This window comes from Pseudomonas subflava, assembly GCF_023823685.1.
Taxonomy (GTDB): Bacteria; Pseudomonadota; Gammaproteobacteria; order Pseudomonadales; family Pseudomonadaceae; genus Aquipseudomonas; species Aquipseudomonas subflava.
Genome location: NZ_JAMXBF010000005.1, coordinates 167,209 through 281,382, shown reverse-complemented (window position 1 = coordinate 281,382; position 114,174 = coordinate 167,209). Strand labels below are relative to the sequence as shown.

The 114,174-nt window shown below is 65.1% G+C and carries 96 protein-coding genes, 3 tRNA genes and 1 pseudogene; 46 read left to right on the top strand and 54 right to left on the bottom strand.

Annotation, left to right across the window (positions count from 1 at the left end; genetic code table 11):
• Positions 1–376 precede the first annotated feature (376 nt).
• From hutH to hutI, 5 genes are all read right to left on the bottom strand, one after another.
• Entirely contained in the window at positions 377–1,912 is a 1,536-nt protein-coding gene (gene hutH / locus NF616_RS08025; protein WP_252272710.1) for a histidine ammonia-lyase, read from the bottom strand.
• A gap of 122 nt (positions 1,913–2,034) precedes the next feature.
• Positions 2,035–3,696: a urocanate hydratase gene (gene hutU / locus NF616_RS08020; protein ID WP_252272709.1), complete on the bottom strand. Its 1,662-nt coding sequence runs from the start codon at positions 3,694–3,696 to the stop codon at positions 2,035–2,037.
• Positions 3,697–3,738: 42 nt separating this feature from the next.
• A complete protein-coding gene (locus NF616_RS08015) occupies positions 3,739–5,058 on the bottom strand; it encodes a YjiH family protein (protein ID WP_252272708.1) in 1,320 nt (439 codons plus the stop codon).
• Between the two features lie 44 nt (positions 5,059–5,102).
• A complete protein-coding gene (gene hutG, locus NF616_RS08010) occupies positions 5,103–6,059 on the bottom strand; it encodes a formimidoylglutamase (protein WP_252272707.1) in 957 nt (318 codons plus the stop codon).
• The gene (gene hutI / locus NF616_RS08005) at positions 6,049–7,266 is read right to left on the bottom strand and encodes an imidazolonepropionase (RefSeq protein WP_252272706.1); all 1,218 of its coding nucleotides are present in this window, start codon (positions 7,264–7,266) and stop codon (positions 6,049–6,051) included. Before hutI ends, hutG begins: the two co-directional genes overlap by 11 nt.
• Positions 7,267–7,455: 189 nt before the next feature.
• Here hutI and NF616_RS08000 point away from each other — a divergent pair, with 189 nt between their 5' ends.
• On the top strand, positions 7,456–8,028 hold the full coding sequence (locus NF616_RS08000) for a HutD/Ves family protein (RefSeq protein WP_252272705.1): 573 nt from the start codon (positions 7,456–7,458) through the stop codon (positions 8,026–8,028).
• A 44-nt stretch (positions 8,029–8,072) separates the two neighbouring features.
• On the opposite strand, the gene NF616_RS07995 is transcribed toward NF616_RS08000, so the two are convergent.
• Complete coding sequence (locus NF616_RS07995) at positions 8,073–9,512, bottom strand: high affinity choline transporter 1 (RefSeq protein WP_252272704.1); 1,440 nt, start codon at positions 9,510–9,512, stop codon at positions 8,073–8,075.
• A gap of 486 nt (positions 9,513–9,998) precedes the next feature.
• Here NF616_RS07995 and NF616_RS07990 point away from each other — a divergent pair, with 486 nt between their 5' ends.
• From NF616_RS07990 to NF616_RS07980, 3 genes are all read left to right on the top strand, one after another.
• Entirely contained in the window at positions 9,999–10,940 is a 942-nt protein-coding gene (locus tag NF616_RS07990) for a lysylphosphatidylglycerol synthase transmembrane domain-containing protein (protein ID WP_252272703.1), read from the top strand.
• A complete protein-coding gene (locus NF616_RS07985; protein WP_252272702.1) occupies positions 10,901–11,689 on the top strand; it encodes a class I SAM-dependent methyltransferase in 789 nt (262 codons plus the stop codon). The genes NF616_RS07990 and NF616_RS07985 overlap by 40 nt, the downstream gene beginning before the upstream one ends.
• 134 nt (positions 11,690–11,823) lie before the next feature.
• On the top strand, positions 11,824–12,372 hold the full coding sequence (locus NF616_RS07980; RefSeq protein ID WP_252272701.1) for a phage infection protein: 549 nt from the start codon (positions 11,824–11,826) through the stop codon (positions 12,370–12,372).
• A gap of 44 nt (positions 12,373–12,416) precedes the next feature.
• Here NF616_RS07980 and NF616_RS07975 read toward each other — a convergent pair whose 3' ends face one another.
• Both NF616_RS07975 and NF616_RS07970 read right to left on the bottom strand, forming a co-directional pair.
• Positions 12,417–13,496, bottom strand: a complete 1,080-nt coding sequence (locus tag NF616_RS07975; protein WP_252272700.1) for a fatty acid desaturase family protein — start codon at positions 13,494–13,496, stop codon at positions 12,417–12,419.
• Between the two features lie 10 nt (positions 13,497–13,506).
• Positions 13,507–14,595, bottom strand: coding sequence for a flavin reductase family protein (locus NF616_RS07970; protein ID WP_252272699.1), 1,089 nt, complete (start codon positions 14,593–14,595; stop codon positions 13,507–13,509).
• A gap of 139 nt (positions 14,596–14,734) precedes the next feature.
• Here NF616_RS07970 and fabR point away from each other — a divergent pair, with 139 nt between their 5' ends.
• The 7 genes from fabR to NF616_RS07935 all read left to right on the top strand — a co-directional run bounded on the left by fabR (position 14,735) and on the right by NF616_RS07935 (position 21,550).
• Positions 14,735–15,370: an HTH-type transcriptional repressor FabR gene (fabR, locus tag NF616_RS07965; protein ID WP_252272698.1), complete on the top strand. Its 636-nt coding sequence runs from the start codon at positions 14,735–14,737 to the stop codon at positions 15,368–15,370.
• A 54-nt stretch (positions 15,371–15,424) separates the two neighbouring features.
• Complete coding sequence (locus NF616_RS07960; protein WP_252272697.1) at positions 15,425–16,315, top strand: hypothetical protein; 891 nt, start codon at positions 15,425–15,427, stop codon at positions 16,313–16,315.
• A 246-nt stretch (positions 16,316–16,561) separates the two neighbouring features.
• Complete coding sequence (locus NF616_RS07955) at positions 16,562–17,143, top strand: cytokinin riboside 5'-monophosphate phosphoribohydrolase (protein ID WP_252272696.1); 582 nt, start codon at positions 16,562–16,564, stop codon at positions 17,141–17,143.
• Between the two features lie 104 nt (positions 17,144–17,247).
• The gene (locus tag NF616_RS07950; protein WP_252272695.1) at positions 17,248–18,291 is read left to right on the top strand and encodes an ABC transporter substrate-binding protein; all 1,044 of its coding nucleotides are present in this window, start codon (positions 17,248–17,250) and stop codon (positions 18,289–18,291) included.
• Positions 18,288–20,009, top strand: coding sequence for a bifunctional diguanylate cyclase/phosphodiesterase (locus NF616_RS21255; RefSeq protein WP_252272694.1), 1,722 nt, complete (start codon positions 18,288–18,290; stop codon positions 20,007–20,009). Before NF616_RS07950 ends, NF616_RS21255 begins: the two co-directional genes overlap by 4 nt.
• A 92-nt stretch (positions 20,010–20,101) precedes the next feature.
• Positions 20,102–21,103, top strand: a complete 1,002-nt coding sequence (locus tag NF616_RS07940; protein ID WP_252272693.1) for a response regulator — start codon at positions 20,102–20,104, stop codon at positions 21,101–21,103.
• 3 nt (positions 21,104–21,106) lie between these two features.
• On the top strand, positions 21,107–21,550 hold the full coding sequence (locus NF616_RS07935; protein WP_252272692.1) for a PAS domain-containing protein: 444 nt from the start codon (positions 21,107–21,109) through the stop codon (positions 21,548–21,550).
• A gap of 13 nt (positions 21,551–21,563) precedes the next feature.
• Here the strand turns inward: NF616_RS07935 and rhlE1 are convergent, their stop codons facing one another.
• From rhlE1 to urtA, 10 genes are all read right to left on the bottom strand, one after another.
• Entirely contained in the window at positions 21,564–22,895 is a 1,332-nt protein-coding gene (gene rhlE1, locus NF616_RS07930) for an RNA helicase RhlE1 (RefSeq protein WP_252272691.1), read from the bottom strand.
• 217 nt (positions 22,896–23,112) lie between these two features.
• Complete coding sequence (locus NF616_RS07925; RefSeq protein WP_252272690.1) at positions 23,113–24,147, bottom strand: AAA family ATPase; 1,035 nt, start codon at positions 24,145–24,147, stop codon at positions 23,113–23,115.
• A 3-nt stretch (positions 24,148–24,150) separates the two neighbouring features.
• Complete coding sequence (locus NF616_RS07920; protein WP_252272689.1) at positions 24,151–25,194, bottom strand: aliphatic amidase; 1,044 nt, start codon at positions 25,192–25,194, stop codon at positions 24,151–24,153.
• Between the two features lie 28 nt (positions 25,195–25,222).
• On the bottom strand, positions 25,223–25,570 hold the full coding sequence (locus NF616_RS07915; RefSeq protein ID WP_252272688.1) for an FmdB family zinc ribbon protein: 348 nt from the start codon (positions 25,568–25,570) through the stop codon (positions 25,223–25,225).
• Between the two features lie 55 nt (positions 25,571–25,625).
• Positions 25,626–26,855: a formamidase gene (gene fmdA / locus NF616_RS07910; protein WP_252272687.1), complete on the bottom strand. Its 1,230-nt coding sequence runs from the start codon at positions 26,853–26,855 to the stop codon at positions 25,626–25,628.
• 237 nt (positions 26,856–27,092) lie between these two features.
• Complete coding sequence (urtE, locus tag NF616_RS07905; RefSeq protein WP_252272686.1) at positions 27,093–27,782, bottom strand: urea ABC transporter ATP-binding subunit UrtE; 690 nt, start codon at positions 27,780–27,782, stop codon at positions 27,093–27,095.
• Positions 27,783–27,804: 22 nt separating this feature from the next.
• A complete protein-coding gene (gene urtD, locus NF616_RS07900) occupies positions 27,805–28,569 on the bottom strand; it encodes an urea ABC transporter ATP-binding protein UrtD (protein WP_252272685.1) in 765 nt (254 codons plus the stop codon).
• Positions 28,566–29,738, bottom strand: coding sequence for an urea ABC transporter permease subunit UrtC (gene urtC, locus NF616_RS07895; RefSeq protein ID WP_252272684.1), 1,173 nt, complete (start codon positions 29,736–29,738; stop codon positions 28,566–28,568). The genes urtD and urtC overlap by 4 nt, the downstream gene beginning before the upstream one ends.
• 10 nt (positions 29,739–29,748) lie before the next feature.
• Positions 29,749–30,666, bottom strand: coding sequence for an urea ABC transporter permease subunit UrtB (urtB, locus tag NF616_RS07890; protein ID WP_252272683.1), 918 nt, complete (start codon positions 30,664–30,666; stop codon positions 29,749–29,751).
• A gap of 70 nt (positions 30,667–30,736) precedes the next feature.
• Positions 30,737–31,972 carry an urea ABC transporter substrate-binding protein gene (gene urtA / locus NF616_RS07885; RefSeq protein ID WP_252272682.1) on the bottom strand — a complete coding sequence of 412 codons (1,236 nt, stop codon included), beginning with the start codon at positions 31,970–31,972 and terminating at the stop codon, positions 30,737–30,739.
• A gap of 278 nt (positions 31,973–32,250) precedes the next feature.
• On the opposite strand from urtA, the gene NF616_RS07880 reads away from it, so the two are divergent.
• Both NF616_RS07880 and NF616_RS07875 read left to right on the top strand, forming a co-directional pair.
• Positions 32,251–35,649, top strand: coding sequence for an ATP-binding protein (locus tag NF616_RS07880; RefSeq protein WP_252272681.1), 3,399 nt, complete (start codon positions 32,251–32,253; stop codon positions 35,647–35,649).
• A complete protein-coding gene (locus tag NF616_RS07875) occupies positions 35,624–36,298 on the top strand; it encodes a response regulator (RefSeq protein ID WP_252272680.1) in 675 nt (224 codons plus the stop codon). The genes NF616_RS07880 and NF616_RS07875 overlap by 26 nt, the downstream gene beginning before the upstream one ends.
• A 15-nt stretch (positions 36,299–36,313) precedes the next feature.
• Here NF616_RS07875 and NF616_RS07870 read toward each other — a convergent pair whose 3' ends face one another.
• Positions 36,314–38,401 (bottom strand): AsmA family protein, encoded by a 2,088-nt coding sequence (locus tag NF616_RS07870; RefSeq protein ID WP_434091872.1) that lies wholly within the window; start codon positions 38,399–38,401, stop codon positions 36,314–36,316.
• Positions 38,402–38,591: 190 nt separating this feature from the next.
• Here NF616_RS07870 and NF616_RS07865 point away from each other — a divergent pair, with 190 nt between their 5' ends.
• A complete protein-coding gene (locus NF616_RS07865; protein WP_252272919.1) occupies positions 38,592–39,374 on the top strand; it encodes a TatD family hydrolase in 783 nt (260 codons plus the stop codon).
• Positions 39,375–39,437: 63 nt separating this feature from the next.
• Here the strand turns inward: NF616_RS07865 and NF616_RS21380 are convergent, their stop codons facing one another.
• On the bottom strand, positions 39,438–40,142 hold the full coding sequence (locus NF616_RS21380) for a methyl-accepting chemotaxis protein (protein WP_434091876.1): 705 nt from the start codon (positions 40,140–40,142) through the stop codon (positions 39,438–39,440).
• A gap of 150 nt (positions 40,143–40,292) precedes the next feature.
• Positions 40,293–40,499 (bottom strand): annotated as a pseudogene (locus NF616_RS21375) (HAMP domain-containing protein); the annotation flags it as partial.
• A gap of 1,150 nt (positions 40,500–41,649) precedes the next feature.
• Here NF616_RS21375 and NF616_RS07855 point away from each other — a divergent pair.
• Positions 41,650–42,537 (top strand): ROK family protein, encoded by an 888-nt coding sequence (locus tag NF616_RS07855; protein WP_252272678.1) that lies wholly within the window; start codon positions 41,650–41,652, stop codon positions 42,535–42,537.
• Positions 42,538–42,546: 9 nt separating this feature from the next.
• Here the strand turns inward: NF616_RS07855 and ampE are convergent, their stop codons facing one another.
• From ampE to NF616_RS07840, 3 genes are all read right to left on the bottom strand, one after another.
• Positions 42,547–43,365 carry a regulatory signaling modulator protein AmpE gene (ampE, locus tag NF616_RS07850; protein ID WP_252272677.1) on the bottom strand — a complete coding sequence of 273 codons (819 nt, stop codon included), beginning with the start codon at positions 43,363–43,365 and terminating at the stop codon, positions 42,547–42,549.
• Positions 43,362–43,925: a 1,6-anhydro-N-acetylmuramyl-L-alanine amidase AmpD gene (ampD, locus tag NF616_RS07845; protein ID WP_252272676.1), complete on the bottom strand. Its 564-nt coding sequence runs from the start codon at positions 43,923–43,925 to the stop codon at positions 43,362–43,364. Before ampD ends, ampE begins: the two co-directional genes overlap by 4 nt.
• An 89-nt stretch (positions 43,926–44,014) precedes the next feature.
• Positions 44,015–46,345, bottom strand: coding sequence for a DUF1631 domain-containing protein (locus NF616_RS07840; protein WP_252272675.1), 2,331 nt, complete (start codon positions 46,343–46,345; stop codon positions 44,015–44,017).
• Between the two features lie 288 nt (positions 46,346–46,633).
• Between NF616_RS07840 and nadC the strand changes: the two genes are divergently transcribed.
• Positions 46,634–47,482, top strand: a complete 849-nt coding sequence (gene nadC, locus NF616_RS07835) for a carboxylating nicotinate-nucleotide diphosphorylase (protein WP_252272674.1) — start codon at positions 46,634–46,636, stop codon at positions 47,480–47,482.
• A 189-nt stretch (positions 47,483–47,671) separates the two neighbouring features.
• On the opposite strand, the gene tfpZ is transcribed toward nadC, so the two are convergent.
• Positions 47,672–48,421, bottom strand: coding sequence for a TfpX/TfpZ family type IV pilin accessory protein (tfpZ, locus tag NF616_RS07830; protein WP_252272673.1), 750 nt, complete (start codon positions 48,419–48,421; stop codon positions 47,672–47,674).
• A 294-nt stretch (positions 48,422–48,715) separates the two neighbouring features.
• On the opposite strand from tfpZ, the gene NF616_RS07820 reads away from it, so the two are divergent.
• The 6 genes from NF616_RS07820 (at position 48,716) to yacG (ending at position 53,949) form a co-directional block, all read left to right on the top strand.
• Complete coding sequence (locus NF616_RS07820; RefSeq protein ID WP_286674969.1) at positions 48,716–49,177, top strand: pilin; 462 nt, start codon at positions 48,716–48,718, stop codon at positions 49,175–49,177.
• 167 nt (positions 49,178–49,344) lie between these two features.
• Complete coding sequence (gene pilB / locus NF616_RS07815; RefSeq protein ID WP_252272672.1) at positions 49,345–51,048, top strand: type IV-A pilus assembly ATPase PilB; 1,704 nt, start codon at positions 49,345–49,347, stop codon at positions 51,046–51,048.
• A gap of 6 nt (positions 51,049–51,054) precedes the next feature.
• A complete protein-coding gene (locus NF616_RS07810; RefSeq protein WP_252272671.1) occupies positions 51,055–52,272 on the top strand; it encodes a type II secretion system F family protein in 1,218 nt (405 codons plus the stop codon).
• Positions 52,273–52,277: 5 nt separating this feature from the next.
• A complete protein-coding gene (locus NF616_RS07805) occupies positions 52,278–53,150 on the top strand; it encodes a prepilin peptidase (RefSeq protein WP_252272670.1) in 873 nt (290 codons plus the stop codon).
• Positions 53,147–53,758, top strand: a complete 612-nt coding sequence (gene coaE / locus NF616_RS07800; protein WP_252272669.1) for a dephospho-CoA kinase — start codon at positions 53,147–53,149, stop codon at positions 53,756–53,758. Before NF616_RS07805 ends, coaE begins: the two co-directional genes overlap by 4 nt.
• The gene (yacG, locus tag NF616_RS07795) at positions 53,755–53,949 is read left to right on the top strand and encodes a DNA gyrase inhibitor YacG (RefSeq protein ID WP_252272668.1); all 195 of its coding nucleotides are present in this window, start codon (positions 53,755–53,757) and stop codon (positions 53,947–53,949) included. Before coaE ends, yacG begins: the two co-directional genes overlap by 4 nt.
• A gap of 16 nt (positions 53,950–53,965) precedes the next feature.
• Here the strand turns inward: yacG and NF616_RS07790 are convergent, their stop codons facing one another.
• The 3 genes from NF616_RS07790 to NF616_RS07780 form a co-directional block, all read right to left on the bottom strand.
• Positions 53,966–54,181 carry a hypothetical protein gene (locus tag NF616_RS07790; protein WP_252272667.1) on the bottom strand — a complete coding sequence of 72 codons (216 nt, stop codon included), beginning with the start codon at positions 54,179–54,181 and terminating at the stop codon, positions 53,966–53,968.
• An 89-nt stretch (positions 54,182–54,270) separates the two neighbouring features.
• On the bottom strand, positions 54,271–54,966 hold the full coding sequence (locus NF616_RS07785) for an energy-coupling factor ABC transporter permease (RefSeq protein ID WP_252272666.1): 696 nt from the start codon (positions 54,964–54,966) through the stop codon (positions 54,271–54,273).
• A complete protein-coding gene (locus NF616_RS07780) occupies positions 54,963–55,388 on the bottom strand; it encodes a GNAT family N-acetyltransferase (protein ID WP_252272665.1) in 426 nt (141 codons plus the stop codon). The genes NF616_RS07785 and NF616_RS07780 overlap by 4 nt, the downstream gene beginning before the upstream one ends.
• Before the next feature lie 179 nt (positions 55,389–55,567).
• Here NF616_RS07780 and NF616_RS07775 point away from each other — a divergent pair, with 179 nt between their 5' ends.
• A complete protein-coding gene (locus tag NF616_RS07775) occupies positions 55,568–55,741 on the top strand; it encodes a DUF3094 domain-containing protein (RefSeq protein WP_252272664.1) in 174 nt (57 codons plus the stop codon).
• Positions 55,742–55,801: 60 nt separating this feature from the next.
• Positions 55,802–57,097 carry an NAD(P)/FAD-dependent oxidoreductase gene (locus NF616_RS07770; RefSeq protein WP_252272663.1) on the top strand — a complete coding sequence of 432 codons (1,296 nt, stop codon included), beginning with the start codon at positions 55,802–55,804 and terminating at the stop codon, positions 57,095–57,097.
• Positions 57,098–57,251: 154 nt separating this feature from the next.
• Here NF616_RS07770 and NF616_RS07765 read toward each other — a convergent pair.
• The 3 genes from NF616_RS07765 to NF616_RS07755 all read right to left on the bottom strand — a co-directional run bounded on the left by NF616_RS07765 (position 57,252) and on the right by NF616_RS07755 (position 57,493).
• Positions 57,252–57,327 (bottom strand) — tRNA-Lys (locus tag NF616_RS07765).
• Between the two features lie 4 nt (positions 57,328–57,331).
• Positions 57,332–57,408 (bottom strand) — tRNA-Pro (locus tag NF616_RS07760).
• Between the two features lie 9 nt (positions 57,409–57,417).
• A tRNA-Asn gene (locus tag NF616_RS07755) sits at positions 57,418–57,493 on the bottom strand.
• Positions 57,494–57,689: 196 nt separating this feature from the next.
• Between NF616_RS07755 and NF616_RS07750 the strand changes: the two genes are divergently transcribed.
• The gene (locus tag NF616_RS07750) at positions 57,690–60,026 is read left to right on the top strand and encodes a DUF1631 domain-containing protein (RefSeq protein ID WP_252272662.1); all 2,337 of its coding nucleotides are present in this window, start codon (positions 57,690–57,692) and stop codon (positions 60,024–60,026) included.
• Positions 60,027–60,365 carry a PilZ domain-containing protein gene (locus NF616_RS07745; RefSeq protein WP_252272661.1) on the top strand — a complete coding sequence of 113 codons (339 nt, stop codon included), beginning with the start codon at positions 60,027–60,029 and terminating at the stop codon, positions 60,363–60,365.
• A 46-nt stretch (positions 60,366–60,411) separates the two neighbouring features.
• Here NF616_RS07745 and clpB read toward each other — a convergent pair whose 3' ends face one another.
• The 3 genes from clpB to rluD all read right to left on the bottom strand — a co-directional run bounded on the left by clpB (position 60,412) and on the right by rluD (position 64,804).
• Positions 60,412–62,976: an ATP-dependent chaperone ClpB gene (gene clpB, locus NF616_RS07740; protein WP_252272660.1), complete on the bottom strand. Its 2,565-nt coding sequence runs from the start codon at positions 62,974–62,976 to the stop codon at positions 60,412–60,414.
• Positions 62,977–63,114: 138 nt separating this feature from the next.
• The gene (gene pgeF / locus NF616_RS07735) at positions 63,115–63,849 is read right to left on the bottom strand and encodes a peptidoglycan editing factor PgeF (protein ID WP_252272659.1); all 735 of its coding nucleotides are present in this window, start codon (positions 63,847–63,849) and stop codon (positions 63,115–63,117) included.
• Positions 63,833–64,804 (bottom strand): 23S rRNA pseudouridine(1911/1915/1917) synthase RluD, encoded by a 972-nt coding sequence (gene rluD / locus NF616_RS07730; RefSeq protein ID WP_252272658.1) that lies wholly within the window; start codon positions 64,802–64,804, stop codon positions 63,833–63,835. The genes pgeF and rluD overlap by 17 nt, the downstream gene beginning before the upstream one ends.
• A 146-nt stretch (positions 64,805–64,950) precedes the next feature.
• On the opposite strand from rluD, the gene NF616_RS07725 reads away from it, so the two are divergent.
• The 4 genes from NF616_RS07725 (at position 64,951) to NF616_RS07710 (ending at position 69,273) form a co-directional block, all read left to right on the top strand.
• Positions 64,951–65,973: an outer membrane protein assembly factor BamD gene (locus NF616_RS07725; RefSeq protein ID WP_252272657.1), complete on the top strand. Its 1,023-nt coding sequence runs from the start codon at positions 64,951–64,953 to the stop codon at positions 65,971–65,973.
• Between the two features lie 146 nt (positions 65,974–66,119).
• Positions 66,120–66,341, top strand: coding sequence for a PP0621 family protein (locus tag NF616_RS07720; RefSeq protein WP_252272656.1), 222 nt, complete (start codon positions 66,120–66,122; stop codon positions 66,339–66,341).
• On the top strand, positions 66,338–67,930 hold the full coding sequence (locus NF616_RS07715) for a sensor histidine kinase (RefSeq protein ID WP_252272655.1): 1,593 nt from the start codon (positions 66,338–66,340) through the stop codon (positions 67,928–67,930). The genes NF616_RS07720 and NF616_RS07715 overlap by 4 nt, the downstream gene beginning before the upstream one ends.
• Before the next feature lie 2 nt (positions 67,931–67,932).
• On the top strand, positions 67,933–69,273 hold the full coding sequence (locus NF616_RS07710) for a sigma-54-dependent transcriptional regulator (protein ID WP_252272654.1): 1,341 nt from the start codon (positions 67,933–67,935) through the stop codon (positions 69,271–69,273).
• An 18-nt stretch (positions 69,274–69,291) separates the two neighbouring features.
• Here NF616_RS07710 and thiO read toward each other — a convergent pair whose 3' ends face one another.
• Entirely contained in the window at positions 69,292–70,392 is a 1,101-nt protein-coding gene (thiO, locus tag NF616_RS07705; protein ID WP_252272653.1) for a glycine oxidase ThiO, read from the bottom strand.
• 88 nt (positions 70,393–70,480) lie between these two features.
• On the opposite strand from thiO, the gene NF616_RS07700 reads away from it, so the two are divergent.
• The 7 genes from NF616_RS07700 to NF616_RS07670 all read left to right on the top strand — a co-directional run bounded on the left by NF616_RS07700 (position 70,481) and on the right by NF616_RS07670 (position 77,764).
• Positions 70,481–70,987, top strand: coding sequence for a GspH/FimT family pseudopilin (locus tag NF616_RS07700; protein ID WP_252272652.1), 507 nt, complete (start codon positions 70,481–70,483; stop codon positions 70,985–70,987).
• A gap of 123 nt (positions 70,988–71,110) precedes the next feature.
• Positions 71,111–71,605 carry a GspH/FimT family pseudopilin gene (locus tag NF616_RS07695; RefSeq protein WP_252272651.1) on the top strand — a complete coding sequence of 165 codons (495 nt, stop codon included), beginning with the start codon at positions 71,111–71,113 and terminating at the stop codon, positions 71,603–71,605.
• An 8-nt stretch (positions 71,606–71,613) separates the two neighbouring features.
• The gene (pilV, locus tag NF616_RS07690) at positions 71,614–72,174 is read left to right on the top strand and encodes a type IV pilus modification protein PilV (protein ID WP_286674968.1); all 561 of its coding nucleotides are present in this window, start codon (positions 71,614–71,616) and stop codon (positions 72,172–72,174) included.
• Positions 72,171–73,013 (top strand): PilW family protein, encoded by an 843-nt coding sequence (locus NF616_RS07685; protein WP_252272649.1) that lies wholly within the window; start codon positions 72,171–72,173, stop codon positions 73,011–73,013. Before pilV ends, NF616_RS07685 begins: the two co-directional genes overlap by 4 nt.
• Positions 73,010–73,654 carry a PilX N-terminal domain-containing pilus assembly protein gene (locus NF616_RS07680; RefSeq protein WP_252272648.1) on the top strand — a complete coding sequence of 215 codons (645 nt, stop codon included), beginning with the start codon at positions 73,010–73,012 and terminating at the stop codon, positions 73,652–73,654. Before NF616_RS07685 ends, NF616_RS07680 begins: the two co-directional genes overlap by 4 nt.
• Before the next feature lie 10 nt (positions 73,655–73,664).
• Positions 73,665–77,339 carry a pilus assembly protein gene (locus NF616_RS07675; RefSeq protein WP_252272647.1) on the top strand — a complete coding sequence of 1,225 codons (3,675 nt, stop codon included), beginning with the start codon at positions 73,665–73,667 and terminating at the stop codon, positions 77,337–77,339.
• Entirely contained in the window at positions 77,339–77,764 is a 426-nt protein-coding gene (locus NF616_RS07670; RefSeq protein ID WP_252272646.1) for a type IV pilin protein, read from the top strand. The genes NF616_RS07675 and NF616_RS07670 overlap by 1 nt, the downstream gene beginning before the upstream one ends.
• Positions 77,765–77,809: 45 nt before the next feature.
• On the opposite strand, the gene ispH is transcribed toward NF616_RS07670, so the two are convergent.
• The 6 genes from ispH to murJ all read right to left on the bottom strand — a co-directional run bounded on the left by ispH (position 77,810) and on the right by murJ (position 85,153).
• Positions 77,810–78,754, bottom strand: coding sequence for a 4-hydroxy-3-methylbut-2-enyl diphosphate reductase (gene ispH / locus NF616_RS07665; RefSeq protein ID WP_252272645.1), 945 nt, complete (start codon positions 78,752–78,754; stop codon positions 77,810–77,812).
• A gap of 64 nt (positions 78,755–78,818) precedes the next feature.
• Positions 78,819–79,256: an FKBP-type peptidyl-prolyl cis-trans isomerase gene (gene fkpB, locus NF616_RS07660; protein WP_252272644.1), complete on the bottom strand. Its 438-nt coding sequence runs from the start codon at positions 79,254–79,256 to the stop codon at positions 78,819–78,821.
• A complete protein-coding gene (gene lspA / locus NF616_RS07655) occupies positions 79,249–79,758 on the bottom strand; it encodes a signal peptidase II (RefSeq protein ID WP_252272643.1) in 510 nt (169 codons plus the stop codon). The genes fkpB and lspA overlap by 8 nt, the downstream gene beginning before the upstream one ends.
• Positions 79,751–82,582, bottom strand: a complete 2,832-nt coding sequence (gene ileS / locus NF616_RS07650) for an isoleucine--tRNA ligase (RefSeq protein WP_252272642.1) — start codon at positions 82,580–82,582, stop codon at positions 79,751–79,753. Before ileS ends, lspA begins: the two co-directional genes overlap by 8 nt.
• A 14-nt stretch (positions 82,583–82,596) precedes the next feature.
• Entirely contained in the window at positions 82,597–83,535 is a 939-nt protein-coding gene (gene ribF / locus NF616_RS07645; protein WP_252272641.1) for a bifunctional riboflavin kinase/FAD synthetase, read from the bottom strand.
• A 73-nt stretch (positions 83,536–83,608) separates the two neighbouring features.
• Positions 83,609–85,153, bottom strand: a complete 1,545-nt coding sequence (murJ, locus tag NF616_RS07640) for a murein biosynthesis integral membrane protein MurJ (protein ID WP_252272640.1) — start codon at positions 85,151–85,153, stop codon at positions 83,609–83,611.
• Between the two features lie 182 nt (positions 85,154–85,335).
• On the opposite strand from murJ, the gene rpsT reads away from it, so the two are divergent.
• The gene (gene rpsT, locus NF616_RS07635; RefSeq protein ID WP_068829169.1) at positions 85,336–85,608 is read left to right on the top strand and encodes a 30S ribosomal protein S20; all 273 of its coding nucleotides are present in this window, start codon (positions 85,336–85,338) and stop codon (positions 85,606–85,608) included.
• Positions 85,609–85,710: 102 nt separating this feature from the next.
• Here rpsT and NF616_RS07630 read toward each other — a convergent pair whose 3' ends face one another.
• The 5 genes from NF616_RS07630 to rplU form a co-directional block, all read right to left on the bottom strand.
• Positions 85,711–86,169, bottom strand: coding sequence for a CreA family protein (locus NF616_RS07630; protein ID WP_252272639.1), 459 nt, complete (start codon positions 86,167–86,169; stop codon positions 85,711–85,713).
• A gap of 10 nt (positions 86,170–86,179) precedes the next feature.
• Positions 86,180–87,298: a glutamate 5-kinase gene (gene proB, locus NF616_RS07625; protein WP_252272638.1), complete on the bottom strand. Its 1,119-nt coding sequence runs from the start codon at positions 87,296–87,298 to the stop codon at positions 86,180–86,182.
• Between the two features lie 65 nt (positions 87,299–87,363).
• On the bottom strand, positions 87,364–88,587 hold the full coding sequence (gene cgtA / locus NF616_RS07620; RefSeq protein WP_252272637.1) for an Obg family GTPase CgtA: 1,224 nt from the start codon (positions 88,585–88,587) through the stop codon (positions 87,364–87,366).
• Positions 88,588–88,694: 107 nt separating this feature from the next.
• On the bottom strand, positions 88,695–88,952 hold the full coding sequence (rpmA, locus tag NF616_RS07615) for a 50S ribosomal protein L27 (RefSeq protein WP_252272636.1): 258 nt from the start codon (positions 88,950–88,952) through the stop codon (positions 88,695–88,697).
• 24 nt (positions 88,953–88,976) lie between these two features.
• Positions 88,977–89,288 (bottom strand): 50S ribosomal protein L21, encoded by a 312-nt coding sequence (gene rplU / locus NF616_RS07610; RefSeq protein WP_043308929.1) that lies wholly within the window; start codon positions 89,286–89,288, stop codon positions 88,977–88,979.
• A gap of 305 nt (positions 89,289–89,593) precedes the next feature.
• Between rplU and NF616_RS07605 the strand changes: the two genes are divergently transcribed.
• Together NF616_RS07605 and NF616_RS07600 are read left to right on the top strand one after the other, a co-directional pair.
• Positions 89,594–90,562: a polyprenyl synthetase family protein gene (locus tag NF616_RS07605; protein WP_252272635.1), complete on the top strand. Its 969-nt coding sequence runs from the start codon at positions 89,594–89,596 to the stop codon at positions 90,560–90,562.
• 128 nt (positions 90,563–90,690) lie between these two features.
• Positions 90,691–90,933 carry a PA4570 family protein gene (locus tag NF616_RS07600; RefSeq protein ID WP_252272634.1) on the top strand — a complete coding sequence of 81 codons (243 nt, stop codon included), beginning with the start codon at positions 90,691–90,693 and terminating at the stop codon, positions 90,931–90,933.
• A gap of 139 nt (positions 90,934–91,072) precedes the next feature.
• Here NF616_RS07600 and bamJ read toward each other — a convergent pair whose 3' ends face one another.
• From bamJ to NF616_RS07580, 4 genes are all read right to left on the bottom strand, one after another.
• Positions 91,073–91,690: a BamJ family beta-barrel-assembly machinery protein gene (gene bamJ / locus NF616_RS07595; RefSeq protein WP_252272633.1), complete on the bottom strand. Its 618-nt coding sequence runs from the start codon at positions 91,688–91,690 to the stop codon at positions 91,073–91,075.
• A 112-nt stretch (positions 91,691–91,802) separates the two neighbouring features.
• Positions 91,803–92,297, bottom strand: a complete 495-nt coding sequence (locus tag NF616_RS07590; protein ID WP_252272632.1) for a TIGR00645 family protein — start codon at positions 92,295–92,297, stop codon at positions 91,803–91,805.
• Between the two features lie 183 nt (positions 92,298–92,480).
• On the bottom strand, positions 92,481–92,822 hold the full coding sequence (locus NF616_RS07585) for a PA4575 family protein (protein WP_252272631.1): 342 nt from the start codon (positions 92,820–92,822) through the stop codon (positions 92,481–92,483).
• Positions 92,823–93,010: 188 nt separating this feature from the next.
• A complete protein-coding gene (locus tag NF616_RS07580; protein ID WP_252272630.1) occupies positions 93,011–95,461 on the bottom strand; it encodes a Lon protease family protein in 2,451 nt (816 codons plus the stop codon).
• A 215-nt stretch (positions 95,462–95,676) separates the two neighbouring features.
• On the opposite strand from NF616_RS07580, the gene NF616_RS07575 reads away from it, so the two are divergent.
• A complete protein-coding gene (locus NF616_RS07575; RefSeq protein ID WP_252272629.1) occupies positions 95,677–96,897 on the top strand; it encodes an RtcB family protein in 1,221 nt (406 codons plus the stop codon).
• A gap of 8 nt (positions 96,898–96,905) precedes the next feature.
• The gene (locus NF616_RS07570) at positions 96,906–97,409 is read left to right on the top strand and encodes a gluconokinase (protein WP_252272628.1); all 504 of its coding nucleotides are present in this window, start codon (positions 96,906–96,908) and stop codon (positions 97,407–97,409) included.
• 27 nt (positions 97,410–97,436) lie between these two features.
• On the opposite strand, the gene ettA is transcribed toward NF616_RS07570, so the two are convergent.
• Positions 97,437–99,104 (bottom strand): energy-dependent translational throttle protein EttA, encoded by a 1,668-nt coding sequence (gene ettA / locus NF616_RS07565; RefSeq protein WP_252272627.1) that lies wholly within the window; start codon positions 99,102–99,104, stop codon positions 97,437–97,439.
• A gap of 259 nt (positions 99,105–99,363) precedes the next feature.
• On the opposite strand from ettA, the gene NF616_RS07560 reads away from it, so the two are divergent.
• The 3 genes from NF616_RS07560 (at position 99,364) to NF616_RS07540 (ending at position 110,031) form a co-directional block, all read left to right on the top strand.
• A complete protein-coding gene (locus NF616_RS07560; RefSeq protein WP_491568551.1) occupies positions 99,364–103,515 on the top strand; it encodes a bifunctional diguanylate cyclase/phosphodiesterase in 4,152 nt (1,383 codons plus the stop codon).
• 179 nt (positions 103,516–103,694) lie between these two features.
• Positions 103,695–104,948: a serine hydroxymethyltransferase gene (gene glyA, locus NF616_RS07555; protein WP_252272626.1), complete on the top strand. Its 1,254-nt coding sequence runs from the start codon at positions 103,695–103,697 to the stop codon at positions 104,946–104,948.
• A 250-nt stretch (positions 104,949–105,198) separates the two neighbouring features.
• Positions 105,199–110,031 carry a M10 family metallopeptidase C-terminal domain-containing protein gene (locus NF616_RS07540; RefSeq protein ID WP_350493484.1) on the top strand — a complete coding sequence of 1,611 codons (4,833 nt, stop codon included), beginning with the start codon at positions 105,199–105,201 and terminating at the stop codon, positions 110,029–110,031.
• 26 nt (positions 110,032–110,057) lie between these two features.
• Here NF616_RS07540 and yjiA read toward each other — a convergent pair whose 3' ends face one another.
• The 3 genes from yjiA to NF616_RS07525 all read right to left on the bottom strand — a co-directional run bounded on the left by yjiA (position 110,058) and on the right by NF616_RS07525 (position 113,420).
• Positions 110,058–111,029: a GTPase gene (gene yjiA, locus NF616_RS07535; RefSeq protein ID WP_252272625.1), complete on the bottom strand. Its 972-nt coding sequence runs from the start codon at positions 111,027–111,029 to the stop codon at positions 110,058–110,060.
• A gap of 119 nt (positions 111,030–111,148) precedes the next feature.
• On the bottom strand, positions 111,149–111,352 hold the full coding sequence (locus NF616_RS07530) for a YbdD/YjiX family protein (protein ID WP_021701100.1): 204 nt from the start codon (positions 111,350–111,352) through the stop codon (positions 111,149–111,151).
• Position 111,353: 1 nt separating this feature from the next.
• Positions 111,354–113,420 (bottom strand): carbon starvation CstA family protein, encoded by a 2,067-nt coding sequence (locus NF616_RS07525; protein WP_252272624.1) that lies wholly within the window; start codon positions 113,418–113,420, stop codon positions 111,354–111,356.
• A 260-nt stretch (positions 113,421–113,680) separates the two neighbouring features.
• On the opposite strand from NF616_RS07525, the gene NF616_RS07520 reads away from it, so the two are divergent.
• A complete protein-coding gene (locus NF616_RS07520) occupies positions 113,681–114,052 on the top strand; it encodes a PilZ domain-containing protein (protein ID WP_252272623.1) in 372 nt (123 codons plus the stop codon).
• Positions 114,053–114,174: the final 122 nt, after the last annotated feature.

The following is a 114,174-nucleotide window of genomic DNA, read 5'->3' as shown; positions in this document are numbered from 1 at the left end:
CGAGTGGCCTGTTTCCCGGATTGCATCCGGGCTACGCCATCCGCCCCCCTCTTCCGATTGTGGCGGAGCTAGGCGGCCAATACAGGGGAGAGGGTTTGACCATGGCCGACCTCGCCCGCCCTCTCCCCAGCCCTCTCCCGTGGACGGGAGAGGGAGTAAGCCTGTAGCCCGGATGAAATCCGGGGGCACCGGGTGGCCTGCTTCCCGGATTGCATCCGGGCTAAGTATCTGGATGGCGCTCCACCGAGCGGGGCCGTGGTGGATGAGCAGAGCGTCATCCACCCTACATGGCTACGCCTCTACGCCACCGTCACCCTCCCATTTTTATAGAAAAGAAGCCGAGGCGGCCGGCGCGGAGGGTTAGTCGTGGGCTATCTCAGCCCAGCGACGGCAGCAGCCCGGCCGGCAGCAGCGGGGTCAGCACGCGTTCGGCGAGCAGGTCGTTGGCCGCGGCGATGTCGGGGGCGAAGAAGCGGTCCTCGACGTAGTACGGCACCTGGGCGCGCAGGGCCTGGCGGGCCTGTTCCAGCGGCGGGGTGCTCTTGAGGCCCTCGCGGAAGTCCAGGCCCTGGCAGGCGCCCAGCCATTCCACGGCGAGCACGCCACGGGTGTTGGCGGCCATTTCCCACAGGCGCTTGCCGGCGTTCGGCGCCATCGACACGTGGTCTTCCTGGTTGGCCGAGGTGGGCAGGCTGTCGACGCTGTGCGGGTGAGCCAGGGCCTTGTTGTCGCTGGCCAGGGCCGCGGCGGTGACCTGGGCGATCATGAAGCCGGAGTTGACGCCGCCATTGGCCACCAAGAACGGCGGCAGCTGCGACATGTGCTTGTCCATCATCAGCGAGATGCGCCGCTCGGACAGCGAGCCGATCTCGGCGATGGCCAGGGCGATATTGTCGGCGGCCATGGCCACCGGTTCGGCGTGGAAGTTGCCACCGGAGATCACGTCGCCCTCGGCGGCGAACACCAGCGGGTTGTCCGACACCGCGTTGGCCTCCACCGCCAGCACCTCGGCGGCCTGGCGCAGCTGGGTCAGGCAGGCGCCCATCACCTGGGGCTGGCAGCGCAGCGAGTACGGGTCCTGCACCTTGTCGCAGGCGGCGTGGGAGCGGCCGATCTCGCTGCTGGCGCCGAGCAGGTGACGGTAGGCGGCGGCCGCGTCGATCTGCCCGCGCTGGCCACGGGCGGCATGGATGCGCGCGTCGAAGGGCGCCCGCGAACCGAGCATGGCCTCGACGCTCAGCGCGCCGCAGACGCTGGCGGCGGCGTACAGGTCCTCGGCCTCGAACAGCCCGCGCAGGGCATAGGCGCTGGACACCTGAGTACCGTTGAGCAGGGCCAGGCCCTCCTTGGCGGCCAGGGTCATGGGCTCCAGGCCGGCGATGGCCAGGGCCTCGGTAGCCGGCAGCCATTCGCCCTTGCGCCGCGCCTGGCTCTCGCCGAGCAGCACCAGCGACATATGCGCCAGCGGCGCCAGGTCGCCGGAAGCACCGACCGAGCCCTTGAGCGGAATGTGCGGATAGACCTCGGCGTTGACCAGGGCGATCAGCGCCTCGATCACCTTGCGGCGGATGCCGGAGAAGCCGCGGGCCAGGCTGTTGACCTTGAGCAGCATGATCAGCCGCACCATGGCGTCGTCCAGCGGCTCGCCGGTGCCGGCGGCGTGGGACAGCACCAGCGAGCGCTGCAGCTTCTCCAGGTCGGCATTGGCGATGCGGGTGGAGGCCAGCAGGCCGAATCCGGTGTTGATGCCGTAGGCGGTGCGGCCTTCGGCGATGATGTTCTCGACGCAGGCGACGCTGGCGTCGATCGCCGGGTGGGCGCTCGGGTCCAGGGTCAGGTGCAGCGGCGCCTGGTAGGCGGCGCGCAGGTCGGCCAGGGTGAGGTGGCCGGGTTTCAGGTTCAGCGTGTTCATCGGCAGTTCTTCCACAGAGCGTTCAAATCGCGAGCCAGAGCCAACGCGGCGACTGGCTGAGGATGCGGAGTCCCGGACATTCTGCGCGCCGGTAGGCCGACGCGCAGGGCCTGGACAGGTTCTCAACCGATCATCGGCAGTTTAAGGCCCTGTTCGCGGGCGCAGTCGATGGCGATTTCGTAGCCGGCGTCGGCATGGCGCATCACGCCGGTGCCCGGGTCGTTGGTCAGCACGCGGGCGATGCGTGCGGCGGCTTCGTCGGTACCGTCGCAGACGATGACCATGCCCGAATGCTGGGAGAAGCCCATGCCCACTCCGCCGCCGTGGTGCAGCGACACCCAGGTGGCGCCGCTGGCGGTGTTGAGCAGTGCGTTGAGCAGCGGCCAGTCGGACACCGCATCGGAGCCGTCGCGCATGGCCTCGGTCTCGCGGTTGGGGCTGGACACCGAGCCGCTGTCCAGATGGTCGCGGCCGATAACGATAGGCGCCGACAATTCACCCGAGCGCACCATCTCGTTGAACGCCAGGCCGAGCTTGGCACGCAGGCCAAGGCCGACCCAGCAGATGCGCGCCGGCAGGCCCTGGAAGGCGATGCGCTCACGGGCCATATCCAGCCAGCGGTGCAGGTGGGCGTCGTCAGGGATCAGCTCCTTGACCTTGGCGTCGGTCTTGTAGATGTCCTCGGCGTTGCCGGAAAGTGCGGCCCAGCGGAACGGGCCGACGCCGCGGCAGAACAGCGGACGGATATAGGCCGGGACGAAGCCGGGGAAGTCGAAGGCGTTGGCCACGCCCTCCTCTTTCGCCATCTGGCGGATGTTGTTGCCGTAGTCGAAGGTCGGCACGCCCATCTTCTGGAAGTCGAGCATGGCTTGCACGTGCACGGCCATGGACTGCTTGGCGGCCTTGACCACGGCGGCCGGGTCGGTGGCGGCGCGGTCCTTGTACTGCTCCCAGGTCCAGCCGGCCGGCAGGTAGCCGTTGAGCGGGTCATGGGCGCTGGTCTGGTCGGTGACCATGTCCGGGCGCACGCCACGGCGTAACAGTTCCGGCAGGATCTCGGCGGCGTTGCCCAGCAGCGCGATGGAGATGGCCTTGCCCTCGCTGGTGTACTTGGCAATACGCGCCAGCGCGTCGTCCAGATCGGTGGCCTGCTCGTCCACGTAGCGGCTGCGCAGGCGGAAGTCGATGCTGGTCTGCTGGCATTCGATGTTCAGCGAGCAGGCGCCCGCGAGCGTGGCGGCCAGCGGCTGGGCGCCGCCCATGCCGCCGAGGCCCGCGGTCAGCACCCAGCGGCCCTTGAGGTTGCCGTTGTAGTGCTGGCGACCGGCCTCGACGAAAGTCTCGTAGGTGCCCTGGACGATGCCCTGGCTGCCGATGTAGATCCAGCTGCCGGCGGTCATCTGCCCGTACATGGCCAGGCCCTTGGCATCCAGCTCGTTGAAGTGCTCCCAGCTGGCCCAGTGCGGCACCAGGTTGGAGTTGGCGATCAGCACCCGCGGCGCGTTGCTGTGGGTCTTGAACACGCCGACCGGCTTGCCGGACTGCACCAGCAGGGTCTCGTCGTCATTCAGCTCCTTGAGCGTCTCGACGATCTTGTCGTAGCACTCCCAGTTGCGCGCGGCGCGGCCGATGCCGCCGTACACCACCAGCTCCCTGGGGTTCTCAGCCACCTCGGGGTCGAGGTTGTTCATCAGCATGCGCAGCGGCGCCTCGGTCACCCAGCTCTTGGCGTTCAGCTGGGTGCCGCGCGGCGCGCGGATTTCCACGTCACGGAACTTGGTCATGGTCGGTGTCTCCTCGATCGAATCGGAAAAGGCGAGCGGCGCTTACAGCCAGCCCAGGGATTGCGCCAGATAGGCCAGCGGGATGCTGAGCACCAGGCTGAGCAGGGTGCGCTGCAGCCAGATCAGCAGCAGGTGGCCCAGGCTCAGGGGAATTCGCGTGGCCAGCACGCAGGGAATGGAGGCGGAGAGGAACAGCACGCTGCTCACCGAGACGATGGCGGTGACGAACTTCACCAGCACGTCGGCATCCTTCAGCAGCATCGCCGGCAGGAACATCTCGGCCAGGCCCGAGGCCAGGCCCTGCGCCACCGCCATCGGCTGTTCGAGGCCGAACAGCGCGGTGACCGGGTAGAACAGCAGGCCGATGGCCTCGAACAGCGGGGTGTATTTGGCGGCCAGCAGGCCGAGCAGCCCCACGGCGAGGATGCTCGGCAAGATCGCCGCGGTCATGCGCAGGCCATCGCGAAAGGTGTCCAGCAGCGCCAGGTGCAGCGCCGGGGCACTGCCCGCCTGCTGCAGGCCGGCGCGCCAGGCATGGCCGAGGCGGCTCTCGCCGGGCGGCAGCGGCGCTTCCTCGCGGCTTTCGGAGGGCAGGCGCGACAGCGGATAGATGCGCGCGCTGAGCGCGGTGACGACGAAGGTCACGGCCATTGCGCTCCAGAAATACAGGTTCCACACCGGCATCAGGCCCAGGGTCTTGGCGATGATCACCATGAACGGCGCGGACACGGTGGAAAAACCGGTGGCGATGATCGCCGCCTCGCGCAGGCTGTAGTGCCCCTGCTGGTACATGCGGTCGGTGATCAGCAGGCCCACCGAATAGCTGCCGACGAAGCTCGCCACGGCATCGATGGCCGACTTGCCCGGGGTGCGCCAGATCGGCCGCATCACCGGCTGCATCAGCACGCCGACCAGTTCCAGCAGGCCGAAGCCGATGAGGAACACCAGCGCCAGCGAGCCGAGCGGCACGATCAGCGCCAGGCTGAGCACGAGTTTTTCGAACAGGAACGGCAGCATGTCCGGCTGGTACAGCGCCTGCGGGCCGAGCCGCAGCAGGTAGGCGGCGCCGACCAGCAGGCCGAACACCTTGAGCACGCTGAACACCGTGTGGGTCAGGCTGCGGCGCCAGCTGCCGTCGAGCCAGGGCGCCAGCGCGCCGTAGAGCATGAACAGCAGCGCCAGGCCGATCACCAGCGGCCGCGCATGGGCCTGCAGGGCGCTGGCGGCGTGGTCAATGAGAATGGTCGAGCGGCCGTCGATGTCGAAGGGCACGAAGAACAGCACCAGCCCGATCAGGCTGTAGCCGAGCAGGCGGGCCAGGGCCGTGTGGCGGGTGCGGTCCGCCAGGGTGTGGTCGGTCATGCGGGTTTCCTCGGTACTTGTTGTTGTGCGGGAAATGCCCTGGGTCAGGCGTTCAGGGACAGTAGATGGATCAGCCGCGCCGCCGCCCTGGCGGTGCGGTTATCGATGTCGTGCTCGGGGTTGAGCTCGGCGAAGTCGACCAGGCGCAACTTGCCGCTGTCGCGCAGGCGTTCCAGCAGCGGTTCGAGCAGCTCCAGGCGCACGCCGCGCGCCGCCGGAGCGCTGACGCCCGGTGCCTCGCAGGCCGGCAGCACGTCGATGTCGAGGGTCAGGTACAGCGCATCGCAGTCGGCGACGAAGGCGTCCAGCTCGGCGCCGAGAGCGTCCAGCGTCGACTCGCGGATATCGCGGTCCTCGCGCACCAGCACGCCCAGCTCGGCGGCGCGGGTGAACAGCGCGCGGGTATTGCTGGCGCGGCTCACGCCCAGGCAGGCATAGCGGAACGGCCAGCCGCGCGTGGCGCACTGCGCGGCGATCTGCGCGAAGGGCGTGCCGGAGGACTGCACGTGGGCCGGGTCGCGCAGGTCGAAGTGGGCGTCGAAATTGACGATGCCGATCTTCGGGGCGGCCGGCCGCGGCGTCGGCCCGCCGGCGAGATGCTCGGCCAGGCCGGACCAGCTGCCGAAGGCCACCTCGTGGCCACCGCCGAGCACCAGCGGCAGGTGGCCGCGGTCCAGCAAGGTGCGTACGCCACACGCCAGGCGCGCCTGGGCGGCGGCCAGGTCGCCGTCTTCGCAGGTCACGTCGCCGGCATCGTACGCCGGCGCGCCGCGGTGCCAGGCCAGGTTGGCCAGCGCCTTGCGCAACGCCAGCGGGCCACCCGCGGCACCGACCCGGCCATGGTTGCGGCGCACGCCCTCGTCGCAGGCGAAGCCGAGCAGGGCCAGGCCCGGCTCGCCGGCCTCGGCCAGCGGCTGGATGCGCTGGTGCCAGCGCGGGCTGTCCGCCTCGGGGTCGGTGCGCCCGGTCCAGGCGCCCAGAGAAAAACGATCAGCGAGCATGGGTAATGGCTCCCTTGAAGATGCGCTGGCGCAGGCGACCGGCCTGTACCGCATAGGCCAGCTCGGCGGGCTGGCGGATGTCCCACAGGCACAGGTCGGCCGGAGCACCGACGGCGATGCGGCCCAGTTCGGGCAAGCCGAGGGCGCGAGCGGCGTGGGCGGTCATGCCGGCCAGCGCCTCGCGCGGGGTGAGGCGCAGCAGCGTGCAGGCCAGGTTGGCCATCAGGCTGGGCATGCAGATCGGCGAGGTGCCGGGGTTGGCATCGCTGGCCACGGCCATGGGCACGCCGTAGCGGCGCAGCAGTTCGATGGGCGGCACAAGGGTCTCGCGCAGCACATGGAAGGCGCCGGGCAGCAGCACGGCGACGGTGCCGGCCTCGGCCATGGCCTGCACGCCGGCCTCGTCGAGGTATTCGACATGGTCGGCCGACAGCGCGCCGTATTTGGCCGCCAGCGCGCTGCCGCCGAGGTTGGACAGCTGTTCGGCGTGGGCCTTGATCGCCAAGCCATGGGTGCTGGCCGCCTGGTAGACGCGCTCGCACTGCGCCGGGGAGAAGCCGATGCCCTCGCAGAACACGTCCACCGCGTCGGCCAGGCCGGCCTCGACGGCGGCCGGGATCATCTGCTCACAGACCAGCGCCACATAGTCGTCGGCGCGCCCGGCATATTCCGGCGGCAGGGCATGGGCGCCGAGCAGCGTGGTGGTGACGCGCACCGGGCGCAGCTCGCCGAGGCGACGGGCCACGCGCAGCATCTTCAGCTCGTCGGCCAGGGTGAGGCCGTAGCCAGATTTGATCTCGACGGTGGTCACGCCATCGGCCAGCAGCGCATCGAGGCGCGGCAGGCTGGTGGCGACCAGCTCGTCCTCGTCGGCCGCGCGGGTGGCGCGCACGGTGCTGAGAATGCCACCACCGGCGCGGGCGATCTCCTCGTAGCTCACCCCTTCCAGGCGCTGCTCGAATTCACCGGCACGGTCGCCGGCGTAAACCAGATGGGTATGGCAATCGACCAGACCGGGAGTCATCACCCCGCCGCGCCCGGCCTCTTCGGCGCCAGCGGCCAGGGCCGGGTCGAAGTCGCGCTCAGGCCACAGGCCGGCGACCTGCTCGCCTTCCACCAGCACCGCCATGGGCTCGGGCAGCTGCTGCAGTCCGTCGAACACCGTGACCTCGCGCCACAGGCGGCGTGGGCAATCAGATAGGGGCATCGGGTTTGTCCTCTCGCATCAATGTATATACATTTAAAGCCGAAGCGCTCTCAGGTCAACCCTGGCCGGCTGCCGCCCCGCTCAAAGGAACGCTTGGCGGAACGAGAGAATGTGCTGGAGACCACGCAACACAGGGCGTCAGCGGAAAAAGCTTTATTTGTATATACATTAATCAGAAAGGCGAACGGCATGCCCGCACGACTCATCCAGCTGGACCGACTGCCCGCGAGCCCGTGGAAGAACGGCGGCGGCAGCACGCGCCAGCTGGCCATCCACCCGCCGGGCGCCGACTTGGATCGCTTCGATTGGCGTATCAGCTGCGCCCAGGTAACACGCGGCGGTCCGTTCTCCGCCTTTCCCGGCGTGGATCGCAGCCTCGCGCTGCTGCGCGGCGAAGGCCTGCGCCTGGCGCTGGGTGACGACGTCCATGAGTTGCGCCCCTGCGCAGACGCCGTCGACTTCGCCGGCGAGGCGGCCGCCGGCGCCGAGCTGCCGGGCGGGCCGGTCGAGGACCTCAACGTGATGAGCCGGCGCGGCGCGTGGCGGCATCGCCTGTGGCATGAGCATGTGGGCGGAGAACGGCTGCTGCACAACGATGCCGATGTCCTGCTGCTTCTGTGCAACGGCGGCCGGCTGCTGATCGACGGCCACCCTTCGCTGCAGGCCGGCCAGGCGCTGTTGCTGGAGGACGAGCACGGTGCGCTGTGCATGACCGGCGAGGCCGCCTGCCTGCATATCGCCCAGCTGTATCGCCGCCCCTGAAATGCGAAACCCCGCCGGAGCGGGGTTTGGTCAGCGAAGGCCGATTACTCGGGCTGGGCGACCAGCGTTCCGGTCGGTTCGCGATGCCATTGCGGCAACAGCGAGCCGAGCAGCATGCCGCCCAGGCTGAACAGCAGGCCGGCCAGCTGCGGCGGCCAGAAGGCGTCGTCGGTCAGGCTGTATTCCAGGTAGATCCAGGAACTCAGGCCCGCGGCGATGGCCACCAGCGCGCCCTGGGTGGTGGCACGCTTCCAGAACAGACCGGCGAACAGCGGCACCACCGCGGCCACCAGCGTCACCTTGTAAGCGTTGCCGACCATCTCGTAGATGCTCGCATCGGAATACAGGGCGAAGGTCAGGGTGGCGGCGGCGCAGACCAGGATCGTCAGGCGCATGGCCAGCAGGAACTGCTTGTCGCTCATGGCCGGCACGAAGCGCTTGAGCACGTTCTCGGTAAAGGTCACCGAGGGCGCCAGCAGAGTGCCGGAGGCGGTGGACATGATCGCCGACAGCAGCGCGCCGAAGAACATGATCTGGGCGAACAGCGGAGTCTTCTCCAGGATCAGGTGCGGCAGGATCATCTGCGCATCCTCGGCCAGCCAGCGCTGGACCATCGCCGGGTCGATCATCGAGGCGGCGTAGGTGAGGAAGATCGGCAGCATGCAGAAGCACAGGTAGAACGCCGCTCCCGCCATGGAGGCGCGGGCGGCGATGTTCTCGGTCTTGGCCGACATGACGCGGGCGTACACGTCCTGCTGCGGGATGGAGCCGAGCATCATGGTCACCGCGGCGCCGATGAAGGCGACGATGTCCCTGGGCTCGAAGCCGTGGATGAAGGTGAACTTGCCCTCGTTGGCCGCGTGGGCGATCACCACGTCGGCACCGCCAGCCATGTCACCGATCAGCCAGGTCAGGTAGACCAGGCCGACGACGATGATCAGCATCTGGAAGAAATCGGTCAGCGCCACCGACCACATGCCGCCGAACAGGGTGTAGAGCAGCACGATCACGGTGCCGATCAGCATGCCCTGGGTGGTGCTGATGGAGCCGTCGGAGAGCACCTTGAACACCACGCCGAGGGCGGTCAGCTGGGCGGCGATCCAGCCCAGGTAGGAGGCGATGATCACCAGGCTGAGGATCAGCTCGACGTTGCTGCCGTAGCGCTTCTTGAAGTAGTCGCCGATGGTCAGCAGGTTCATGCGGTAAAGCGGGCGGGCGATGATCAGGCCGACCAGCATCAGGCAACCGAAGGAGCCGAACGGGTCCTCGATGATGCCGGCGAAACCTTCCTCGATGAAGGTGGCGGGAATGCCCAGTACCGCCTCCGAGCCGAACCAGGTGGCGAACACCATGGCGGCGACGATCGGGAAGCCCATGCTGCGTCCACCGGCAGCGAAATCCTTGGAGTTCTTGACCCGGGTAGCGGCGTAGAAGCCGATGCCCACGGTGACCAGCAGGTAGAGCGCAACGAACCAGATCAGCATGTTCCCGTTTCCGAAGGCGTTGGCCGCCGCATGCTGCCCCGCGAGAGAGCGAGGGGACCGGAACGGCGGGCCACAGGTTTTTTGTTATGTCCGCCGGGCCCGTTCGGGCGGCCCAGCGGCACGGCCGCGCAGTCTGGCAAAACCGTAAATTATGTCAAACAAAAATGACGAAATACCTGCACAAGCGGGATGCGCCTGATGTCAATCAATAACCTAATCGCATGGAAAACAATGATTTTCCGAACGGAAAATTATCGACACAGTTTTATATTTTTGACACTCGAACCAGACAAAGCCGGTCGCAAGGCGCGGCCCGTCTGCCGGTGCGCCTTGTAACAGCCGGTTACGCCAGTCGAATACACGCGGCTTGAGCCCGCGGGCCGCCTCCGGGATACTGCACGCCGATTTGCGCCGCCTGCCCTGCCATACTGCGGTTGCACCCATTGCCACGGATTGCCTCCAGCGAAACGACGGGAGCCATCGTCGATGATGAAAAGAAGCGACTGGATCTGGACCCTCATCGGTTTGGCCGCAGTCGTATTTTCCTGCTACCTGCTGTTTAAGGAGATCCGCACCATCTCCCTGGACGAGCTGCAAGAGAGCCTCGATGCTATTTCCCTGCATCGCTGGCTGCTGGCCGCTGGGGCCACCCTCGGCGCGTACTGCGCCCTCGCCTGGTACGACCGCATCGCCATCGCGCACCTGGGCAAGAAGATCTCCTGGTGGTTCATCACCCTCTGTTCCTTCACCACCTACGCCCTGGCCCACAATATCGGCGCCTCGGTGTTCTCCGGCGCGGTGGTGCGTTATCGCGCCTACACCAGCAAGGGCCTGATCCCCGCCGAGATCGGCGTGCTGATCGTGTTCTGCTCCTTCACCTTCGCCCTCGGCGTGCTGCTTTCCGGCGGTGCCGTGCTGCTCTGCCAGCCCGACCTGATCAAGCGCGTGGCCGATGTCGGGCCCTGGCTGTCCATGTGCATCGGCGCGCTGCTGCTCGGGCTGGTGGGCCTCTACGTGCTCGGCTCCTGGCGCCAGTTCAAGCCGTGGAAGTGGGGCAAGCTGCACGTCGAATACCCGCGCCTGGGTATCGTCGGCCGCCAGTTGCTGGCCGGGCCGCTGGAGCTGGCCTGCGCCGCGGCGATCATCTATTTCGCCCTGCCGGCCGAAGGCAATCCGGGTTATCTGGTGGTGCTCGGCGTGTTCCTCGCATCCTTCTCCCTGGCCCTGCTGTCCCACGCGCCCGGCGGCCTCGGCGTGCTCGAGGTGACCTTCCTCGCCGCCATGCCGGAACTGCCGAAGGCCGATGTACTGGCGGCGCTGATCGTGTTCCGCGCCTTTTACCTGCTGCTGCCGTTCGCGCTCTCGCTGCTGGTGGTGGTGGGCTTCGAATGGACTCAATGGAGGCAGAGGCGCCCACGGCGCAGCTGAAGAACATGGCGGACCTGACCCTGCACAGCATCGAACGGATCTATCCGCCAGACCTCGACCCCGCCAGCCCCAGCGACCAGGCGACCCTGCGCATCCATCTGGAGCGCTACGAGTTCGCCGCCCTGCACCTGAGCGGCGCCCGGGTGCTGGACATGGCCTGCGGCTGCGGCTACGGCACCGCCCTGCTGGCCGAGCGGCATCCAGACAAGCAGGTGATCGGCGTGGACATCGACCCCGAGGCCATCGCCTACGCCCAGCGCCACTACCGCCTGCCCAACCTGAGCTACGTTTGCGCCGACGCTGAGGGCTTCGCGGCCGAGCAGCGCTTCGACAACATCGTCAGCCTGGAAACCATCGAGCACCTGCCGCATCCGCCGCGCCTGGTGGCCAGCTACGCGCGGTTGCTGGCCGCCGGCGGCCGGGTGATCGCCTCGGTGCCGATCACCCCGACCCTGGACGGCAATCCGCACCATCTGCACGACTTCAGCCGCCGCTCCTTTCTCGCCCTGTTCCGCCGGCACCGCCTGCGACCGAGCACGCAGGAGCTGGAGCAGATTCAGCACTGGCAATTCCGCGGCCTGTTCTCGCGGCGCCCCGACCACGCCAAGCGGCATCGCTCCGAGGGCGTCGGCAACGCGGTGCTCGACTACTACCGTCGCCACCCCACCTACCTGTTTTCCCGCCTGGCGGCGATGCTTCGCTACGGCTTCAGCAACCGCTACCTGACCTGCCTGTTCATCGCCGAATAGCGCATTCCAGAGCGGCTCGCGCCAGCCATTACTGGCGTCGATGGCCAACATCAGGACGATCAACTTTTGTCTCGACGGCGCGTGAGTACCATTTGCTCCGTAGCCACTTTCCAGCCCCTTCGAGGAGGCCCGAGATGAAAAAGCAACTGATCGCCACCCTGCTCCTATCCACCCTGAGCGGCGCCGTATTCGCCCTGCCGGGTGACGAACAACCGCCGCTGACCGAGATCCTGCAGATGCAGGCCCCGTCCACCGTCGCCGAGGGTGGCGCCGATCGCCTGATCGAAAGCCGCAACGTCGCCGAAGGTGGCGCCGACCGCCTCAACGACAGCCGCAATGTCGCCGAGGGTGGCGCCGACCGCCTCAACGACAGCCGCAATGTCGCCGCGGGTGGCGCCGACCGCCTCAACGACAGCCGCAATGTCGCCGCGGGTGGCGCCGACCGCCTCAACGACAGCCGCAATGTCGCCGCGGGTGGCGCCGACCGCCTCAACGACAGCCGCAATGTCGCCGCGGGTGGCGCCGACCGCCTCAACGACAGCCGCAATGTCGCCGCGGGTGGCGCCGACCGCCTCAACGACAGCCGCAATGTCGCCGCGGGTGGCGCCGACCGCCTCAACGACAGCCGCAATGTCGCCGAGGGTGGCGCGGATCGTCTGCTAGAGAACCGCAACGTCGCCTGAGCCCCAGGCCCGCAACATCCCAAGCCCGGCGCACGCCGGGCTTTTTATTGCGCGGCGGCTACCGGCGGCAGGCGGTAGATCCAGATGCGCCGAACCACGCCGGCGAACTGGCTCGACAGGCGACCGCTGTTGTAGACCTGGCCATAGCGCGCGGCGATCTCGCGCACCCTCGGCGCCAGCTCGGCGTAGCGGCGGGCCGGCAGGTCGGGGAACAGGTGGTGCTCGATCTGATGGCTGAGGTTGCCGGTGAGGATGTGGAACAGCCGGCCGCCCTCCAGGTTGCTGGAGCCGCGCAGCTGGCGCAGGTACCAGTGCCCGCGGCTCTCGCCCGCCACCGACTCCTTGGCGAACACCGCCGCGCGCTCGGTGAAGTGACCGCAGAAGATCACCAGGAAGGTCCACAGGTTGCGCAGCAGGTTGGCCAGCGCGTTGCCGGCCAGCACCGCCAGGGCGTTGGCCCCGAGCAGCAGCGCCAACAGCGGGAACAGCGCATAGTCCTTGAGCCACTGGCGCAGCAGCTTGAGGCCGAACTGGCGCGCCAGCGGGCGCACCTCCGCCCCGCTGATCTTGCCCTTGTACCACTTGTCCAGACGCAGGTGCTGGATGGCCACCGCGTACTGGAACAGCAGCGCCTGTAGCGTCACCCACAGCGGCTGCCAGCGGTAGAAGGGCTTCCAGCGTTGCTCGGGGAACAGCCGCACCAGGCCGTAGCCGACGTCGTCGTCCATGCCGATCACGTTGGTCCAGGTGTGGTGCATGTGGTTGTGGGTGTGCCGCCAGAAGTCGGCGGGGCCGGCGATGTCCCATTCGTAGCGGCGCCCAGACAGCTCGGGATCGTTCATCCAGTCGTACTGGCCGTGCATCACGTTGTGGCCCAGCTCCATGTTCTCGAGGATCTTGCCGAGCCCCAGCAGCAGGCTGCCGAGGAGCCAGGTGGGCGGGAACCAGCCGAGCATCAGCAGCGCGCGGCCGCTCCAGCAGCACAGGCGCACGACGCCGCGCACGCGGCGGATGTAGCGGGCGTCGGCCGCGCCCAGGTCGGCGACGGTCTGCCGGCGTAGTGCATCCAGCTCGTCGGCGAAGGCCTGCAGCTCGACGGCATTCAGTTCACGGTCCAGGCGCATGACGGTTTCCTCAGAGATCGATGTGGACGTCGCCGAGCGGCGCGCTGATGCACAGGCGGATCGGCTGGCCGGGTTCGGCGAAGGTTTCGCCGTTGCGCAGGTCGCGCACCGCGCCGCCGAGCAGCAGGCAGGTGCAGCTGGCGCAAATGCCCTGCCGACAGCCGTGGGCCGGGCGCAGGCCATGCGCCTCGGCCTGTTCCAACAGGCTGCGCGCGCTGTCGCCCCAGGCCTCCAGGCGGCTGCGGGCGAAGCCGAGGCGCACCGCCTGGCCGGGTTCGCTCACCCGCCGCGGTGGACTGAACGCCTCACCCTGCAACGCGCCGCCCCAGCAGCCCCTTACCGCCTCGACGAAGCCGGCCGGACCGCAGGCCAGCAGCGCGAAGCCGCTCATGCCGAGCAGGTGGCCGGGATGGAAGCGCCCGCCATGGGCATCCACAGGTGCGCCCTCGCCGGTCAGCAGCCAGCGCACCTGCAGGTTCGGGTGACGCAGCATGAGCTGCTGCAACTCCTCGCCATAGGCGCGCTGCCCCGCCTCGCGCACGTAGTGCAGCAGCGTCACCGGCGCCGCGTAGCCGCGGGCCAGCGCCTCGCGCAGCAGGCCGAGCAGCGCGGTGATGCCGCTGCCGGCGGCCAGCAGGCCGACGCCCTCGGCGCGCGCCGGCCAGTGCAGTTCGCCCTCGGCCTGGCCCAGCTCGACCCACGCTCCCACCGCCAGGTGATCGAGGATGCGATTGGACAGACGCCCGCCCGGCTGACGGCGGATACCCAGCTCGACGGTGCCACCGGACGCGACCCGGGTCAGGCTGTAGCTGCGCCCGTGGCGCACGCCGTCCAGCTGCAGATACAGCTGCACGTGCTGGCCGGCACGCCAGCCGTGGGCATTGCCGTTGCAACGCAGGCGCAGGGCGAGCAAATCGTCGCTGACCCACTCGCGCCCCAGTACCCGGGCCATCACCCGGTTCAGGCGCCAGGCGGGATGCAGGCAACCGAGCACGGCGTCGATTTCCGCCTCGCGCAGCCAGCCGCGTGCGGCCAGGGCGCGCAGCGGCCAGAGCAGAGGCGCCAGCCAACGGACAAGAAACAGGGGCAACAGCGGCATGCGAGCAAATCCAGTGAACAAGTGTTCACAAAATGCCAGAGCACCTCGCATTCAGTCAACAGTCGTTCACTGATTTCAGTCGACGCCGACAAAACGCATTTGCTAGAGTGCGCCGCACCCCCGCCATCGCCGACCGCTCATGTCCCCACGCGCCGAACAGAAACAGCAGACCCGCCACGCCCTGATGGATGCCGCGCGTAGCCTGATGGACAGCGGCCGCGGCTTCGGCAGCCTGAGCCTGCGCGAGGTCAGCCGCACCGCCGGCATCGTGCCGACCGGCTTCTACCGGCACTTCCAGGACATGGACGAGCTGGGCCTGGCGCTGGTCGCCGAGGTCGACGCCACCTTCCGCAGCACCCTGCGCGAGGTGCGCCGCAGCCAGTTCGAGATGGGCAGCATCATCGAGGCCAGCACGCGCATCTTCCTCGACGCGGTGAGCGACAACCGCAGCCAGTTCCTCTTCCTCGCCCGCGAGCAGTACGGCGGCTCGCAGCCGGTGCGCCAGGCCATCGGCCGGCTGCGCCAGCAGATCACCGACGACCTGGCCGCCGACCTCAAGCTGATGAACCGCACCCCGCACCTGGACGATGCGGCGCTGGACGTGGTTTCCGACCTGGTGGTGAAGACCGTGTTCGCCACCCTGCCCGAGCTGATCGACCCGCCCGCCGAGGCGTTGCCGGCGCACCTCACCCCCGAGGCGAAGATGACCCAGCAACTGCGCTTCATCTTCATCGGCGCCAAGCACTGGCGCGGCCTGGGCCAGGGTCGCGACTGAGCCGCTGGCCCGCCGTTGCTAGACTCCAGGCATCCACCGTCGCGGTTTCGTCCCATGCTCACTCGCACCTTCGCCACTCTGCTCGTGCTGCTGATTCTGAGCGCTCCGCTGCGTGGCGAGGCGCAGCCGCAGGGCCCGGAGGTGACCTGGAACATGAGCCCCTGGCCGGGCCTGATCAATACGCGTGACGGCCAGCCGAGCGACGGCATCATCGTCGACATCCTGCAGCAGATCGTCCAGCGCCTGCCGGAGTACCGGCACCGCTACCGCATGAACAACCTCACCCGCGGCCTCGAGCAGCTCAAGCGCGAGCCGTTGAGCTGCTTCCTGCCGACCTACCCCACCCCGGAACGTGACCGCTACGGCTACTATGTCGGCCTGTTCGTGGCCATGCCGCATCAACTGGTGGTCCGCAGCGCCGACCTGCCGCGCTTCGTCACCGCCGGCGGCGAAGTCTCGCTGCACCAGCTGCTGCGTGACCGGCACTTCCACGGCGGCCTGGTGCGCGACCGCAGCTACGGGCCGGTGCTCGACCCGATCCTGCAGACGCCCGAGGCCCTGCTGCAGCTGCAACGCATCCAGACCAGCAGCGCCGGCAGCAACCTGTACGGCATGCTCGAACACGGCCGTATCGACTATCTGATCGACTATGCAGAGGTGGTGCAGTACGTACAGCGCCAGGGGCTGGCCCAGGGCCTGAGCCTGATACCGCTGGCGGAAGCCAACTCGCCCTACCTCAGCGGCATCTACTGCAGCAGGAATGCCGAGGGCGCCGCGCTGATCCGCAGCATCGACCGCATCGCGCGCCAGCCCGAGGTGATCGAGCTGTTCAAGGCGGCCCAGCACGCCTACATCCCGCCGCAGACCCTGGGGCATTACCGCGGCTGGCTCGAGCGCTTCTTCGCCGAGCGCCCCGACCGCGACCTGACCTCGCTGTCGCACTGAGGTCGCTGGCTATGGCCATCATCGAAACAATCAACGAGCCGGCGGGCGCCGCCACGGCCTAGTCTGGCGGCCCGACCTACCGGAACCTACCGGAACCCAGCGAGCCACGACCATGCCTATCCACGACTTTCTCCACGCGCTGCTGGCCAGCTATGCCGCCGGCGCGAGCGGCGCCTGCCCCGAACCATTCGCCTGACCGCCCGGACAGGTTACCCTGTGCGCCCTTTTGCTTACGGGAGCATCGGCATGAGCCTGAAGTCCATTTGCGTGTTCTGTGGCGCCAGCCCCGGCGCCCGCCCCGTCTACCACGAAGCCGCGGAAACGCTCGGCCGCAGCCTGGCCGAACGTGGCGTGACGCTGATCTACGGCGGCGGCGCCGTCGGCCTGATGGGCGTGGTCGCCGACGCGGCGCTGGCCGCCGGCGGAGAGGTGATCGGCATCATCCCGCAGAGCCTGGAACGCGCCGAGATCGGCCACAAGGGGCTCACCCGCCTGGAGGTGGTGGACGGCATGCACGCGCGCAAGGCGCGCATGGCCGAGCTGGCCGACGCCTTCATCGCCCTGCCCGGCGGCCTGGGCACCCTGGAAGAACTGTTCGAGGTGTGGACCTGGGGCCAGCTCGGCTACCACGCCAAGCCGCTGGGCCTGCTCGATGTCGACGGCTTCTACGCGCGCCTCACCGACTTCCTCGACCATCTGGTGGCCGAGCGCTTCGTCCGCGAACAGCACCGCGACATCCTCCAGGTCGGCGAGTCGCCGAGCGAACTGCTGGCGCGCATGGAGGCCTGGCGGCCAACGGCCGCGCCCAAGTGGGTCGAGCGCGGCTGACACCGCGCATCCGGCTGGCGGCGCTGCCGCCTGGCTGGAAGCCCATCATCAAGGCAATCTGCCATCTACACTGAGCGGGCACCCCTCCGGCTTCGGTCCGCGTAATGACCCGCATTCGCCCGCTCCTGGTGTCGCTCGCCATTCTCCTGCCCCTGGCTCCTGGCCTCGCCGCCGGTGCCGAGGCGTTGCGCCTGCTGGCTTGGCCCGGCTACGCCGACGCCGACCTGGTGGAACGCTTCGAGCAGCGCCACGGCGTCGCGGTGGAAGTCACCCTGGTCGGCAACGACGACGTCCTGCGCGAAAAACTGAGCGCCAACAACGGCGGCGATTACGACCTGATCGCGGCCAATACCGCCGAAATCCACCATTACATCGAACAGGGGCTGCTGCAGCCGCTGCAGCCGGCGCGCATCGCCAACACCACGCGCCAGCTCTGGCGTTTTCGCGACTATCCACGGATTCCGGGGATCAGCCGCGACGGCAAGGTCTACGCCATTCCCTACACCTACGCCGAGATGGGCCTGATCTACGACCGCACCCAGCTGTCCGAGCCGCCGCGCTCCATCGCCAGCCTGTGGGACCCACGCTTCCAGGGTCGGGTACTGGCCTTCAACGGCAGCAGCCACGCCTTTTCTCTCGCCGCCCAGGCCGCCGGGCTGGACCCGTTCCGCATCGAGGCCGCCGATTTCCCGCGCCTCACCGAGCGGCTGATCGCCCTGCGCCGCAACGTGCTGACCTTCTACGCGCAGCCCGAGGAGGCGGCCAGTCTGTTCCGCGAGCACCGGGTGGCGCTGCTGTTCGCCAACTACGGGCGCCAGCAGCTCAAGCAGCTGCGCGACCAGGGCGCGGACGTCGGCTATGTGATCCCCCGGGAAGGCGCCCTCGCCTGGCTGGACTGCTGGGCGATCAGCCGTGGCGCCCGCAACATGGCGCTGGCCGAGGCCTGGATCGACTTCGCCCTGGAGCCGCCGATGAGCCGGGCGCTGGTCGAGCGCCAGGGCCTCTCCAATACCCTGGAAGAGCCGGAAAATCTGGAGGGGGCCGACCGTCTGATCTGGCTGCGTCCGGTGGAGGATGCCGAGCGCCGCGCACGCCTGTGGGAACGCATCCTCTCCGGTGAGCGCCCGCCGCTGGAGGAGACGCCGTGAAGTTCGGCATCGCCTTCAAGCTCGGTTGCCTGCTGGCCGCCTTCGGCGTGCTGGCCAGCGGCGTCACCGGCTACTACTCCTACAGCAGCAGCCGCAACCTGCTGCTCAAGGCCGCCGAGCGCGACCTGCTCACCGCCACCCAGGTGCTCGGCCGCAACCTGCGCGGCGGCATCGATGCCGTGGCCCGCGACGCGCTGATCCTGGCCAGCGTGGCCCAGGCCAGGCGCCTGCCAACGCAACCCGAAGGCGCTCTCCGGGCCCACGCCGAGAACGACCTGGCCGAGCTGTTCCGCGCGCAGATGCAGGCCCACCCGCAGTACATGCAGATCCGCTTGATCGGCGCCGGCGACCATGGCCTGGAACGGGTTCGGGTCGACCGCGACGGCCATCGCCTGCTGCGCATCGACCGCGCCAAGCTGCAGGAGAAGAGTCATTACGCCTACCTGTTCGAGACCCTGAGCCTGGCGCCGGGGCAGATCCGCCTGTCCCCCATCGTCATCAACCGCGAACTCGGCGCCCACTCCGGCCTGGGCAAGCCGACCCTGCACGTCTCCACGCCGGTGGTCGACGCCGGCGGCCGTGTCGTCGGCGCCCTGGTGATCAACGTCGACCTCGACCAGATGTTCGACCAGCTCAAGAGCGACTTGCCCAGCCACTACCAGGTCTACCTGAGCAACCGCTGGGGCGACCTGCTCATCCACCCCGACCACCGTCGCACCTTCGGCTTCGACCAAGGGCGCCGCCTGTTCATCCAGGACGAGTTCGCCGATGTCGCCCGCCTGCTCGAAGGCGGCGGCGAGACCAGCCTGATCAGCCGCCACGAGACCGTCGACAGCGGCCTGGTCGCCGCCTTCGTGCGCCTCAGCGTCAACACCGGCAACTCGGAGCGCTTCATCATCCTCGGCCTGGCCCAGCCCGAGAGCCACGTACTGGCGGAAACCTCGCGCCTCGGCCAGCGCATCGTCCAGGTGGTGCTGCTGTCCAGCCTGCTGGCGCTGGCCATCGCCATCGTCGCCTCGCGCGCGCTGACCCATCCGCTGATGAGCATCACCCTGGCCGTGCAGCAGTTCGCCCGGGAACGCCGCACCCGTCCCTTGCCGATCCACCGCCACGACGAACTGGGCCAGCTGGCGCGCAGCTTCGCGCAGATGCAGGAGGAAATCCTCGGCCAGCTGGACGAGCTCAACCAGCGCCGCGACGCCCTCGAACACCTGGCACGCCACGACCCGCTGACCGGCCTGCCCAACCGCCGAGTGTTCTTCGAGCGCCTCGACCATGCCCTGGCCAGCGCCCGGCGCAGCGCCAAGCCGCTGGCCGTGCTGTTCGTCGACCTCGACCATTTCAAGGAGCTCAACGACAGCCTCGGCCACGGCGTCGGCGACCGGGTGCTGCAGGCGGTGGCCAACCTGCTGCGCTCGGCCACCCGCGAGAGCGATACGGTGGCGCGTCTGGGCGGCGACGAATTCGTCATCCTCATCGAGCAGCTGGACGACCCGCAGCAGGTGCTGGCGGTGCTGCACAAGCTGCACGAGCGCTTCCAGCTGCCCATGCTCGTCGACAGGCACGAGGTGCAGGTCCAGGCCAGCATGGGCGTCAGCCTGTTCCCGCGCGACGGCGACGACATCGAGTCGCTGCTGCAGCAGGCCGACCGGGCCATGTACGCGGCCAAGAACGCCGGGCGCAACACCTATAACTACGAGGCCCAGGACCCGCGCTGACGCGCCACTCGGCAGGCCCGGCGCAACGTATCGCGAGCGTGCCGACGCGACGTCTATGCTTGCGATATCGACTCTCTCCCGGGGTACCCCACGTGCTGCCACTGCTGGTCTGCGACGACTCCACCATGGCGCGCAAGCAGCTGATCCGCGCCCTGCCGCCGGAATGGCCGGTGTCCATCACCCAGGCCAGCCACGGCGAGGAAGCCATGACGGCGATCCGCCAGGGCCTGGGCCAGGTGGTGCTGCTGGACCTGACCATGCCGGTGATGGACGGCTACCAGGTGCTCGCCCAGGTGCGCGAGGAAGGCCACGCCTGCCGCATTCTGGTGGTGTCCGGCGACATCCAGGACGAGGCCCGGCGCCGGGTCGCCGAACTCGGCGCGCTGGACTTCATCCGCAAGCCGGCCACGCCCGAGGAGCTGCGCGAGACCCTGGAGCGCCTCGGCCTGTTCGACCACCAAGCCGCCGCCGAGGCCCCTCCGCCGCGGACCGAGGCGGACTTCAAGGTCGGCTTCCGCGATGCCCTGCGCGAAGTCAGCAACGTCGCCATGGGCCGCGCCGCCGCGCTGCTGGCCGAGGAACTGGGCGTGTTCATACAGTTGCCGGTGCCGGCGGTGAACCTGTTCGAGGCCAGCGAGCTGCACATGGCCCTGGCCGATGCCAACCGCGGCGAGCGCTTGAGCGCGGTATGCCAGGGCTTCGTCGGCGAGGCCATCGCTGGCGAGGCGCTGCTGCTGTTCCACGATTCGGAAGTGGCGGACATCGCCCACCTGCTCGGCCTGCGTCCGGGCGGCGACGAGGCGACCTCGGAGATGCTGCTGGACCTGGCGAGCATCATCATCGGCGCCTGCCTCGCCGGCATCGCCGAGCAACTCGACATCCGCTTCTCCCAGGGCCACCCGCAGCTGCTCGGCCAGCATGCGCGCAGCATCGACGAGCTGATCCATTTCAACGGCGCGCGCTGGCGCAAGACCCTGGCGGTGGAGATCAGCTATGCCCTGGAGGACCGCGCCGTGCGCTTCGACCTGTTACTGCTGTTCACCGAGGCCTCCGTGCCGCGGCTGACCGCCAAGATCCAGTACCTGATGGAGTAGACCATGGCCGGCCAAGCCCAGATCGACATGCGCGAGCTGCACTGGCTGCTGGACATCGTCCAGTGCCTGGACGTGGGCGTGCTGGTGATGGACCGCAACTTCCGCATCGAGGTGTGGAACAGCTTCATGGAGAACCATTCCGGCCTCGGTGCCGACCAGGTCCAGGGCCGCAGCCTGTTCGAGCTGTTTCCGGAGATCGACCGGGTCTGGCTGGAGCGCAAGGTCGGCACGGTGCTGCGCCTGGGCACCCGCGCCTTCAGCCTATGGCAGCAGCGCCCCTACCTGCTGCGCTTCGAGACTTACCGGCCGATCACCGGCCAGGCGGACTTCATGTACCAGAACCTCACCATCATGCCGCTGGCCGCCGCCGGGCGTGAGGTGGAACACGTGTGCCTGATGATCTACGACGCCACCGAGGCAGCCGAGGCGCAGCTGCGCGAAGGCTGATCCCGCCCGGCGCTCACTTCTTCTTCGGCCGCGGCTTCTCGCCGAACTTGGGCACCGCGCGCACGGCCTTGGCCTTGGGCTTGTCGTCGGCGGCCTCGAACCAGTTGCCCATGTGGATCTTGCCCTTGCCGGCGCCGGGAACCACCTTGACCTTGGGCTTCTTCGGCTTCTTCAGCACCGCGCCTCCGGGAGCGGTCTGCGGCACCCGGTGATCAGGCTCGAAGCCCGGTTCGTCCTCGCGGCGGATGATCTGGCCGATCAGCGTCTCGATGGCCGCCAGCAGCTCGACTTCATCGGCGCAGACCAGCGACACCGCCTCACCGGTGGCGCCGGCGCGGCCGGTACGACCGATGCGGTGCACGTAGTCCTCGGCAACGATCGGCAGGTCGAGGTTGACCACCCGTGGCAGCTCGCTGATGTCCAGGCCCCGCGCGGCCACGTCGGTGGCGGCCAGCACGCGGACTTCACCGGCCTTGAAGCGCTGCAGGGCGCGCAGGCGCGAGGGCTGCGGCTTGTCGCCGTGGATCGAGTCGGCGGAGATGCCCTCGGCCAGCAACAGCTGCTCCAGCTCGTCGACGCCCTTGCGGGTCTTGGCGAACACCAGCAGCTGGTCCCAGCCGCGCTCGCGGTACAGGTGCAGCAGCAGCTCGCTCTTGCGCTTCTTATCTACCGTCACCAGCCACTGCTTGACGCTCTTGGCCGCCGCGTTGCGCGGGCTGACCTCGATGGACAGCGGGTCGCGCAGCAGCTCCTTGGCCATCAGGCGGATGGCGTCGGAGAAGGTGGCGGAGAACAGCAGAGTCTGGCGCTTGCGCGGCAGCGCGCTGAACAGCTCGTCCAGCTCCTTGGCGAAGCCCAGGTCGAGCATGCGGTCGGCCTCGTCCAGCACCAGCGCCTGCAACTGGTCGAAGCGCACCGCGTTCTGCCGGTACAGGTCGAGCAGGCGGCCGGGGGTGGCCACCAGCAGGTCGATGCCCTTGCGCAGCTTCATCATCTGCGGGTTGATGCTGACCCCGCCGTACACCGAGTAGGTGCGCAGCGGCAGGTTCTGCGCGTACTGCTGCACCGCCTGCGCCACCTGCTCGGCCAGCTCGCGGGTCGGCACCAGCACCAGCGCACGCACCGAGTTGGCCGCTACCTGGCTGCCCTCCATGGTCAGCTTCTGCAGCAGCGGCAGGGCGAAGCCGGCAGTCTTGCCGGTGCCGGTCTGCGCCGCGGCGAGCACGTCGCGCCCCTTGAGCACGGCCGGAATGGCCTGCTTTTGCACCGGCGTGGGCTCGCGGTAGTCGAGCCCCTCCAGAGTACGCAGCAGGGGTTCGATCAGGCCGAGGGGTTCGAAGGACATGGCGGAGCAACCAGAAACGGAAAGACGCAAGTTTAACCGTTCGCTTCAGAACCTGTTCAAAGTCTCGCGAGCTAGAGCCAGGCTAGGCAAAAACAAGCGAAGAAGGCACTGGGCCCGCACACGGGTTTACGAGTGGTAAACGAGCATTCTGAGACGCCGCGTCCCGGCTTGTTTTTAACAACGCATGGCCGACGCGCAGCAGGCTTTGGGCAGGTTCTCAGTCGTGCTCGACTACCACGCGCAATCCGTCGTCATCGGCTTGCGCACGCAGGCGAATCGCCGCCGGGTCCTGCAGCACGCAATCTGCGATGGCCGGCTCCAGCTCGGTACGCACCCGCCGCGCCAGGGCACGGGCGCCATAGCGCGCGTCGTGGGCGCGACACAGCCACTCCACCGCGCCCTCCTCCAACCACAGCGAGCGACCTTGGCGACCCAGGCGCTGGTTGAGCTTGGTCAGTTCGATCTCCAGCAGCGCCTCCAGCCAGTCGTCGTCAAGGCTCTGGAAGTCGAGGATACGGTCGATGCGGTTGAGGAATTCCGGGTCGAAGCTGCGCGTAAGCGCCCGCTCGCGCTCGCCGGCCTCGTCGGCGCGCAGGCCCAGCCACCTGCGCCAGCCACGGGCAAAGCGCTCGCGCAGGCGCTGCACTGGCAGGGCGCCAACGTTGCTGGTCATGAAGATCAGGCTGTTGCGGAAATCCAGGGTACGGCTGCCGGCGGTGAGGGTCAGGCGGCCGTTCTCCAGCACGCCGAGCAGACTGCGCAGCACCTCGGGACTGGCCTTCTCCAGTTCGTCGAACAGCACGATGCCGGGGCGACCGAATGTGCCGGCGATGGCCTCGGCGTCGAACAGGGTGGTGCCCTCCTTGCTGCCGACATAGCCTGGCGGCGCGCCGGTCAGAGCGGCGGCGTAGTGCTCCTGGGCCAGGGTGTGCATGTCGATACGGCAGAAGGCGTCGGCGCGACCATGAATGGCCTGGGCCAGCAGGCGCACCACCTCGGTCTTGCCGACGCCGGTGGGGCCCATGAACAGGTTGACCGACAGCGGCCGCTCACGCTCGCCGATATCGGCCTTGACCACCTTGAGCAGCGCCTCGACCTGCTCCAGCACCGCGTCCTGGCCGACGATGCGCTCACGCAGCAGGGCCATGACCTTGCCCGGCTCGAACAGGAAGCGCGACTGCAGGGTGGCCGCCGGCGCCGCCTCGGCCAGGCACTGGCGATTATGTTCGAGCAGGTCGTTGGCGAAGGGCATGGCTCAGCCTGCGACCTTTTCCTTGCCGGGGTGCGGCAGTTCGCCCACCGGGCAATCGGCCACGCCGATGGTCGAGCGGGTCAGCTTCTCCACGTCCTCCTGGGCCTTCTGCGCGTCCAGCACCCAGGTGCGGTAGAACTCGAACGGGCAATCGGCCACACCCTTGTCGCCGTCGCCGGAGTTGTACACGCCGGTGTAGCCACGATGCAGCAGCTTGAACAGGTGGTTCTGCGACTGGTCGTTGGCCCGTGCGTCACGGATCTGCGAGACCGACAGCTGGGCGTACTGGATGCCCATCTCCTCCTCGCCGCACTCGCCGAGAGTGCGGCCGTCGAAGCCAATCAGCGCGGAGTGGCCGAAGTAGCTGTACACACCGTCGAAGCCGGTGGCGTTGGCCACCGCCACGTAGCAGTTGTTGGCCCAGGCCATGGTCTTGGCCATCATCACCTGCTGGTCCTTGGCCGGGTACATGTAGCCCTGGCAGCGCACGATCAGCTCGGCGCCCTTCATCGCGCAGTCGCGCCAGATCTCCGGGTAGTTGCCGTCGTCGCAGATGATCAGGCTGATCTTCATGCCCTTGGGTCCTTCGGAGACATAGGTGCGGTCCCCCGGATACCAGCCCTCGATGGGGCACCAGGGGATGCACTTGCGGTACTTCTGCACGATCTCGCCCTGGTCGTTGATCAGCACCAGGGTGTTGTACGGCGCCTTGTGCGGGTGTTCCTCATGGCGCTCGCCGGTGAGCGAGAAGATGCCCCAGGTCCTGGCGTTGCGGCAGGCGGCGGAGAAGATCGCGGTCTCCTCGCCCGGCACCGTGGCGGCGGTGGCCATCATCTCGTCCTTGTCGTACATGATGCCCATGGTGCTGTACTCGGGGAACACCACCAGGTCCATGCCTGGCAAGCCGAGCTTCATGCCCTTGATCATCTCGGCGATCTTGCGCGCGTTGTCGAGCACTTCGACCTTGCTGTGCAGGCGCGGCATCTTGTAGTTGACGACGGCGACGCCGACGGTATCGGGGCTGCTGGAAATATCGCCGTGACGCATGACGGAACTCCTGTGTTGAGGCTGGAAACTAGTGGCTGATCATCCACGGCCGCGCCGAGGGACTGGCCTTGAGGCCGTGGGGGTTGGCCTTGGTCCGCTCGACCGGCTTGCTCGGGCCGCAGCAGCTGCAGCCCGCCGGGTGCTTGCGGTTGGCCTTGTACTCTTCGAGGGTCTGCGGCGCATGGCGCGAGCGCTCGTTGGTCTCATGCACGCGGCGCTGGCTGCCGGGCATGGTGGCCAGGCCGGGGGCGCTGAGAATTACCCGCCCGCTCTCGGTCTCGCAGTAGGGGCAGGAGCAGGGCGTGTCGCGCTCGGCCATCGGCCGCAGCACGGTGAAGTCGCCGCACTGCGGGCAGTCGTATTCGTAGATCGGCATATCAACCTCCTGGGAAGCGGAGCGCACGGCGCACGCGGCGCCGTGCGCGGGTGCATCACTTGTCGTAGGCGATGGGCATGTCGATGCTGCCGTCCAGGTACTTGGTCGGGCCGCTCGCGCTGGGGTTGATGTCGAACTCGAAGATGTCGGTCGGCAGCCACAGGGTGGCGCAGGCGTTGGGGATGTCGACCACGCCGCTGATATGCCCCTGCACCGGCGCCGAGCCGAGCAGCGAGTAGCCCTGGGCCGGCGAGTAGCCGAACTTGGTCAGGTAGTTGATGGCGTTGAGGCAGGCCTGCTGGTAGGCCAGGTTGACGTCCAGGTAGTGCTGCTTGCCGGCGTCGTCGACCGAGATGCCTTCGAAGATCAGGAAGTTGTTGTAGGTCGGCACGATCGGGCTGGGCTTGAAGATCGGGTTCTTGATGCCGTACTTGGCCATGCCGCCCTTGATCAGCTCGACTTTCATGTGCACCCAGCCGGCCATCTCGATGGCGCCGCAGAAGGTGATTTCGCCATCGCCCTGGCTGAAGTGCAGGTCGCCCACCGACAGGCCGGCGCCGTCGACGTAGACCGGGAAGAAGATCTTCGAGCCGCGCGACAGGTCCTTGATGTCGCAGTTGCCGCCGTGTTCACGCGGCGGCACGGTACGCGCGCCGGTGGCGGCGGCCATGTCGCGGGAGGCGCCGGTCATCTTGCCCATGTGCGCGGTGCTGGCGAACGGCGGATTGGCCAGCGGCGGTACGCGGGTCGGATTGGTGTCGATCAGTTCCTGCTCGCGGCGGTTCCACTCGGCGAGCATCTTGTGGTCCGGCAGGCAGCCGATCAGGCCGGGGTGGATCAGGCCGGCGAAGCGCACGCCGGGAATGTGCCGGCTCTTGGTGAACATGCCCTCGAAGTCCCAGATCGACTTCTGCGCGGACGGGAAGTAGTCGGTGAGGAAGCCGCCGCCGTTGTTCTTCGAGAAGAAGCCGTTGAAGCCCCACTGCGACTCGGCCTTGGCGCCGATATCGAGCAGCTCGACGATCAGCAGGTCGCCCGGCTCGGCGCCATGCACGCCGACCGGGCCGGACAGGTAGTGCACGGTGGACAGGTCGACGTCGCGCACGTCGCTGGCGTCGTCGTCGTTCTTGATCGCGCCGCCGGTCCAGTCGTAGGTCTCCAGGATGAAGTCCTCGCCCGGCTTGACCCAGCAGGCCATCGGGATGTCCGGGTGCCAGCGGTTGTGGACTTGTTCGTTCTCGGTGGCGGCCTGGTTGAGGTCGACCTTGATCAGGGTGTCGGTCATGACGTTGCTCCTGGGACCAGTGGTGGGTGCCTGGCGCCAATGCGCCGGGGTACGGTGGCCAGTCTCGGGGGGCGCAACGAAACGGAAAATACGTTGGATAACGTATGCGTGGCGCCAGCAACGGCGAGGCTTGCAGCGGCTTTTGCGCAGACACGAAAAAGCGGCCGGCGCATGGAGAACACGCCGGCCGTAAACAGGTGAAGCGTTGCCCTCCCCCGGCCGGGAGAGGGGCTGAAATCACACCGAGAGGTAGCGGCTGATGGTCGCCTCGTCGACCCTGTCGCGCGCCTCCTCGATGACGAACTTGCCCTTCTCGATGACCAGGAAGCGGTCGGCGATTTCCATCGTGAAGGACAGCACCTGCTCGGAGACGATGATGGTCAGGTCACGCAGGTTGCGGATCTCCTTCAGGGTGCGGGCGATGTCCTTGATGATCGACGGCTGGATGCCCTCGGTCGGCTCATCGAGCAGCAGTACCTTGGGATTGGTGGCCAGCGCGCGGGCGATGGCCAGCTGTTGCTGCTGGCCGCCGGAGAGATTGCCGCCCTTGCGGTGGCGCATCTCCTGCAGCACCGGGAACAGCGCGTAGAGGTCGTCCGGCACCTTGCCCTTGGCCGATGCCGGCAAGCCGGTCTGGATGTTCTCCAGCACGGTCATGCTGGGGAAGATCATCCGCCCCTGCGGCACGTAGGCGATGCCGGCCTCGACACGCTGGTGGGTCTCCAGCCTGGAGATGTCCCGGCCGTCGACGCTGATCTGCCCGCCCCACTGCGGCAGCACGCCCATCAGGCTCTTGAACAGGGTGGTCTTGCCCATGCCGTTGCGGCCCATCACGGCGACGATTTCCTTCTTCGCCACGTCGAGGTTGAGTTCGTGGAGGATCTGGCTCTGGCCGTAGCCGGAGACGAGGTTGTCGATCTGGAACATGCTGGACTCCTTGGCCCGGGGCTCAGTGCCCCAGGTACACCTCGATGACCTTGGGATTGCTCTGCACCGCGTCCATGCTGCCCTCGGCAAGCACCTTGCCCTGGTGCAGCACGGTGACCTTGTGGGCGATGCTCTTGACGAACTCCATGTCGTGCTCGATGACCAGCACCGAGCGACCCTGGCTGATGCGCTTGAGCAGCTCGGCGGTGGCCACGCGCTCGCTGACGCTCATGCCGGCCACCGGCTCGTCGAGCATCAGCAGCTGCGGGTCCTGCATCAGCAGCATGCCGATCTCCAGCCACTGCTTCTGCCCGTGCGAGAGCAGGTCAGCCTGCATGTGCAGGTGCTCGCCGAGCATGATTTCGGTGGCCACCTGCTCGACCCGCTCGATCACCGCCTGCGAGCGCTTGAAGAACAGCGCGCCGAACACCTTGCGACCTTTGGGATAGGACATCTCCAGGTTCTCGAACACCGTCAGGTTCTCGTAGATCGACGGGTTCTGGAACTTGCGCCCGACGCCGGCGCGGACGATGTCGAACTCGCGCATCTTGGTCAGCTCGCGGTTCTCGAACTGGATGCTGCCGGCGGTGGCCTTGGTCTTGCCGCAGATCAGGTCGAGCACCGTGGTCTTGCCGGCGCCGTTGGGGCCGATGACCACGCGCACCTCGTTGCGGTCGATGTACAGGTTGAGGTCATCGACCGCCTTGAAGCCGTCGAACGACACGGTCAGGCCCTCGATGGCCAGCACCGGTTTGGGCATCTGGAAGCCAGCGGGATTGGGGCTCATGGGGTGGTCTCCAGTTCGGGAGTGGGTGCGGCCTTGGCGACCGGCTTGGCCACCGGCTCGGTCTTCACCGGCGCATTGGCCTTCGGCTTGATACGCGTCAGCCAGCGTTTGCCGTGGCTGTCCCACAGGCCGGCGAGGCCGTTGGGGAAGTACATGACCACGGCGATGAACAGGCCGCCCATCAGGTACAGCCACAGCTCGGGGAAGCTCTCGGAGAAGTAGGTCTTGCCGAAGTTGACCAGCAGCGCGCCGTACACCGCGCCGAGCAGCGACAGGCGCCCGCCGACGGCGGCGAAGATGACCATCTCGATCGACGGCACGATGCCGACGAAGCTCGGCGACATGAAGCCGACCTGCAGGGTGAACATCGCCCCGCCGATGGCGGAGAAGGCGGCGCCGACGCAGAACACGAAGATCTTGAAGCTGGCCACGTCGTAGCCGGAGAAGCGCACGCGTTCCTCCTTGTCACGCATGGCCAGCAGCAGGCGGCCGAGCTTGGAAGCGATGATGAAGCGCGCCAGCAGGATGCAGCCGAACAGCAGGAAGGCGCTGACGAAGTACAGGATCAGCTTGGCCTCGTCGGTGCGGATATCCCAGCCCATCAGGGTCTTCAGGTCGGTGATGCCGTTGACCCCGCCGGTGTAGCCCTGCTGGCCGATGATCAGCACGGTGAGGATCAGCGCGATGGCCTGGGTGACGATGGAGAAGTACACGTCACCGACGCGGCGCTTGAACATGGTCAGGCCGATTACCAGGGCCAGCAGAACCGGCACCGCGATCACCGCCAGCAGGGTGAAACCGAAGCTGTGGAACGGCTGCCAGAGCATCGGCAGTTCGGTGATCTGGTTCCAGTCCATGAAGTCCGGGATGCCGGGGGTGGACTGGATCTTGGTGCTTTCCGGGTCGGAGGCCTCGAGCTTGAGGAACATCGCCATGCAGTAGCCGCCGAGGCCGAAGAAGATGCCCTGGCCGAGGCTGAGGATGCCGCCGTAGCCCCAGCACAACACCAGGCCGACGGCGACGAAGGCGTAAGTCAGGTACTTGCCGACCATGTTCAGGCGGAAGGCGTCGAGCAGCAGCGGGAACACCACCAGGATCAGCGCGGCGAGCACCGCCAGGCCGATGGCGCCCTGCTTGCCGCCCAGGAGTTTGTCGAGAGTCGGGTTCATGGGCGGCTCCTTACTTACGAACCTTGATGGAGAACAGCCCCTGCGGGCGCATCATCAGAATCAGGATCACCGCCGACAGGGTCAGCACCTTGGCCATCGAGCCGCTCATGAAGAACTCCATGATCGACTGGGCCTGGGCGATGGAGAACGCCGAGGCGATGGTGCCGAACAGGCTGGCCGCGCCCCCGAAGACCACCACCAGGAAGGTGTCGACGATGTACAGCGAGCCGGCGGTCGGGCCGGTGGAGCCGATGGTGGTGAAGGCCGCGCCGGCCACACCGGCCACGCCGCAGCCGAGGGCGAAGGTCATGCGGTCGACGCGCTTGGTATTGATGCCCACCGCGCGGCTCATCACCCGGTTCTGCATGGTGGCGCGCACCTGCAGGCCCCAGCGCGAGCGGTACAGCATGAGGAAGATGATGGCGGTGAGCAGAATGGTCAGCCCCATGACGAACAGGCCGTTGCGCGGAATGTCGATGGTCTCGGTGGGGTTCCACGAGCCCATCAGCCACTCCGGCAGGGTGGCGCTGACCTCGCGCGCACCGAAGATCGAGCGGAACGTCTGCTGCATGACCAGGGACAGGCCCCAGGTGGCCAGCAGGGTATCCAGCGGACGCTGGTAGAGCTTGCTGATCATCGCCCATTCCACCAGCCAGCCGATGGCGCCGGCGATGAGGAAGGACAGGACGATGGCGAAGAAGAAGTAGTAGGGCCCGAAGGCCGGGGCGTACTGCTCGGTCAGCGAGGACACCACGAAGGTTGTGTAGGCGCCGATGGTGAGAAACTCGCCGTGGGCCATATTGATCACGCCCATCTGGCCGAAGATGATCGCCAGCCCCAGAGCCATCAGCAGCAGGACGCAGAACACGGACAAGCCGTTGAAGCCCTGCATGGCCGCGATGGCACCAAATTCCGATAGCCATTCCATGTTGATGGTCTCCTGGCGGAAGAATGCGGGAGCCCCTCCCCCGCGAGGCGGGAGAGGGGTGCGGTTGGGCTTACTGGTAGCCTTTCGGGAAGGGATTCGGCTCGATCAGGCCGGACTCGTAGACCACCTTGAACTGGCCGTCTTTCTGCACCTGGCCGATGCGGGTCTTGCTCCACAGGTGATGGTTGTCGTGGACCTTCACGTAGCTTTCCGGCGCGCTGTTGAGCTCGATGCCCGGCGAGGCGGCGGCGACCTTGTCGACGTCGAAGCTGCCGGCTTTCTCGACCGCGGCCTTCCACAGCCACGGGCCGAGGTAGGCGGCCTGGGTCACGTCACCGATGACCGCATCCTTGCCGTACTTGGCCTTGAAGGCCTCGACGAAGGCGGCGTTGTTCGGGTTGTCCAGGCTCTGGAAGTACTTCATGGAGGCGTAGAAGCCTTCCATGTTCTCGCCGCCGATGCCGAGCAGTTCGTCCTCGGTGACCGACAGGGTCAGCACGTTCTGCTTGGCGGCGGTGACGCCGGCGGCCTTCATCTGCTTGTAGAAGGCGACGTTGGAGCCCCCGACCACGGCGGTGAACACCACGTCGGGCTTCTTCAGCTTGACCTTGTTGATCAGCGAGCCGAACTGGGTGTTGCCCAGCGGGTAGTACTCCTCGCCCACCACCTTGCCGCCGAGCACGTTCTCGATGTGCTTGCGCGCGATCTTCATCGAGGTACGCGGCCAGATGTAGTCGGAACCGATCAGGTAGAAGGTCTTGGCGCCCTTCTCCTTGGCGATCCAGTCGAGGCCGGCGAGGATCTGCTGGGTCGCCTCCTGGCCGGTGTAGATGACGTTCTTCGACTGCTCCAGGCCCTCGTAGAAGGTCGGGTAGTAGAGCAGGCCGTTTTCCTTCTCGAACACCGGCAGTACGGCCTTGCGCGAGGCCGAGGTCCAGCAGCCGAACACGGCGGCGACCTTGTCGCCCACCAGCAGCTTCTTGGCCTTCTCGGCGAAGGTCGGCCAGTCGGAGGCGCCGTCTTCCTGGATCACCTTGATCTGCCGGCCGAGGATGCCGCCGGAGGCATTGATCTGCTCGATGGCCAGGCGCTCGGCCTGGATCGAACCGGTCTCCGAGATGGCCATGGTGCCGGTGGCCGAGTGCAGCTGGCCGACCGTCACTTCGGTGTCGGTCACGGCCAAGCCGGTGGTGTTCACGCTGTCGGCCATGGCGCCCTGGCTGAACACGCTGGCGGCCAGCAGCGAGAGCGCGGCGGCGCCCAGCGCCAGCCGGCGGGGTAGAAGTCGGGTCGGTTGTGCATCCATCGTCGTGCTCCTCGTGCGGTTGGGTCGTTGCCGGCCTGTCTGCGCAGGTCTGCTCCGGGTTCGCCGCAAGAATGCGGGCGCCCTCCCCGCCGGGGTATACGCAGCATGACGTAAGCGCATACGTCATCTGACGTACAGCGCCACGGCACCAGCCTGGTGCACTCTCGAGCCCGAGCAGGAAGCCAGACAGAAGCCCGGGCGCACGCGCACGCGGCCCGCAGTTGGGGGCATGGATGTTGCAAATTCGCAGAGCAAACGGCAGCACCAGGAGCACGGGCGTGCAACCCACCGGAACCCAGCGCATCGTCAAGATCCGCCGCGACTACAACAGCTGGGTCGCCGACGAGACCATGGAGGACTACGCCCTGCGCTTCACCCCGCGGGCGTTCCGCAAGTGGTCGGAGCTGCGCATCGCCAACACCGCCCTTGGCGCCGTGTCGTTCCTCGCCCTGGAAGCCATCGGCGGCGCCCTGGCGCTGTCCTATGGCTTCACCAACACCCTGTGGGCGATCCTCGCGGTGAGCCTGGTGATCTTCCTCACCGGCCTGCCGATCAGCTACTACGCGGCACGCTACGGCGTGGACATGGACCTGCTGACCCGCGGCGCCGGCTTCGGCTACATCGGCTCGACCATCACCTCGCTGATCTATGCCAGCTTCACCTTCCTGTTCTTCGCCCTCGAGGCGGCGATCATGGCCCTGGCCCTGGAGCTGTACTTCGACATCCCGCTGGCGCTGGCCTACGTGATCTGTTCGGTGATCATCATTCCCCTGGTGGCCTACGGCATCACCCTGATCAACCGCCTGCAGACCTGGACCCAGCCGGTGTGGCTGGTGCTGCTGTTGCTGCCCTACGCCTTCGTCATCGCCAAGAATCCCGAGGCGATCGGCGACTGGACCAGCTTCGCCGGGCGCGAGGGCGAGGCCGGCAGCTTCAACCTGCTGCACTTCGGCGCCGCCTGCACCGTGGCCCTGGCCCTGGTCACGCAGATCGGCGAGCAGGTCGACTACCTGCGCTTCCTGCCGGAGAAGACCGCGCAGAACCGCAAGCGCTGGTGGGCCGCGCTGCTCATGGCCGGCCCCGGCTGGATCGTCCCCGGCGCGCTGAAGATGCTCGCCGGCGCCTTCCTCGCCTTCCTCGCCCTGCAGCACGAGATCCCCATCGAGCGCGCCGCCGAGCCGACGCAGATGTACCTGGTGGCCTTCCACTACGTGTTCGCCTCGCCGCAGTGGGCACTCGGCGCCATGGTGCTGTTCGTCATCGTCAGCCAGGTGAAGATCAACCTGACCAACGCCTACGCCGGCTCGCTGGCCTGGTCCAACTTCTTCGCCCGCGTCACCCACAGCCACCCGGGGCGCGTGGTGTGGCTGGTGTTCAACGTGGCCATCGCGCTGATGCTGATGGAGCTGGGCGTGTTCGAGGCGATCGAGGAGGTGCTCGGCCTCTACGCCAACATCGCCATCGCCTGGATCGGCGCGCTGGTCGCCGACCTGGTGATCAACAAGCCGCTCGGCCTGTCGCCGCGCTACATCGAGTTCAAGCGCGCGCACCTGTACGACATCAACCCAGTCGGCGTCGGCGCCATGCTGTTCGCCTCGCTGCTCTCGGTACTGGCCCACTTCGGCCTGTTCGGCGCCCTGGCCCAGGCCGCCTCGCCACTGGTGGCGCTGTTCTCGGCGTTCATCTGCGCGCCGCTGCTGGCCTGGCTCACCGGCGGGCGCTTCTACATCGCGCGGACCAGTACGGCGGCGCTGATCCACCAGTCAAACGCCAGCCACTCGCGCAATTGCGGCCTGTGCAACAACGCCTTCGAGAGCGAGGACATGGCCTTCTGCCCGGCCTACAGCACGCCGATCTGCTCGCTGTGCTGCTCGCTGGACGCGCGCTGCGGCGACGCCTGCAAGCCGCACGCGCGGCTCAGCCAGCAGGTCGACGCGCTGCTGCACTGGCTGCTGCCCTGGGCCAGCATCCCGCGCCTGCACAGCCGCCTGGCGCAGTACCTGGGCTTTCTCGCTCTGCTGGTGCTGATGCTGTTCGGCGCCCTGGCGCTGATCTACAGCCAGGTCTCCCACGGCCTGGTGCCGCACTCGCCGGAGGTGCAGCAGACGCTGTACCAGGCCTTCCTAAAGGCCTTTCTCACCCTCTCGCTGTTCGCCGGCATGCTCGCCTGGTGGATCGTCCTGACCCGCGAGAGCCGCCAGGTGGCGCAGCAGGAGTCGGATCGACAGACCCTGCTGCTGATGCAGGAGATCGAGGCCCACGGCAAGACCGACGAGGCGCTGCAGAAGGCCAAGGTGCTGGCCGAGAACGCCAACGCGGCGAAGAGCCGCTACGTCACCGGCCTGTCCCACGAGCTGCGCACGCCGCTCAACAGCATCCTCGGTTACACGCAGATCCTGCAGCGCGACGCGGCCATGCCCCAGCGCCACCACGACGCCCTGGCCACCATCTACCGCAGCGGCTCGCACCTGCTGTCGCTGATCGACGGCCTGCTCGACGTGGCCAAGATCGAGGCCGGCAAGCTGCACCTGGAGCTGTCGGAAATCGCCCTGCCCGAATTCGTCGGCCAGCTCGAGCGCATGTTCGCCCCGCAGGCCGCCGAGAAGGGCCTGGCCTTCCGCCTGGAGACGGCCGGACGGATTCCCGCGGTGGTGCGCGGCGACGAGAAGCGCGTGCGGCAGATCCTGATCAACCTGCTGGGCAACGCCGTGCGCTTCACCGAGCAGGGCGAGGTGCGCCTGCGCGTCAGCTACCTGCGCGAGACCGCCTGCTTCGAGATCGTCGACACCGGCATCGGCATCGACCCGCAGCAGATCGAGCGCATCTTCCAGCCCTTCGAGCGCGGCGACCTGATGCGCCAGGACAACGGCGTCGGCCTCGGCCTGACCATCACCCGCATGCTCACCGCGCTGATGGGCGGCGAGCTGTCGGTGCACAGCGAGCCGGGCAAGGGCACGCGCTTCCAGGTGCGCCTGTTCCTCTCCGAAGTGCGCGCGCCGCAGGCAGTGGTGCACGTGGCGCACGACATCATCGGCTACCAGGGGCCGCGCCGCCTGGTGCTGGTGGTCGACGACCACCTGGAGCACCGCCGCGTGCTGGCCGGCATGCTCGAACCGCTGGGCTTTCGCGTCGAGCAGGCGGCCAGCGGCCAGGAAGCGATCCGCCAGGCCGCGCTGCTCAGCCCCGACCTGATCCTCATGGACCTATCGATGCCGCAGATGGACGGTTTCGAGGCCAGCCGCCTGATCCGCCGCAACGCGGCGTGCCAGGCACCGATCATCGTCATTTCGGCGAATGCCTTCGCCGACGATCGCGAACGCAGTATCGCCGCCTACTGCAACGACTACCTGGCCAAGCCGGTACACACCGCGGCGCTACTCGAACGCATCCAGCAGCAGCTCGACCTGCAATGGCTGCACCGCGTCGCCGAGCCGGAACCGGCGCAGCCGCAGGTCGAAACGTTGCCCAGCGCCAGCGAGCTGGCCGAACTGCGCGAGCTGGCGGCGCTCGGCTACATGCGCGGCATCCAGGACAAGCTCGACACCATCGAACGCCAGACCCCAGCCTGCGCGCCCTTCACCAAACGCCTGCGGACCCTGGCCAAGGGCTTCCGCCTGGACGAGTTCAACCGCCAACTCAAGGAGGCCGAACATGAATGCAGCCACGCAGCTTGCTGAGCGCGGCACCGTGCTGATCGTCGACGACACGCCGGACAACCTCGCCCTGCTCTCCGACGCCCTCGACGCTCAGGGCTACATGGTGCTGGTGGCGCTGGACGGCCAGAGCGCGCTCAACCGCATCCAGCGGCGGCGCCCCGACCTGATCCTGCTCGACGCAATGATGCCCGGCCTGGACGGCTTCGAGACCTGCCGCAGGATCAAGGCCGAACCGGACAGCGCCGATATCCCGGTGTTGTTCATGACTGCGCTAACCGACAGCGAGCACGTGGTGGAAGGCTTCGCCGCCGGCGGCAGCGACTATGTGACCAAGCCGATCCACACCGACGAGGTGCTGGCGCGGGTCGCCGCCCACCTGCGCGCCGCGCGCACCCTGCAGTCGGCGCGCGCCGCCGCGCAGCCGGTGGACCTGACCCTGAGCAACGAGCCGACCTTCGAGACCCTCTCGGCACGCTTCCAGCTCACCGAGCGCGAGGTGGAAGTGCTGCGCTGGGTGGCCTGCGGCAAGACCAACCGCGACATCGGCGACATCCTCGGCCTGTCGCCGCGCACGGTGAACAAGCACTTGGAGCACGTCTATGTGAAGCTCGGCGTTGAGACCCGCACTGCCGCCGCGGCAGTGGCCATTTCCGCCAGCGTGGCGCGCTAACGGGCTGATATCGCGTCAGCCCTTGCCGCCCTTCTGCATCTGCTGCAGCAGCGGCGCGCACTGGCTTGGCTCCTCGCCTTCGCTGGGTGCCACCAGCGCCAGCAGGCCGGCGGCCGGGGCCACGGCCACACCCAGTGCCAGCAGGCCGACACCGCGCAGGGCCAGCGGGGTGGCCTGCACGCCGGCGTTGGGCTCCTTGAACGTGCCGCGCACGTAGAGCGGCGAGCGCAGCGAGAAGATGCGCAGTCCCTTGGCGGCCGGCACGATCTCGAAATCCAGCTGCTCGCGGGCGAAGTTGGCCGAGCCATCGACCTTGATTACCGCGTTCTCGGTATCGATCACGAACAGCCGGGTGCTCATGAGCCCCTGCTTGATGCCCAGGTCGGCGGCCGCACAATTGATGGTGACCTCGTCGTCGCCGAACAGCTTGCCGACCAGATAGTTGCCCACGTTGAGGCCGGCGATCTCGAGCAGGCTGCGGCTCACCGCGCCATCGTTGATTAGCATCTTCAGCTCGCCGTCGGCGCTGCCCAGCAAAGCCGCCACGGAATTGCCGGTGCCGCTCAGGCTGGCGTCGCCGTTGAGCGCGCCGAGGCTGGTCTGCATCGGCTCGAAGGTCGGGAACAGCTGCTTGAGCTTGAGTGCACGGGCGCTCAGCCGCACCCGCCCCTGCATTGGCGTGACCGCGCCGTTCAGGCGAATCTGGGCATCGAGCGTGCCGTCGGCCATGCCGAAGCGCAGCGGCTCCAGGCTCAGTACGCCGTCGTCCAGCACCACGTGGGTGTCGAGATCGCTGATCGGCAGCCGCTCGGAGTGAACGATGCGCTTGCCGATGAAACGCACGTCGGCATCCATGCTGCGCCAGCGCTCGGTGCGAAACTCTTCCACCGGCAGCACCTTGTCCGACGGCTGGTTGGCGGCGGCGCCGCGTTCCTTCTTCTCGGCGTTCGAGTCGGCGCCGATCAGCGGCGCCAGGTCGGCGAACAGCAGTTGATCGGACGTCAGCTGGCCGGACAGCTTAGGCCGCGGCTGGCGGGCGACGAAGGTCAGATCGCCGTGGATGTCGCTGTCACCGATGCGACCGTTGAAGCCGCGGTAGCGGAAGATCGCGCCGCCCGCATCCTGCAGATCGGCCTGCAGGCGACCGTCGGTGGCATAGGGCGGCGTATCCGGCAGCGTGACGCCGGTCAGCGGGTAGAGATGGCTGAGGCTGGCGCCGGCGAGCTTCAGGCGCAGGTCCAGGGCGCCGAGGTTCTGCGGATCGGTCAGGCTGCCGGCCAGGGTGATGCGGGTGGCGCCGACACGCACGTCGGCCTGCAACGGGAACGGCAGGCTGGCGTCGCGCAGTGCGAGCAGGCCGCCGACCTTGCCGCTGCCGTTCACCGGCTCGCCTCGGAAGCGCCCCTTGGCCAGCCAGGCGAACGCGTAGTCCTGGGCCGCCGCATGCTCTTCGGCCAGGCGTTTGGCGGTGCCCTCGCCGACGATCTGGGCGAAGGGTACGGGCGCGCCGAGCGGGTCGACCTGGGCCTCCAGACGGGTTCGGCTGACCTGGTCGTCGAGATTGATGCGCGCCTGGTCGAAGCCGATGGTGCCGATCTGCAGCGACCAGGGGCTCGGTTCGTCGCTCTGCTCCGGCTCCTGCTGGCCGAGGTCGAAGGTCCAGTTGGCGCGGCCGTCGGCGACGCGCTGTAGATTGGCGAAGGGCGCGCCCAGGTCGATGCGCGGAATGCTCACCGTCTTCCACAGCAGCGGCAGCGGTTCGAGACGGAAACGCACGCTGTCCAGGCTGACGAAGGTGTCGCCCTGAGCCCAGCTGGGATTGCCCAGGCGCAGGTATTCGGCGGAGAAATGCGGCCACGGCAGCCAGGCACGCCAGCCACCCTGCTCGGGCTCGCGGTGCCAGACCACGCGCAGGTCACCCTCGATGGCAAAGGGACGGTTGAGCGCCGCGGAGACCTTCTCGTTGATGGTCGGGCGTAGCAGGTTCCAGTCGAACAGGACGAGAAACAGCATCAGCCCCGCCAGCACCAGCAGCAACACGGCCAACGCCCCGCTCAACCACTTGCGTAACCGCACCTGCACCTCCTTCCGAACCGGGTTCATAACGGCTTCGACTGACGAAACGCGGGAACGCTCCCTTGGGTCTGGATTCAACGTGAGCCAAGGCAGGTTGCGCGCGAGCCTGCCCCCAGTCGCAAGGCCGCTGCCCGGCCTCGCGCTGCGCCGAACAGCCGTGAACTGGCGTGCCCAGCTGAAATGCCCGATGCTGAAGCTCCTAACCCCGGACCCGCCTATGCGCCTGATCGACACCCATACCCACCTGGATTTCCCCGACTTCGACGCCGACCGCGGCGCGCTGCTCGCGCGCAGTCGCGCCCTGGGGGTGGAGCGCCTGGTGGTGCTCGGCGTGTTTCGTGACAACTGGCAGCGGCTGTGGGACCTGTGCCAGGCCGAGGACGGTGTGTACGCCGCATTCGGCCTGCACCCAGTGTTTCTGGACCAGCACCGCCCGGAACACCTGGACGATCTGCGCGACTGGCTGAGCCGCCTGGCCGGCGACCCGAAGCTGTGCGCGGTGGGTGAGTTCGGCCTGGACTACTACGTTGAAACCCTGGATCGCCCGCGCCAGCAGAGGCTGTTCGAGGCGCAGCTGGCCCTGGCCGCCGAGTTCGAACTGCCGGTGTTGCTGCACGTGCGTCGCGCCCACGCCGCCACCATCGCCACGCTCAAGCGCTTCAAGCTGCCGCGTGCCGGCGTGATCCACGCCTTCGCCGGCAGCTACGAGGAGGCCCGCGAGTACCTCAAACTGGGCTTTCGCCTCGGCCTCGGTGGCGCACCGACCTGGCCGCAGGCCCAGCGCCTGCGCAAGGTCGTGCCGCGCCTGCCGCTGGATGCCGTGGTGCTGGAGACGGATGCGCCGGACATGGCCCCGGCCATGCACCCCGGAGTGCGCAACAGCCCCGAGCACCTGCCGGACATCTGCGCCGCCCTGGCGGAGCTGTGGGGCGTATCGCCCGAGGAACTGGCCACAGCCAGCAGCCGCAACGCCGACGAGCTGTTCGGCTGGCCCGGCTGAGCCACCGGTCGGCCAGAAACGACGAGGCCCGCCATGGGGCGGGCCTCGCAGCGGCAGGAATGATCAGACGCGGAAGGTGCTGATCAGCTCCTTGAGCCGCGCCACCTGACTGGACAGCTCGCGGCTGGCCTGCTCGGTCTCCACCGCACCCTCGGCGGTACGTTCGCCGGCCTGGTTGATCTCGACGATGTTCATGTCGATGTCGTGGGCCACGGCGGTCTGCTGCTCGGCAGCGGCGGCGATCTGCTGGTTCTGATCGACGATCATGCCGACCGCGCCGAGGATGTTCTCCAGCGCCTGCTGCACCTGCGACGACTGATTGACCGTGCTCTCCACCATCTTGTGGCTGCCGTTCATGGCGGTCACCGTGGCGCCGACGCCGTTCTGCAGGCGGCCGATCATCTGCTCGATTTCCTCGGTCGACTGCTGGGTCCGCTTGGCCAGATTGCGCACCTCGTCGGCGACCACGGCGAAACCGCGGCCCTGCTCGCCGGCCCGCGCCGCCTCGATGGCGGCGTTGAGCGCCAGCAGGTTGGTCTGCTCGGCGATGCCCTTGATCACGTCCAGCACCTGGCTGATGGCGGCGCTGTCGGAAGCCAGCTTATTGATCACGCCCACCGACTGGTCGATTTCGCTGGCCAGGCGCCGGATGCTGCCGACCTGCGATTCGACCATGGCGCGGCCGCTAACCGTTTCGTCATTGACGCTCTGCGCACTGCCCACGGCAGCGGCGGCGCTACGGGCGACCTCCTGGGCGGTGGCGGACATCTGGTTCATCGCCGTGGCCACCTGCTCGATCTGCCCGCGCTGAGCATTCACCGCCTGGCTGCTGGACCCGGACACCAGCTCAACACGATCGGCCTGGCGCTCGACCTCGGTGACGGTCTGGCCGACCAGTTCGATCAGGTCGCGGATTCGCGACACGGTGCCGTTGAACACCTCGCCCAGCTCACCGAGCTCGTCCTGGCTCCGGACATTGACGTGCACGGTCATGTCGCCGCCGGCGACCTGATTGAGGGTCTTGCCGAAGCCCTTGAGGGTGGCGCGGGTGGACACGTAGAAACCGCCGTACAGGTAGCCGATGGCGAGGAACAGCACCACCAGGGCCACCACCAGCAGAATCATCTGGGTGCGCTTCTGCTCCAAGCGACGGCTCAGGTCGTCGTCGAGATAGTCGAGCACGCCATCGTTCATCACGTAGGTCTTGTCGATGGCCACGGTCAGCTGGTTGTAGAAATCCTGCCAGGGCGCATCGAGGGTGTCGGCCATCAGCAGCTGCTCTTCGAGCACCACGCTGGTCTCCGTCAGGGTGTTGCGGCTGGCCTCGGCGAGCTGGCCCAGGCTGCGCTCGGCACGCGCATCGGCGCCGAGGGCGCTCTGGATTTTGAAGCCGTATTCGGCGTGCAGCTTTTCCAGCTCGGCCAGCAGCTCATCGAGCTTGGTGCTGTCGGACGAACCGAGAATCCCCTGGCCGAGGGAATACGAGCCCAAGGCGCGGCCCTTGCTCAGGGCCTCGGTGATCGGCGGGGTGACGGTGGTGAGCAGTTCGGACATCTGGCGCACGATCAAGTCGCTGTCCTGGCTCAGGCCGGACTGGCTGGCGACGAACTTGATGAACACCTCGGCATTATCCAGCGCCTTGACCACTAGCCCGGCCTTGCTGCGCAGCGAGGACTCGGCGGCCACCGCATCCAGCGCCTGCTGGATGGTTTCGCGCTGGGCGTTGAATTCCTCGATCTTCTGCGGATCGTTGCTGGGCGACTCCATCGCCGCGAGGGTCGCCGCGACGCTTTTCTCCAGCTCGCCGATCATCGCCGAGAGCTTCTCCGACTGGCCGGACTGGCCGATGACGGCATTGATCTCGTAGAGGTCGTTGAGGCGCTCCAGCTCCTGGCGCACCTTCTGGCTCTGCTTCAGCAGCTCCAGGCTCTGCAGCTCGGTGCGGGTGTCGACGAAGGCGTCGTAGGAATCACGAACCAGGAAGTAGTTGGTGACCAGCATGGGCAGGAAGAACAGCACACTGATCAAGCTGAACTTCATGCCGAAGCTCAGTCGGTTCATCAGCGCGATGGCAGGGTACAACACGCTATTCACTAGACGTCTCCTGTTGCCATTATTGTTGTATGCCAGCCGGGAGAAGCTGGTCTATTGAACGGCAAGGTGTCGTTGCTTTCTGATTTTCAGCGGGGGCTGGCCATCTGCCAGGCGCAGCTCCCCCGCAGCCTGTATACCGGATATCGGCTAAAGCCTGTGTAACTTAAGGTTAAGAATGCGCATGTCACTTCGCTTCGGCATTGATCTGGGTGGGACAAAGACCGAAATCGTCGCGCTCGAAGGCTCCGACGAGCGGCTACGCCGTCGCCTGCCCACGCCCCGCGGCGACTACCAGGCCACCCTGCAAACAATAGTACGGCTGGTGCGTGAAGCGGAGGGCGAGCTGGGTGAAAGGGGCAGTCTCGGAGTCGGCATTCCCGGTACCCGCTCGCCGGACCATGGCCGGATCAAGAATGCCAACTCCATCTGCCTGATCGGCCAGGACCTGCAGGGCGACCTGGAAGATCTGCTGCAGCGCCCGGTCAGGCTGGCCAACGACGCCGATTGCTTCGCGCTGTCGGAGGCCAGCGATGGCGCCGGCGCGGGGATGGCTAGCGTATTCGGCGTGATCCTCGGCACCGGCGTGGGCGGCGGCATCGTCATCCACGGCAGGCCGCTCGGCGGCCCCAACGCCATCGCCGGGGAATGGGGACACAACGCCCTGCCCTGGCGCACCGCCGAGGACGGTCCGGCGAGACCCTGCTATTGCGGTCTGGACGACTGCATCGAGACCTTCCTCAGCGGCCCCGGTTGGGCCGCGCGCAGCGGGCTGAGCCTGGACGCAGCGGAGCTGGCGGAGGCGGCGCAACGCGGTGAGCCGGCCGCGACGCAGGCGCTGGAGCGCTACTGCGAACAGCTGGCCAGGGCGCTGGCCTCGGTGATCAACGTTCTCGATCCGCACGTGATCGTGCTGGGCGGCGGCCTGTCGAACATCGCCGCGCTCTACGAGCGAGTTCCGCCGCTACTGGCCCGCCATGTGTTTTCGGACCGGGTCAACACGCGCCTGGTCCGGGCGGTGCATGGCGACTCCAGCGGCGTGCGTGGCGCCGCCTGGCTCTGGCCCGAGTAATCCGCCGCTCTAGAACAGCAGGATCCACACGGCGAATGCCGCATACCAGAGCACCGCGGCGCGAATCAGTAGTTGCCAGAGCTGGTCCAGGCTGTCGATGCCCGACTCCTGAGCCGGCACCTCGCCGATCTCGCTGGCGGCGCGCCCGGCATTGGCCAGCAACCGTGCGGCCGGCAGTTCCCAGGCCAGCAGATCGTGCAGCACCGCGCGGCTGACCGCGACGAAATCGCCGACCAGCGCGAAGCTGGCCGCCAGCACCCGCACCGGCAGCCAGTCCATGGCGTGGCGCAACTGCGCCGCCCGCTCGGCCACGCCGGGCTGGCCATGCTCCGCACTCAGCGCCAGCAGGCGATAGGCCAGCGCCGGCAGCGGGCCGAGCAGGGCGTACCAGAAAATCACCGCGAAAAAGCCCTGGTAAGCCTGCCAGAGCTCGTAGTCCTGAACCCGCTCGAGCAGCTCGGCCTGGCTTTCGGCGGTCACCCCCAGATCGCGTTCGGCCACGTGCAGCGCAGCCTGGTCGTCGCCGCGGCGCCAGGCGTCACGAAACGGTCCGAGGTCCGCCAGCACATCGCCACGGCCGAGGCTGTACACCAGCACCAGCAGATGCACCGGCAGCGCCAGCCAGCCGTAGGCGAGCGGCTCGAGGATCACCAGCAACAGGCCGAGCAGCGCCACCGGCAGCAGCACCACGACCGCCAGCGTGAGCCAGGGCGAGGAACCCTCGCTGCTCGCCAGCCAGCGCCGCCAGGGACCATCCTGCTGGATACGCTGGCGCCCCGAGGAAAACTTCTCCACCCAGAGCACCAGTAGCAGCACCAGGAAATTCATACCTTGCTCTCCTCGCCTTGCAGGTCGGCGCGCATGCGCGCCCAATCGAAACAGGGGCCCGGATCGGTCTTGCGCCCCGGGGCGATATCGCTGTGCCCGCGGATGCGCTCGACGCTCATCTGCGGATAGACACGCAGCAATTCGCGAGTCAGGGCCGCCAGGGCCTGGTACTGGGCATCGGTGAACGGCAAATCGTCGGTGCCTTCCAGCTCGATGCCCAGGGAAAAATCGTTGCAGTTCTCGCGGCCTTCGAAGCTCGACACACCGGCATGCCACGCTCGCTGATTGCAGGACACGAACTGAGTGATGCCGCCGTCGCGCTCGATCAGAAAATGCGCGGACACCGTCAGCTGGGCGATGCCGGCAAAATAGCGGTGCTCGTCGACAGGCAGGCGATTCTGGAAGAACTGCTGCACCTTGCCGGTCCCGAACTGGCCCGGCGGCAGGCTGATGTTGTGGATCACCAGCAGCGACACCTCGCCCCGGGGGCGCTCGTTGAAGTTCGGCGAAGGGCAGTGACGGATGCCGTCACACCAGCCGCTGGCAGGGTCCAGCCGCATTGCAGGCTCCTTGAAGACTGGCGCCACTCTAGCAGAACTCCAAGAACGAAAACGCCCGGCGCGGGCCGGGCGTTTTTGTCAGGCGGAGATCAGGCTCCCTTGAGCTTGCGCAGGTTGCCGATCACCGATTCCAGCGCCCTGTCGAACAGCAGCGCGTCGTCGAGCAGGCGGATGGCGCCGCGGCGGAACTCCACGGCCAGGCCCATGCGGGTCTTCTCCATCACCTTCATGCCGGTGCGGTTGACGAAGATGTACTTGCCGGTTGGCTTGATGATCGCCGCCAGCTTGCCGCGCAGCTTGTGCTCCTCGTCTTCCTGGATCTCCACCCAGCTGCCGACGCGCAGGCTGTCGACGTGCTGCAGGGCTTCGTCATCGTCGGGTAGGCTGGCTTCGGGCTCCTGAGTGCGGCTTTCGCCGGGCGCCAGGAGAACGATCTCCTCGACCACCTCGACCATTGCCGGCACCGCCTCGACCTCTTGCGGCGGCAGCTCGAGCAGCGGAGCCTCGCCAGCCTCGGCCGGCACCTCGGCCAGGGCCTCGACTGTTTCTTCCAGCAAGGCCGGTTGCTCCAGCGGCTCGGGCTCACGCTTGAAGCGCTGGAAGGCCTGAACATGCACAGCTTCGAGTTTGCTGAAGAATTCGCTGGTGATGAACGGATCAATGGCGGCGCTGGCCAGGCCGTCGCGCAGCGACTTGAGCAGGCTCGGCACCAGCTCCAGCAGGCGCAGGCGATCTTCCGGCTGCTCGTGGGGCTCGACGCTCCAGATGAGGTCGTCCATTACTGCCAGTGCGGCCTCCCACTCGGCGGATTCGGCGCCGTGCTTCAGGCAGGTCAGCTGCAGCACCTTGCTCCAGCCTTCCTGCAGCAGACGCACCACCACTTCGGGCAGGGTCTTGCCGAGCAGGCGGGAATTCAGCGCCTGCTCGACCTGCTGACGGGCCAGCTCGGCCTTGGCGCGACCTTCCTCGGCATCGCGGGTGCGCTGTTCGAGCAGTTCGCTGCGGCGCTTCTCGTCACCGGTGAAGGCGACGAACTCGGCGAGCACGTCGGAGAAGATCGCCGGGTCGTCGGTGAAATCGTTGAGCAGACGCTGCACCACCTGCTCGATACGCTGGTACAGCGCGTCACGCTGCTCGTCGCCCTGGGCGTTCCAACCGAGCGCGGCGGTGGCGATTTCGTTGAGCAGGCGGCGGGCCGGGTGGCTGCCGCGGCTGAAGAAGGTCTTGTCCAGCACAGCGACCTTGAGCATCGGGATCTGCAGGCGGCCGATCAGGGCCTTGAGCGAATCCGGCAGGGTACGGTCGTCGAGGATGAACTCGAACAGCATGGCGACCAGGTTGATCACGTCCTCGTCGACTTCGCCGACCACGCGGGCCTTGCCGCTCTTGGCGCTGGCGCGGGCCAGCAGGCCTTCGAGCTGATTGCGCAGGTCGTAATCCAGAGCGACCTGCTGGCTGCCGACCGGGAAATGCTGCTGCATGTGGGAAAGCAGGCGCATCAGGTCGTTGCTGGAAATCGGCACGGCGTCGGCAGGCATTTCCCGACGCGGCAGGACAGCGGAGCCACGAACCTGGGACAGCAGTTCCTGCAGCGCGCCGAAGACCTCCTGAACGTCCTCGTCAGCGTAGCCGGCGGACTGCCCGCCACGCGCCTCGACGGAATCGTCGCGGCTGGCGCGGCCGGTTCCCTGAGAACGCCCCTGCTGACGGCGTGCAGGCGGCGCCGATTTCAGTTCCGGCAGCACGCCGGCCTCGACCAGTTGCTGGTTGGCGTTGGCGTACAGTTGATCCAGATCGCCCAGCACGTACTTTTCGAACAGTTTGAGGATAATCAGCTTGACGCGGATCTCCACGCCCAGCCCCTCGCAGGACGCGAGGAACTGTTCGCAGAGCATGCGCGGGCCGAGCGGGTTGGTCTTGTCCTCGAGCTTCTTGCTGATCATCGCGTTGAGGCGCGTGGTCAGGTGGCCGAGGGCGACGCCGTCCCGGCTCATCACGCGGGAGACCATGGCGTCCAACGCGACCGACTCTTCCAGCGCATCGTCCTGAACCAGCGACAGGCTCTCGAACGAAACGGCGCCCAGCTGCGGGGCGGGGCTGCCGATCTCGTACTGGTTGAGCGTGGAGAAGCTCTCGAACACCTTCTGCAGGAAACTGCGCTCGATGGTCTTGCGCTTCAGGCGCAGGTCGCGCATCGCCTCGAAGAAGGCGTTCTGCTCGGTATTGCTGGCCGCACGATCGGCCATCTCAAAGAGGGTATCGTCCGCATTGTCGAACAGTCCTTGCAGCGCCTGCTTGAGCTGCTGGGCAGCCTTGTCGCGCACCTGGATGAGGGCCACGGGAAGCCTTCCTGCCGGCGAAGTTGGCGATTGCTCGGGGGCGACCTTGTTCAGGTGCACCACTTTCGCGTCGGTCTTCATGTCGAGTCTCCCGCAATCCGTTTGATCAGAACAGACTGCATACGATCGCTGGGCATCCGAAGCGCCAATAACATGGCGTCAAACTTGTCAATGAGCCCCAGTATAGGGGGATGCGAAGCATGACCAAATACCCTCTGTCGCATACATGACCTGCATCACAGAGCGCAGCGCTCGAGGGTACGAACGGTCGAACAGAGGATCTGGCAGACCATGTGACAACGAGCGCGACGACAATGCACAGAACTTTTCCTGTCCTTATAATCGCGCCACTGAAAATGCGGAGGCCGAATGGCTAACCTGACCCTTGCCGAGCTCGGCGCCGAAATCGAAGCCAACGTACGCGCCGCCCTGCGTGAAGACATCGGCAGGGGCGACATCACGGCCCAGCTAATCCCCGCCGAGCGCCTGGCTCATGCCACTGTGATCACCCGCGAAGCCGCGGTGATCTGCGGCACCGCCTGGGTCGAAGCGGTGTTTCGCCAGCTCGATCCGAGGGTAATCGTGCATTGGCAGGTGGCGGATGGCGACAAGGTCGAACCCGACCAGGCGCTGTTTCACCTCGAAGGCCCGGCACGCGCCCTGCTCAGCGGCGAACGCAGCGCCCTGAACTTCCTGCAGACCCTCTCGGCCGTCGCCACCCGCTGCCGCCACTTCGCCGATCTGGTCGAAGGCACCCAGGTAAAGCTGCTCGACACCCGCAAGACCCTGCCCGGCCTGCGCCTGGCACAGAAATACGCGGTGACGCAGGGCGGCTGCCACAACCACCGCATCGGCCTGTATGACGCCTTCCTTATCAAGGAAAACCACATTGCGGCCTGCGGCGGCATCGCCCAAGCCATCTCGACAGCCCATGGCATAGCCCCCGGCAAGCCGGTAGAGATCGAAGTGGAAAGCCTGGAAGAGCTGCGCCAGGCGCTGGATGCGGGCGCCGACATTGTCATGCTCGACGAACTGATCCTGGACGACATGCGTACCGCCGTCTCCCTCACCGCCGGCCGCGCCAAACTGGAAGCCTCGGGCGGCATCAACGAAAGTACCCTGCGCACCATCGCCGAAACCGGTGTCGACTACATCTCCATCGGCAGCCTGACCAAGGACGTCAAGGCTGTGGATCTGTCGATGCGGCTTAGCCTGTAACCAACCACACCAGAAATACAAAGCCCCGCATCTAGCGGGGCTTTCTTTATATGGTGCGGAGACAGGAGTCGAACCTGCGACCCTCGCATTACGAGTGCGCTGCCCTACCTGCTGAGTTAACCGGCAACACACCACTCGATCAGGTGCATGCAGCAGCCGGAAATAAAGTGAAACTCCCACGGCAGAAATCTACCAGGGCTGGAGATCCACGATCGCTATCACCCCGGCAGTCTCTCTACGAATCAGAACGACCATGGGACTGGCACCCGCCATCAGGGGCATCCAGGCATCTGCCTCCTTCCATTGATCAAGCACAGCACTCACACGCTTTGAGTCATTGAACAGTGAGAGTCTTTCCAATGGCATCGCCCTTTCTTTTATTGACGACGCCATATCGGAGAGCGGGCGGTAAAGATCAGGGCGCTGAGGGAGGTCGCTGCCACCGGTGGTGGCCTCGAAAATCAGCGCCTGCCTCAGCTCAGGATCAGCCGGACTATCGGCAGCCACCCACTGAGGCCCCATGAATGAAGCAACACGATATTCGGGTAGGGCATGCTCAATTCTGCGATCGTCGATATCCAACGCGCGTACCACATCGAAGCGGTCGACATTGAATACGAGCCACGCCGGACGCCCCTCCGCCACGGTCCACACCCCGTACGCGAATGCTGAGAACTGCAAGAGCAGAATCACAGCCATATCGAACACCAGCGTTTTCTTGCCAACCTTGAACACCAGCAACGTCAGCAGAGGCCCGATGATTACGTCGACCCCCAGCAGCAGCATGAAGATACTCGTTACACCGACTGCCTCATGCAAGGGCGCGGGGTACCATACCCAAAACACCAGCAGCAGCATCGCCAGCGCAACGAGGGCCGAACCGCAGAGATGAATGGAGAAAACCTTGAAACGAGGAGACGCAAGTAAAGATTGGGACATCGCCAGTTGCACCCAGACAGAAAGGCGGAATCGTACTATCGCTGCGCCTAGCCATTAAGCCGGCAATTTCACATTTGCATACTGGGCGGCGAAATGCGAAGCAGCTCAAGCGACACAATCGCGTCAATGACGTTTTTTGTCAGTTATCGCCCCGCGCCTTCGTCTCCAAGCAGCGCTCGCGCCCTCCTACCCAGCGTAGGCGCCCAAATGACGCTGCTTACATACTTGGCACGCCCCCTGCTTTACCACTGGCAGCGCAACGCATTGTTGCCACTTACAACCGGAGAACTCTCAATGAAAGCAATGCAAAAAGGCTTTACCCTGATCGAACTGATGATCGTGGTTGCCATCATCGGCATCCTGGCCGCCATCGCCCTGCCGGCCTACCAAGACTACACCGTTCGTGCCAAGGTTTCTGAAGGCTCGGTTTCCGCCAGCGCCCTGAAGATCGGTGTAGCCGAAGCGTTCGCCGATGACGGCGTGGATGGCATTGCCGCCTACTCCGGCGTAATCGCTGCAGACATCGCCAACATTCGTACCGATAAAATTACCGACGTAGCTATTGACGCTGCTGACGGCACCATCACCATGACCATGGGCGGTATCCCGCAGCTGGGCGCAAACAACACCCTGATTTACACTCCCAATATCAACGGCAACCCTCTTGCTAACAACAACTCTGCCGGCACTATCCAGTGGACCTGCAATGCTGGCAGCATCGAAGACAAATATCTGCCGGCTAACTGCCGCCAGTAATTGCTGCTGAGTTCAGTGATGAGCAAAAGAGACCGCCCAGCGGTCTCTTTTGCTATCTAGCACTATAAGAAACCGACTCGAAACCTTATCAAGCTCAGCCGCATGTCTAGTCGGTGATTAGCTTGTCGGTTATAACGATGACTGAATCGACAGCTGGCCATAGCGACATGAACGAATCCCCCACCTTGACCGGTCTTGCCAAGCAACTGGTTATCAACAATCTCCTAGACGAGACCTCGGCTCAGCAAGCGCAGCTTCAGGCGCAGCGCAACAAGCTGCCCCTTGTTACTTATCTGGCGCAGAACAAGCTGGTAAAAAGCCGAGTCCTTGCAGAGCTGATCAGCGACCAATTCGGCATCGCCGTTCTGGACTTGAGCAGCATTGATAAGGAAGTGATGCCCCGCGATACGGTCACGGAGAAGCTGGCCCGCCAACATCGCGTGCTTCCTCTTTATAGGCGTGGCAACAAGCTATTCATCGCCACTTCCGATCCGTCCAACCACCAGGCCGTGACCGATGTGCAGTTCAGTACCGGTCTGAGCACCGAGTCGTTGCTCGTCGAAGACGACAAGCTAGGCGATGCCATCGACAAATTCTTCGAAAGCGCTACGAGCGGTTTGGGCGAGTTGGGAGACATCGACCTTGATAGCGTCGATATCGAAAGTGCCGATGAGGAAACCTCCGATACCAGCACTGGCGGCGACGCCGACGACGCGCCCGTGGTGCGCTTCGTCAACAAAATGCTTTTGGACGCCATTAAGGGCGGCTCATCCGACCTGCACTTCGAGCCTTATGAGCGCGTCTATCGCGTGCGCTTTCGCACGGACGGCATTCTTCATGAGGCTGCGAGACCCCCCATACAACTGGCGCCCCGCATCTCGGCGCGCCTCAAGGTCATGGCCAGCCTCGATATTTCCGAGCGCAGGAAGCCTCAGGATGGCCGGATCAAGATGAAGATATCCAAGACCAAGGCCATTGACTTCCGGGTCAACACCCTGCCGACACTCTGGGGCGAGAAAATCGTGATGCGTATTCTGGACCCCACCAGTGCGCAGATGGGCATCGACGCTCTCGGTTACGAGGACGAGCAGAAAGAACTGTATATGAATGCCTTGAAGCAACCCCAGGGCATGATTCTGGTGACCGGCCCCACCGGATCGGGCAAGACCGTGTCCCTGTACACCGGCCTGAATATCCTTAACACGGCCGACGTCAACATTTCCACCGCCGAAGACCCGGTCGAAATCAACCTGGAAGGTATCAACCAGGTCAACGTCAATCCCAGGCAAGGCATGGATTTCTCCCAAGCGCTACGTGCCTTCCTCCGCCAGGACCCTGACATCATCATGGTGGGTGAGATCCGCGACCTCGAGACTGCCGAGATCGCTATCAAGGCGGCGCAAACCGGACACATGGTAATGTCGACTCTGCACACCAACAGCGCGGCCGAGACACTGACGCGCCTGCGCAACATGGGCGTGCCCGCCTTCAATATCGCCACCTCGGTCAATTTGATCATTGCGCAACGGCTGGCTCGAAAGCTTTGCAACACCTGCAAGAAGCCAGTCGATGTCCCGAAGGAAGTGCTCCTTAAAGAAGGGTTTCCAGAAGATAAAATCGGGACCTTCAAAATTTACGGCCCTGTGGGATGTGAGAACTGCAAAAATGGTTACAAGGGCCGAGTGGGTATTTATGAAGTGGTTAAAAACACCCCAGCGCTGCAACGCATTATCATGGAGGAAGGCAACTCCATTGAAATCGCCGAGCAGACTCGCCGGGACGGCTTCAATGACCTGCGCACATCCGGTCTACTCAAGGCCATGCAAGGCGTGACCAGCCTTGAGGAAATCAACCGCGTGACCAAGGACTAATCCACCATGGCGGAAAAGGCTCTCAAAACCAGTACATTCAGCTGGGAAGGGACAGACAAAAGGGGCGCCAAGCTCAAAGGGGAAATGGGCGGGCAAAACCCGGCTTTGGTGAAAGCGCAGCTTCGCAAGCAGGGCATCAACCCGACGAAGGTGCGCAAGAAATCGACCTTACTCTTAGGCTCCGGTAAGAAAATCAAACCCATGGACATCGCCCTGTTCACTCGGCAGATGGCGACCATGATGAAGGCAGGCGTCCCACTGCTGAGCTCCTTCGACATCATAGGCGAAGGTTTCGACAACCCGAACATGCGCAAGTTGGTCGATGAGTTAAAACAAGAAGTCGCCGCGGGCAATAGCTTTGCCTCGTCCTTGCGAAAAAAACCAATACAGTTTGATGACCTTTATTGCAATCTGGTAGAGGCAGGCGAGCAGGCAGGTGCGCTTGAAAACCTACTAGATCGGGTAGCGACTTACAAAGAAAAAACCGAAGCACTGAAGGCCAAGATAAAAAAGGCGATGACCTATCCAATAGCAGTGTTGGTGGTCGCCGTAATCGTGTCCGCCATCCTATTGATCAAGGTGGTTCCTCAGTTTGAAGATGTCTTCAAGAATTTTGGCGCAGAACTTCCTGCATTTACTCAAATGGTAATCGCGTTATCCCAAGTTCTTCAGGAATGGTGGTTTATCGTGCTGATCGGGTTCATGGGATGTGCTTTTGCGCTTCGGGAAACCCATAGGCGGTCAGAGAGCTTCCGGAATAAGCTGGACAAGATGTTGCTAAAAATTCCGATTATTGGAGACATCATTTATAAATCTTCGGTTGCGCGCTACGCGCGAACACTCTCAACCACGTTTGCTGCTGGCGTACCTCTGGTTGAGGCCTTGGACTCTGTCGCCGGCGCAACGGGCAATGTCGTATTCCGTCAGGCGGTAAATAAGATCAAGCAAGATGTTTCAACCGGTATGCAGCTGAATTTCTCTATGCGTACAACGGGAGTATTTCCCAGTATGGCGTTGCAGATGACAGCAATCGGCGAAGAATCTGGCGCTCTCGACGACATGCTGGATAAGGTCGCTAGCTTCTATGAAACCGAGGTCGACAACATGGTCGACAACCTTACGGCGCTCATGGAACCCATGATTATGGCGGTACTTGGAGTACTTGTCGGAGGACTAATTGTGGCAATGTATCTGCCTATCTTCCAACTGGGTCAAGTTGTTTAACAATTATGCAACTGATTGAATTTCTGGCCGGCAACTTGCCGGCCTTTGTTTTGCTCGCCACTATGCTCGGCCTGCTTATCGGCAGCTTCCTCAACGTCGTCATTTATCGCCTCCCGGTGATGATGCAACGCGACTGGCGTCAGCAGGCTCGGGAAATCCTCGAACTACCCGAGGAACCCAAGCAGGGCACCTTCAACCTCATCCTTCCGAACTCCTGCTGCCCCAACTGTGGACATCAGATTCGCCCCTGGGAGAACATCCCGGTAGTCAGTTATCTGTTCCTGCATGGCAAGTGCTCGAACTGCAAAACCCCGATCAGCAAGCGCTACCCTCTGGTCGAACTGGCCTGCGGCCTGCTTTCCGGCTATGTGGCTTTCCACTACGGCTTTGGCTGGCAGGCGATGGGGGTACTGGTGCTGAGTTGGGGGCTGCTGGCGATGAGCATGATCGATTGCGATCACCAATTGCTGCCGGACTCCCTGGTTTTGCCACTGCTCTGGCTGGGACTGATCGCCAACCACTTCGGCCTGTTCGCCAGCCTGGAGGATGCGCTCTGGGGTGCGATCGCCGGCTATCTCAGCCTGTGGTCGGTGTACTGGCTGTTCAAGCTGGTCACTGGCAAGGAGGGCATGGGCTACGGCGACTTCAAGCTGCTGGCCATGCTCGGTGCCTGGGGTGGCTGGCAGATTCTGCCGCTGACCATCCTGCTGTCGTCTCTGGTCGGCGCCGTGCTCGGGGTGATCATGCTGCGCCTGCGCAATCAGGAAACCAGCACGCCTATCCCCTTCGGCCCCTACCTGGCCATTGCCGGCTGGATCGCATTGCTCTGGGGTGATCAAATAACCGGGACCTATCTTCAATTTGCCGGTTTTAGATGAGCAAACCTTGGATTCTTGGCCTCACAGGCGGCATCGGTAGTGGCAAGAGCGCCGTTGCCCAGCATTTCATCGATCTCGGCGTGCATCTGGTGGACGCCGACCATGCCGCGCGCTGGGTGGTCGAGCCCGGGCGCCCTGCCCTGGCTCAGATCGCCGAGCGCTTCGGCGAGCAGGTCCTGCATGCCGACGGCAGCCTGAACCGTACCGCGCTGCGCCAGTTGGTGTTCCAGAACGAGCCCGAGCGCCGCTGGCTGGAAGGCCTGCTGCACCCGCTGATCTTTCAGGAAATCGACCAGCACCTCGCCCGCGCCGCATCTCCCTATGCCGTCTTGGTGTCGCCGCTGCTGGTGGAGTCCGGCCAGCACCGCATGGCCCAGCGGGTGCTGGTGGTGGATGCCCCCGAACATCTACAACTGCAGCGAAGCATGGCGCGCGACAGCAGCTCCGAGGAGCAGATCCGCGCCATTCTCAAGGCGCAGACCAGCCGCGAGGAACGCCTGCGCCACGCCGACGATGTGCTGCTCAACGACCGCGACCTGGCCTGGCTGAAGAGCGAGGTCGAGCGTCTACACACCTTCTATCTGACCTTGCGCAGAGGCCAAGCATGAGCACCACCGTGGAATGCCCGACCTGCGGCGCGCCCGTCGAATGGGGCCCGCAAAGCCCGAATCGCCCCTTCTGCAGCGAGCGCTGCAAGCTGATCGACTTAGGCGCCTGGGCCTCCGAGACTCATGCCATCCCTGGCGATGCCGTGGAAGACTCGCCCTTCTCCGACGACCTGCCGCCGCGCGAGCATTGATCAACCGGCGTCTTGCTCAGGGACGCATGAAGGCGTAGTCGCGCTCCGGATCCAGGTTGTCGGCGAGAAACTGCAGCTCCTGGGCCAGGTCGGCCACTTCGCGCTCCAGGCGGTTCAGCTCGACCGCCTCGCTGAGCAGCGCGCGCAGGCTCATGAGTGGATCGAATCCCTGCTCCTGCGCCCGCTCCAGGCTACCCTCGAGTTCACCCCGCGCCCACCGATGTATGCCCATGCTCGTGCCTCCTGGATTTACTCCAGCATGAGCGTTGCCGAGCGGCATTCCTTGACCCAGATCAGCTGCGGCCACGGGATAAGTGCGGGCTATGGGCGCCCATCCGTGTCGCTGTCTTTCCAGGGCGCCGAGAGGTAGCGCGTGCGATTGAACGTCTCCAGCCAGTCCGGGTAGAACACCACCAGGCCAGTAACCAGCATGCCGTTGATGAACGCCTCGGGAAACATCACCAGCCACAGGTAGCCGACGAAGTCCTCCAGCCAGGGCGGCATCACGTACAGGCCGTCGTGCCAGAGCAGCGCCAGGCCGCCGAGCAGGCAGGCCAGCGCCGTCAGCGCCGCGGGAAAGAAGCCGCAGCAGAAGATGTAGACGAACAGGTTGCGCGGCTGGCGGCGCTCCACCTGCACGGCGAAGAACTCGGCGATGGCGACCGGCAGCACCACCAGCAGTGCGCCGTTGACACCCAGCGCCAGCCAATCCAGGCGCCCCAGCGCCGCCAGTGCGAGCTGCGCGGCGAAGCCGCCGAGCAGCGCCAGCGGCCAGTCCAGCAACAGGGTCACAGCGGTCATGCCGATGAAATGGAAGGACAGCCCCGAGGCGAAGTCGCGGCGCACCAGCCACAGCAGGAACAACGCCAGCACGGTGCCGAACAACAGATGCTGGCGGCGCTGATCGCTGAACAGCTCGACCCAGGGCGTACGCCAAACGGCCCAGGCCAGCACACCACCGTAAACCAGCCAGCCCAGCCACAGCGTGGCGGGCAACAACAGCTCCGCGGCGATCATGCCGGCTCGCTCCGAATGGAAAACACCGCAATATCCTCGCGCTCGCCCCAGTCGCCCTGAACCTGCCAGAACGCCATGGCCTCCGCGGCATCGCGCAGGACGAAGACATGAGACTTGCACACGCCCAGCGCCGCCAGCCGGGCGAGCGCCTCGTCCAGCAGCGCGCTGGCCAGACCGCGGCCGCGCCAGGGCGTATCGACCACCAGATGCTGCAGATAGCCGCGACGGCCGTCGTGCCCCACCAGCAGGCTGGCGATGGGCACGTGCTCTGCCTCGACCAGCAGGCTGAGCTGCGGGTTGCGCGCGAGATAGCGGCAGAAGGGCGCAAACTCGTCCTCGGCGCGCAGCTGAATACCGGGCGTGCGCCGCCACAACGCGAACAGCGCGGCGTGGTCGTCGGGGACGATGGCGCGAATCTGCATGACAGCGGCTCCTCAACTGGTCGGGGCAGTCTACACCCGGCATCACCGTCGACCGACATTCCGCTTGGGCTGCCGTAACCGGCACAGGCGCAAGCTTCTGATCGGACTTCCACCCACGGCGCGCTGTACCCGTCTGTTCGGCGCGCCTAGAATGGCCCCAATTCTTCGAGAGGTTCGCCATGCCCAGCCGTCTCAGCCCGGAAGACCAGCAACGCGTCGAGCAATACCTCAGCGCTCCGCAGCACCAGGTACAGCGCAAGCCGTTCCGCCCCTGGCGCCTCCTGCTGGTGATCGTCGCCCTGACGATCTGCCTCGGCCTCCTCTCCCGCCTGCTCGCCGGACTGGTGCTATGAGCTGCCTTGCGCTCGCCCAGCCGGGCCTCTCGATTTCCTCAAGCCTTGTGAGATATCCCCATGAACCATCGCATCGTGATCGTCGGCGGCGGCGCCGGCGGCCTGGAGCTTGCTACCCGCCTGGGTAGAACCCTGGGCAAGCGCAAACAGGCCAGCATCGTGCTGGTCGACGCCAACCTCACCCATATCTGGAAACCGCTGCTGCACGAGGTCGCCGCCGGTTCGCTGAATTCGTCCGAAGACGAGCTGAACTACGTGGCCCAGGCCAAGTGGAACCACTTCGAGTTCCAGCTCGGCCGCATGAGCGGTCTCGACCGTGCGCGCAAGACGATCCGCCTGGCGGCCACCCTCGACGAGCACGGCGGCGAACTGCTGTCCGAGCGCGAGCTGGCCTATGACAGCCTGGTGATCGCCGTTGGCAGTACCACCAACGACTTCGGCACCGCCGGCGCTGCCGAGCACTGCATCTTCCTCGACACCCGCGAACAGGCTGAGCGCTTCCACCGGCAGATGCTCAGCCATTACCTGCGCGCCCACGCCCACAGGAACGACGAGGGTCGCATCAGCGTGGCCATCGTCGGCGCCGGCGCCACTGGCGTGGAGCTGGCCGCGGAGTTGCACCACGCCGCCCGCGAACTGGCCGCCTATGGCCTGGACCGCATCCAGCCGCAGAACATGCGCATCACTCTGATCGAGGCCGGCCCGCGCGTGCTGCCGGCGCTGCCGGAGCGCATCAGCGGCCCGGTGCACAAGACCCTGAAGAAACTCGGCGTGACCGTGCTCACCGGTACCGCCGTGAGTCAGGTGACGGCGCAAGCGCTGCACACCGCCCAAGGCATGGAGATTCCCGCCAGCCTCAAGGTGTGGGCCGCGGGCATCCGCGCACCGGCCTTCCTCAAGGAGCTGGACGGCCTGGAGAGCAATCGCATCAACCAGTTGCTGGTGCGCCCGACGCTGCAGACGACGCTGGACGACAGCATCTTCGCCTTCGGCGATTGCGCGGCCTGCCCGCTCGGCGATGGCGAGCGCACCGTGTCGCCGCGGGCCCAGGCGGCGCATCAGCAGGCGTCGCTACTCGCGCGATCGCTGAAGCTGCACATGGAAGGCCAGGCGCTGCCGGAATTCCGCTATCGCGACTACGGCTCGCTGATCTCGCTGTCGCGCTTCTCGGCCGTCGGCAATCTGATGGGCAACCTGATGGGCAGCGTGAAGCTGGAGGGCTGGCTGGCGCGGATGTTCTACGTGTCGCTGTACCGCATGCACCAGATGGCGCTGTACGGCGTGCTGCGCACCGCGCTGCTGATGCTCGGCGACCGCATCGGCCGCAGTACCGAGCCACGCCTGAAACTGCACTGAGGAGTCCGGGGCGGTTCGCCGCCCCTCTTACGACAGGCACAGAAATCGGTTGGAGCGATTCTGATATCGCCCCTACGGACGATGACCCAAAGGGTGGCACCCTGGATGGCAGACAACAAAAAGCCCGCGTTAGGCGGGCTCTTCGTTTGAATGATGGTGGGTCGTGTAGGATTCGAACCTACGACCAATTGGTTAAAAGCCAACTGCTCTACCGACTGAGCTAACGACCCTAGATGGTCGGGGTAGGGGGATTCGAACTCCCGACATCTTGCTCCCAAAGCAAGCGCGCTACCGGACTGCGCTATACCCCGCCTGGAAGTTGGCTCCGCGACCTGGACTCGAACCAGGGACCCAATGATTAACAGTCATTTGCTCTACCGACTGAGCTATCGCGGAACTACGCCTTCCAATCTCTGTTACGTCCGGCTTTCGCCATTCCCGCATCAGAGGCGCGCCATTTTACGTAGCCGAAAGCCCATGTCAACCCTGCCGGCAACTTATTTGCCCGCACCGCTGAGCCGATAAACGGCTAGCATATTGCTTGGATTGAACAGGATCGTATCGCGGGCTCTATCCCGCACAGGATCGCCCCATGAGCCCGCAGGACTTCCCGCCGCCCATCCCGCTTCCCGGCGTCGCCAGCCGCGCCATCCAGCCGCGTTTCGGCGAGCTCGTGCAGGACTGCCGCAAGCTGGTGATGAACAACCTCGCCGAGCACCTCGCCGGCCTCTTCGGCCAGGTCGACGACACCCTCTTCGAAGGCGCGGAGAAGGCAGAGAACAACAAGGTCCAGGGCCTGTTCTTCGACGCCATGCGCGACCTGCGCAAGTTGCGCCCGCAGATCGAGCGCAGCTACCACCAGCGCATCGCGCAAAACTTCTCCGACTTCCTCGAAGGCCGGCTCAAGCCCGCGGCACAAAGCGAGACGGACAGCGAGAGCCTGTCCCTGATACAGAACGAGGACTACGAGGAAAGCCTGCAGGTGACCAACATGGTCAGCCGGGTCAAGGCGCGCAGCAGCCGCACCCTGTTCGCTCTGGACCAGCGCCTGGCCCTGCTCAACAACGGCCAGAAACTGGTTGAAGACACCAACCCCTTCGGCCCGCAGGCTCTGGCCGACGCCTTCCGCGAGGCGCTGTCGCCGCACCCCATACCGCTGCGGATCAAGGTGATCCTCTACATGTTGTTCGACCGCCACGTGATGGAGGGCCTGGACACCCTGTACGAGATGCTCAACCAGCGCCTGATCAACGGCGGTATCCTGCCCAACCTCAAGTTCACCGCCCAGCGCACGCCGTCCACGGCTGCGCCGAAACCTGCCGGGAATGCGACCACAGCTGCGCCGGGCACAGCCAGCTCGACGCCTCACACCATCCCCACTGCACCGCAAACCGCCTCCGTCACCCAGGCGCCCGCCGACCTCGGCGCTCCGCCACCGCAGGACCCCGGCCAGTTGCTGGGCGGCCTCGCCGCGCTGCTCGGCGAACGACGCCAGCAGGCCCCGGAAGCCCCGCTGCCCGGCGGCGCCCGCAGCATCGCCAGCTTCGCCCCGCGCATCGCCAGCCGCACTTACAGCGCCAGCGAGCTGCTCGAGGCGCTGAATCGCCTGCAGCGCGAGTCCGCCAGCATGCTGGCCCAGCGCCTGCAGGGTCCGCAGCTGGTCGAGGAGCTCAAGGTCAGCCTGCAGCAGCAGCTGGAGTCCGTCGGCAGCCTGCCCGGCGAGCAGAAGCTGGCCGACCAGGAGGCCGACGTGATCGACCTGGTCGGCATGCTGTTCGACTTCATCCTCGACGACGACAACCTGCCGCACAGCTGCAAGACCGCCCTTTCCCATCTGCACACGCCGTATCTCAAGGTGGCGCTGCTGGACAAGGCGCTGTTCACCCAGCACCACCACCCCGCCCGGCGCCTGCTCAACACCATGGCCCAGGCCGGCGTGCTCTACGGCGGCGAGGGCGAGGAGCGCGGTCTGCTGGCGAAGATGCATTGGGTCGTCGAGCGGGTGATCCAGGGCTTCACCGGCGACCTCACGCTGTTCGACAGCCTGCTGGAGGAGTTCAACGAGTTCGTCGCCACTCTGCGCCACAAGGTCGAGCTGCGCGAGAAGCGCGCGGTGGAGGCGGCCAAGGGCCGCGACCGCCTGCTCGGCGCACGTCAGCAGGCGGTGGAGGTGATTCACGACGTACTGCGCGACCGCCAGCTGCCCAGCGTGATCCACAACTTCCTCGAACTGACCTGGGCCGATGTGCTGGTCTTCGTCCTGCTCCGGCACGGCGAACGCAGCGCCGAGTGGCAACGCGCCGGCGAGGTAGCAGAGCAGCTGGCCTGGAGCGGCTCGCCGCTGGACGCCGACGGCCGCAGCCGTCTGCAGACCATCCGTGTAATGCTGCTCGACGAGCTGCGCAAGGGGCTGGAGCTGCTCGGTGGTTACCACGAAGACGGCATCCGCCGTCTGCTGCAGGACATCGTCGCCTGTCAGCACGCCGTGCAAGGCCAGCAGCCGCAGCTGGCCGCGCAGATCAAGACCCAGCTGCCGGAGAGCCCGCTCGGCGCCATGCTCGGCGAGGACGCAGTGCTGGCCGAGCCGATCAGGCGCGACGCGCCTCAGTCGCCGCGCGTCCAGGCACTGATCAGGGAGTTGCAGCGGCTGGAGTTCGGCACCTGGTTCGAGTTCGTCCAGGGCAGCGCCACCCTCACCCTCAAGCTGTCCTGGTTCAGCCCGACCACCCACAACTACATGTTCGTCGACCACAGCGGGCAGCGTGTGGCGGTCAAGCCCATCCGCCAGCTGGCCAGCGAAATGGAACAGGGCCTGGCGCGCATTGTCACACCGGAGCGCAGTACACCCCTGGTCGATCGCGCCCTGGGCGCCATCTACCGGGTCCTGCAGCGCTTCACCGGGCGCGCCACCGAAGTCGAAGGAGCCTGAATGGACGACCGTCGTCAGCACAGCCGCCACACCACGCAGCTGGCCATCGAAGTGCTGGACCTGCACAGCGGCCGTCGCCTGGGCCGCATCGTCGACCTATCCGAGGAGGGCTTCATGCTGGTCAGCGAGCACCCGCCCGAGGCCGACTCGGTCTGGGAATGCCGCCTGGTGCTGGACCAGCCGCTGGACGGCATCCATGAGATCCGCGCCGGCGCCGACTGCCTGTGGAGCCGTCCCGGCGAGGCCGGCCACAACGGCTGGTGCGGATTCCAGATCATCGACCTGGCCGACGATCAGGTCGGTCCGCTGGCCCTGCTGCTGCGCCACCTACAGGTCTAAAAGCAAAAGCCCCGGTCTCCCGGGGCTTTTCGCATGCTCGTCCCGCTCAGGCGAAGACGATGTCCTCGCCCTCGACCCGTCCCTGAATGGCCATGCCGGGCAGGAAGGTGCCGCCCAGGATCTGCTGCGCCAGCGGGTTCTCGATCCAGCGCTGGATCGCCCGCTTCAAAGGCCGCGCGCCGTAGACCGGGTCGAAGCCCACCGATACCAGCTTGTCCATCGCCTCGGCCGACAGCTCCAGGCTCAGGTCGCGCTCGGCCAGGCGCTTGCGCAGGCGCGCCAGCTGGATTTCGGCGATGCCGGCGATCTGCTCGCGCGCCAGCGGCTCGAACACCACGACCTCGTCGATGCGGTTGACGAATTCCGGACGGAAGTGGCTGCTCACCGCATCCATCACCGCCGCGCGCTGCGCCTCGCGATCACCAACCAGCTCCTGGATCTGTGCCGAACCGAGGTTGGAGGTCATCACCACCACCGCATTGCGGAAGTCCACGGTGCGGCCCTGGCTGTCGGTCAGGCGCCCGTCCTCCAGCACCTGCAGCAGCACGTTGAACACGTCCGGGTGAGCCTTCTCCACCTCGTCCAGGAGGATCACCGAGTAAGGTTTGCGCCGCACCGCCTCGGTCAGGTAACCGCCCTCCTCGTAACCGACATAGCCGGGCGGCGCACCGATCAGGCGGGCCACCGAGTGCTTCTCCATGAACTCCGACATGTCGATGCGCACCATGGCGTCCTCGGTGTCGAAGAGGAACTCGGCCAGCGCCTTGCACAGCTCGGTCTTGCCCACCCCGGTCGGGCCGAGGAAGAGGAACGAGCCGCTGGGGCGATTCGGGTCGGCCAGGCCGGCACGCGAACGGCGCACGGCATTGGCCACGGCCACCACCGCCTCGTGCTGGCCAATGACGCGCCGGTGCAGCTCGTCCTCCATGCGCAGCAGCTTGTCGCGCTCGCCCTCGAGCATCTTCGCCACCGGGATGCCGGTCCACTTGGACACCACCTCGGCGATCTCCTCGTCGGTGACCTTGTTGCGCAGCAGCTGGTTCTCGCTCTTGCCGTGCTGGTCGACCATCTGCAGGCTGCGCTCCAGGTCGGGAATGATGCCGTACTGCAGCTCGGCCATGCGCTGCAGATCGCTCTTGCGCCGCGCGGCCTCGAGGTCGGCCTTGGCCTGCTCGATCTTCTGCTGGATCTGCGCCGAGCCTTGCACCTCGGCCTTTTCCGACTTCCAGATCTCTTCCAGGTCGGCGTATTCCTGCTCCAGCTTGGCGATGTCGTCCTGCAACTTCTCCAGGCGCTTCTTGGCCGCCTCGTCGTCTTCCTTCTTCAACGCTTCACGCTCGATCTTCAGCTGGATCAGGCGACGATCCAGGCGATCCAGCGCCTCCGGCTTGGAGTCGATCTCCATGCGGATGCGGCTGGCGGCCTCGTCGATCAGGTCGATGGCCTTGTCCGGCAGCTGGCGGTCGGTGATGTAGCGATGGCTGAGCTTGGCGGCCGCGATGATGGCGCCATCGGTGATGGTCACCCCGTGGTGCACCTCATAGCGCTCCTTGAGGCCGCGCAGGATGGCGATGGTGTCCTCCTCGGAGGGCTCGTCCACCAGCACCTTCTGGAAGCGGCGCTCCAACGCGGCGTCCTTCTCGATGTACTGGCGGTACTCGTCCAAGGTGGTGGCGCCGACACAGTGGAGCTCGCCGCGGGCCAGGGCCGGCTTGAGCATGTTGCCGGCGTCCATCGCGCCCTCGGCCTTGCCGGCGCCGACCATGGTGTGCAGTTCGTCGATGAACAGGATGATGCGCCCTTCCTGCTTGCCCAGCTCGTTGAGCACCGCCTTCAGGCGCTCCTCGAACTCGCCGCGGAACTTGGCGCCGGCGATCAGCGAGCCCATGTCCAGCGCCAGCAGACGCTTGTCCTTGAGCCCGTCCGGCACCTCGCCGTTGACGATGCGCTGGGCCAGGCCCTCGGCGATGGCGGTCTTGCCCACACCGGGCTCGCCGATGAGCACCGGGTTGTTCTTGGTGCGGCGCTGCAACACCTGGATGGTGCGACGGATCTCGTCGTCGCGGCCGATCACCGGGTCCAGCTTGCCGTCCTCGGCGCGCTTGGTCAGGTCGACGCAGTACTTGTCCAGCGCCTGGCGCGACTCCTCGACATTGGGGTCGTTGACCGCCTGGCCGCCGCGCAGGTTGGCGATGGCATTCTCCAGCGCCTTCTTCGACACGCCCTGCCCCAGCAGCAGCTTGCCGAGCTTGGTGTTCTCGTCCATGGCCGCTAGCAGCACCAGCTCGCTGGAGATGAACTGGTCACCCTTCTGCTGGGCCAGGCGGTCGGCCTGGTTGAGCAGGCGCGCCAGATCCTGTGACAGATTCACGTCGCCGGTGGGGTTCTGGATCTTGGGCAGGGCGTCCAGCTCCTTGGTCAGGGCCTGGCGCAGACTGTTGATATCGAAGCCCACCTGCATCAGCAGCGGCTTGATCGAGCCGCCCTGCTGTTCCAGCAGCGCCTGCAACAGGTGCAGGGGCTCGATGGCGGAATGGTCCAGGCCCACGGCGGCGGATTGGGCATCGGACAGGGCAAGCTGCAGCTTGCTGGTCAAACGGTCGATTCGCATGGAATGTCCTTCCTTCGATGAGCGGGCCGGAGCGCTGAACTGCTCCCGATAGTGAAGCCCGCAATGACGCTCTAGATGAGGTTGCTCTCTAGATAAGGACAGTTTTTTCCGATTCAAGCGCCGACGATTTGATGCGGATCAGTCCGCCAGCCAGATCAGCGAGGCGAAACGCCCGGTGCGGGCGGCGCGGCGGTAGGAGAAGAAGCGCGGATCGGTGAAGGTGTCCAGCCCGCCGCCATACACGGCGGTGACGCCGATGGCGGCCAGGCGGACGCGCGCCAGGGAGTAGATATCGGCCATGAACTTGCCGGGGTTCCGGCTGGGGCGGAACGCGGACTCGGCCTCCGCATGCCGGGCCAGGAACGCCTCGCGCACCTCGGGGCCCACTTCGAAGGAGTCGGGACCGATGGCCGGGCCGAGCCAGACCAGCAGTTCGTCCGGCGCGGCGCCGAGGGTCGCGACCGTGTGCTCCAGCACGCCGCCGGCCAGCCCCCGCCAGCCGGCATGGGCCGCCGCCACGCGGGTGCCGGCGCGGTCGCAGAACAGCGCCGGCAGGCAGTCGGCGGTCAGCACGGCGCAGGCGACGCCCGGCGTGGCACTCCAGCTGGCGTCGGCGATGGGCACTTGGGCGGGATCGGCTTCGACCACGTCGGGGCTGTGCACCTGCTTCAGCCAGGCCGGTTGGCAGCCGAGGCGATCAATCAGACGCTGGCGATTGGCGGCAACAGCGACCGGATCGTCCTCGACGTGGTCGCCGATATTCAGGCTATCGAATGGCGCCGGACTAGTTCCGCCGGCACGGGTGGTGACGCAGGTGCGGACATTGGCCGGTGCCGGCCAGTCCGGCTGCAGCCAGTCAGACGAAGGATTCATTGTCCTGGCGCAGCAGCGAGAGCATCCACACCAGATCTTCGGGCAGCGGCGAGACCCACTTCATGCGCTGGCCGGTAGCCGGGTGCTCGAGCTCGAGAAAGCGCGCGTGCAGGGCCTGGCGCGGGAACTCCTTGAGGGTCTGCACCAGGGTCGGGCTGGCCGCCGGCGGAATACGGAAGCGCCCTGCGTACAGCGGATCACCCACCAGCGGATAGCCGGCATGGGTCATGTGTACGCGAATCTGGTGGGTGCGGCCGGTCTCCAGCTTGACCCGCACATGGGTGTGCGAGCGGAAGCGCTCCAGCACCCGATAGTGGGTCACGGCCGGCTTGCCGCCGTCGATCACCGCCATGCGCTGGCGGTTGGCCGAGCTGCGGCCAATCGGTGCATCGATGGTGGCGCCGGAGGTGATCACGCCGATGCAGATGCATTCGTAGATGCGGCTGACGGTGCGCTTTTGCAGCTGGTCGACCAGCTTGGTCTGCGCCTGCAGGGTCTTGGCCACCACCATCAGGCCGGTGGTGTCCTTGTCCAGGCGATGGACGATGCCCGCGCGCGGCACGTTGATGATGTCCGGCACATGGTGCAGCAGGGCGTTGAGCAGGGTGCCGTCGGCGTGCCCGGCCGCCGGATGCACGACCAGCCCGGCGGGCTTGTCGATCACCAGGATGTGCTCGTCCTCGTAGACGATATTCAGCGGAATGTCCTGCGCCACCCACTCGCCCTGGGCCTCCTGCTCGGCCTCCAGGCTGAGCACGGCGCCACTGTGGACGATGTCGCGCGGGCGAATCACGGCGCCATCGACGGTCAAGCGACCATCCTTGATCCAGGCGGACAGGCGCGAGCGCGAATACTCGTCGAACAGCTGGGCGGCGACCTGGTCGAGGCGCTGGCCACCGAGGTCGGACGGCACTTCGGCGGTGAGTTGAATGAGCTGATCGGAGTCTTCGGACATGGGCTGCTGCGGAGGGCGGTGCGGCTTTTGGTTTCGGCGGCACGCTGTGGTTAAATACGGCGTCTTTGTCCCGGCATTTCCGGGGCGCCCATCATAACAGGACGGCAGAGGCCTAGACAGCCGCCGTCACAGGGACGCAAGCCACCATGCAAGTGAAACACCTGCTGCTGATCGCCACCCTCGCCTTCATCACCGCGTGCTCCTCCAACAAGCCGGAAGTGGATGAGAACCTGAGCGAGACCGAGCTGTACCAGCAGGCCCAGGAAGACCTCAGCAGCAGCAGCTACAACAACGCCATCGCCAAGCTGAAGGCCCTGGAGTCGCGCTACCCCTTCGGCCGCTACGCCGAACAGGCCCAACTCGAGCTGATCTACGCCTACTACAAGAACGTCGAGCCGGAAGCCGCCAAGTCCGCCGCCGAGCGCTTCATCCGCCTGCATCCGCAGCACGCCAACGTCGACTACGCCTACTACCTCAAGGGCCTGGCCTCCTTCGACCAGGACCGCGGCCTGATCGCCCGTTTCATCCCGCTGGACCTGACCAAGCGCGACCCGGGCGCGGCCCGCGACTCGTACAACGAGTTCGCCCAGCTCACCAGCCGCTACCCCAACAGCCGCTACGCGCCGGACGCCAAGGCGCGCATGGTCTACCTGCGCAACCTGCTGGCCGCCTACGAGATTCACGCCGGCCGCTACTACCTGACCCGCCAGGCCTACGTCGCCGCCGCCAACCGCGGCCGCTACGTGGTCGAGAACTTCCAGGAAACGCCCTCGGTCGGCGATGGCCTGGCCCTGATGGTCGAGGCCTACCAGCGCCTGGAGCTGAACGACCTGGCCGCCACCAGCCTGGAAACCCTGAAACTCAACTATCCGGACCACCCGACCCTGGTCGACGGTCAGTTCGTGCCGCTCGAAGAGGAAGCCGACAACCGCACCTGGCTGGCCAAGGCCACCCTGGGCCTGATCGAATCCGACGCGCCGCTGCCGCCGGGCGAGACCCGTGCCAGCCAGGACGTGATCCGTCAGTACGAAGAAGCGCAGGAACAGATTCCGGACGAGCTGCAGCCGGAGAATCAGGAAGAGGTCGAGGAAGACCTGGAGAGCGAGGCCGAGGGTAACTCCGAGGATCGCTCCTGGTTCAGCTACATGACCTTCGGCCTGTTCGACTGATACAGCGCCACACACCAAGAAGGGAGGCCGAGCCTCCCTTTTTCATGCCCGGCGTTCGCGCGGCAGTGCACAGCCATGGCCATCGCCTGCTGCGCCTCGCCTCGTACCTTGGCTAAACTGGGCCACTGCCAACGAGAGAGAATTCCATGCTCCGCCTGCTGTTCTGGATCGCCGTGATCGCCGCCGCCTTCTGGCTATGGCGACGCTTCAACCGCCCCGCCGCGCCCAAGGCCAGGCCGCATGACAGCGAGCCGGCGCCGATGGTCCGCTGCGCCCAGTGCGGCATCCACGTCCCCCGCGACAAGGCCCTGCCCCAAGGCTCGCAGTGGTTCTGCAGTCAGGCCCATCTGGACCAGAGCGAACGGTGAGCGCCGAGCTGCTGACCCTCGAAGGCGTACCCGGTCGCCGCATCCTGCGCCTGTACAACCTGTACCGGGTCACCGTCGGCCTGGCGCTGGTGCTGCTGATCTCCAGCAAGCTGGACAGCGAACTTCTGGAACTGGCCCACGTGCAGCTGTTCCGCTCCGGCAGCTGGGCGTACCTGGTGCTCAACGTGCTGGTGGCGGTGCTGCTGCAGCGGCCCCGGCACCTGGCCCAGGTGTTCGCCCTGGCGCTGCTCGATGTGATGCTGCTGTGCGCGCTGTTCTACTCGGCGGGGGGTACGCCCAGCGGCATCGGCAACCTGCTGATCGTCGCGGTGGCGATCGCCAACATCCTGCTGCATGGCCGCGTCGGCCTGCTGATCGCCGCGGTCGCCGCCATCGGCATGCTGACGCTGACGTTCTACCTGAGCCTGCACCGCCCCGCCGCCAGCGCTCAGTTCGTCCAGGCCGGCGCCCTCGGCGCGCTGTGCTTCGCCGCGGCGATCTTCCTCCAGGGCCTGACCCGTCGCCTGCAGCAGAGCGAGAGCCTGGCCGAACAGCGCGCGGTCGACGTGGCCAGCCTGGAGGAGCTCAACTCGCTGATCCTGCAGCGCATGCGCACCGGCATCCTGGTGCTGGACGACCAGCACAAGGTCCTGCTGGCCAACCAGAGCGCACTGGGCATGCTCGGGCGCAACAAGCTGGAAAACAAGGTGCTCGATCCCTACTGCCCGATGCTGGTCCAGCGCCTGGAGCATTGGCAGCACAACCCGACCCTGCGCCCGCAGAGCCTGCAGGCAATGACCGACGGCGCGCTGCTGCAGCCGAGCTTCATTCATCTGCAGCGCGCCGAGGAGCAGCACACCCTGGTGTTCCTCGACGACATCTCGCAGATCACCCAGCAGGCCCAGCAACTCAAGCTGGCATCCCTGGGCCGCCTGACCGCCGGCATCGCCCATGAGATCCGCAACCCGCTGGGCGCCATCAGCCATGCGGCGCAGCTGCTGCAGGAGTCGGAGGATCTGGAGGAGCCGGATCGCCGGCTGGCGCAGATCATCCAGGACCATTCGCGGCGGATGAACATGGTGATCGAGAACGTGCTGCAGCTGTCGCGGCGACGCCAGGCCGAGCCGCAGCTGCTCGACCTGAAGTACTGGCTGCACCGTTTCGCCAGCGAGTTCCGCCAGTCCGCCCGTCTCGACCAGACCCTGCACCTGGAAGCCCATGGCGGCGGCCTGCAGACCCGCATGGACCCGCATCAGCTGACCCAGGTGCTGACCAATCTGGTGCAGAACGGCCTGCGCTACAGCGCTCAGGTCCACCAACTCGGCCAGGTGTGGCTCAAGCTCTACCGCGATGTCGACAGCGACCTGCCGACCCTCGAGGTACTGGACGATGGCCCCGGCGTGCCGGCCGAGCAGATGCAGCACATCTTCGAGCCGTTCTACACCACGGATAACAAGGGCACCGGCCTGGGCCTGTACATTTCCCGCGAGCTGTGCGAAAGCAACCAGGCACGCCTCGACTACAAACTCCGCGAAGGCGGCGGCAGCTGCTTCCGCATCACCTTCGCCCACCCACGCAAACTGAGCTGACCATGAGCACCCGGCAGAGAGCCCTGATCGTCGACGACGAACCCGACATCCGCGAACTCCTGGAGATCACCCTGGGGCGCATGAAGCTCGACACGCGCAGCGCGCGCAACGTCAAGGAAGCCCGTGAGTGGCTGGCGCGCGAGCCGTTCGACCTGTGTCTGACGGACATGCGCCTGCCCGACGGCACGGGCCTGGACCTGGTCCAGCACATCCAGCAGCGCCATGCCCAGGTGCCGGTGGCGATGATCACCGCCTACGGCAGCCTCGACACGGCGATCAACGCGCTCAAGGCCGGCGCCTTCGACTTCCTGACCAAACCGGTGGACCTCGGCCGCCTGCGCGAGCTGGTCGCCACCGCCCTGCGCCTGCGCAGCGGCGAGAGCGAAGAAGGCCCGGTGGACACCCGCCTGCTCGGCGAATCACCGCCGATGAAGTCGCTGCGCAATCAGATCCAGAAGCTCGCCCGCAGCCAGGCGCCGGTTTATATCAGCGGCGAGTCGGGCAGCGGCAAGGAGCTGGTGGCCCGCCTCATCCACGAACAGGGTCCGCGCGCCGACAAGCCCTTCGTGCCGGTCAACTGCGGTGCCATCCCCTCGGAGCTGATGGAGAGCGAGTTCTTCGGCCACAAAAAAGGCAGCTTCACCGGCGCCATCGAGGACAAGCAGGGCCTGTTCCAGGCGGCCAATGGCGGCACCCTGTTCCTCGACGAAGTGGCCGATCTGCCGCTGGCCATGCAGGTCAAGCTGCTGCGCGCCATCCAGGAAAAAGCGGTGCGCGCGGTCGGCGGCCAGCAGGAGGTGGTGGTGGATGTGCGCATCCTCTGCGCCACGCACAAGGACCTCGCCGCCGAAGTAGCCGCTGGGCGCTTCCGCCAGGACCTGTTCTACCGCCTGAACGTGATCGAACTGCGCGTTCCGCCGCTGCGCGAGCGCCGCGAGGACATCCCGCTGCTGGCCGAGACCATGCTCAAGCGTCTGACCGAAGGCGCCGGACTGGCCGCCGCGCACCTCACCGGCGAGGCCATGGACAAGCTCAAGTGCTACCGCTTCCCAGGCAACGTGCGCGAGCTGGAGAACATGCTCGAGCGCGCCTATACCCTGTGCGAGAACGACCAGATTCAGGCATCCGACCTGCGCCTGGCGGACGCCGCCCCCGCCAGCGAAGGCGGCGAGGCCTCCCTGGCGCAGATCGACAATCTGGAAGACTATCTGGAAGAGATCGAGCGCAAACTGATCATGCAGGCCCTGGAAGAAACCCGCTGGAACCGTACCGCTGCGGCGCAGCGCCTGGGCCTGACATTCCGTTCGATGCGTTATCGCCTGAAGAAGCTGGGCATCGATTGATGCCCGCAAGCGGGCGCGCTATAGAGTGCCCAACCGGCCGGCCGGTGAGTAGGGCGTGGGATCGACAATAGGCGTCTCGCCCAGCATCAGGTTCTTCAGCAGCTCACAGGACGCCGGCGCCAGCACCAGGCCATTACGGTAATGCCCGCAGTTGAGCCACAGCCCTGGGTATTGCGGCACCTCACCGATAAACGGAATCCCATCCGGCGAGCCCGGCCTCAACCCCGCCCAGTGCCCGATGACCTCAGCCTCCGCCAGCGCCGGCAGCAATTCCTCGGCAGACGCCTTCAGACTCGCCAGCGCCTCCTCGGTTGGCGTCTTGTCGAAGCCGACATGTTCCAGCGTACTGCCCACCAGGATATGGCCATCCTTACGCGGAATCGCATAGCGCCCCTTGGCCAGCACCATGGCAGGGAGGAAGTCTTCGGCGCATTTGTAGAGGATCATCTGGCCTTTGACGGGCTCGACGGGAAGTTCAAGGCATAGAGTCTTCAACAGCGAGCCACTCCAGGCACCGGCGGCTACAACGGTCCGTCGCGCCTTTGCTACTCCCCAGGCACCAATCACACCACATACTTTCTCGCCGCTACGCAAGAAGCCGCTGACTGGCGACTGCTCGCGGATCTCCACGTTTGGCATACGATCCAAAACCGCCCGAAGCGCCTTAACGAAATGCGGATTGCGTATGTTGGCCACGTTTGACATGCATACCGCTTGCTTGAAACTCGTATCAAGAGCGGGAACATGACGACATACCTTCTCTTTCTCAACGAGATAGAGCTCCTGCTGATGCCGCACCGCCCAAGCCAATGCCTTGGCTTGATCTTCCAAATCCAACCAGTACAAACCCGTGACATACACCTCTGGGTTGATACCGGATTTCGCGAATAACGCTTCCCCAAAGCGGGGATAGAAATCCTGAGACCAGTGTGCCAATGCGGTGACAGCGAGCCCGTAACGCCAAGGATACAGAGGCGAGATAATTCCCCCTCCAGCCCAAGAGGCTTCTCGGCCTACCTGAGCGGCTTCCAGCAAAAGCACCGAGCAACCGTCTTGCGCCAACGACAAGGCAGACAGCAAACCAAGGGCACCTGCACCAACAACAACAATATCTTTCAATCCCCCTCCCTCCGCACTTGCGACAAACCGCCCTGCGGTCTACACCTGAAACGGCCAGGAAGGCAACCCAAAACTAAAAGGACCTATCATGGACAATTTCCGTCAGCGGGCGGTGACGCTGCCTGAGCTGTTAAGCGTCGTAGCGTTGCTAGCACTGATGAACACCTATGCGTTACCCAGCTTCAGTCAATGGGTGACCAAGAACGAACAGCAATCCCTTCAAGAAAGCTTGCTCCACCATCTGCGAACAGCTCGAAGCAAAGCGGTGCTCCAGGAGCGGACTCTGGAGATATGCGCCTCGACAGATGGGCTCCGGTGTATCGGGGAATGGAATAAGGGTTGGATCCTCAGGGTTGCAAAAACGGAGGAGGTGCTGGCTGTAGAACAGCTCTCCCTAAAAGATTCGGCACTCCACTGGCATGGATATCGTGAACGTATCCTATTCCGACGCGATGGTCAGACACCGCTCAGCAACGGGCGATTCTACCTTTGTCACGGCAACAAGGTAGCTTGGCAACTGATCATCAGTCGCCAAGGCCTCGCTCGACGAGGCAGCGATAAAGAGAATCAGGCGGCTGCTTACCGATGCATCTGAGCATCTCGCCATTAGCCAATGGGGCATCGCCATCCCAGCGCCGATCATCCTGTCACTTGCACCGATTGTCCCGAGAGAAGCGACCCAGCAGCGCACATCGGAGATCATCAAGGTGTATTGATAGTGGAGTTCGTCATGCCAGGTATAACGCAAGCCCGCGGATTCACCTTGATAGAGCTAATGATTGTCCTGACTCTAGTGGCAATCGTAGCGGTCATTGCCGTTCCGAACTTCATGGATTTCATTGATCGCAATCGTATTCAAACTCAAGCGGAAGAGCTTAGGTCTCTTCTTTTATACGCACGCGGTGAGGCAGTGAGCCACAGCGATGTCATCGTCGTCGCACAAGACGATGATCAAAACTGGGTGGTGAAGCGGGCGGACGAAATAATACGTCAGCTCGAGCAGAATCCCGAACAGGCTCAGATAAGATCTAACGCCGAAGAAATTCGCTTCAGAAGTAATGGATCTGCCACCGCGAGCAACTTCACCATCTGCCAAGACGAAAAAACGGAAAAAGGGCTCTTTTTAAATATTCAGCCGAGCGGCGCCATTACGCTTTTCAAACAAGGCACCCAGGACCGAGACGGCACTGCGCTAGCGAGCTGCACCCCATGAGGAATTTCATGAGACGGATAAATGGCTTCAGCCTAATCGAAATACTTATGGCATTGTTGCTTACCACGATAGGCATACTAGGCATGGTGGCATTACAGGGACGCAGCATTCAGTACACACAAGACTCCGTGCAGCGCAACACCGCAGTTGAACTGAGCAACGATTTGATCGAAATAATTCGCGCCAATCCCAAAGAGCTATTTACAAGCACCCTTCCAAAATCACCAATGAACAGTGGGATGAAAGATAATTCGCTATTCTTCAAGAACAAAAATGAAGAGTTCGAAAACAAGGATGAATGCGTCAGCAACTCCGGAGAAATTCCAAGCACCCCACTTGAATTGCGTGACTGCTGGGCAAAACGTGTTGAGGACCAATTACCAGGCGGCGCAGAACTACTGATCAGCGACATGTATATTTGCCGAAGCGCAGCACCTGGCCAGTGCACGCCAAATCAAGGGTCAATGATGGAGATTAAACTGGCCTGGCGGGTACGTGAAGGTGCTTGTTTAGACGCCGACACACCCAACTCCACCGTATGCACCTATACCGTGCGGGTTCAACCATGACAAATATTCGAGAACAACACGGCATTTCTATGATAGAGCTGCTGATTAGCCTTGCGATCAGCAGTTTTCTAATATTGGGTATAACTCAAGTTTACATCGACAATAAGAGCAACCAAGTTTTCCAAGGCAGCCAAATCGGAAATTTGGAAAATAGCCGATTTTCCGGTTTAGTGCTAAATCAATACTTGGCAAAAGCAGGCTATCGACGCAATCCATCATCGCTCCTAGAAACAGCTTTTCCTAAACGGGAAGCCGGTGATGACTGCCTGGAATTCAAGGCCGGCCATAGCGCTACAGGCCTGGATCCGAATATCGGTTCTGGTTTCTGCATTCGCTACCAGCCACAAGTCAGCGGAGAACTGGACTGTCAAGGTAACGCTAGCACCGTAAATTATGATGAAGCATTTGCCAATGTCAGCCCAGATGATCTGGTCATTCTTGCCTTTAAGTACGAGCCAAACGATACCAAACTTGAAGAGGGCCGCCTGCTTTGCAAAAGCTTGAATGCCACAGCCCCTCAGTACAGTGAGCTAGTCAGAGGCATTGCCGATCTGCGCTTAGAATTTGGCGTTGGAACGGCAGACGCGCTAGACAAAGAAGTGGCTTTCAGCATTGCACAGAGGGACTGGACAGTGAGTTCAGGCACGATTCATAGCATCCGCTATAGTCTGCTTCTCGCCAGCGGGGAAAACATGCGAGATGCCGAGGAGTCCATGATTTTAACCAACTGGCTGTCCAGCGCCTCCGAGACAACTAAATCCCGATTGATGAATGCGGATAAGCATCGTATTTACGAAGTAGCCAGCAGCACGCAAACCCTCAGGAATCTTATGCCATGACACCCGCTAATCATCGTCAAGAAGGCGCAGTTCTACTTGTCGCCTTGGTCATGTTGCTAGTGCTGACATTGCTTGCAGTAGGCAGTATGCGCAATGTGACGCTTGAAACCCGCATTACAGCAAATCGTGCACAGACCACCAAACTAGTGAACATTGCGGATGCCGGCCTCCGCGAGGCCGAGTTCCGCTACTATGGCCCCGGAAATATTGCTGACAAGTTAACAGCCAATGCGGAAAATTGTAGCAGCAGCAACACTCTCAAAACCAACGGCGTTAACAAGCCTTGTTTACTAGCCGTTGTCATTGGAGAACGTCAGAATTTCGTCGAAAAACCATGGGATGTCACTAGCAACGCACTCACTGAGGCATCCCAAGGCGGCCTGATTTGGATGCCCTACCGAGGCACTGAAGCGTCCAATGCCACCCAAGCAAATGACACTTATGACGTCGGATGGAACAGCCTCCTGGCTGGCGAAAGCAATACCGCCGCAGTCAACGCAGAGTATGGAATGACACTCGAAGGTCAAGGCACTTATTTCTACCTCAATAACGGCAAAGCCACGCCCAAGGAAAATATTGCCGGCGCCGGTCTGTACCTCCAGTCAACCCACGCCAATATTTACCTTGGCCTAAATAACTGAGATCGCCGCCATGAACAAAAAACGCGATACGAGCATTAAGACCCTTAGCTTTACTTTGGCGGGTTTCATTTTATTTAGCGCCGCCCAAAGCTACGCGGATGTTTCACAGAGCCCATTGAGCTTAACCATTGGCGTCCCTCCCAACATGGTTCTCACCCTGGACGACTCCGGCAGCATGCGCTGGGCGTTTGCACCCGACGCAATAAATGGCACACACGCAACAAGGCGCGCCAAATCAAGCGCCTTCAACCCTCTCTACTTCAACCCTAACATTACCTATAATGCCCCCATCGTTTTCAATGCAGCCGGCGCAGAACAACAGCTGTCCACCACTTACAACGCAGCGCTCCTAAATGGCTACAAGAGTGTTTATGGGAATATTGATCTTCGCAGCAACTACCGATTTACTTGGAGCTATGACCTACTGAGTGGCCAAGCGACGTCATATGGCTATAGCAGCACTTCAAATCGTCTAGGCGAAAACCCATCGTCAGACTTCACAGCAAGCATAACAAGAAACAATAATGGCACATCCACGACTACAAACGCTGGAATTACGTTCTCTATTACACGGACAGGATCTAACAGCTGCACAGCAACCGCGAGCATTTCCGGAACCACTATAACTGCAGGGTGTAGTCGCACCGCGACAAACACCTATACCGCCTCTCTGACTCAGCGCGGGGTTCCAGCGTATTACTATCTTTTTGATGCAAGCCTACAAAGTAACTGCGACAGAGCCAACGATAACTGTTACCGATTAGTATTTGTTAAAAGCGACCAGCAGCAGAATTTTGCCAATTGGTATTCCTTTTACAGAAATCGTGCACTCGCCACTATCTCTGCAGCCGCATTGGCTTTTTATGATTTATCCTCGTCAGTCCGCCTTAGCTGGCAAGGCCTCGGGAACTGCACCACACTTAATGGTGGCCCCACAAGCGACTGTGAAAACAATGCTTTCAGAGAATATTCCCCCTCACACAAAGGCCAACTTTATACTTGGCTGCAAAATATAAATTTCGACCAGAGCACTTATCTTCCCGCTGCTATGAAACGAGCGGGTGAATTTTACAGTACCTCCACGCCTTGGCAGAAATCTCCAAATAGCGTAGGCAACACCACCCAAAACACATACTCCTGCCGCGCTAGCTACCATATTATGATGACTGATGGACAATGGAACGCCACTACTTCCATGCCAAGCAATTTGCGCCACGATGCAGCCAATATCACACTCCCAGATGGTCGCAGCTACAGCCAACGGCGCCCATACTATGACTCACAAGCAGAAACGCTTGCAGACCTTGCGATGCATTACTGGGCTACTGACTTAAACCCCAGCCTATCCAATCGAGTCCCCGCATACACTCCTTTCAAAAGTGGCGACACGACCAATGACTTTTGGGATCCTCGTAACGACCCCGCAACTTGGCAGCACATGACCAATTTCGTCATGGGTTTGGGTTTGACCGAATCATTGAATAACTCCAATGTACCATGGGCCGGCAGCACGTTTACCGGTAACGGCTACGCTAATTTAGTTTCGGGTTCTGCTAGCTGGCCTGCAGCGTCAAGTGGCAGCGACAACAACGTCTACGACCTATGGCATTCGGCCATTAACTCCCGCGGCGAGTTCTTCAGCGTAGATAGCCCAGATGCTATGGTGCAGGCATTTGACGATATCCTTAAACGTATTGCGGATCGAAAATCTACCGCGGCGCGCCCTGCCATCAACTCCGGCCAAGTGAGTACCGACATCAACGATAACGGCATCGTTAAAACTGTTTCCTATCAAACTTCGTATGCTAGTGATGACAATTGGTCTGGCGACGTAAAACGCTTCGAGAAAGCATGGAACGCTCAAAGCAAATCGTTTGAAACCTCTCAGATCTGGAGCGCGTCGGCTAACGTTCCAAATTGGAGCACACGCAATATTAAGATCGCAGGAAATAACAGTAACGGCTTGGTTGATTTCTCATGGGCCAACGCTGGATCTTCCGCCACAGTAGGCACTCTCGCCTATTGGCTCAATCGTGATCCGGTTAATAGCAATGCAATAGATGGTCGAGCGCAACAACGCTTGCAGTATCTCCGCGGAGATCGCAGTAATGAGGGAAATATTTTCCGTCAACGCACAGGAGTTCTGGGCGATTTTTACTCATCCACACCGGCAGTAGTGCTCGGTGCCCGCTATTTGGTCAACACTGCCAATATCTTAGAAAACACCAATACCTACACAGCTTTCGCTAACACGGCAGCCCAACGTACCCCACGCGTTTATGTGGGTGGAAATGATGGCATGCTGCACGGCTTCAACGCCTTGACAGGTGTGGAAGAGTTTGCATTCATCCCGAGCGCTGTCTTTAGCAAATTAAATAAACTTACGGGCAGCAATTACAGTCATGAATTTTACGTTGAAGGAAGCCCGGTAGTTGCAGATGTGTTTGACGGCACGTCATGGCGCACCATTTTGGTAGGCACACTCAAGGCAGGTGGAAAATCTATATTTGCACTAGATGTAACCACACCCGGCAATGAGAAGCTGCTTTGGGAGTTCGACGACTCGGATTTGCCAACCGACGCCGCTGTAAAGATGGGTTACAGCTTCTCGCAGCCGACTATCGCCCGTCTTCATAATGGTAAATGGGGCGTTGTCTTTGGAAATGGATACGACAGTGCCGGCAGCACCAATGGCAAAGCCGCGCTCTTCCTAGTAGACGCTGTGCAGGGCACTCTGTTGAAGAGCCTCGAGACTCAAGGTACCGTGGGTATCGCCAATGGGCTTTCGACACCAAAACTCGGTGACTTCAATGCGGATGGAGTTGCCGACTACGGCTATGCGGGTGATCTACAAGGAAACATCTGGCGCTTCGACCTGCTGCGTAACGGCCGCAGCGACGATAATCCATTTACCCGTGTAGACGACGGCACTTCCGCGATCAATGAATTTGAAGTTTCCTATGGAGGCGATCCTCTATTTAGCGCGACCTTCAATAACACACCACAACCTATAACCTCAGCCCCTAGCTTAGTTCTACACCCAACCGGTTCGGGTTACCTAGTTGTATTCGGTACAGGTAAATTCTTTGAAACTGCCGACAAGGAAGGAAACAAGAACATAGCTCAGACAGTTTATGGCATCTGGGACAAGAGAACATTGGGGGAAAACTCCGGCGATCCGGCTGTCAATCGGAGTAGCCTGCAGCAACAGTCCATCAGCCAACAGACTACGGTTAGCGCAGAAGATGGATCCACCCGGCAGGGCCGGATCATCAGTAACAACTCCATCGATTGGACCACACAGAACGGCTGGTATCTTAATTTGGTGCAAGAGGACGGAGAGATGGTTGTAGAAAATCTGTCGCAGCTCGGCCGGACTATATTTTTCCAGTCACTGGTGCCCAATGATGACCCTTGCGGAGATGGCGCTTCGAACTGGACGTATGCGATCAATCCTTTCACAGGGGGCAGGACTCCACGAAACTCTTTTGATTACACGCCAACCAGTACTAACGGCCCTGATATTTCAGCTATTCGCCAAGATGGTGAGGGAGGCGGCACCACTTCGCAAAATCCCGACAGTTCCTTCCAGTACTGCACAGGTCAGGAATGCGTTGACATTTACCCGGATCCATCTAGCCTCGGACGCCAAAGCTGGCGACGTGTGGAGAACGAGGATTACTAATGAACAAGAGTCTTTCACGCCACAGCGGCTTCACCTTAATTGAGCTAATGATTGTTTTGGTAGTTCTAGGGATTCTTGCCTCCTTAGCGTTCCCAAGCTACAGCGAATACGTTAAGCGAGGCCACCGCTCCGAAGGGCAAGCCTTTCTCAACGACGCCTCTGCACGCCAAGAACGCTACTTCGCCCAGAACAATACTTACATCACAAGTACGGCCGATATCGACAAGCTAGGGTTGAAGAATGGGAGACTTTCAGAAACAGGGAAGTACCAGCTGTCGCTGAGCAGAATCGACGGTGACGGGGGTTACACTCTCACCGCAATGGAGCAGTTTAGCGACACGAAGTGCGGAGATTTGATATTGAACGCACTGGGAGTCAAGGGCCGTAGCGGTAACGACATGAGTGTTGAGGACTGCTGGCGATAGCCGTGTGAGGCAGAGCTCCAGCTCCCATTGGGGGAGCTGGAGTAATTAGATGGCTTTAATGCGAAGCTCTTTTGGCATAGAAAACGTGATGTTTTCCGGCCTCCCATCCAACTCTGCCGCTCCACTTGCCCCCCAGGCGCGAAGCTGTTCGACCACTCCCAGAACCAGAACCTCTGGTGCAGACGCGCCAGCCGTTATGCCGATCCGCTGCCCTTCAGCGAACCACTCCGACCGCAGATCCTCCGCTCCATCGATCAAATAGGCCGGCGTTCCCATCCGCTCCGCCAACTCGCGTAGCCGGTTGGAGTTGGAGCTGTTGGGGCTGCCTACCACCAACACCACATCGCACTCCGCCGCCAGCTGCTTCACCGCATCTTGGCGGTTCTGGGTGGCGTAGCAGATGTCGTCCTTGCGCGGCCCGCCGATGGCGGGGAATTTGGCGCGCAGGGCGTCGATGACCTTGCTGGTGTCGTCCATCGACAGGGTGGTCTGGGTGACGAAGGCCAGATTCTGCGGGTCGCGCACCTGCAGAGCTGCGACATCCTCTTCGTCCTCCACTAGGTAGATGGCGCCGCCATTGCTGGCGTCGTACTGCCCCATGGTGCCTTCCACTTCCGGGTGGCCTTCGTGACCGATGAGGATGCATTCGCGGCCGTCGCGGCTGTAGCGGGCCACCTCCATGTGCACCTTGGTCACCAGCGGGCAGGTAGCGTCGAACACCTTGAGACCACGGCGGTCGGCCTCTTTGCGCACGGCCTGAGAGACGCCGTGAGCGCTGAAGATGACGATGGTGTTGTCCGGCACCTGGTCCAGCTCTTCGACGAACACCGCGCCGCGGGCGCGCAGATCCTCGACCACGAACTTGTTGTGTACCACTTCGTGGCGCACGTAGATCGGCGCGCCGAACACTTCCAGGGCGCGGTTGACGATCTCGATGGCGCGGTCGACGCCGGCGCAGAAGCCGCGGGGGTTGGCGAGTTTGATTTGCATGCTGGGTATCTCGGCGCGCGAAGGGGGCGAAGGGGAGAGTGTACGCCTCTCCCTGTGAAGCAGATCAGGCCGGACGGACCTCGATGATCTCCACATCGAAGCTCAGGATCTTACCGGCCAGGGGATGATTGAAGTCGATGGTCACCTGCTGCTCGTCAAAGGCTTTGACCACCCCCGGCAGCTCCGTATTGGCGGCATCGTTGAAGATGATCAGCAGGCCCTCGGACAGCTCCATGTCCTGGAACTGGCTACGCGGCATCACCTGCACGTTCTGCGGGTTGGGCTGACCGAAGGCATGCTCCGGCTCGATCTGCAGGCTGCGCTTGTCGCCGGCCTTGAAGCCGTAGAGCGCGGCTTCGAAGCCCGGCAGCAGGTTGCCGTCGCCCACCTTGAAGGTGGCCGGCTGCTTGTCGAAGGTGCTGTCGACAACATCGCCGTTTTCCAGCTTGAGGGCGAAATGCAGGGTGACTTCCTTGTCCGGCCCGATACGTTGCTCAGTCATGCGCGGGTTCTCCGGACTTCTTGCTCTTGAACATGTCCAGCGCCAGCATCACGGCGCCGACGGTAATGCCGCTGTCGGCCAGGTTGAAGGCCGGGAAGCGGTACTGGTCCTGCCAGTGCACCAGGATGAAATCGACCACATGGCCGAGCACGACACGGTCGTAGAGGTTGCCCAGCGCACCGCCCAGAACCAGCGCGAGGGCGATGGCCAGCCAGGTTTCGTCATGCTTGAGGCGCTTCATCCACACCACCAGCACGGCACTGACACCGATGGCGATGGCGGCGAACAGCCAGCGCTGCCAGCCGGACTCACCGGCCAGGAAGCTGAAGGCGGCGCCACGGTTGTACACGTGGACCCAGTCGAAGTAGCCATCGATGACCGTGACGCGCTGGCCGTACTCCAGCACCTGCAGCACGATCTGCTTGCTGCCCTGGTCGAGAACGAACACCAGCACGGCCAGCCACAGCCAGGCCAGGCGACCGAAACGCGAGGCGTCAGACATGCTTGCGCACCTCACCCTCGCCTTCGATGTTGCTGATGCAGCGGCCGCACAGCTCGGGATGGTTGGCATGGCTGCCGACGTCCGCCACGAAGTTCCAGCAGCGACCGCACTTGGCGTGGGCCGACTTGACGATCTTCAGCTTGAGGCCCGGTACCTCGGTGGCTACCGCGTCGGCCGGCGCAGCGGCCAGCGGCGCGACGGTCGCGGCGGAGGTGATCAGGGCGAAGCGCAGCTCGTCTTCGAGCTTGGCCAGGGACTGTTGCAGCGCATCGTCGCCGTACAGGGTGACCTCGGCCTGCAGGTTGCCGCCGATGGCCTTGCTGTTGCGCAGATTCTCCAGCTCCTTGTTCACCGCGGCGCGAACGGCAGTGAGCTGCTCCCAGTAGGCACGGTCCAGTTCGAAGCCTTCCGGCAGGCGGTCGAGGCCTTCGTACCAGGTGTTGAGCATCACCGACTCGTTGCGCTCGCCCGGCAGGAACGACCAGATCTCGTCGGCGGTGAAGGCCAGGATCGGCGCGATCCAGCGCACCAGTGCCTCGGCGATATGGTACTGGGCGCTCTGGCAGGAGCGGCGCGCGGCGCTGTCGGCGCCGGTGGTGTACTGGCGGTCCTTGATCACGTCCAGGTAGAAGCCGCCCAGTTCCTGTACGCAGAAGTTGTGCACCTTGGAGTAGACGTTCCAGAAGCGGTACTCGCCGTAGGCCTCAATGATCTCGGCCTGCAGGCGCGCGGCGGCGTCCACCGCCCAGCGATCGAGGTCGAGCATCTGCTCGGCCGGCAGCAGGTCCTTGGCCGGATCGAAGTCGCCGAGGTTGGCCAGCAGGAAGCGCATGGTGTTGCGGATACGACGGTAGGCGTCGGCACTGCGCTGCAGGATGACCTTGGACACGGCCATCTCGCCGGAATAGTCGGTGGCCGAGACCCACAGGCGCAGGATGTCGGCACCTAGGCTGTCGGTCACTTCCTGCGGCGCGATCACGTTGCCGAGGGACTTGGACATCTTGCGGCCGTTCTCGTCCACGGTGAAACCGTGGGTCAGCAGCGCACGGTAAGGCGCGTGGCCGTCGATGGCGCAGCCGGTCAGCAGCGAGGAATGGAACCAGCCGCGGTGCTGATCGGAGCCCTCCAGATAGAGGTCGGCGCGCGGGCCGGCATCGTGCCCCAGCGGATGCGAGCCGCGCAGGACGTGCCAGTGGGTGGTACCGGAGTCGAACCAGACGTCCAGGGTGTCACTGATCTTGTCGTAGTCGGCCGCCTCGTTGCCGAGCAGCTCGGCGGCGTCGAGCTTGAACCAGGCCTCGATACCCTGCTCCTCGACGCGCTTGGCCACTTCCTCCATCAGCTCGACGGTGCGCGGATGCAGCTCGCCGCTGGCCTTGTGCAGGAAGAACGGGATCGGCACGCCCCAGTTGCGCTGACGCGAGATGCACCAGTCCGGACGACCGGCGATCATGCCGTGCAGCCGTGCCTGGCCCCAGGCCGGTACGAACTGGGTCTGCTCGATGGCGCTCAGGGCGCGCTCGCGCAGGGTGCTGCCGTCGTTGGCCTGCTTGTCCATGCCGACGAACCACTGCGCGGTGGCGCGATAGATCAGCGGAGTCTTGTGGCGCCAGCAGTGCATGTAGCTGTGCTGGATGCTCTCATGCTTGAGCAGCGCGCCGACTTCGCCCAGCTTGGCGACGATGGCCGGATTGGCCTTCCAGATGAACTGGCCACCGAAGAACGGCAGGTCGGTGACATACACACCATTGCTCTGCACCGGGCTGAGGATGTCGTCGTTGTGCATGCCGTGCTGCTTGCAGGTACGGAAGTCGTCCTCGCCGTAGGCGGGTGCGGAGTGCACCACGCCGGTACCGGCGCCGAGCTCGACATATTCGGCCAGGTACACCGGCGAGAAGCGCTCGTACAGCGGGTGACGGAAGCGGATCAGATCCAGCGCGCGGCCTTCGGCGCGAGCGACGATCTCGCCGGTCAGGCCGTAGCGCTGCAGGCAGCTCTCGACCAGCTCTTCGGCCAGCACCAGCAGGCGCTCGCCGGTATCGACCAGGGCGTAATTGAACTCGGGGTGGACGTTCAGCGCCTGGTTGGCCGGAATGGTCCAGGGGGTGGTGGTCCAGATGACGATGGAAGCTGGCTTGCTCAGTTCGCTCAGACCGAAGGCGGCGGCCAGCTTGTCGGCATCCTCGACCTGGAAGGCCACATCGATGGCGTCGGACTTCTTGTCCTGATACTCCACCTCGGCCTCTGCCAGCGCCGAGCCGCAGTCGAAGCACCAGTTGACCGGCTTCAGGCCCTTGAACACGAAGCCCTGCTTGACCATCTCGGCCAGCGCGCGGATCTCGCCGGCCTCGTTGGCGAAGGCCATGGTCTTGTAGGGGTTGTCCCATTCGCCCAGCACGCCGAGGCGAATGAAGTCGGCCTTCTGCCCTTCGATCTGCTCGCCGGCATAGGTGCGGCAGCGTTCGCGGGTCAGGTCGGACGGCTGGTTCTTGCCGAAGGTGGTTTCCACCTTGTGCTCGATCGGCAGGCCATGGCAGTCCCAGCCCGGCACGTAAGGGGCGTCGAAACCGGCCAGGGTCTTGGAGCGGACGATCATGTCCTTGAGGATCTTGTTGACCGCGTGACCGATGTGGATATTGCCGTTCGCGTAGGGCGGGCCGTCATGCAGGACGAACTTCGGCCGGTTCGCGCCGATTTCCCGCAGCTTCTGGTACAGGCCGATGCTGTCCCAGCGCGCCAGGGTCTGCGGCTCGCGCTGCGGCAGGCCGGCTTTCATCGGGAAGGCAGTATCCGGGAGGTTCAGCGTGGCTTTGTAGTCGGTCATCTCAGGCTCTTCGATCAGTCAAGCGGTTGGCCAAGCCAGTAGGCCCGGGCGGCGGCGACATCCGCGTCGATCGCCGTCTTCAGCGCCTCCAGGGAGGCGAAACGCTGCTCGTCGCGCAGCTTGTGGTGGAATTCCACGGTCAGACGCTGGCCATAGAGGTCGCCAGCGAATTCCAGCAGATGCACTTCCAGGTGCGGGCTGCCGTCGCCGGCCACCGTGGGACGCTGGCCGATATTGGCCACGCCGTGAAAACGATGCCCCTGATGCAGCGCACTGACCAGGAACACACCCTGCAGCGGCGCCTTGCGCCGCTTGAGCTGGACGTTGGCGGTCGGCGTGCCGAGCTGGCGCGCCAGCTTCTGCCCGTGCAGCACGCGCCCGCTCAGGGCGTAGGGCCGCCCCAGCAGACGCTCGGCCAGCTCCAGCTCGCCAGCCTGCAACGCCTCGCGCACCCGAGTGCTGCTGATGCGCTCGCCGTCCAGCTCGACGGTCAGCGCCGCCTCGACGCTAAAGCCATGGCGCTCGCCGGCCTCCACCAGGCAGGCGAAGTCGCCGGTGCGGCCGGCACCGAAGCGGAAATCGTCACCGACCTCCAGGTGCTTCACCCGCAGCCCGTCGACCAGCACCTGGCGCACGAACTCGTCGGCGGACAGCTCACGCAGGCGACGGTTGAAGGCCAGGCACAGCACCCGGTCGACGCCCTGGGCGGCGAGCAGCTCGAGCTTCTCGCGCAGGCGGGTCAGGCGCGCCGGCGCGCTGTCCGGGCCGAAGAATTCACGCGGCTGCGGCTCGAAGATGACCACGCAGCTCGGCACGCCCAGCTCGATGGCGCGCTCGCGCAGGCGCGCCAGGATGGCCTGGTGACCACGGTGCACACCATCGAAATTGCCGATGGTGGCAACGCATCCCTGGGTCAGGGGGAGCAGATTGTGGAGGCCTCGAACCAGCTGCATAGCGCGCTTCTTGCTTACAAAGTGGCCGATTATACGCACAGGCAGGCAGCGACGACAGGCAGCGCGTCCGGGCTCAATGCACCGCGCGACGCGAAAAGTCCCGAGGACGGAAACCGAGCAGCAGGAGCATGCCGAAATAGGTTGCCGCGCCGGCCGCTACCAGCGCGCCGAGACGCAACAGGCGCAGCAGCATGCCGCCCTGCTCCCAGGCTGGCATGAAATGCATCATCGCCAGCAGCACCGCCGCCATGGCCACCACGGCGAGTACCAGCTTGACCACGAAGGGAGTCCAGCCCGGCTGGGGCAGATACATCTGTCGGCTGCGCAGCTGCCAGTAGAGCAAGCCGGCATTGAGGCAGGCCGCCAGGCTGATGGCCAGCGCCAGGCCGGCATGCTTCAGATCGAAGACGAAGACGAACAGCGCATTCATCGCCTGGGTCGCCAGCAGGCTGACAATGGCGATGCGCACCGGCGTCTTGATGTTCTGCTGGGCATAGAAACCGGGCGCCAGGATCTTCACCAGGATCAGCGCCAGCAATCCGACCGCATAAGCAACCAGCGCCTGCTGGGTCATCGCCGAGTCATGAGCCGTGAACTTGCCGTATTGGAACAGCGAGACGATCAGCGGCTCGGCGATGATCGCCAGCGCCAGGGTGCAGGGCAGCGCCAGCAGAAAGGAAAGACGCAGCCCCCAGTCGAGCAGTCGCGAGTACTCCTCGCGATCGGCGCTGGCGTAGGTCTTGGCCAGCGCTGGCAGCAGGATGGTGCCCAGCGCGACGCCAAGCACACCGGACGGCAGCTCCATCAGGCGGTCGGCGTAGTACATCCAGGACACCGAGCCGGCGACCAGGAAGGAGGCGAAGATGGTGTTGATGATCAGCGATATTTGCCCCACCGACACACCGAAGATCGCCGGCCCCATCTGCTTCAGCACCCGCCACACGCCTGTGTCGCGAAGGCTCAGGCGCGGCAGCACCAGCATGCCGACCCGCTTCAACGCCGGCAGCTGCCAGAGAAACTGTGCCAGGCCACCGACCAGCACGGCCCAGCCCAGGGCCATGATCGGCGGATCGAAATAGGGCGCCAGCCAGACCGTGAAGATGATCATGCTGACATTCAGCAAAGTCGGCACGAAGGCCGGCACCGAGAAACGGTTCCAGGTGTTGAGCACCGCGCCGACCAGCGACGACAGCGAAATCAGCAGGATGTAGGGAAAGGTCACCCGCAGCAGATCGACGGTCAGGGCAAAGCGTTCCGGTTCGTCGGCGAAGCCCGGCGCGCTGATCCACACGACCCAGGGGGCGGCGAGGATACCGAGCAGGGTCACCAACGCCAGCACCAAGGTCAGCAGGCCGGCGATATAGGCCAGAAAGGTGCGGGTTGCCTCCTCGCCCTGCTGGGTCTTGTATTCGGCCAGAATCGGCACGAAAGCTTGGGAGAAGGCGCCCTCGGCGAAGATGCGCCGCAGCAGGTTGGGCAGCTTGAAGGCGACGACGAAGGCGTCTGACGCCACCCCGGCGCCGAAGATGCGCGCGATCAGGGTGTCGCGGACGAAACCCAACACGCGGGAAACCATGGTCAGGGAGCTGACGGCGGCCAGAGATTTGAGCAGGTTCATGGAGTCTCGGCGTTGCGAAAGGCCGGCGCGGGACGCCGGTCGACGGAGGCGACGAGTGTAACCAGCCGCCGCTGGTCAGGCCAGCACGCCGAGCCACTTGCACACTTGACAGGTGCGTCTCGCATCGGCATGATTCGCGGCCTTATTTGTTTGCTATCCCCTAGTTTTCGAGGAGCTTGACGGTGGCCAATACACCTTCTGCCAAAAAACGCGCCAAACAGGCTGAGAAGCGTCGTAGCCATAACGCCAGCCTGCGCTCCATGGTTCGTACCTACATCAAGAACGTGGTCAAGGCTATCGACGCCAAAGACCTGGAAAAGGCTCAGACCGCCTACACCCTGGCCGTTCCGGTCATCGACCGCATGGCCGACAAGGGCATCATCCACAAGAACAAGGCCGCTCGTCACAAGAGCCGCCTGAACGGTCACATCAAGGCTCTGGCTACCGCCGCCTGATTGATCTGTTCTTGAAAAGACCGGCCTCAGGGCCGGTTTTTTATTGCCCGCGATTTTCGAAAGGGCATGAAAAAGCCGGAGCAAACCCCGGCTTTTTTCGATCTACTGCGCCGACCAGGGCAGGATCGGAATGGCCGTCACCGCGTTCTGCGGACTACCCTCGATCACCCGATCGCTGTACACCAGGTAGACCAGGGTATTGCGCTTCTGGTCGAAGAAGCGCACTACCTGCATGGTCTTGAACACCAGCGACGTGCGCTCCTTGAACACCTCTTCGCCGTCCTTGAACTCACCACTGAAACGAATCGGACCCACCTGGCGACAGGCGATAGATGCCTCGGCACGATCCTCGGCCAAGCCCAGACCACCCTTGACCCCGCCGGTCTTGGCCCGCGACAAGTAGCAGGTCACCCCTTCCACCTTGGGATCATCGAAGGCCTCGACCACGATCTTGTCGTTCGGACCGAGCCACTTGAACACCGTGGAGACCTCGCCGATCTCCTCCGCCTGCGCCATCAGCGGCAGCGCCAGGCACAACATCACTCCCTTGAACAGACGCATCGCGACCCCCTCAGACCAACACCAGATTGTCCCGATGCACCAGCTCCGGCTCGTCGACGTAGCCGAGCAGCTTCTCGATGGCATCGGAGGATTGGCCGACGATCTTCTGCGCCTCCAGGGCACTGTAGTTCGCCAGCCCACGGGCGATCTCGCGACCATCGGGCCCGACACAGACCACCATCTCGCCGCGACGGAAGCTGCCCTGCACTTCTCGCACACCGACCGGCAACAGGCTCTTGCGGTCGGCAGTCAGCGCCTTCACCGCACCGGCATCCAGCACCAGCGTGCCACGGGTTTGCAGATGGCCGGCCAGCCACTGCTTGCGCGCGGCCAGCATGCCGCGCTCGGGTGCCAGTAGCGTGCCGAGGCGCTCGCCCGCCTTGAGACGATCCAGCACCCGCTCGATGCGGCCGCCGACGATCACTGTATGCGCACCGGAACGCGCCGCCAGCCGCGCCGCGCGCAGCTTGGTCTGCATGCCACCGCGCCCCAGCGCACCACCGGTGCCGCCCGCCACCGCATCCAGCGACGGATCGTCGGCGCGCGCCTCGGAAATCAGCTGAGCCTCGGGATTGTGCCGCGGGTCGGCGTCGAACATGCCGTCGCGGTCGGTGAGGATCACCAGCAGATCGGCCTCGACCAAGTTGGCCACCAGGGCAGCCAGGGTGTCGTTGTCGCCGAAACGGATCTCGTCGGTGACCACGGTGTCATTCTCGTTGATCACCGGCACCACGCCGAGATCCACCAAGGTACGCAGGGTGCTGCGGGCATTCAGGTATCGCTTGCGGTCGGACAGGTCGTCATGAGTCAGCAACACCTGAGCGGTGTGGCGACCGAGTTCAGCGAAGCTCGACTCCCAGGCACGCACCAGCCCCATCTGCCCCACCGCGGCAGCGGCCTGCAGTTCGTGGATCGCGCTAGGCCGGGACGACCAGCCGAGGCTGCTCATGCCCGCCGCCACCGCGCCGGACGATACCAGTACCAGCTCCACCCCGGCCTCGCGCAGGGCCACCATCTGCTCGACCCACACCGCCATGGCGGAACGGTCGAGACCACGCCCATCGGCGGTCAGCAATGCGCTGCCGATCTTCACCACCCAGCGCTGCGCGCCGGTCACCTTGTCCCGCATGATGCCCTCTACCCCAGCCAGTCAGCAAAACGCCGCTATAAAGCGGCGCTGCACGATACCTACTCTCAGTCCCTGACGTAAATGATCTCGGGACCGTCTTCGTCATCCTCGAAGTCGTCCCAGTCATCGTCGTCGCCGACATCATCGACACTCTTCAACCCGGCCTTGCGCAGGGCGCGCTTGTCATCCAGCGCCTGCAGACGGGCACGCGCCTCGTCCTCGATGCGCCGATCCAGCTCGGCCAACTCGGCAGCGTAGTCTTCCTCCTCCTCGATACGCACGGCACGCTCATCCATGTAGCGCATGATGGCCTGGCTCAGCGCCTCGGTACCCTCGCGCTCCAGAGCGGAGATGACGAACACCGGCCCCTTCCACTCCAGGCGCTCGACCACTGCGCGCATGCGCTCCTCGCGTTCGTCGTCGAGCAGCTGGTCGGCCTTGTTCAGCACCAGCCAGCGCTCGCGCTCGGCCAGCGCCGGGCTGAATTTCTCCAGCTCGCGAATGATGATCTCGGCCGCCTCGGCCGGATCGCTCTCGTCCAGCGGCGCCATGTCCACCAGATGCAGCAGCAGACGGGTACGCGCCAGGTGCTTGAGGAAGCGGATACCCAGGCCGGCACCTTCGGAGGCACCCTCGATCAGACCCGGAATATCGGCGATGACGAAGCTCTTGTAGCGTCCGACACTGACCACGCCCAGGTTCGGCACCAGGGTGGTGAAGGGGTAGTCGGCAACCTTTGGCTTGGCCGCGGATACCGAGCGGATGAAGGTGCTCTTGCCGGCGTTTGGCAGACCGAGCAGGCCGACGTCGGCCAGGACCTTCAACTCCAGCTTGAGATCGCGCTGCTCGCCCGGCTTGCCCGGCGTGGTCTGGCGTGGCGCACGGTTGGTGCTGGACTTGAAGCGGGTATTGCCCAGACCGTGCCAGCCGCCCTGGGCGACCATGAGGCGCTGACCAGCCCTGGTCAGGTCGCCGATGACCTCCTGGGTCGCGGCATCGATTACCGTAGTCCCGACCGGTACCGGCAGGATAAGATCCTCGCCCTTGGCGCCGGTGCATTCGGTGCTGCCGCCCTTCTCGCCATTCTGCGCGTTGAAGCGACGGGTGTAGCGGTAGTCCACCAGGGTATTGAGGTTTTCGTCGGCCTCGAGGAACACCGAGCCGCCGTCGCCGCCGTCACCGCCGTTGGGGCCACCCTTCTCGATGAACTTCTCACGACGAAAACTCATCATGCCGTTACCGCCGTCGCCGGCTTTTACAAATATCGAAACTTCGTCGACGAATTTCATTAGGGCTGCCTCCCACCGCGACGGCGGGCCAGTGAACTCAGGAATACAGGATACACAGAAACAAAAAAGCCCCGTCGCGAGACAGGGCTTTTTCAGCAAGCGTGGACTTAGGCAGCCACGACGCTCACGTAGCGGCGACCGAAGGCGCCCTTCACTTCGAACTTGACCACGCCGTCGATCTTGGCGAACAGGGTGTGGTCTTTGCCCATGCCAACGCCGTAACCGGCGTGGAACTGGGTGCCGCGCTGACGCACGATGATGTTGCCGGCCTTGATGGCCTGGCTGCCGTACATCTTCACGCCAAGGCGTTTACTTTCTGAGTCGCGGCCGTTACGAGTACTACCGCCAGCTTTTTTGTGTGCCATGAGTCATAGCCTCCTAAAAGGGGATCAGGCCTGGATGCCGGTGATCTTGATTTCAGTGAACCACTGACGGTGGCCCTGACGCTTCATGTGGTGCTTACGACGGCGGAACTTGATGATGGTCACTTTGTCGTGACGGCCCTGGGAGACCACCTCGGCAACGACCTTGGCACCATCAACCACCGGAGCGCCGATTTTCACGTCGTCACCGTTGCCAACCAGCAGAACGCGGTCGAAGGTTACGGATTCGCCAGTGGCGACTTCCAGCTTCTCGACCTTGAGGAATTCACCTTCGGCGACTTTGTACTGCTTGCCACCGGTAACAATTACTGCATACATGGATTTTTCTCCGTAAAACCTGCTCACCCGACTCTTTATAGGAAGAGTTATTGGCCGGCATGGCTGCATGGGGCCGGACTGACACCCGTGCAATTGCGTAAGGCAGGGAGTTGCCCATAGAAGTTTGGGGCCGCGATTGTACGGAAAGCCCCACCCCGAGGCAAGCCCCGCCAGGCCTCGCCTTGACAGCCCCTACCCCGCCACCTAGCATGCCGCGCAGCCCGGTCCGGCCCCGCCCGACCCGCCTTTTCGCCGCCTCCCGCGTCCGGGAATGCCGGCCCCCGTACCAGGAGCTCCCGACACTGATGCAACCCCAGGCCTTCCAAAGCGTGGTCGCGGACGATTTCGCCGCCGTCGACGGCATCATCCGCCAGCAGTTGAAGTCCCATGTGCCCCTGGTGGAGAAGATCGGCGACTACATCATCTCCGCGGGCGGCAAGCGCCTGCGCCCGCTGCTGGTACTGCTCAGCGGCAAGGCCCTGGGCTACCAGGCCGACGACCTGCGCCTGCTGGCCGCCACCATCGAGTTCCTGCACACCGCCACCCTGCTGCACGACGACGTGGTCGACATGTCCGGCATGCGCCGTGGCCGCGCCACCGCCAACGCCCAGTGGGGCAACGCGCCGAGCGTGCTGGTCGGCGACTTCCTCTATTCCCGCTCCTTCGAGATGATGGTCGAGCTCGGCTCCATGCCGGTGATGCGCATCCTCTCGCGCGCCACCCGGGTGATCGCCGAGGGCGAGGTGCTGCAGCTGTCCAAGGTGCGCGACGCCAGCACCACTGAACAGACCTACATGGAGGTCATCCGCGGCAAGACCGCCATGCTGTTCGAGGCCTCGACCCACAGCGCCGCCGCCCTGGCCGGCGCGAGCGAAGCTCAGCACGAGGCGCTGCAGCGCTTCGGCGACCACCTCGGCATCGCCTTCCAGTTGGTCGACGACCTGCTCGATTACCAGGGCGACGCCGCCACGCTGGGCAAGAACGTCGGCGATGACCTGGCCGAGGGCAAGCCGACCCTGCCGCTGATCTACACCATGCGCGAAGGCAGCGCCGATCAGGCCGCCCTAGTGCGTACCGCCATCCAGAAGGGCGGCATCGAAGACCTCGAAAGCATCCGCGCCGCCGTGCAGGCGTCCGGCTCGCTGGACTACACCGCCCGTCTCGCCCGCGAACACGCCGAAAAGGCCATCGCCTGCCTCGAAGCCCTGCCGGACAACACCTACCGCGAAGCGATGATCGAACTCAGCCGCTTCGCCGTCGCCCGCACCCACTGACGTCGAGAAGTCCGCGAAGAGCCCGTCCCTGTGACGGGCTTTTTATTTGTCGACCGAAGGACGATTGGCGCTTGCTATTTAGATAATAGGAATTATTCTCATCTCATTCGCATTCAAGGAGATGAGCCATGACCTATCTGATCGACGCCTGGCTGGATCGCCCCCACCCCTACCTGCGCATCCTCAACCGGGAGACCGGCGAGGTCTGCGCCGTATTGCACGAAGACGCCCTCAGCGAGCTGCGCGAGCAGGGCGATCTCGACCTGCACGACTTCGGCTCCACCGAGCCGGGCGTGCTGAAAGAGCTGGTAAGGGGACTGTTCCTGTTCTGCTACGCCCGGGCACTGAGACCGCACGGCGAGCTGCACTGAGCGACGCGTGAAGAGGGCGACCAATGCCGGTCGCCTCTTCGGCGAGCCCGGGACCAGGACGGCTCCGGGATACGCGGCAAGCGACGAGGCTTGCGCGGGATAGGCTGGACGGACAGGACGACCGCCCGGCCATCGCTTCTTACAGAATGTCGAGCAGTTCCACGTCGAATACCAGCACGCTGTGCGGCGGGATGCTGCCGGCGGCCTGACCACCGTAGGCCAGCTCGCTCGGCACGTGCAGGCGCCACTTGCTGCCGGTGTTCATCAGCTGCAGGGCCTCGACCCAGCCGGCGATCACGCCGCCCACCGGGAATTCGGCCGGCTGACCGCGCTCGTAGGAGCTGTCGAACACGGTGCCGTCGATCAGGGTGCCGTGGTAGTGGGTACGCACGTGGTCGTCGCGGGACGGCTTGGCGCCCTCGCCCGCCACCAGCACTTCGTACTGAAGGCCGGACTCCAGCACGGTCACACCCTCGCGCTTGGCGTTCTCGACCAGGTATTCCCGACCGGCGGCGGCAGCCTTCTCGGCCTTGGCGGCGGCTTCGGCCTGCATCACTTCGCGGATCACCCGGAAGCTGGCGTTCAGCGCCTCGGGCGAAACCTGGCTCGGCTGGCCGTTGAAGGCGTCGCGCAGGCCCGCGACGATGGCCTCCAGGCTGGCGCCGGGCGGCGGGTTGTCACGCAGCTGGTCGCCCAGCTGGCGGCCGATGCCATAGCTCACACGGGTTTCGTCGGTAGACAGGTTGAGTTCGGACATCGCCGTGCTCCAGAGGGGGTCGAAAAAAGGCCGGCCAGACTAGCACAGCCATCCACAAACGAAACCGCCCGGGCGTCTCGCAACGACCGGGCGGCGATACCGCTCGACCGACTCAGTGATCGTGCTTGGTCAGCTTATCCAGATAGCCCATGGCGAAGGCCGAAACCACGAACGCCATGTGGATGATCACGTACCACATCAGGTGATCGGGATTAACGTTCTGCGCATCCATGAAGATTTTCAGCAGGTGAATCGAGGAGATGGCCACGATCGAGGCTGCCACCTTCATCTTCAACGAGCCGGAGTCCATCTTGCCCAGCCAGCTGAGCTTCTCCTTGCCCTCGTCGATATCCAGCTGGGACACGAAGTTCTCGTAGCCTGAGATCATCACCATCACCAGCAGGCCGCCAACCAGCGCCATGTCGATCAGCGACAGGATCACCAGAATCAGATCGGCCTCCGCCATGGCGAAGACGTTCGGCAGGATGTGGAAGATCTCCTGGAAGAACTTCAGCACCAGAGCCAGCAGGCCCAGCGACAGGCCGAAGTAGATGGGAGCCAGCAGCCAGCGCGAGGCGTACATCGCGTTCTCGATAAAGCGTTCCATGGGTCCTCGCCATAAGGGTAAAAACTGGCGGCGAGTATACCCAGCCAGGCATGACGGGCAAGGCGACAAGCGTTGCGGCTTTTTTATCCCCGCTTACTGTGGATAACCTTGTGGGCAGGCGCGGAACGGATGGCCGTACGCCAGGAATCGCACGCACCGGAAACGGATTGGGCAAAAAAGCACTCAGCTCTCCGGCCGGGACTGCCAGCCGCCGAGCTCACGGTGACGCTCGCCATCGAGACGACGCAGTTCCGCCTGCAGATGCAGGCGCCAGATCCTCGGCTCGATGCAAGTCTCGTAGCCTTGCTCGGCGAGACACTCGGCGATCGAATCGAGCACCGATTCGGCCACCAAAGGCCCGTGGAATGGGCCCTGCGCCTTGATCGCCGAAGGTTGCGCACCGGACATGCCGGCCGCGCAGAGCAGCGTCCACAACCCCCGCTGACCGGCCAGTGGACGGATCTCGCACTCGATGCGGGTCGTCAGGCCGAGGCACCGACGGGTGAGACAGAGGCAGCGCGGCATGGCGGCGATCCTCGCAGGGTCTGACCTGCAGCCTACACCCCGGCGCGCCGCTTCGGGAAGGCAAAGTTATCCCCGCGCACTGTGGATAACTCTGTGGAGAGAACGGGGGAAAATCCCCTCCGGCGAGGCCCGTCGTGGGCGCCGCCGGAATGCGCAATGACTGACCAGTTGTCGCCCGACCGTGGGCGTCATTCTGCGGACGGTTTTGCCGCCGGCTTGGCGCGGGTCTTCACTTCCTTGATCTTCGGTTCCTTGTCCTTCTCATCATCCTCCAGACCCAGCTCGGCAATGCCGCGCAGACGCTCCACCACCCGCGCATTGACGCTGCCCTTGGGGAAGTGGCCCTGCTCGTTCGGCGCGCCGGCCGGCTCGCCCAGCAGCAGGCCGAGCGCCTCGTCCACGTGGCGTACCGCGCAGACGTGGAACTGGCCGTTGCGCACGGCCTGCAGCACGCGCTCGTCGAGCATCAGGTTGCTGACGTTGGAATGCGGGACGATCACGCCCTGCTCACCGGTCAGGCCACGCGCCTCGCAGAGGCGGAAGAAGCCTTCGATCTTCTCGTTGACACCACCGACCGCCTGCACCTCGCCGAACTGGTTGATCGAGCCGGTGATGGCGAAGCATTGCTTGAGCGGGGTGCGCGAGAGGGCCGAGATCAGGGTGCAGACCTCGCCCAGCGAGGCGCTGTCGCCGTCGACGTAGCCGTACGACTGCTCCAGCGCGATGCTCGCGGAAATCTCCAGGGGAAACTCCTGGGCGTAGCGGCTGCCGAGGAAGCCGGTGACGATCATAATCCCCTTGGAGTGGATCGACTGGCCCAGGCTGACCTCGCGCTCGATATCGACGATGCCGCTGCCGCCCGGGTAGACGGTGGCGGAAATGCGCGCCGGCACGCCGAAGGCCGAGTCGCCCACCTGCAGCACGGTCAGGCCGTTGCATTTGCCGATGGCCTCGCCGGCCGTGTCGATCAGGATGATGCCGGCCAGCATGTCATCGATGATCCGCGCCGAGACGCGCCCGGTGCGGTCGGACTTGGCCTTGAGCGCGCGCTCGATGTGGCCGACGTCGGTCACCGCATCACCGGCCAGCTGGCGCACGAAATCCGCCTCGCTGACCAGCTGGAACAGATCGCCGATGCGCGCCGACAGTCGGCCCTGGTGTTCGGCCAGGCGCGCGCTGTAGGTCGCCAGGCGCGCCACCGCGGCGGCGCTCAGCGGCGCCATGCCCTCCTCCGAGGTGCGCGTCTTCAGCAGTTGGGCGAACTGTTCGAGGCTGTCCTCGGCGACGGGGATCTCCTCGTCGAAATCGACCAGCACGCGGAACATCTCCTGGAAGTCGGAATCCAGGTCCTGCAGCGTGTAGTAGAGCTGCCGCGAACCGATGATGATCACCTTGAGCTGCAGCGGGATCACCTGCGGGCTCAGCGTCACGGTGGCGATGCGGCCGAAATCGCCCAGTGGCGATTCCATCTTCAGCTGGCGCGAATGCAGCGCGCGCTTGAGCGCGTCCCAGACGAAGGGCTCGCTCAGCAGCTTCTCCGCCTCCACCACCAGATACCCGCCGTTGGCCCGGTGCAGCGCGCCCGGGCGCAGCTGGCGGTAGCTGGTGTAGAGCGCGCCCTGGTCGGTGCTGTATTCGATGCGGCCGAACAGGTTGTCGTAGGTCGGGTGCGGCTCGAACACCACCGGCGCGCCGCCGTCGACGTGATGACCGACCACCAGGCTCGGGCAGTACTGGTCCTCGAGCATCTCGCGACGCTGGGCATCCGGCTTGTCGTCCAGCAGCTGGTCGACCACCGTCTTCAGCAGGTTGACCTGCACCGCCTGCAGGTAGGCGCAGACGCCGGCATTCTCGGCGTACTTTTCCGAGAGCGGCGCGAGCAGCGGCTGCAGGGCCAGGGTGATGGTCTCTTCGTTGAGCTGGCGCAGGCTGTTGCTGCTCTCACGCTTCCACTGCGGCAGGCTGGCCAGCTCCTCGTTGAGGCGCTCCTCCAGCAGGGCGATGTCCTGGTGGAAGCGCTCGCGCTCGACTTCCGGCAGTTGGGCGAAGTCCGCCTCGTCCAGCGCCTTGCCATCGCGCATCGGGGTGAAGGCGATGTTGGCACTGTCGCGGTACAGCGCCACTTCCTTTTCCAGCGCGAGCTTCTCGATCAGGTCGAGGGCCTTGTCGTAGCGCTGGTTGAACACGCGGTCGATGGCGCTCTTCTTCTGCTGGAAGGTCGGCGTCTCGAAGACCGCCGGGAACGTGGCCAGCAGGTTGTCGATCAGGTGGCCGATGTCGGCGACGAACTCGGCCGCGGTGCCGGGCGGCAGTTCCAGCGCGCGGGGCTCGCGCGGCTCGTCGAAATGGTTGACGTAGACCCGGTCCACCGGCGTGGCCTGGCGCTTGGCCTCCGCCTTGAGGTAGCGCTGCACGAAGGAGAAGCGCCCGGTACCCGGCTCGCCCATGACGTACACGTTGTAGCCCGGACGCGGCATGGCCACGCCGAACTGCAGCGCCTCGACGGCGCGCTCCTGACCGAGCACGCCGCGGAATGGCTCGAGATCGTCGGTGGTGGTGAAGTTGAACTGGTCGGGGGCGCAGGGACGGGTCAGGGCATCGGGCGCCAGGCGCAGGCTGGCAGCAAAGGATTCAGGCATCGGAAGTCCTTGTCGAAGCGGCGGGCCGCAAGATGGGACCATTCTGGCGCCGCCCTTGCGCCGCTGGCAAGGCGCCGTCCGCCCCGGCGCCGCAAAGCGGCAGAGCGATTCGGGGATCGAAGCCGGGCATGGCCGGTCCTCTGTAAAGGACCATCAGGCGGCTGCAATGCCCGGCGCCCAGGCGCACACTTGGGGCATCCGCAACGAGGCAAACGATGCACGATTCCACCGCACAACTGCTGGAAGTCGCCGGCGGCAAGCCGATCAAGCTCTGGACCCGCGGCGTTCCGGTGGAAGAGGCTGCGCGCCAGCAGCTGATCAACACGGCCAGGCTGCCGTTCATCTTCAAGCACCTGGCGGTGATGCCGGACGTGCACCTGGGCAAGGGCTCGACCATCGGCAGCGTGATCCCCACGGTCGGCGCCGTGATACCGGCCGCGGTGGGCGTGGACATCGGCTGCGGCATGATCGCCGCGCGCACCTCGCTGAGCGCCGCCGACCTGCCGGACAACCTGCACGGCCTGCGCAGCGCCATCGAGCGGGCCGTGCCCCACGGCAAGACCTTCGGCCGTCGCGACCAGGGCGCCTGGAGCGATGTGCCGGCCCAGGCAGACCAGGCCTGGAAGGCCCTGGCCGGGCGCTTCCGCGCCATCACCCAGAAATACCCGCGCCTGGAGAAGACCAACAACCGCAGCCACCTCGGCACCCTGGGCACCGGCAACCACTTCATCGAGGTCTGCCTGGACGAGGCCGACCGCGTCTGGTTCATGCTGCACAGCGGCTCGCGCGGGGTCGGCAATGCCATCGGCAGCCTGTTCATCGAACTGGCCCAGGCCGACATGCGCCGGCACCTGGCCAATCTGCCCGACCGCGACCTGGCCTATTTCGAGGAAGGCAGCCAGCACTTCGCCGACTACGTGGAGGCGGTGGAATGGGCCCAGGACTACGCCCGGCAGAATCGCGCGCTGATGATGCAGACGGTTATCGAGGCCGCCCGCACGGTGATCCGCAAGCCGTTCGAGGCCCAGCTGGAGGCGGTCAACTGTCACCACAACTATGTGCAGCGCGAGCGCCACTTCGGTCGCGAGGTGCTGGTCACCCGCAAGGGCGCGGTGTCGGCGCAGAAGGGCCAGCTCGGCATCATCCCCGGCTCCATGGGCGCGCGCAGCTTCATCGTCCGCGGCCTGGGCAACGAGGAGGCGTTTTGCTCCTGCAGCCACGGCGCCGGCCGGGTGATGAGCCGCAGCCAGGCGAAGAAGCAGTTCTCCGTGCAGGACCAGGCGCGCGCCACGGCCCACGTCGAGTGCCGCAAGGACGCCGAAGTGGTCGACGAGATCCCCATGGCCTACAAGGACATCGACGCGGTGATGGCGGCCCAGCGCGACCTGGTGGAGGTGGTGCACACGCTGCGCCAGGTGGTATGCGTCAAGGGTTGAGCGCGCACATGACGCTGATCGTCATGGGCCCCGCCGGCAGCGGCAAGAGCACCGTCGGCGGCGCCCTGGCGCGACGCCTGGGCTGGTACTTCGTCGACGCCGACGACCTGCACACGGCCGACGCCAGAGCCAGAATGGCCGCCGGCCTGGCGCTCACCGATGCCGAACGCCTCCCGTGGCTGCAGGCGGTTCGCCGGGCCATCGTGGCGCATCGAGAACGAGGCCGGCCACTGGTCTGCGCCTGCTCGGCGCTGACCCGCGACTACCGCCGGCTGCTCGCCGACCACGAGCAGGCCGTCCGCTTCGTTTACCTCGACGGTCCGGAGCAACTGCTGGCGGCGCGCCTGGCCCGGCGCAGCGAGCATTTCTTCGCGCCGCGACTGCTGCACAGCCAGCTGGAGCTGCTGGAGCCGCCGACGCCTGACGAGGCGCTGATCGTCGACATCCACGCTCCGCCGCTGGAGCTGGTCGACCAGATTATCGAACTCCTGGCCATGAAAAAGGGGCCCTGAGGCCCCTTCTCTTCCACCGACCGGCGCTTACTGCGCCAGCTTCTTGTAGCGCACGCGGTGCGGCTGGGCCGCGGCCTCGCCGAGGCGCTTCTTGCGATCCGCCTCGAACTCGGTGTAGTTGCCCTCGAAGAAGTAGACCTTGCCGTCGTCCTCGTAGGAGAGGATGTGGGTGGCGATACGGTCGAGGAACCAGCGGTCGTGGGAAATCACGATGGCGGCGCCGGGGAAGTCCAGCAGCGCCTCTTCCAGCGCACGCAGGGTTTCCACGTCGAGGTCGTTGGACGGTTCGTCGAGCAGTAGCACGTTGCCGCCCTGCTTCAGGGTCAGGGCCATGTGCAGACGGCCGCGCTCACCGCCGGAGAGGTCCTTGACGAACTTCTGCTGGTCGGCGCCCTTGAAGTTGAAGCGCCCGACGTAGCCGCGCGACGGCACCTCGTAGTTGCCGACCTTGATCATGTCGAAGCCGTCGGAAACTTGTTCCCAGACGGTCTTGTTGCCTTCGAGCGCCTCGCGGCTCTGCTCGACGCTGGCGATCTGCACGGTCTCGCCGATCTCGATGGCGCCCGAGTCCGGCTGCTCCTTGCCGGTGATCATGCGCAGCAGGGTCGATTTACCGGCACCGTTACCACCGATCACGCCGACGATGGCGCCCTTGGGGATGCTGAAGGACAGGTCGTCGATCAGCACGCGGTCGCCGAAGGACTTCGACACGTTGACGAAGTCGATGACCTTGTCGCCCAGACGCGGACCGGCCGGGATGTAGATCTCGTTGGTCTCGCTGCGCTTCTGGAATTCCTGCGACTGCATTTCCTCGAAACGCTGCAGACGCGCCTTGGACTTCGACTGACGCGCCTTGGCGCCCTGGCGCACCCACTCCAGCTCGGCCTTCATGGCCTTGGCGTGCGACGCCTCGGCCTTGGCTTCCTGGGCCAGACGGTTGGCCTTGGATTCCAGCCAGCCGGAGTAATTGCCCTCGAAGGGAATGCCGTGGCCGCGGTCCAACTCGAGGATCCAGCCGGCGACGTTGTCGAGGAAGTAACGGTCGTGGGTGATGGCCACCACGGTGCCGGGGAAGTCGTGGAGGAAGCGCTCCAGCCAGGCCACCGAGTCGGCGTCCAGGTGGTTGGTCGGTTCGTCCAGCAGCAGCATGTCGGGGGCCGACAGCAGCAGGCGGCACAGCGCCACGCGGCGCTTCTCGCCACCGGACAGGTGCTCGATCCTGGCGTCCCACGGAGGCAGGCGCAGGGCGTCGGCGGCGACTTCCAGCTGGCGTTCCAGGTTGTGGCCGTCGGAGGCCTGCAGGATGGCCTCCAGCTTGGCCTGCTCGGCGGCCAGGGCGTCGAAGTCGGCGTCCGGCTCGGCATAGGCGGCATAGACTTCGTCCAGACGGGCCTGGGCCTGCTTGATCTCGCCCACCGCCTCTTCGACGATGTCGCGCACGGTCTTGCTGGCGTCGAGCTGCGGCTCCTGCGGCAGGTAGCCGACCTTGATGCCCGGCATCGGGCGGGCTTCGCCGTCGATCTCGGTGTCGACCCCGGCCATGATGCGCAGCAGGGTGGATTTACCGGCACCGTTCAGGCCCAGCACGCCGATCTTGGCGCCGGGGAAGAACGACAGGGAGATGTCCTTGAGGATTTCGCGCTTCGGGGGCACGACCTTGCTGACCCGATGCATGGTATAGACGTACTGAGCCATGGATGACCTTGGTTCTGCGTAACTGAGGAGGAAAGGAGGGAACCGCGCCGCGGCCACTGCCGGGCAAAACTCCGGGACGAGGAGCAGCATAGCCCCGCGCCCACGCGCGTGCGGCGAAGTTACCGGAATGCATCTCGTGGGGCAAACCGGGCGATGGACAGTAATGGCACTCTGCCTCTTTTCCGGGCATGCTACGCGGTTTCTGTCGCCCGCTCATTGCCACCGTTCAGGCAGCCTTATCAGCAGGGTTTAAAACCGCGTGTCCCGATCCCGTTCCTCGTCCCGCCCCACCGATCCGCTCGCCTGGTCCTCGCGTGGCTCGCTGAAAGGCATCCTGGCGCTGCTGGTGGCGCTGATGCTCGGCCTGCTGCTGTGGCAGTTGCATCAGGAGGCGAGCAACCAGGAGGAAAGCGAGCGACGCCATCATCTGGACCACGCCGAGCAGGTCAGCCAGCAGCTGAGCCTGGCCATGCGCCTGAAGGCCGAGGCCGGCCTGGCCTTCCTCGCCAGCACGGCGGACCGCCCGCCGGCCCTTGCCGATCGCGCCGCACTGCTGCAGCGCCTGCGCGGCATCTTCCCCGCCCTGCACAGCCTGGCCTGGTTCGACGCCGAGGGCCGCCTGCTCGCCGACAGCCAGCCCACGCCGACCCAGCCGCCCTTCGCCGCCGAGCGACCCTACCGCTTCGCCCTGGCCGACGACCTGCTCCTGCTCGACCTGCCGCGCGCCGACGGTGAAGGCGGCTGGCGCGTGCGCCTGACCACCCGGGCGCTGCACAACTGGCTGCCGCGCCAGCCCCACGAACTGCCCTGGCTGCTGCTGGACCCGGCGAGCGCCACGGTGATGCTCAAGCAGCCGGAAGAAGCCGTCGCCGACGCGGACACGCGCCTGGCCGAGCTGCCGCTGGCCGGCAGCGACTGGCGCCTGGTGCCGCTGTTCGACGCCGCCGCCCTGCGCGCCGAACTGCTGCCGCGCCAGGCCAGCAAGCTGCTGCTGTTCATCCTCTGCGGCGCCCTCGCCCTGCTCGCCCTGTTCGGCCTGCTGCGCGAACAGAACCGCCTGCGCGACTACCACGCCCTGTCGCGGCGCTCGATGGAAGACGCCATCGGCGCCCTCGGCGCGATCGACGAGCGGGTGCTGGTGACCCAGGCCGACGGCCACATCAGCTACCTCAACCCGCGCGCCGAGCAGATGTTCGGCCTCGACCTGGCCACCGCCAGCGAGATGCACGTGCTGGAACTGCTGCCGGCCCTGGCTCCCTGGCTGGAAAGCGCCTTCTACGAGCAGGCCGAGCCCATCGAGGTGCTGCAGGACGGCGAGCGGCGCCTGTTCGACGTCACCTGCCACGCGCTCTACACCGACAATCCCGAACCGGGCCGCGCCTGGGTACTGCGCGATGTCACCGAACAGCGCCAGGCCCTGCGCGTACTGCAGGATACCCGCCGGCGCTATCAGGACATCTTCGAGGGCAGCGGCGTGGCCCTCTGCGTGCTCGATCTGTTCGAGCTCAAGGCCTACCTCGACGCCCAGGACCTGCACCACAGCGCCCAGCTGATGCCCTGGCTGGCCGAGGACGAGACGCGCCATGCCGAGCTGCTGCGGCGCATCCGCATCAGTGAGGTGAACAAGGTCGCCCTGCAGCTGCTCGGCGTGGAAGACGCCCAGCAGGTCTGGACCCACCTGATTGGCTCCGCCTCGCTGCGCCCGGGCGGCGCGCGCCATGCCTTGGTCTGCGCCCTGCTCGACGGCAACCGCGACATGATGGTGGAGAGCCACACCCGCACGCCGCGTGGTCATGAACGCTACCTGTGGATCAACCTGCAACTGCCGGAAAGCCGTGAGGAACTGCGCGCCGTGACACTGGCGGTGCACGACATCACCAGCCGCAAGCGCGTAGAGCTGTCGCTGGCCGAGCGCGAGCGTTTCTGGTCCGACGTGCTGCGTGCGGTGCCGGACACCCTCTACGTGCACGACATGAGCAACATGCGGGTGATGTTCAGCAACAACCGCCTGGGGCCGGACCTCGGTTACAGCAAGGACGAGATCCGCCGGCTCGGCGACCGCCTGTGGGAAAAGATCCTCCACCCGGATGACTTCGAGTTGTACCAGCGCATGCGCAACCTGCAGAAGGTGGTCGGCCAGGGCCAGCAGCTGCAGTTCCGCCTGCGCTGGCGCCACCGCGACGGCAGCTGGCACTGGTTCGACATTCGCGAGCATGCCCTGAGCCGCGACCGCAATGGCCGGGTCAGCCGCCTGATCGGCGTGGCCAAGGACATCACCGGCGAGATCACCGCCCAGGCCAGCCTACTGGACAGCGAGCGGCGCTACCGCATGCTCGCCGAAAGCATCAGCGACGTGATCCTCTCCAGCAACAGCGAGCTGCAGCTCAACTACGTCAGCCCCTCGGCCCAGGCGTTCTTCGGCTACAGCCCGGAATGGCTGCTGGAGCACGGCCTGATCGGCATCGTCACCAACCCGCGCCAGCTGTCCGGCATGCTGCAGCTGCTCGGCGAGGTGCGCGGCGTGCTCGGCGAACCCGATAAGCTGCTCGCCCTGCATGACCGCCTGCACGGCAAGCCGTTCGTCTTCGACTGCCTGCACGCGGACGGCCGCAAGATCACCGTGGAAATGCGCCTGACCCTGATGTGGGACGAGCAGGAGCGCTTCGAGGGCCTGCTCGGCATCGGCCGCGACATCACCCAGCAGCGCCGCGCCGAACGCGACCTGCGCATGGCCGCCACGGTGTTCGACCACTCCACCGCGGCCATCCTGGTCACCGACCCGGCCGGTTACATCGTGCGCATCAACGAGACGTTCCAGCGCATCTGCGGTTACGCCGGCAAGGAAGTGCTCGACCAGCTCCCCGGCATGCTCACCGCCGATCGCCAGCAGGCGGCGCAGTTTGCCTACATCCTTACCCAGCTCAACCATCACGGCAGCTGGGAAGGCGAGCTGTGGCTCAAGCGCAAGAACGGCGAGCAGTTCCCCGCCTGGGTCGGCATCACCGCGGTGCACGACGATGACGGCGACCTGGTCAGCTACGTGTGCTTCTTCAACGACATCAGCGAGCGCAAGGCCAGCGAGCAGCGCATCCACCGCCTGGCCTACTACGACGCCCTGACCCTGCTGCCCAACCGCACGCTGTTCCAGGACCGCCTGCACACCGCGCTGCAGCACGCCGAGCGCCACGAGGAATGGGTGGTGCTGATGTTCCTCGACCTCGACCGCTTCAAGCCGATCAACGACTCCCTCGGCCACGCCGCTGGCGACCGCATGCTCAAGGACGTGGCCGTGCGCCTGGCCGCCTGCGTCGACGAGGACGACACCGTGGCGCGCATGGGCGGCGACGAATTCACCCTGCTGCTGCAACCGCGCAACACCCGCGCCGGCGCGCTGAACCGTGCCATCCACGTGGCCGAGCAGATCCTCGCCAGCCTGGCGCAGCCATTCGTGCTGCAGGGCCGCGAGTTCTTCGTCACCGCCTCCATCGGCATCGCCCTGGCGCCGCAGGACGGCAACGAGCTGAGTCAGCTGATGAAGAACGCCGACACGGCGATGTACCACGCCAAGGAGCGCGGCAAGAACAACTTCCAGTTCTACCAGGCGGAAATGAACGCCACCGCGCTGCAGCGTCTGGAGTTGGAGAGCGACCTGCGCCATGCCCTGGAGCAGGGCCAGTTCCTCCTTTATTACCAGCCGCAGCTGTCCGGCGACGGCAAGCGCCTGACCGGCGTCGAGGCGCTGCTGCGCTGGAACCACCCGCGCCGCGGCCTGGTGGCCCCGTACGAATTCATTCCGGTGCTGGAGGAGCTGGGCCTGATCGTCCAGGTCGGCGACTGGGTGATCGCCGAGGCCTGCCGCCAGCTCAAGGCGTGGCACGAGACCAAGGTGCGCGTGCCGAAGATCTCGGTGAATCTCTCCGCCCGCCAGTTCGGCGACGGCCAGCTGGGCATGCGCATCTCCCGCATCCTCGGCGAGAGCGGCCTGCCGCCGGCCTGCCTGGAGCTGGAGTTGACCGAATCGATCCTGATGCGCGACATCGGCGAGACGCTGCAGATGCTCACCAGCCTGAAGCAGCTCGGCCTGTGCATCGCGGTGGACGACTTCGGCACCGGCTACAGCTCGCTCAACTACCTCAAGCAGTTCCCCATCGACGTGCTGAAGATCGACCGCAGCTTCGTCGACGGCGTGCCCGGCGGCGAGCAGGACGCGCAGATCGCCCGCGCCATCATTGCCATGGCCCACAGCCTGAACCTGGCGGTGATCGCCGAGGGCGTGGAGACCCAGGAACAGCTCGACTTCCTGCGCGAACATGGCTGCGACGAGGTGCAGGGCTACCTGTTCGGCAAGCCGATGCCGGCCGACCAGTTCGAGGCGCGCTTCGGCGGCAACGCCCTGTTCGTGCTGGGCTGAACGCGGCGGGCCGGGTGAGGTCCGCTTGTCCGCCACTTGACCGCCTTTCATGTGCCAGGGCGCGGCACATCGGGTAGAATGCGCGCCTTCCTTAGAACCTGTTCACGAACCCGCTGGCCGCCGGCCAGGCGTCGTTAGCAGACTCTTACTACCGCCCGCTGATAGATCAGGTGACCACCATGTTCAGCCGTGATTTGACCATTGCCCGCTACGATGCAGAACTCTTCGCCGCCATGGAGCAGGAAGCCCAGCGCCAGGAAGACCACATCGAACTGATCGCCTCCGAGAACTACACCAGCCCGGCGGTGATGGAAGCCCAGGGCAGCGTGCTGACCAACAAGTACGCCGAAGGCTATCCGGGCAAGCGCTACTACGGTGGTTGCGAGCACGTCGACGTGGTCGAGCAGCTGGCCATCGACCGCGCCAAGCAGCTGTTCGGCGCCGACTACGCCAACGTCCAGCCGCACGCCGGCTCCCAGGCCAACGCCGCCGTCTACCTGGCCCTGCTGTCGGCCGGTGACACCATCCTCGGCATGAGCCTGGCCCACGGTGGCCACCTGACCCACGGCGCCTCCGTGTCCTCCTCCGGCAAGCTGTACAACGCCGTGCAGTACGGCATCACCGACGCCGGCCTGATCGACTACGACGAAGTCGAGCGCCTGGCTGTCGAGCACAAGCCGAAGATGATCGTCGCCGGCTTCTCCGCCTACTCGCAGGTGCTGGACTTCGCCCGCTTCCGCGCCATCGCCGACAAGGTCGGTGCCTACCTGTTCGTAGACATGGCCCACGTGGCCGGTCTGGTCGCCGCCGGCGTGTACCCGAACCCGGTACCGTTCGCCGACGTGGTCACCACCACCACCCACAAGACCCTGCGCGGCCCGCGCGGCGGCCTGATCTTGGCCAAGAAGAACGAGGAGATCGAGAAGAAGCTCAACTCCGCCGTCTTCCCGGGCGCCCAGGGTGGCCCGCTGGAGCACGTGATCGCCGCCAAGGCCATCTGCTTCAAGGAAGCCCTGCAGCCCGAGTTCAAGACCTACCAGCAGCAGGTGGTGAAGAACGCCCAGGCCATGGCCGGCGTGTTCATCGAGCGTGGTTTCGATGTCGTCTCCGGCGGCACCCAGAACCACCTGTTCCTGCTCTCGCTGATCAAGCAGGACATCACCGGTAAGGACGCCGACGCCGCCCTGGGTCGCGCCTTCATCACCGTGAACAAGAACAGCGTGCCGAATGACCCGCGTTCGCCGTTCGTCACCTCCGGTCTGCGCATCGGCACTCCGGCCGTCACCACCCGCGGCTTCCAGGAAGCCGAGTGCAAGGAGCTGGCCGGCTGGATTTGCGACATCCTGCAGAACATGGGCGACGAGTCCGTGGTCGACGCCGTGCGCGAGAAGGTCAAGGCCGTCTGCGCCAAACTGCCGGTGTACGGAAAGTAGTCGTCAAAGTCGTGACAGAAGAGCCCGGCACCCGCCGGGCTTTTTTGTATCCGTGCCGCTTTCCTGACGCAGCGGTTAGAAAGAATAAATAAGCAGACTTATCAAAGGGTTAGATCGATAAAACGACCACATACCGGCATTTGGCCAAATCTCTGACGGACGGTCGTCGCCACCCGGCCTTAAACGCCTTAAACCATGCCTTCTTCGTCCGAACCGCTATTACCGGCGGCGGCAAACAGGGGACAGCGCCATGGTTTTCGATGCGAGGGATTACGGAGCACTGGGCGACGGCATCACTGACGACACGGCAGCCCTTCAGGCCGCCATCGACGCGGCCGCGGCGGCGGGAGGCGGTACGGTACAGATCGCCGTCGGCGTCTACCGGGTCAGCGGTGGAGAGGAGGCCTCCGACGGCTGCCTGATGCTGCCGAGCAACGTCTACCTGCAAGGCGCGGGCATGGGCGAGACGGTGATCAAGTTGGTCGACGGCTGGAATCAGAAGATCACCGGCGTCATCCGCTCGGCCTACGGCGAAGAGACCCACGACTTCGGCGTCAGCGACCTCACCATCGACGGCAACCGCGACGCCACCACCGGCAAGGTTGATGGCTGGTTCAACGGCTACATTCCCGGGCAGGACGGCGCCGACCGCAACGTGACCCTGGAGCGCGTGGAGATCCGCGACTGCTCGGGCTACGGCTTCGATCCGCACGAACAGACCATCAACATGCTGATCAAGGACTGCGTCGCCCACGGCAACGGCCTGGACGGCTTCGTCGCCGATTACATGATCGACGGCGCCTTCGTCGGCAACATCGCCTACGACAACGACCGCCACGGTTTCAACGTGGTCACCAGCACCCACGACTTCGTGCTGCTCGACAACGTGGCCTATGGCAACGGCGGCAACGGCATCGTCGTGCAGCGCGGCTCGGACGACATTCCTTCGCCGGAAAACATCCTGATCCAGGGCGGCGAGTACTACGGCAATGCCAAGGAAGGCATCCTGATCAAACTGTCCAGCCAGGTAACGGTGGATGGCGCCGAGATCTACGGCAATGGTGGCACCGGCGTGCGCATCTATGGCAGCTCCGATGTTCAGGTGATCAACAGCGAAATCTACGGCAATGCGCAGAGTGCTCCCAATCCGGAGATCCTGGTGCAGTCCTACGACGATACGGCCGGTCCCTCCGGGCTGTTCTGGACGGCGCAGAACAACTTGATCGAGCACAACGTCATCCGCGGCGACGGGCACTCGACCTACGGCGTGCAGGAACGCAACGATGGCACTCGCGGAACCGGCGTGTACGACAACGACATCAGCGCCACGGTGCGCGGCGAAGCCCTGCTGTACGGCACAGGTAGCGTAATGTCTGACGAGCCCAGCGGGCAGTTGGTAGTGACCCTGGAAGGGACCGCGGGTAATGACCTGTTGCAAGGCGGCGCGGGCAGTGAGCGCCTGTTCGGAATGGCCGGCAACGACACGCTGTCGGGCGCGGCGGGCAACGACCTGCTGGACGGTGGCGCCGGGCGCGACAGGCTTCTCGGCGGCCAGGGTGCCGATGTATTCCGTTTCTCCGCCCTCGGCGACAGCTACCTGAACGGCGGCAACTTCAGTGACAACATCGGCGACTTCCAGATCGGTGTCGACCGCATTGATGTCAGCGCGCTCGGTTTTACCGGTCTCGGCAGCGGCTCCACCCAGCTGCAGCTGGTGTACAACGCCGTCATCGACCGCACCTACCTGCAGGCCAGCCAGGCCGATGCGTCGGGGCAGCGCTTCTCCCTGTCGCTGGATGGCAATCGCCTGGACCTGACGGAGGCCGATCTGATCCTGGCCACGCCGGCGCCGAATCGCGCGCCGCAGCTGGAAACACCCCTGGCGGACCAAGGGGTGCGGGCCGGCGCCAGCTTCGGCTTCGCCCCGAGTACGGCGCCCTTTCTCGACCCCGATGGCGACCCGCTGACCTACACCGCGGGCCTGCTCGGCGGCGGCGCCCTGCCTGCCTGGCTGAGCTTCGACCCCCTCGCCCAGAGCTTCGCCGGCGCGCCAGGCGCCATGCCTGGGCGGTACCAGATCGAGGTGCAGGTCAGCGATGGACGCGGCGGCAGCGCCGCCGATCAGTTCGAGCTGACGGTGGCAGAACCCGACGCCATTCTCGGCGATGCCGGCGCCAACACCTTGGGCGGCACCGCGGATGCCGACATCCTCTATGGACTCGCCGGCACCGACAACCTCTCCGGCGCGGCAGGCAACGACCTGCTCGACGGCGGAGCGGGCCGCGACCGTCTTACCGGCGGCGACGGCGCAGATCTGTTCCGCATCGCCTCACTGGGAGACAGTTATCGCGCGGCCGGCATCACCCAGTCGGACCTGATCACCGACTTCGACCCCACCCAGGATCGGCTCGACCTGCGCGACCTGGGCTTCACCGGCCTGGGCAACGGTTTCGACGGTACGCTCCAGCTGGTCTATAGCGCCGCGAGCAACCGCACCTACCTGCGCTCGCAGGAGCCGGACGGCGACGGCCGGCAATTCGAGTTGGGCTTCACGGGCGATCTGCGCACCGGCCTGCATCAGGGCAACATCATCTTCCAGCCGCCGCCCGCCACCATTGTGGGCGACGAACAGGGCAACCTGCTGACCGGCAGCGACTACGGCGAGCAACTGTTCGGCCTCGGCGGCGACGACATCCTGGACGGCGCCGGCGGCGGCGATCGGCTCGACGGAGGTGCAGGCATCGACCAGCTGCGCGGCGGCGAAGGCGTGGACACTTTCGTCTTCAGCGAGCCGCAGGACAGCTACCGCAACTACGACGCCGGTGGCTTGACGGCGACCGATGTCATTCTCGACTTCACCCCTGGCGTGGACAAGATCGACGTCTCGGCCCTGGGCATCTTCGGCCTGGGGAATGGCCACAACGACACGCTGTACATCACCCTCAGCGACACCGGCGGTAAGACCTATGTGAAGTCGGCGGAGAGTGACAGCGACGGAAACCGCTTCGAGATCGCCCTGGAAGGTGATCTCACCGGCCAGCTGAGCGCAAGTGACTTCATCTTTAGTCAGGGCGGCGGCGATCGCGAGATCCTCTTCATCCCTACACTCGGTCAATCCAACTCGCGCCTGCTGCGCTTGTACGAGGACGACCATCAATCCGGCGTCTCGCAGATGATCGGCGACCTGCAGCGCTATACCGATTTCGACTCGGTGGAGAGCCTGTTCTACAACGACGAGGGCGACGCGATCGATATCGCCGAGGGCGGTAGCACGGTGACCGGGCACTCAACCGACTCCCCAGAACAACTGCTGCTGAATTGGTGGCACGTGGACACCGACACCCCCGGATACCTCACCCTCAACGCCCTGGCGCAGCTGCAGAGCCAGATGGCGACACTGGAGGGACGCGGCAACGTCACCTTCGCGATGATTTGGGGCCAGGGCGAGGAAGCCGCGCAGACGCTGGTCGCGAGCAGCGATCAGCAGGCCTACCTGGAGTTGTACAAGAGCAGCACGCTGAAGGTGTTCGATTTCCTAAAGACCCAGCTCGGCGTACCCGACGCCACCATCTACATGATGCACACCGGCCGCTATCAGGAGGATGCCGCCGCGGTGCGCGGCGCCAACCCACTCAAGGTTTCCCAGTTGGTCGCCGCCACCGAACTGGTGCGCCAAGCCCAGGACGAAATGGCCGCGGCCCGCGACGACATCAAGATCGCCGTGGATTACCGCGACCTGCCGCTGCGCTATGAGGTGGACCCGGTGCTGTCCTACAACGATGTCTGGCACCTGCACGAGGAATCGGCCGAAATCGTCGGCCAGCGCCTGGCCGACTTCATCGCCGCAGACATGGGCTATCAGGCCGACCCCGGCGACAACGCCTCGCCCGAGGCCATCAGCAAGTACCCGGAAAAGCACATCACCGGCGTCGCCGGCGCCACCCTGTACGGCAGCGACGGCGCGGAAACCCTGGACGCCCGCAACGGCGACCAAATACTGGTCGGCGGTGAAGGCGAGGACTATTACATCGTCGACGGAGCGGGCGATCAGATCATCGAGACCGGGCTGGATGGCCCGGAGATCGACGATGTGGAGATCGACCGGGTCGACAGCAGCGTCAGCTGGACCCTCGGCGACAACCTTGACGTGCTGACGCTGACCGGCAGCGAGGCCATCGACGGCACCGGCAACGCCCGCGACAACACCCTCGGCGGCAACGCCGCGGCCAACGTGCTCAACGGCGCCGGCGGCGTCGACTGGATGCTCGGCGGCGACGGCTCGGACACCTACTACGTCGACAACGCCGGCGACCGCGCGGTGGAAACCGAGGCGGATGCCGCCAAGGGCGGCGTCGACCTGGTGATCGCCAGCGCCAACTACACCCTCGGCGCCAATCTGGAGAACCTGGTGCTGGTCGGTGACGATCAGCTCAACGGCATCGGCAATGCGCTCGACAACACCCTCTATGCCAGCCACGGCGACAATCTGCTCAACGGTGGCGGCGGCATCGACACCGTTTCCTATGCCTTCGCCACCGCCGGTGTGAGCGTCAGCCTGGCCACCGGACTGGCTCAGGCCACCGGCGGCTCCGGCAGCGACGTGGTCAAGAGCTTCGAGAACCTGGAGGGCAGCGCCTACGCCGACAACCTGACCGGCAACAGCGCCAGCAACCTGCTACTCGGCGGCGCTGGCGACGACACCCTCAACGGCGGCGGCAGCAACGATGTACTGATCGGCGGCGCCGGCACCGACACGCTGATCGGCGGCAGCGGCGCGGACCTCTATGTGTTCCGCGACCTGAGCGAGCTCGGCCTCGGCGAGCTGGCCGACATCATCAGCGGCTTCAGGAGCGGTGACGGCGACCGCATCGACTTCTCGGCACTGGACGCCAACCCGCTGACGGCGGCTCGGGAAGCCTTCGAATTCATCGGCAATGACGCCTTCAGCGCCACCGACGCCACCGCCCAGCTGCGCTTCGACCAGGGCACGCTGTACGGCAGCGTGAACGCCGACAGCGCGGCGGAATTCAGCATCCGCCTGCTGGGCGTCAACGCGTTCTCGCAGAACGATGTGGTGAGCTGAAACAAGGCCCGGGGCGCGACCCGGGCTCAGTCCTGCACGTCGGCGAAGCCGGCGCGGATCTCATCTTCCGGCAGGTCGTCGCCGATGAACACCAGCACGCTCTCGCGCGCCTCGTCTTCGGCCCAGGGCGTGTCCCAGTCGAAGCCATACAGGCGCAGCACGCCCTGGAACACCAGGCGGCGCTCGTCACCGGCCACCGAGAGCACGCCCTTGTAGCGCAGCAGCGCATTGCCGTGGCGCTCCAGCAGGCCTTCCATGAAGGCGCTGAGGCGATCCAGGTCGAGCGGCCGGTCGCTCTGCAGCACCAGGGTACGGATGCGGTCCGGGCTCTTGCCGAGCGGCGCCAGCGGACGCAGGGTCGGCGTCACCGCCACGTCGGCGTTGAGGTTGAAGCCGCGGATATCGAGCAGTTCGGCCAGGTCGATGCGGCCATGCTCGACCACCCGCTGCGGGGCGCGACGATTGATCCGCTGCAGACGCTGGCCCAGCGCCTCGACCTGCTCCGCGCTGACCAGGTCGGTCTTGCTCAGCAGGATGCGATCGGCGAAGCCGACCTGGGCCTGGGCGATGGCCTCCTGCAGGTGGCGTTCGGCGTTCACCGCATCGACCAGGGTGACGATGCCGTCGAGCACGTAGCGCTGGGCCAGCTCCTCGTCCGCGAAGAATGTCTGCGCCACCGGCGCGGGGTCGGCCAGGCCGGTGCACTCGATCACCAGGCGGTCGAAGGCCAGCTCGCCGGCGTCCAGCTTGTCCAGCAGCAGGAACAGCGCCTTTTCCAGCTCGACATGGATGGAGCAGCAGACGCAGCCGTTGGCCAGGGTCAGCAGCTCCACCGGCTGGTCGCCGAGCAGCTGGCCGTCGATCGGCGTCTCGCTGAATTCGTTCTCGATCACCGCCAGCTTCAGGCCGTGCTCGGCCTGCAGCATGTGGCGTAGCAGCGTGGTCTTGCCGGCACCGAGAAAGCCGGTGAGCACGGTGACGGGAATGGGCGGGTACATCGCGATCCTCCAGAAAGACACGCGCCACGACTGGCGTGGCGCGTGGGTACTGCGGTGCCGCTATTGTAGGGTGGCCTCGCCGCGCAGCGGCAGTCCACCTTCGGCTAACGGCGCCTCGGTCAGCAACAGCGGATGGGGCGTCCCTTCCCTCCGCCGTAACGAGCCTCCTGGCGTTCGCGGAAGAACGCCTCATAGCTCATCACCGGCTGGTCCGGGTGCTTCTTCTGCATGTGCTCCACATAGGTGTCGTAGTCGGGCATGCCGACCAGCATGCGTGCGGCCTGCCCGAGATACTTACCCATGCGGCTGAGGTCGTTGAACATGTCAGGCGTCCGGGATCGGCTGGAAGGGGGATTCCTTGTCCGTGCGCGCCGGTGTCACCCAGGCGGCGCGGCCGACCTTGATCGCGTAGAACAGCACGCTGAGGACGACGAACAGGAACAGCACGGTCAGCACCGAGTTGGTGTAGGCGTTGAAGATCACGTGCTGCATCTGGCCGATGTCCTTGGCCGGGGCCAGGATCTGGCCGGCGTCCAGCGCCTCGTTGTACTTCTTCGCCAGAGCCAGGAAGCCGACGGCCGGGTTCGGGTCGAGCAGCTTGATCAGGCCCGCAGTGGTGGTGCAGATCAGCAGCCAGCAGGCCGGCACCAGGGTGACCCAGACGTAGCGCTGGCGCTTCATCTTGATCAGCACCACGCTGCCAAGCATCAGGGCGATACCGGCGAGCATCTGGTTGGAGATGCCGAACAGCGGCCACAGGGTGTTGATGCCGCCCAGCGGATCGACCACGCCCTGGTACAGCAGCCAGCCCCACAGCGCCACGCAGCCGGCGGTGGCGATGACGTTGGCACCCCAGGATTCGGTCTTCTTCAGGGCCGGCACGAAGTTGCCGAGCAGGTCCTGCAGCATGAAGCGCCCGGCACGGGTGCCGGCGTCCACCGCGGTGAGGATGAACAGCGCTTCGAACAGGATGGCGAAGTGATACCAGAACGCCATGGTGTTCTCGCCCGGCAGCACGCTGTGGAGAATCTGCGCGATGCCCACGGCGAGGGTCGGCGCACCGCCGGCACGGGCCAGGATGGTGTTCTCGCCGATGTCCCTGGCCACCGCCTCCAGCGCGTCGGGGGTGATGGTGAAGCCCCAGCTGCTGACGGTCGCGGCCACCGCGGCGGCGTCGGAGCCGACCACCGCGGCCGGGCTGTTCATGGCGAAGTACACGCCCGGCTCGATCACCGAGGCGGCGACCATGGCCATGATGGCGACGAACGACTCCATCAGCATGCCGCCGTAGCCGATGTAGCGGGCGTGCGACTCGTTGGCCAGCAGCTTGGGCGTGGTGCCGGAGCTGATCAGCGCGTGGAAGCCGGACACCGCGCCGCAGGCGATGGTGATGAATAGGAACGGGAACAGGGTGCCCTTCCACACCGGGCCGGTGCCGTCGGTGAACTGGGTCAGCGCCGGCATCTTCAACTCGGGCATGACCACCAGGATGCCGATGGCCAAAGCGATGATGGTGCCGATCTTGAGGAAGGTCGACAGGTAGTCGCGCGGGGCGAGGATCAGCCACACCGGCAGCACCGCGGCGACGAAACCGTAGCCCACCAGCATCCAGGTGATCTGCACGCCGGTGAAGGTGAAGGCCGGGCCCCACACCGGATCGGCGGCGACCAGGCCACCTACCCAGATCGACGCCAGCAGCAGCACCACACCGATGAGCGAGACTTCACCGATCCGGCCGGGACGGATGAAGCGCATGTACACGCCCATGAACACCGCGATGGGTATCGTCGCCATCACCGTGAACATACCCCAGGGGCTCTCGGCCAGGGCCTTGACCACGATCAGCGCCAGCACCGCGAGGATGATGATCATGATCAGGAAGCAGCCGAACAGGGCGATGGTGCCCGGTATCCGGCCCATCTCCTCGCGCACCATGTCGCCCAGCGAGCGACCGTTGCGGCGGGTGGAGAGGAACAGGACCATGAAGTCCTGCACCGCGCCGGCCAGCACCACGCCGGCGATCAGCCAGAGCGTGCCGGGCAGGTAGCCCATCTGCGCGGCGAGCACCGGGCCGACCAGCGGGCCGGCGCCGGCGATGGCGGCGAAGTGGTGACCGAAGAGGATGTGCTTGTTGGTCGGCACATAGTCCAGACCGTCGTTGTTGAGCAGCGCCGGCGTGGCGCGGGTGGGGTCGAGCTGCATCACCTTGTTGGCGATGAACAGCGCGTAGTAGCGGTAGGCGACCAGATAGAGGGCCACCGCGGCCACCACGATCCAGAGCGCGTTGATGGCTTCGCCGCGGCGCAGCGCCACGACACCCAAGGCACAGGCGCCCACCACGGCCAACACCACCCAGGGCAGGTGGCGCAGCAGGCTATTGTTATTGTTCATGATTACTCCTAACCGATAGACAGACAGGCTGCCGCTCAAGCTTAGACGCTGAATCGAAACCGCATTATTCGACCTTGGTCTAGCGCCCGGTCCAGAGCCTTTTCAGGCGTTACACTGCGCGCCCGCGCGAGGTGTCAGGAGAGACGGTTGCGATTGCCGGAACCCGGCTTCGTCGACACCGTCAGCAGTAGGAAGGATGGCCCGGCGACAGCGACAGTGCGCCTTGGCTATAGTGGATGAAACCGCAGAGGATACCCATCATGAGTGATACGACCACCGAGCGTCGACGCTTCCAGCGTATCGCCTTCGACGCCGCCACCGAACTCGCCCAGGGCGAGCGGCGCTGGGAGGCCGAGTTGCACGATGTGTCGCTCAAGGGGCTGCTGCTCAGGCGACCGCGCGACTGGAACGGAGACCCGAACCAGCCCTTCATCGCCACCATCAGCCTGGACGCCGACACCCGCCTGAAAATGGAAGTGGTGCTGACCCGCACCCGCGACGACCTGCTCGGCTTCGTCTGCCGGCATATCGACCTGGACTCCATCAGCCACCTGCGCCGCCTGGTCGAACTCAACCTCGGCGACGAGAGCCTGCTGGAACGCGAACTCGCCGCCCTGGGCGAGCCGGACTGAAACCCCGCCCCGCAACGCCGCAGGGTGCGCCATGCGCACCCGTCGACTCCCCGCGGAATTCCCCGGTGCGCGCGGCGCACCCTGCGAGAGCGTCCGCGCAAGGCCGCCATTCCCAGGCCCGT

What these genes read in the sequence shown, in the direction of transcription:
- hutH (WP_252272710.1), bottom strand. Translation starts at nt 1,912, where the DNA reads ATGAACACGCTGAACCTGAAACCCGGCCACCTCACCCTGGCCGACCTG.
- hutU (WP_252272709.1), bottom strand. Translation starts at nt 3,696, where the DNA reads ATGACCAAGTTCCGTGACGTGGAAATCCGCGCGCCGCGCGGCACCCAG.
- NF616_RS08015 (WP_252272708.1), bottom strand. Translation starts at nt 5,058, where the DNA reads ATGACCGACCACACCCTGGCGGACCGCACCCGCCACACGGCCCTGGCC.
- hutG (WP_252272707.1), bottom strand. Translation starts at nt 6,059, where the DNA reads ATGCTCGCTGATCGTTTTTCTCTGGGCGCCTGGACCGGGCGCACCGAC.
- hutI (WP_252272706.1), bottom strand. Translation starts at nt 7,266, where the DNA reads ATGCCCCTATCTGATTGCCCACGCCGCCTGTGGCGCGAGGTCACGGTG.
- NF616_RS08000 (WP_252272705.1), top strand. Translation starts at nt 7,456, where the DNA reads ATGCCCGCACGACTCATCCAGCTGGACCGACTGCCCGCGAGCCCGTGG.
- NF616_RS07995 (WP_252272704.1), bottom strand. Translation starts at nt 9,512, where the DNA reads ATGCTGATCTGGTTCGTTGCGCTCTACCTGCTGGTCACCGTGGGCATC.
- NF616_RS07990 (WP_252272703.1), top strand. Translation starts at nt 9,999, where the DNA reads ATGATGAAAAGAAGCGACTGGATCTGGACCCTCATCGGTTTGGCCGCA.
- NF616_RS07985 (WP_252272702.1), top strand. Translation starts at nt 10,901, where the DNA reads ATGGACTCAATGGAGGCAGAGGCGCCCACGGCGCAGCTGAAGAACATG.
- NF616_RS07980 (WP_252272701.1), top strand. Translation starts at nt 11,824, where the DNA reads ATGAAAAAGCAACTGATCGCCACCCTGCTCCTATCCACCCTGAGCGGC.
- NF616_RS07975 (WP_252272700.1), bottom strand. Translation starts at nt 13,496, where the DNA reads ATGCGCCTGGACCGTGAACTGAATGCCGTCGAGCTGCAGGCCTTCGCC.
- NF616_RS07970 (WP_252272699.1), bottom strand. Translation starts at nt 14,595, where the DNA reads ATGCCGCTGTTGCCCCTGTTTCTTGTCCGTTGGCTGGCGCCTCTGCTC.
- fabR (WP_252272698.1), top strand. Translation starts at nt 14,735, where the DNA reads ATGTCCCCACGCGCCGAACAGAAACAGCAGACCCGCCACGCCCTGATG.
- NF616_RS07960 (WP_252272697.1), top strand. Translation starts at nt 15,425, where the DNA reads ATGCTCACTCGCACCTTCGCCACTCTGCTCGTGCTGCTGATTCTGAGC.
- NF616_RS07955 (WP_252272696.1), top strand. Translation starts at nt 16,562, where the DNA reads ATGAGCCTGAAGTCCATTTGCGTGTTCTGTGGCGCCAGCCCCGGCGCC.
- NF616_RS07950 (WP_252272695.1), top strand. Translation starts at nt 17,248, where the DNA reads ATGACCCGCATTCGCCCGCTCCTGGTGTCGCTCGCCATTCTCCTGCCC.
- NF616_RS07935 (WP_252272692.1), top strand. Translation starts at nt 21,107, where the DNA reads ATGGCCGGCCAAGCCCAGATCGACATGCGCGAGCTGCACTGGCTGCTG.
- rhlE1 (WP_252272691.1), bottom strand. Translation starts at nt 22,895, where the DNA reads ATGTCCTTCGAACCCCTCGGCCTGATCGAACCCCTGCTGCGTACTCTG.
- NF616_RS07925 (WP_252272690.1), bottom strand. Translation starts at nt 24,147, where the DNA reads ATGCCCTTCGCCAACGACCTGCTCGAACATAATCGCCAGTGCCTGGCC.
- NF616_RS07920 (WP_252272689.1), bottom strand. Translation starts at nt 25,194, where the DNA reads ATGCGTCACGGCGATATTTCCAGCAGCCCCGATACCGTCGGCGTCGCC.
- NF616_RS07915 (WP_252272688.1), bottom strand. Translation starts at nt 25,570, where the DNA reads ATGCCGATCTACGAATACGACTGCCCGCAGTGCGGCGACTTCACCGTG.
- fmdA (WP_252272687.1), bottom strand. Translation starts at nt 26,855, where the DNA reads ATGACCGACACCCTGATCAAGGTCGACCTCAACCAGGCCGCCACCGAG.
- urtE (WP_252272686.1), bottom strand. Translation starts at nt 27,782, where the DNA reads ATGTTCCAGATCGACAACCTCGTCTCCGGCTACGGCCAGAGCCAGATC.
- urtD (WP_252272685.1), bottom strand. Translation starts at nt 28,569, where the DNA reads ATGAGCCCCAATCCCGCTGGCTTCCAGATGCCCAAACCGGTGCTGGCC.
- urtC (WP_252272684.1), bottom strand. Translation starts at nt 29,738, where the DNA reads ATGAACCCGACTCTCGACAAACTCCTGGGCGGCAAGCAGGGCGCCATC.
- urtB (WP_252272683.1), bottom strand. Translation starts at nt 30,666, where the DNA reads ATGGAATGGCTATCGGAATTTGGTGCCATCGCGGCCATGCAGGGCTTC.
- urtA (WP_252272682.1), bottom strand. Translation starts at nt 31,972, where the DNA reads ATGGATGCACAACCGACCCGACTTCTACCCCGCCGGCTGGCGCTGGGC.
- NF616_RS07875 (WP_252272680.1), top strand. Translation starts at nt 35,624, where the DNA reads ATGAATGCAGCCACGCAGCTTGCTGAGCGCGGCACCGTGCTGATCGTC.
- NF616_RS07870 (WP_434091872.1), bottom strand. Translation starts at nt 38,401, where the DNA reads ATGAACCCGGTTCGGAAGGAGGTGCAGGTGCGGTTACGCAAGTGGTTG.
- NF616_RS07865 (WP_252272919.1), top strand. Translation starts at nt 38,592, where the DNA reads ATGCGCCTGATCGACACCCATACCCACCTGGATTTCCCCGACTTCGAC.
- NF616_RS21380 (WP_434091876.1), bottom strand. Translation starts at nt 40,142, where the DNA reads ATGTCCGCCACCGCCCAGGAGGTCGCCCGTAGCGCCGCCGCTGCCGTG.
- NF616_RS07855 (WP_252272678.1), top strand. Translation starts at nt 41,650, where the DNA reads ATGTCACTTCGCTTCGGCATTGATCTGGGTGGGACAAAGACCGAAATC.
- ampE (WP_252272677.1), bottom strand. Translation starts at nt 43,365, where the DNA reads ATGAATTTCCTGGTGCTGCTACTGGTGCTCTGGGTGGAGAAGTTTTCC.
- ampD (WP_252272676.1), bottom strand. Translation starts at nt 43,925, where the DNA reads ATGCGGCTGGACCCTGCCAGCGGCTGGTGTGACGGCATCCGTCACTGC.
- NF616_RS07840 (WP_252272675.1), bottom strand. Translation starts at nt 46,345, where the DNA reads ATGAAGACCGACGCGAAAGTGGTGCACCTGAACAAGGTCGCCCCCGAG.
- nadC (WP_252272674.1), top strand. Translation starts at nt 46,634, where the DNA reads ATGGCTAACCTGACCCTTGCCGAGCTCGGCGCCGAAATCGAAGCCAAC.
- tfpZ (WP_252272673.1), bottom strand. Translation starts at nt 48,421, where the DNA reads ATGTCCCAATCTTTACTTGCGTCTCCTCGTTTCAAGGTTTTCTCCATT.
- NF616_RS07820 (WP_286674969.1), top strand. Translation starts at nt 48,716, where the DNA reads ATGAAAGCAATGCAAAAAGGCTTTACCCTGATCGAACTGATGATCGTG.
- pilB (WP_252272672.1), top strand. Translation starts at nt 49,345, where the DNA reads ATGAACGAATCCCCCACCTTGACCGGTCTTGCCAAGCAACTGGTTATC.
- NF616_RS07810 (WP_252272671.1), top strand. Translation starts at nt 51,055, where the DNA reads ATGGCGGAAAAGGCTCTCAAAACCAGTACATTCAGCTGGGAAGGGACA.
- NF616_RS07805 (WP_252272670.1), top strand. Translation starts at nt 52,278, where the DNA reads ATGCAACTGATTGAATTTCTGGCCGGCAACTTGCCGGCCTTTGTTTTG.
- coaE (WP_252272669.1), top strand. Translation starts at nt 53,147, where the DNA reads ATGAGCAAACCTTGGATTCTTGGCCTCACAGGCGGCATCGGTAGTGGC.
- yacG (WP_252272668.1), top strand. Translation starts at nt 53,755, where the DNA reads ATGAGCACCACCGTGGAATGCCCGACCTGCGGCGCGCCCGTCGAATGG.
- NF616_RS07790 (WP_252272667.1), bottom strand. Translation starts at nt 54,181, where the DNA reads ATGGGCATACATCGGTGGGCGCGGGGTGAACTCGAGGGTAGCCTGGAG.
- NF616_RS07785 (WP_252272666.1), bottom strand. Translation starts at nt 54,966, where the DNA reads ATGATCGCCGCGGAGCTGTTGTTGCCCGCCACGCTGTGGCTGGGCTGG.
- NF616_RS07780 (WP_252272665.1), bottom strand. Translation starts at nt 55,388, where the DNA reads ATGCAGATTCGCGCCATCGTCCCCGACGACCACGCCGCGCTGTTCGCG.
- NF616_RS07775 (WP_252272664.1), top strand. Translation starts at nt 55,568, where the DNA reads ATGCCCAGCCGTCTCAGCCCGGAAGACCAGCAACGCGTCGAGCAATAC.
- NF616_RS07770 (WP_252272663.1), top strand. Translation starts at nt 55,802, where the DNA reads ATGAACCATCGCATCGTGATCGTCGGCGGCGGCGCCGGCGGCCTGGAG.
- NF616_RS07750 (WP_252272662.1), top strand. Translation starts at nt 57,690, where the DNA reads ATGAGCCCGCAGGACTTCCCGCCGCCCATCCCGCTTCCCGGCGTCGCC.
- NF616_RS07745 (WP_252272661.1), top strand. Translation starts at nt 60,027, where the DNA reads ATGGACGACCGTCGTCAGCACAGCCGCCACACCACGCAGCTGGCCATC.
- clpB (WP_252272660.1), bottom strand. Translation starts at nt 62,976, where the DNA reads ATGCGAATCGACCGTTTGACCAGCAAGCTGCAGCTTGCCCTGTCCGAT.
- pgeF (WP_252272659.1), bottom strand. Translation starts at nt 63,849, where the DNA reads ATGAATCCTTCGTCTGACTGGCTGCAGCCGGACTGGCCGGCACCGGCC.
- rluD (WP_252272658.1), bottom strand. Translation starts at nt 64,804, where the DNA reads ATGTCCGAAGACTCCGATCAGCTCATTCAACTCACCGCCGAAGTGCCG.
- NF616_RS07725 (WP_252272657.1), top strand. Translation starts at nt 64,951, where the DNA reads ATGCAAGTGAAACACCTGCTGCTGATCGCCACCCTCGCCTTCATCACC.
- NF616_RS07720 (WP_252272656.1), top strand. Translation starts at nt 66,120, where the DNA reads ATGCTCCGCCTGCTGTTCTGGATCGCCGTGATCGCCGCCGCCTTCTGG.
- NF616_RS07710 (WP_252272654.1), top strand. Translation starts at nt 67,933, where the DNA reads ATGAGCACCCGGCAGAGAGCCCTGATCGTCGACGACGAACCCGACATC.
- NF616_RS07700 (WP_252272652.1), top strand. Translation starts at nt 70,481, where the DNA reads ATGGACAATTTCCGTCAGCGGGCGGTGACGCTGCCTGAGCTGTTAAGC.
- pilV (WP_286674968.1), top strand. Translation starts at nt 71,614, where the DNA reads ATGAGACGGATAAATGGCTTCAGCCTAATCGAAATACTTATGGCATTG.
- NF616_RS07685 (WP_252272649.1), top strand. Translation starts at nt 72,171, where the DNA reads ATGACAAATATTCGAGAACAACACGGCATTTCTATGATAGAGCTGCTG.
- NF616_RS07680 (WP_252272648.1), top strand. Translation starts at nt 73,010, where the DNA reads ATGACACCCGCTAATCATCGTCAAGAAGGCGCAGTTCTACTTGTCGCC.
- NF616_RS07675 (WP_252272647.1), top strand. Translation starts at nt 73,665, where the DNA reads ATGAACAAAAAACGCGATACGAGCATTAAGACCCTTAGCTTTACTTTG.
- NF616_RS07670 (WP_252272646.1), top strand. Translation starts at nt 77,339, where the DNA reads ATGAACAAGAGTCTTTCACGCCACAGCGGCTTCACCTTAATTGAGCTA.
- ispH (WP_252272645.1), bottom strand. Translation starts at nt 78,754, where the DNA reads ATGCAAATCAAACTCGCCAACCCCCGCGGCTTCTGCGCCGGCGTCGAC.
- fkpB (WP_252272644.1), bottom strand. Translation starts at nt 79,256, where the DNA reads ATGACTGAGCAACGTATCGGGCCGGACAAGGAAGTCACCCTGCATTTC.
- lspA (WP_252272643.1), bottom strand. Translation starts at nt 79,758, where the DNA reads ATGTCTGACGCCTCGCGTTTCGGTCGCCTGGCCTGGCTGTGGCTGGCC.
- ileS (WP_252272642.1), bottom strand. Translation starts at nt 82,582, where the DNA reads ATGACCGACTACAAAGCCACGCTGAACCTCCCGGATACTGCCTTCCCG.
- ribF (WP_252272641.1), bottom strand. Translation starts at nt 83,535, where the DNA reads ATGCAGCTGGTTCGAGGCCTCCACAATCTGCTCCCCCTGACCCAGGGA.
- murJ (WP_252272640.1), bottom strand. Translation starts at nt 85,153, where the DNA reads ATGAACCTGCTCAAATCTCTGGCCGCCGTCAGCTCCCTGACCATGGTT.
- NF616_RS07630 (WP_252272639.1), bottom strand. Translation starts at nt 86,169, where the DNA reads ATGCGTCTGTTCAAGGGAGTGATGTTGTGCCTGGCGCTGCCGCTGATG.
- proB (WP_252272638.1), bottom strand. Translation starts at nt 87,298, where the DNA reads ATGCGGGACAAGGTGACCGGCGCGCAGCGCTGGGTGGTGAAGATCGGC.
- cgtA (WP_252272637.1), bottom strand. Translation starts at nt 88,587, where the DNA reads ATGAAATTCGTCGACGAAGTTTCGATATTTGTAAAAGCCGGCGACGGC.
- rpmA (WP_252272636.1), bottom strand. Translation starts at nt 88,952, where the DNA reads ATGGCACACAAAAAAGCTGGCGGTAGTACTCGTAACGGCCGCGACTCA.
- rplU (WP_043308929.1), bottom strand. Translation starts at nt 89,288, where the DNA reads ATGTATGCAGTAATTGTTACCGGTGGCAAGCAGTACAAAGTCGCCGAA.
- NF616_RS07605 (WP_252272635.1), top strand. Translation starts at nt 89,594, where the DNA reads ATGCAACCCCAGGCCTTCCAAAGCGTGGTCGCGGACGATTTCGCCGCC.
- NF616_RS07600 (WP_252272634.1), top strand. Translation starts at nt 90,691, where the DNA reads ATGACCTATCTGATCGACGCCTGGCTGGATCGCCCCCACCCCTACCTG.
- bamJ (WP_252272633.1), bottom strand. Translation starts at nt 91,690, where the DNA reads ATGTCCGAACTCAACCTGTCTACCGACGAAACCCGTGTGAGCTATGGC.
- NF616_RS07590 (WP_252272632.1), bottom strand. Translation starts at nt 92,297, where the DNA reads ATGGAACGCTTTATCGAGAACGCGATGTACGCCTCGCGCTGGCTGCTG.
- NF616_RS07585 (WP_252272631.1), bottom strand. Translation starts at nt 92,822, where the DNA reads ATGCCGCGCTGCCTCTGTCTCACCCGTCGGTGCCTCGGCCTGACGACC.
- NF616_RS07580 (WP_252272630.1), bottom strand. Translation starts at nt 95,461, where the DNA reads ATGCCTGAATCCTTTGCTGCCAGCCTGCGCCTGGCGCCCGATGCCCTG.
- NF616_RS07575 (WP_252272629.1), top strand. Translation starts at nt 95,677, where the DNA reads ATGCACGATTCCACCGCACAACTGCTGGAAGTCGCCGGCGGCAAGCCG.
- NF616_RS07570 (WP_252272628.1), top strand. Translation starts at nt 96,906, where the DNA reads ATGACGCTGATCGTCATGGGCCCCGCCGGCAGCGGCAAGAGCACCGTC.
- ettA (WP_252272627.1), bottom strand. Translation starts at nt 99,104, where the DNA reads ATGGCTCAGTACGTCTATACCATGCATCGGGTCAGCAAGGTCGTGCCC.
- glyA (WP_252272626.1), top strand. Translation starts at nt 103,695, where the DNA reads ATGTTCAGCCGTGATTTGACCATTGCCCGCTACGATGCAGAACTCTTC.
- NF616_RS07540 (WP_350493484.1), top strand. Translation starts at nt 105,199, where the DNA reads ATGGTTTTCGATGCGAGGGATTACGGAGCACTGGGCGACGGCATCACT.
- yjiA (WP_252272625.1), bottom strand. Translation starts at nt 111,029, where the DNA reads ATGTACCCGCCCATTCCCGTCACCGTGCTCACCGGCTTTCTCGGTGCC.
- NF616_RS07530 (WP_021701100.1), bottom strand. Translation starts at nt 111,352, where the DNA reads ATGTTCAACGACCTCAGCCGCATGGGTAAGTATCTCGGGCAGGCCGCA.
- NF616_RS07525 (WP_252272624.1), bottom strand. Translation starts at nt 113,420, where the DNA reads ATGAACAATAACAATAGCCTGCTGCGCCACCTGCCCTGGGTGGTGTTG.
- NF616_RS07520 (WP_252272623.1), top strand. Translation starts at nt 113,681, where the DNA reads ATGAGTGATACGACCACCGAGCGTCGACGCTTCCAGCGTATCGCCTTC.